Origin of the sequence: Kitasatospora sp. NPDC087315 (assembly GCF_044744345.1) — a bacterium.
In the GTDB taxonomy this organism is placed as follows: Bacteria; Actinomycetota; Actinomycetes; order Streptomycetales; family Streptomycetaceae; genus Kitasatospora.
This window is the reverse complement of sequence record NZ_JBIUYD010000019.1, coordinates 57672-171792: the sequence shown is the minus strand read 5'-3', so window position 1 is coordinate 171792 and position 114121 is coordinate 57672. Positions and strand designations below refer to the sequence as shown.

Below are 114121 nucleotides of genomic sequence, written 5' to 3'. Positions count from 1 at the left end.
TAGTACTTGATCGCGTCGTTGAGCATGCCGCCCCAGGAGGCCTGCGGGGCCTGGATGCCGACGCCGAGGAAGCTGAGGCCCGCCTCGAAGAGGATGTTGGTCGGGATCAGCAGCGTCGAGTAGACCAGGATCGGACCGACCAGGTTGGGCAGCAGCTCCCTGAACAGGATGAACGGGCCCCGGGCGCCCAGACTGCGGGCGGCGAACACGAACTCCCGTTCGCGCAGCGAGAGGGTCTGGCCGCGCACGATCCGGCCCATGTAGGGCCAGTTGAAGAAGCCGATCACGAAGATCAGCACGGCGATGTGCAGCGGGAGCCCGTGCAGGCCGAAGGCGCCGCCCTGGAGCGAGGCGGAGATCGCGATGGCGAAGAGCAGCAGCGGGAAGGCGAGGAAGACGTCCATCACCCGGCTGATCAGGGTGTCCACCCAGCCGCCGTAGTAGCCGGCCATCACGCCGAGCACCACGCCGATGGTGTTGGACAGCAGGGTCGCCCCGAAGGCGACGAGCAGGGAGACCCAGGAGCCCTCGATGACCCGGGTGAGCAGGTCACGGCCCTGCAGCGGGTCGACCCCGAGCGGGTGGTCCCAGCTCATCCCGCCCCAGTCGCCCAGCGGCAGGCCGCCGAGGTTGGCGTCCAGCAGGTCCTGGTTGAGGGCGTCGGGGTCCAGTCCGAAGACGGACTCGATCGGCTTGGCCAGCAGGGCGAGCAGGATCAGCAGGATCACCACGACACCGCCGGCGACGGCGGCCTTGTCCCGCTTGAAGCGGGTCCAGGCGATCCGGCCGAGCGAGCGGCCTTCGATCTTCTTGGCCGGGCTCGCGGCGGCGGCTGCCCCCGGTTCGCTCCCGGCGGTCTTGATGGGTGCGGTCATGGTCAGTTGGTCCCCTCGCCGACGGTGGCCGGCCCACGGGTGCCGGTCGCCGGTTCGGCGCTACGGCTGGTGCGGACGTGCGGAGGTGCAGGGTTCGGGTGGTGCACGGCGGTACGAGGTACTCGGTGCTGCTGCCACGCGGGATGGGCATCGCGCGGTTCGAGCGGTTCGCGGCGCGCGTTCACCTTTGTGGGGCTCCAAGTACACGCGGTGCGTTGCGCAGAACTCTCTGCCATCTGAACTGGCTTGCGCCAGCCCTGACCACCGACAGATGCCCAACTGTGATCTGTGCGCATGCACCTCCGGATTCTCGGCATATCCCTCTTCACACAGCTGTTACAGGCATGTCAAGATGTGTGACGGCACCGGCCGGAAAATCGTCCGGAAAAACCAGGAAGCCGACCTGACGTCACGTCAAGTCGGCTTCTCGTACTGGTTTTCGACGGTGCGGGGCTCCGGCGCGCCCGGTCAGCGCCCCGGATAGCCGGGCCACGGCTGCTGCTGCGGCGGCTGCCCCGGCCAGCCAGGGCCGGGCGGCTGGGTGCCGTAACCGCCGTACGCCGGCCCCGTCTGCGAGGTGTACGGCGGTGGCGGCACCGGCGGGTAGGGCGCGGTCGCCGGCCGCCCGTGGCCGGCCGCCTCACGGTCGAAGAACGGCCGCGCGTTGGCCCGCATCCAGAGCGCCACCGGGTCGTACTCGTCCCCCATCGCCACCGTGGAGACGGCCAGGCCCTCCGGGGCCACCGCGATCGCCCGCTGCATCAGGGCCCGGACGGCCTCCACGGTCGGTGGCGAACTCTCGTAAAGATCAAGGCCGATGGCCAGGTACGGCTCGCCGACGGCGGGCTGCACCCAGGCCCGGCACAGCGCCCTGACCGCCCGCACCTCGCCCGCCTGCCGCTCCAGCAGCGCGAAGAACTGCTGGGCCGGCACCTGCGGTTCGCTCAGCTTCAGCGGCCCGGCCGGCAGCCGGTCCAGCCCCGCCGCGATCCGCCGGAGGTCCGCCCAGGGCACCCCGACACCGCCGCCGGGGGCGTGCGGATTCAGCCAGAGGCCCCAGCGGGTGCGGTACAGCGAGGCGGCGATCTCCCGGCCGGAGATCACCTCGTGCGCCCGGGCCCAGCCGGACGCCGCCAGCTGCTCGGGCGAGGTGACGGCCGGCGCGTAGCCGTGGCCGCTGATCTCCATGTTCCCGTACTGGGCGTCCGGGCTGCCGGGGGTGCCGTGCCAGAGCAGCATCCAGACCTGGCCCGCGGCAAGGGCGTGCAGCAGCGCCTCGTACGCCTCGTAGCGCTCCGGCGCGACCTCGCGCAGGGCTCGCTCCAGCGCACCCGGATCCGCGCCGGGGCGCCCGGCGGGCGCCTGGCCCCAGGGCCCCGGTGCACCGCCCGCTACCGCTCCCGCACTCATGCGCCCACCTCGCTGCGCCTCTTCTTCTCTCACCCGCCGACCCGGCGGCTGCCTGCACGCACCCTATGGCGCGCCACCGACCGCCGCCACGCCGACGTGTCTGCCTCGTCCCCTCCTCCGGCCCGACGCCGGGCGGGGAGGGAACGCGTCACATCCGTGTGTAGAACGGCCGGACCTGGTTGAGCAACCACTCGACCACGGGATCCTCCACGAGATCGAGTAGTACGAGGTGGACGCCGCCGGGCAGCGGCGCGGTTCCCAGTGCCCGGCCCAGTGCTTCGTTCACGGTGGCCGGCTCAGCCGGGGCCGCCGGGTCGAGCTGGACCCCGATGAACATCACGGTCGGCTCGCCCTCGACGCTGGCCAGCGCCCGCCGGGCGGTCAGCACCCCGGGCAGGCCGGCGAGTTCGGCCCGGGCGGCGGCCAGGAAGGCCTCCGGGTCCTCGCCCGGCACCGGCTCGCGCAGCGCCACCCGGCCGCCGGTCGGGCTGTCCGGGGCCTCCCAGCGGTCCTCGCGCGGCCCGCGCCGCAGCTCGGCCACGCCCTCCGGCGGCACCGGGATGCCGACCGCCGCCTCCGGGTTCACCGCTATGCCGATGCCCAGCGGCAGCCCGCGGGCGAACTCCCAGACCGGCGCGACCGCGAAGGCCATCCCCGGCGCCTGCCGCAGGAACACCTCCTGCGAGGAGAAGACCGGCACATAGGGGTCGCCGGCCAGCTCGACGGTCGGCAGGTTCAGCGACTGGCCCTGCGGATCGGCCCCGGCCGGCAGCGGGATCCACACCTGGCTGCGGGCCAGTACCTCGATCACCCGGGCGGTCGCGCCCGGGTCGCCGAGCGCGGCGGTGAGCACCTGCTCCAGCTCGTTGGCCGGCCATCCGCCGCCCTGCGGCGCCGTCTCCGGGCCGCCCCACCCCTGCTGCTGCTCCGCCGGGTACCCCATGCGCCCCTGTACCGCCCTGTGTCCGTGTGTCGTGCTCGTGCGCCGCGCCGTGCCCGCCGGCGCGCCCGCCGACGCCGAGCAGCCTAGCGGGCCGCCCGGGGCCCCTCTCCCGCCCGGGGCGCAGACGTGCCATGATGTGCGCGTCTCCGCGCTTTCCCGACGGAGGCCCCTAACTCCATACAGGCCGCTCGAACCCGCGCGGGAGAGCCCGGAGTGCCCCGTCAGGCGGCACAGCCGGCGCCGAAGGAGCAAGTCCTCCCCGGAAACTCTCAGGCACCCCTACCGCACGGGTTAGGCACATCTGGAAAGCGGCGCACGGCTCTGCCACGCGCCCACCCACGGTGCAAGCCGCCATGTTGTCCTGTTAGCTGTAAAGAGCTGCGGGCCTGCGTGCGGTGAAGCTCTCAGGTACGACGACAGATGGGGAGACCCAGCCGCCGCATGCCCGCGCGCAGGGTCGGCCCCGAGCGGGACCGGTCCGGCGTGCGCACACCTGAGTGCCCAGACCGAGGAGTCCCAGGCCATGTCGTCCCTCCGCCTCACCGCGCTCGACGCGCTGCACCGCGCCCTCGGCGCGACCATGACCGACTTCGCCGGCTGGGACATGCCGCTGCGCTACGGCAGCGAGCGCGAGGAGCACCTCGCCGTCCGCACCAGGGCCGGCCTCTTCGACCTCTCCCACATGGGCGAGATCACCGTCACCGGTCCGCAGGCCGGCGAGATGCTGGACCACGCGCTGGTCGGCTTCGTCTCCGCGCTGGGCGTGCTGCGCGCCCGCTACACCATGATCTGCGCCGAGGACGGCGGCATCCTGGACGACCTGATCGTCTACCGCCTGCGCGAGGACGCCTTCCTGGTCGTCGCCAACGCCTCCAACGCCCAGCTGGTGCTGGACGAGCTGATCGCCCGCGCCAAGGGCTTCGACGCCGTCGTCACCGACGACCGCGACACCTACTCCCTGATCGCCGTCCAGGGCCCGGAGTCCACCGCGATCCTCGCCGACACCACCGACGCCGACCTGCCCGGCCTGAAGTACTACGCGATCCTCCCGGCCCGGGTGGCCGGCCGCGAGGTGCTGCTCGCCCGCACCGGCTACACCGGCGAGGACGGCTTCGAGATCTTCTGCGCCCCGGCCGACGCCGAGCCCGTCTGGACGGCGCTGACCGAGGCCGGCGCCGACCGCGGCCTGGTGCCCTGCGGCCTGTCCTGCCGCGACACGCTGCGCCTGGAGGCGGGCATGCCGCTGTACGGGCACGAGCTGTCCACCGACCTGACCCCGTTCGACGCCGGCCTGGGCCGGGTTGTCCGGTTCGACAAGACCACCAACGAGGGCGCGTTCATCGGCCGCAAGGCGCTGGAGAAGGCCGCCGCCGAGGCCGAGGCCCACCCGCCGCGGGTGCTGGTCGGCCTGGTCTCCGAGGGCAAGCGCGTCCCGCGCGCCGACTACACCGTGGTCTCCGCCGACGGCACGCCGATCGGCCGGATCACCTCCGGCGCCCCCTCCCCCACGCTGGGCAAGCCGATCGCGATCGCCTACGTGGACGCGGCGGACGCCGCGCCCGGCACCACCGTCGCGGTGGACGTCCGCGGCCGGCCCGAGCCGGTGCAGGTCGTGGCGCTGCCGTTCTACAAGCGCGCCCGCTGAGGGCCCGCTCCGTCCCGCGCCGGGCAGCTCCCCGGCGCGGGGCGGAGCCCGCCTCCGGCCCGTCCGCCGAGGCCCGCTTTCCCCCCGTAGATCCACGTCGATGCCGTCCGCCCGCCGGACCGCTTCGTCGTACCCGCTTCCCATCCTGGAGAATGACGCCATGAGCAACCCCCAGCACCTGCAGTACACCAAGGAGCACGAGTGGCTGACGGCCGCCGCTGACGGTGTCTCCACGGTCGGTATCACCGCCCACGCGGCCGACGCCCTGGGCGACATCGTCTATGTGCAGCTGCCCGAGGTCGGCGAGACCGTGACCGCGGGTGAGACCTGTGGCGAGCTCGAGTCCACCAAGTCGGTCAGCGACCTGTACTCGCCGGTCACCGGCGAGATCGTCGAGGTCAACCAGGCCGTCCTGGACGACAACGCCCTCGTCAACAGCGAGCCCTTCGAAGGCGGCTGGCTGTTCAAGGTCCGCGTCGAGGCCACCGACGAGCTGCTGAGCGCCGACGAGTACGACGCGCTCACCAACCCCGAGGCCTGATCGTCCGCCGGGGCGGCCGCAGCGCGGCGGCCGCCCCGCGGCCGGCCGTCCCCGCCCTCCCGTCGCCCGCCGCCTCCCTCCCAAGGGCGCGCCAAGCGCGGCACGTCCTTCTCTCCTCCCCGGGAAGACCACACCATGACGGTTCTCAACCAGTCCCTGCACGCTCTCGACCCGGAGATCGCCGCCGCGGTCGACGCCGAGCTGCACCGCCAGCAGACCACCCTGGAAATGATCGCCTCCGAGAACTTCGCCCCGGTGGCGGTCATGGAGGCCCAGGGCTCGGTGCTCACCAACAAGTACGCCGAGGGCTACCCCGGCCGCCGCTACTACGGCGGCTGTGAGCACGTGGACGTCGTCGAGCAGATCGCGATCGACCGGATCAAGGCCCTGTTCGGCGCCGAGCACGCCAACGTCCAGCCGCACTCCGGCGCGCAGGCCAACGCCGCCGCGATGTTCGCGCTGATCCAGCCGGGCGACACCATCCTGGGCCTGAGCCTGGCCCACGGCGGTCACCTGACCCACGGCATGAAGATCAACTTCTCCGGCAAGCTCTACAACGTGGCCGCGTACCACGTCGACGAGAAGACCGGCCAGGTCGACATGGCCGAGGTCGAGCGCCTCGCCAAGGAGCACCAGCCCAAGCTGATCATCGCCGGCTGGTCCGCCTACCCGCGCCAGCTGGACTTCGCCGCCTTCCGCCGGATCGCCGACGAGGTCGGCGCGCTGCTGATGGTCGACATGGCGCACTTCGCCGGTCTGGTCGCCGCCGGCCTGCACCCCAACCCGGTGCCGTACGCGGACGTGGTCACCACCACCACCCACAAGACCCTGGGCGGCCCGCGCGGCGGCGTCATCCTCTCCAAGGCCGAGTTCGCCAAGAAGATCAACTCCGCGGTCTTCCCCGGCCAGCAGGGCGGTCCGCTGGAGCACGTGATCGCCGGCAAGGCCGTCGCGTTCAAGGTCGCCGCCTCGGAGGAGTTCAAGGAGCGCCAGCAGCGCACCCTGGACGGCGCCCGGATCCTGGCCGAGCGCCTGCTCCAGGCCGATGTCGCCGAGGCCGGCGCGTCCGTCCTGTCCGGCGGCACCGACGTGCACCTGGTCCTGGTCGACCTGCGCAACAGCGCGCTCGACGGCCAGCAGGCCGAGGACCGCCTCCACGAGGTCGGCATCACGGTCAACCGCAACGCCGTCCCGAACGACCCCCGCCCGCCGATGGTCACCTCCGGCCTGCGGATCGGCACCCCGGCGCTCGCCACCCGCGGCTTCCAGGCCGAGGACTTCCGCGAGGTCGCCGACATCATCGCCGAGGCGCTGAAGCCGGCCTTCGACGAGGCCGTCGCCACCGGTCTGAAGGCCCGCGTCTCCGCGCTGGCCGCGAAGTACCCGCTCTACCCGAACCTGTAGTCCGGCGCGGGTGACCGGCCTCACCCCGTCGGGCCACCTGCGATCAAGGGGCACCGCGCACACTGGACAGTGCGCGCGGTGCCCCGTTCCGTGCCGGCACCTGCCCGCCTGTCCTTCCACGAGACCAGACAAGGACGTCCCCCGTGGCCATCAGCGTCTTCGACCTCTTCTCCATCGGCATCGGCCCTTCGAGTTCCCACACCGTCGGCCCCATGCGCGCCGCCCGGATGTTCGCCCGCCGACTGAAGTCCGAGGGCCTGCTGGCCGGCACCACCGCCGTCCGCGCCGAGCTGTACGGCTCGCTCGGCGCCACCGGGCACGGTCACGGCACCCCGAAGGCCGTCCTGCTGGGCCTGGAGAACAACTCCCCGCGCACCGTGGACGTCGACCAGGCCGACCTGGACGTCGAGCGGATAAGGGCCGAGAAGCGCCTCAACCTGCTCGGCAGCCAGCCGATCGACTTCGACCCGGACACCCAGCTCGTCCTGCACCGCCGCCGGTCGCTGCCGTACCACGCCAACGGCATGACCCTCTGGGCGTACGCGGCCGACGGCTCCACGCTGCTGGAGAAGACGTACTACTCGGTCGGCGGCGGCTTCGTGGTCGACGAGGACGCGCTCGGCGCGGACCGGGTCAAGCCCGACGACACCGCCCTGCGCTACCCCTTCCGCACCGGCGAGGAACTGCTCCGGCTCACCCGCGAGACCGGCCTGTCCATCTCCGGCCTGATGCTGGAGAACGAGAAGGCCTGGCGGACGGAGGAGGAGATCCGGGCCGGGCTGCTGGAGATCTGGCGCGTCATGCAGGAGTGCGTCCGGGCCGGCATGTCCCGCGAGGGCATCCTCCCCGGCGGCCTCAAGGTCCGCCGCCGCGCCGCCTCCGGCGCCCGCGCGCTGCGCGCCGAGGGCATCGGCCCGGCCAACGCCATGGAGTGGGTGACCCTCTACGCGATGGCCGTCAACGAGGAGAACGCCTCCGGCCGGCGCGTCGTCACCGCCCCCACCAACGGCGCGGCCGGCATCATCCCCGCCGTCCTGCACTACTACCTGAACTTCATCCCCGGCGCCGACGACGAGGGCATCGTCCGCTTCCTCCTCGCCGCCGGCGCGATCGGCATGCTCTTCAAGGAGAACGCCTCCATCTCCGGCGCCGAGGTCGGCTGCCAGGGCGAGGTCGGCTCCGCCTGCTCGATGGCCGCCGGCGGCCTCGCCGAGGTCCTCGGCGGCTCCCCCGAACAGGTCGAGAACGCCGCCGAGATCGGCATCGAGCACAACCTCGGCCTCACCTGCGACCCGGTCGGCGGCCTGGTCCAGATCCCCTGCATCGAGCGCAACGGCATGGCGTCCGTCAAGGCCGTCACCGCCGCCCGGATGGCCCTGCGCGGCGACGGCCGCCACCACGTCTCCCTCGACAAGGCGATCAAGACCATGAAGGAGACCGGCGCCGACATGAAGATCAAGTACAAGGAGACCAGCCGCGGCGGCCTCGCCGTCAACGTCATCGAGTGCTGACCCCCGCACTCCCCCGCCGAGCCGGCCGGACGGCCCCGTCCGGCCGGCTCAGCGGCGCGACACCCGGCCCCGGCCACGGACGCGCCGTTCACCTCCAGGCTCGGCCGGGCGCCGGGCCCGTCCCCCGTGTCCTTCGGCACGTGAGGGGACGGGCCCGGCGCGGGCTCAGCGGTCTGCGGGCCGGCCGGTCGGGGCCGTGCGGGCTTCGAGCAGTGCGGCCCGGCGGAACGCCGCGCTGCGTCCCGCGCAGTCGGCGCAGATCGCGGCGCCGTCCTCGGTGCTGGGGTCGCGGTCCATCTCCACGGCGATATAGGAGTGGTCGCAGGTGTGGCAGCGGACGCGGGTCTCCCAGATGTCCTCGACCTCGTCGCGCGGGTCGCCCGGCCGGTCGAGGGCGACGGGTCGGCCGAGCCGGTGGGCCACGGTGTACAGGACGATGCTGAGCACCAGGACCAGGGGGGTGGACCACGTGGTCCCGAAGGTGCCGGTGCCCTCGTACACCGCGATGCCGAGCACCGAGACGATCAGCCAGACGATCGCACCGGGGCCGAACGAGGCCACCCGGCCGGGGCGGAACTCCGGCAGCCCGTCGCGGTCGCCGTGGCGGCTGAGCCACATGTGGGTCAGGGCGATGCCCACCCAGGCGACGACGAACGCGCCCTGCCAGGCCAGCGCGGTGAGCAGGTAGCTGAGGACATCGGTGAGCATGAACAGGTAGGTCAGCACGCCGGCGAGCATCAGGGCGGCGACCCGGGGGACGCGGATCCGCAGCAGCCGCGTGAACAGGGCCTCCAGATTGGTGGAGGCGACGTAGTAGTTCGCCGTGTTGATCCTGGACTGGGTCACCCAGACGACGACCAGGCCCGAGATCCCCATCAGGTTGATGACGGTGTCGCCGATCGCTGTCTCCGACAAGGCGCCGGAGGTGCCGGCCGCCATCACCAGGAAGATCCCGATGAGACCGTTGGCGAGGTACACGAAGAGGTAGAAGACCGGGCCGAAGGTGACGACGCTGTGGTAGCGGCTGTCCTCGGGCTTGCCGAAGCGGGCGAAGTCCACCGTGTACATCATGAAGACGAACACGCCGAGGTAGACGAACAGGGCGTAGAGCCAGCCTGGCGCGCTGAGGTCCGGGGCACTGTCCGGGACGTGGGTCAGCCAGCCCTTGGAGGGGTACTTCACCGCGGCCAGGACGACGGCGACGAGCAGGCCGCCCCAGTACAGCGGCAGCAGGAAGCCGTTGAACTTGTCCATCCAGCGGCGCACTCCGCCGATGACCATCGGCAAGTTGGTGACGACGGCGACGGCGTACCAGATCCGGATATCCAGCACCCCGGTGTAGGCGTGCAGGGCGTGGGCGATGACGGAGCTCTCGAACACGGCGTAGTACAGCGCTGTGGCCGCGAGGATGAGCGGGGCCAGCACGGAGCCGGCGAGGCCGAAGAGCCGTTGCGAGAGCAGGGCGACGGTGAGCCCGGTGTGCGCGGCGTAGCGCGACAGGGCGCCGCCGACGACGCCGAACACGATGACGGCCAGGACGATGCCGATGAGGGTGTTGACGGTGCCGACCGTGACAGCCAGCGTCGCCGCGGTGACGAGGTAGAACATGCCGCTGATCACGGCGTACCAGGTCATCGTCAGGGAGAGCCGGCTGCTGCGCCAGCTCAGTGGGACGACGTGGGTGGAGTAGTCCTCGTTGGCGGCCTCCTTGACCACACGGGGGTCGTCGTGGAAGGAGACGTCCAGGGGCCTGGGTCTGCGGGTGGTCTGCTTGCCGTTGGTCCGGGTGCTGTCTGTGGTCACGGGGGTGTCCTTCTCCGGGCGGTGGTGAGCCGCGGGGTGCTGCCGGGGCGTCCGGAAGGAGGGCAGGCGGCCCGGTGGGGGCGCGAGTTGGGACGCGTACCGCCGTGGGGGAGGCGGTCCGGCGGGGCATGACTTGGCCGGAAGGACCGGGAGGCGTTCCGGCAGGACTGCCTCCGGGGCCCAACGTCTACGCGTTCCCCGACACGGAGTCAAGGTCCGGCGGAAAGATTTCCGCTGTCCTGACGGAATCGTCCGCGCGGGCGGTGCGAATCGACGGAATCCGTTGGCGCCTGGTTCAGCCGCGCCTTCCGTGCAGGCGGCGGCGAGCCACAACGAGCGTGGCCAGCACCAGAGTTGGCGCGATCGCCGCGGCCAGGACAGGGGCGAAGCGCAGCGTGACCGCACCCGCGAGTGCGCCCGCGACCAGGGCCAGGAGGACTGCGCAGCGCCGCAGGACGTCCTTGGTCGAGCCGTGGGACAGGGACTCGGCGACGGAGGTGAGCGTGCCGGTGACGAAGGTCGTGGTGATGCCGGCCCTGGCGATGCGGCGGGCGGTGGCGGTCTGGAGGCCCATGGCCGCTCCGGACAGCGCGACCAGGGCGATGTCGACCGCGCGGCCCGGCTCCGCGCCGGACTGCGCCCAGATGGCCAGAAAGCCCGTCTGCAGGGCGAGGTTGACGCCGAGCGCGGCGCTGATCCGCGGGTGCCAGAGCCAGTCGGACAGGCCGGACCGATCGGTTATCCGGTAGGCGGCGACGAGGCCCGCCGTGAAGGCGATCACGGCGATGCCCGCGCGGGCGAGGTGCATGTCCGCACCGTGCGCCCCGGCGATGCCGAACAGCACGAGATTGCCGGTCATGTTGGCCGTGAAGACGCCGCCGAGCCCCAGGTAGGCCACGGCGTCGGTGGCCCCGGCCGCCGCGGTGAGCAGGACCAGGAGCAGGTCCACCAGGCGCCGGTCGGACCCGGCGGGCGCCGCGGCGGGCTGGTCGGCGGCGGTGTTGGAGCGGATGGATCTCATCTGGGGCGGTCCTTACGGCAGGGTGCGCGGGCGAGATGTCCGGGCCCTCAAGGCCGGAAGCCTTGACAGGCAGCCGGGTGGTGTGGAGAGAATCCCCCGACTTGGTCGGACCATCTGACTATCTTGGCTCACCGGCAGAGCCGTCAACCTCCCCCAAGGAGCAGCGCATGTCACGGACCGATTACGAAGCGCGGGTGGCGGAGCTCGGGCTGGAACTGCCCGACTACAGCAGCCGCCCGTACTACGGCGCCGACTACGGCTCCATGAAGCCCCACCACATCACCGGCAACCTCCTCTTCCTCGGCGGCCACACCGCCGACGACGACCAGGGCAACGTGCGGTTCGCCGGACGTCTGGGCCAGGACCTGACCGTCGAGGAGGGCTACCAGGCGGCCCGCCTCACCGCGCTGAACTGCCTGGGCGGCATCCGGTACGCCCTCGGCTCGCTCGACCGGGTCGCGTCGGTGGTGCGGTCGCTGTGCTTCGTGGTGACCACGCCCGAGTTCGAGGACGTCCACAAGGTCTCCTCCGGGGCCACGGACCTGTTCCGCGACGTGTTCGGCCCCGAGGTCGGACTGGGTGGGCGTGCCACCATCGGCGTCATGAGCCTGGCCCGGCGGAGCTCCTTCGAGGCGTGGGTCACCGTCGAGATCCGCGACTGAGCCCACTCCCGCCGTCCGGCCGGTGTCCTCGGCCGGGGAGCATGGACGCCGTAGGTCATGTTCCGCCCCACCGTTATGGAGGTCGTCAGTTGTCCGTCAACTGGTCGCTCATCACTCCCGAAGCACGTTCCGGCCCGCAGCGGCTGGCCGGACGCATCCACCGGCTGATCGAGGACGGACAACTGGCGGAGGGCGACCGCATTCCTCCCGAACGAGAACTGGCGGACACCTGGCGGGTCTCCCGGGCCACCGTCCGCGAAGCGCTCCGCGAGTTGGAACTGCGCGGACTGGTGGACCGACGCCCCGGCCGGGGCACCATCGTGGCGGGCATCGCCCGCCCGGCCCTGCGAGACTGGCAGCTGGGCGACATGGACTCGGCGGCCAGGCTCATCCACGAGGTGATGGACCTGCGCTCCGCCGTCGAGCCGCCCGTCGCCGCCCGCGCGGCGGTACGTGCCACCGACACCGACCTGCAGCACCTGAGCGACCTGCTCGCCGAGGCGGACCGGGCGCTGAAGCACGGCCTGCTGCCGCGCCTGGTCCAACTCGACAGCGAGTTCCACGTGGCGCTCGCCAAGGCCGCCCACAACCCGCTGCTGACCCAGCTGCTGGAAACCACCAACCAATGGGTCGAGCTCTCCCGCAACCCCGCCTACCAGAGCACCGAACGGCTCGTCAGCTCGCTGAGGGCGCACGGACGCATCCTGGAGGCCGTCATGGGCCAGGACTCCGAGACGGCCGCGCAGGCCATGTCCGAGCACCTGCTCGAAGTCCACCAGGCGATCGTGGAGACCATCCAGTCCGCGAGCCCGAACGAGCACCAGAGCCCGAGCCAGAGCCCCGGACCCGCTCGCTGACCGGTCGCCCACCGGCCGGGTACCATCCGCACCCCCGACGAACGGCCCCTCCCATGAGCATCCACGCACCCGCTCCCGCCCCGACCGCCTTCGCGCTGGCCACCCCCCACGCCCTCGCCACCGCCGCCGGCGAGCAGGCCGTACGCGACGGCGGGAACGCCGTCGACGCGGCCATCGCCGCGGCCATCGCACTCACCGTGGTCTACCCCCACCAGTGCTCCGTCGGCGGGGACTTGATCGCCCTGGTCGCCCGGCCCGGCCGGCATCCCGTCGCGGTCAACGGCAGCGGAGCGGCACCCATGGCCGCCGACCCGGACGCCCTCGCCGGCGCCGGCGGGATGCCGGTCACCGGCCCGCTCAGCGTCACCGTGCCCGGCGTCGTCGCGGGCTGGGCCACCCTCTCCCGGACCGCCGGACGGCTCCCCTTCGACCGGCTGTTCACCAGCGCCATCGCCTACGCCCAGGAAGGGGTGCCCACCGCCCCCGGCGTCGCGCACGCCCTCACCCTCGAACAGCCCCTGCTCGCACCGGACGAGGGCATGCGCGAGGTCTTCTTCGCCGCCGGCCGGCCGCTCGCCGCCGGCGAACCGCTCGTCCAGCCCGCCCTGGCCCGGACCCTCGCGGCCATCGCCGACCACGGACCGGACGCTCTCTACCACGGGGAGATCGGTGCCTCGATCGTCGGCCACCTGCGGAGCCTCGGCTCGCCCATCACCCGCGACGACCTCGCCCGGCACCGCACCGAGACCACCGAGCCGATCGGCCGGACCTTCCGCGGCGAGGAGTACCTCACCGCGCCACCGAACTCCCAGGGCCAGCACTTGCTGCAGATCCTCGGCGCCGTGGAACGCCTCGATCCGGGCCTCGACCTGCTCGGAGCCGACGCGGCCGTGCTCGCCCGCGTCTTCCGACAGGCCGCGAACGACCGGGACACCTTCCTCGCCGACCCCCGGTACGCGCCCGTCCCCGTCGACGACCTGCTCGGCGCCGCCCGGATCGCCCGGATCGCCGAGGCCGCCACCGACCCGGACGCCCACCCCGGCGGGCCCTCCCCGACCGCAGCCGCGCAGGCCGCCCGCCCCAGCGGCGACACCGTCGCCGTGGTCGCCATGGACGCCGAAGGCAACGCGGTCTCCCTGATCCAGAGCCTCTTCCACAGTTTCGGATCCGGCATCCTCGACCCGGCCACCGGTGTCGTCCTGCACAACCGGGGGTCGTTCTTCAGCCTGCTCCCGGGCGCCCCCAACCGCCTGCGCGGCGGCAGCCGCCCCGCCCACACGCTGATGCCCGTCCTGACCCGGCGGGACGGCGCCGTCACCGGCGCGCACGGCACCATGGGTGGTAAGGCGCAACCGCAGATCCACGCCCACCTCGCGCTGCGCCTGCACGCCGGGGACTCCGTCACCACCGCCCTGCACAGCCCCCGGTGGGTGGTCGGCGGCATGGAGGTGGACGCGCCGACGGACGCCGTCTTCGTGGAACCGGACGTCCCCGCCGCCGCCATCGGCTCCCTGCGCGGCATGGGTGCGCAGGTCCAGGTCGGCGGGACTCTCGACGAGCAGGTCGGCCACGGGCAACTTGTCCGGGTGGGCCCCGGCGGCACGTTGCACGCCGCCGCCGACCCGCGCAGCGACGGGGCGGCGATCAGCCGCGCCTGAAACCGCGACAGGGTCGCCCGGGCCGCGCGCCCTGGTAACCGGAGGAGCCCCTGCCGGGGCTTCCGCACGGCTGGAAGCCCCGCGCGCCCGGCGGAAGGGCACCTCGACCCGCCGTCCGGCCTGACGCAGCGAAGCGGGCGCGGCACGCGGCTGCGCCGCGATCGCGCTGCCGACCGCCCTCCACCTCTGGCGAGCGCACCGGGTTCAGCCGCTCGGCTCGGCGGATTCACTCCCCGGGGTATCTGACGCAGAGTGAGCAGGCCTCCCCCGGGTGCGCGGCTCCCGGGGGTGTAGGAAAATTGTAAATGCCCGAACCTCCGAGGCGTCTGCGCCTGGTGGGCATTGCCAGGTCGGCGCCGTGCACTGGATGGGTCGTCGGTCATCGTGGCTGGAAACGACGTGTGGAGTCCGTTCCGGGAGCTGGGTGACGCCGTCGCACGGGAGTGGCGGGCGCACGACTTCGGGGAGGACGCCTTCGTCGGCATCGCCGTGCGGCGCCTGTCGGAGGCCGCCTGCTTAGACGAGGTCGACGCGCTCGAACTGGCCGCGCGGGCCGCGAGTGAGCCGGTGCTTCCGGCGCAGACGGATCTCGACGCCCGTTTCGGCCAGCCGCCGCTCACGCTGTACAGCACCAGCCGCTTCCACATGACGCTGCTGTACTGGCTGGAGTCGACCACGTCCATCCACGAGCACGCATTCCAGGGCGCCTTCCGCGTGCTCCACGGGTCGAGCCTGCACAGTTCCTGGCGCTTCGACGAGAGTGCGCGGATCTCGGGGCGGCTGCTCCTCGGCCGCACGACCCGGCTGCGGTCGGAGGTCCTGGCCGTGGGCGATGTGCGCCCGATCCTGCCGGGTGCCCGGGGCGCGCACGCGCTGTTCCACCTCGACCAGCCGTCGGCGACGCTGGTCGTCCGGACCCGGTCCGACCCCGGCGCGCAGCCCCAGTACGAGTACTGTCCGCCGTCGCTCTCGGTCAACCCGTTCGACGAGGACCCGTCGCTCACCCGCCGGCTCCAACTGCTGCACCTCTTACGGCAGGAGGACGAGAAGGGGCTGCGGGAGGCCGTCCGGCGCTCCCTCGCCACGGACGATCTCGTCTCCGCCGTCACCGTCCTGCTGGACGTGTGCGGGCTGGACCTCGACGGCGCCTTCACCGAGGAGGCGATCGGCCTCGTCGCCGACCGGCGGGCGGAGTTCGCCGACCCCTTGCGGGCAGCCGCCCGCGAGGTGGTGCGCGACCACCGGCTGACGGCCCTGCGCCGCCGGGTGAACTCCCCCGAGGCGCGGCTCGTGCTGGCGCTCGCGCTGAACGGCCTGGACCGCCGGGGCTCCCTGGACGCCTTCGCCGCACGGTACGGGGCCGATCCGGTTGGGCGGATGGCTGCGGGGATCGGCGATCTGCTCTCCCAGGCCGACGGGATCGATCCCGTCGAGCCGCTGCCGGAGATCCTCCGCCTCCTGCTGGGCGGGAGCCCGGCCGAACGCGTGGTCCACGATCTGGGCGGGCGCCCGGAATACCATCCGCGTCTCATCGAGAAGATCACGGACATCCTGCTGCGGTCCCCCACTCTGCAGCGGCTGTTCCGCTAGCCGAACGGAAAGGAGGTGGGAGCGATGACCGAACGCCAGGTGGACCTGCAGAAGCTTGCCCAGGAGCTGTCCGACAGCGAGTTGATCAATTTGGCGGAGAAGCTCCGCGGGCATCTGACGCCCGAGGTGATCAACAGCGAGAAGCAGACCCAGTCGTTCGTGGCATGCAATCCCAACTACTGCGTCGTAGTCCGCCCGCTTGAGGAATGAGGAATGGCATCGTCGACAACCGGCACACGGTGACCGCAGGAGTCGGGGCGCCATCGCCACCGGCCCTGCGGCCACCCCCGAACAAGGCCACCCCGAACAAGGCCGCCCCGAACAAGCGGACCCACGAACAAGGGGACCGGACGCCCGGCGGAGGTTCATCACCATGGCCGGCCCGCGCGACCGCCTGACCGCCCCGCCCGGTGCGGCCCCCCGGGCGGAGTATCTGCACCACCGGATCGACGAGGTACTGGAGTTCGCCGCCGGGCAGCTGCGACACCTGGACGACTACGCCGCCCACTGGCACGACGACCCCGGCGAGATGGTCCGCAAGGAGGACAAGGTCGCCATCGAGACGGCGATGCTCCTGCTGGTGACCGGCCGGATTCCGGGTCACCGGGACGGCGAGGCCTGGCGGCGGCTCGTCGACGAGTGCGTACGGAGGTGCCGCGGCGGCCGGGTGCGCTGCGTGATCGCCCGCCACCCCAGAACGGTGTCGAGTCTGGGCCTGGGCCACCTTTTCCTTTCCGCCCTGGGCTGCCCGGACGAGGACCTGGACCACCTGCTGGAAAACGCGGTCGGGACCGGCCAGGTGGGCATCGAGGAGCATGTGCCGTTCCGTCGCCTGGAATTCGAGTGGGCGCGGCGCGGGGCGGCGCATCCGGCGTTCGCCGAATCCGGCCGGGCGGCGTCGAAGTGGCGTCCGGAGGTGTCGGCCATTGCCTCCGATCGGGACGGTCTTTACGCCACCCGGGAGGACTGCTACGCACTCACCCATACCCTCATGTACGCCACCGACTTCGGCGCGGCCGGGATTCCGGGAATCGACGCGGAAAGGCTCCGGTCCTCGATCGGATCCACCATCTGCTTCGCGCTGGCCATCGACGATTTCGACCTGCTGGGGGAATTGCTGCTGGCCGATGCGGTACTGCCGGGGCACGCCTCGGCGGCCGCACGCTGCGGCTGGGCGGTGCGCACCCGGGTGCTCGACGACCGGGGGGCGCTGCCCGGTCCCACGTTCCGGGACGCGGAGCTGGCGAAGCAGGAACCGGCCGGCCGCGCCGGCTACCGCTTCTACCACTCGTACCACACGACCTACGTCGACGCGCTGCTGTGCGCGGCCGTCCTCTCCCGGCGCCACCACTGGTTCGCCCCGGAACCGGCCGACGGGCCGCGGGCCGACGAACCGCAGGCCGACGACCGGAGGATCCGGCGGATCGCCGGTCTCGCCTGGCCCGGCGGCCCCCGTTCCGGGGCGGCGGCCGCACTTCTCGACCTGTGCACCCGGTCGATCGTGCCGGGCGCCCGCCTCGGGCCGCTGGCCGAAACCGCGATCATCGAGGTCGTGCGGCGGTACGACCTGGTCGCCCTGCGCAGGATCCTCCAGGAAGTCCGCGGCAGTTCGATAGCGGAGTCACGGAGCATCGCGGTGGCGACGCGCTTCCTGGCGAATCAGACGGCGCTCGCCACCTGCCTGGAATCACCGGTCACCCCTCGCAGTAAACCTTGAATTCGGCTCCAGTGAATGCCGGGGCACTGTCCGGTCGTACCGAGAGGTCCATTCCAAGCCATTTCATCAGACCTTTCCGGACCACCATTGACTGGCCACCGCCAATGGCTACGATGGAGACACCCTGCGCCACAATGGAATGCACCCGTGAACAATCTCCTTAGGGGAGCTCTAATTTGAACGCGCCGATATCCACCGCACTGGTTTCCACCGGCCTCGACGCCACGGGTGTGCGCACGCATCCGCTGTGCGGGCCGGCCGACCGCATGCCGGCCGCCTATCGCGGGCCGCACCGGCTGAGTCACGGCGGCTGGCTGGACTTCACCAGCCGGCTGGAGCGCCGGGAGGAGATCTCGCTGATCTGCTCCACCACCGCCGCCAACAAGCGCGCGCTCGACGTCGGCGGCGGCACCGGTGACCTCACCCGCGCCGTGGCCGTCCAGCTGGGCCACTGCACCACCGTCGAGCCGCACAGCCAGCGGGTGGCGACGCTCACCGAGCGCGCGGAGGAGGGCGGCACCGGCACGATCGAGATCATCCCCGGGCACGCGGAGTCGCTGCCGTTCCCGGACGCCTCGTTCGACGTGGTGTTCGCCACCTGGATCCTGCCCTACGTGGACGATCTGGAGCGGTCCGTCGCCGAGTTGGCGCGGGTCTGCGACCGCACCGACCCGGAGGCGAAGGTCGTACTGATCGGCGGCGCCGACGACAACGAGCTGGTGAGCATCCTCAACGAGACCTGCGTCCCGCTGGCCGGCGAGCCCCATGACCACCAGGGCTATCTGCTGGCCACCGCGGCCGAGTTGCTGAGCACGCACGGGTTCCACGACTTCTCGCTGTACCGGACGGAGGCCGCGCTGCACTTCCCCGAGCCCGACCTGGACGACCGGGTCCGGGCGGCGACGACGACGCTGGTCAACTTCTGGTACGAGGACCACCCGGACGCCGGGGCGATGCGGCAGGCGATCGCGCCCGCGCTGCGCCGCCACTTCGCACGCCGCCCGCACGCGATCGGGGACCAGGGTGCCGTCCTGGTCGCCCGGCCCGGATCGGCCGCCAAGTCCTGACCCCCACAGGCCGGTTGAGGGCCCCCGGACACCCCGGGGGCCCTCAGCCGTGTGGTCGCTCAGACACATGGCCGCTCAGACACATGGCCGCTCAGACGCGATGACCACTCCACCGCACCGGCCGCTCAACCACGTGGCCGCTCAAGCACGCAGCCGCTCAGACCGCGTCCGGCGCCGCCGCCCGCAGGAACGCCCGCGCGACCGCGACCGGCGTCTGGTCGGCGACCTGCCGCGGCGCCTGCCCGACGGCCGCGTGGTAGGCCTCCGGGTCGTCGACCAGCTCCCGCAGCGCCCGCCAGATCCCCTCCGGCCCCTGCTCCAGCTCCACCATCCGGCCCGCCCCGCCGGTGAGCACGGGCAGGTGCCCGAGCCCGTACCCGACCACCGGCGTGCCCACCGACAGCGACTCGGCGGCGACGTTGCCGAAGGTCTCCGGCGCGTTCGAGCCCATCACGGTGACGGCGGCGCCCGCGAGGAACGGCTGCACCTCCTGCCAGGGCAGGGCGGGCAGGATCTCGACGTCCGGCAGGCCGGCGGCCAGGGCGCGGCATTCGCTGATCACCTGCTCCTGCATGCCGGGCCAGAACTCGAACCCGGCCGCCGCCAGCACGATCTGGACGGGCCGGCCGAGCCCTTCGGCGGGGTAGGCGCGGAGCAGCTCGGCGACGCCCTTCTGCGGATCGGCCCGGGAGAGCGTCCGCACCGGGCCGGTGCGCCGCAGCCGCTCGCGCTCCTCGGCGGTGGGCGGCGCACTGTGGTGCAGCAGGGCGTTGGGCAGGGCCTGCCAGCCGGTGGTGTCGAGCCCGGCGCGGGCGGCCTCGCCGGTCAGGAAGTCGCTGACCGGCAGGACGACGCCCGGCTGGTGCTTGAGGCTCTCGTGCATCGCGTCGTCGGTGCGCAGGAAGTGCACCATCAGCGCGGTGCGCACGCCGGGCGGGGCGGGGTTGAGGAAGCCGAGGCCGGCGCCCGCGTCGACCCAGCAGACCAGGTCGACCCGGTGGGCGGTGAGCAGGTCCCGCACCTCCCGGTCGACGGCGGCGGGTTCGGCGAGCAGGCGCATCACCTCGTCGTACTGGACGGGGCGCGGCAGGGCGAGGCTGGTCAGGCGGAGCAGGTCGGGGTCGTCGGCCGGGTGGGCCGGGCCGGCCGCCACGATGAGGGCGCGATGGCCCAGTTCGCGCAGGCCGTCGGCGAGCGAGGCGATGCTGCGCTCGATCCCGGCCGGTTCGTCGGGGTTGTGGGTCAGCAGTACGAAGGCGATGTTCACGCGCGTGGTCCGTTCAGGGTCGGAGCAGGTCGGAGCAGGTCGGAGCAAGTCGGAGCAAGTCGGAACAGGTCGGAGCAGGTCGGATCGGGGGCGAAGGCGCCTGGCGGCGGCGCCGAAGGGGCGCCGCCGCCGGGTGGTCGTGCGGGGAGCGGTCAGCGCCCGGTGTGGGCGGGCGCCAGGGCGAGGACCTGCGCGCGCAGGCCCTGGTCCGTGGTGAACTCCCCGGACAGGTGGCTGGTCACCATGACCGCCCCGTGCGCCTCGGCCCCGCGCAGGGTGAGGCAGGCGTGTTCGGAGCGGATCAGGCAGGCCGCGCCGAGCGAGGTCAGGTGCTTGCTGAGCGCCTCGACCACCTGCTCGCCGAGCCGCTCCTGCACCTGCGGCCTGGCCGCGTACTCCTGGAGCACCCGGGCGAGCTTGGAGAGGCCGACGATGTGGGCGCCCGGCGCCGGGAGGTAGGCGACGGTCGCCCGGCCGAGGAACGGCAGGACGTGGTGCTCGCACACGGCGACGAAGGGGACGTCGACGGCGGCGATGATCCCCTGGTTGACGGACTCGGCCGGGAACTGCACCTTCAGGTGCCGGGTCGGGTCCTGGCGCAGCCCGTCGGTCATCTCGGCCAGGGCCTTCACGAACCGGTAGGGGGTGCGCCGGGTGGACGCGCTGTCGCAGTCGATGCCGAGCGACGTGAGCATGGCGCGCGCGTGGGCGGTGGCCTGGTCCAGGGCGGCCTCGCCGGAGAGCTCGGCCCCGGAGAGGGCGGCCCCGGTGAGAGCCGATCCGGTGAGAGCCGGGCTGTCGATACTGGTCATGTCGTGAACTCCTCGGTGGACAACGGGGACGGCCAGCCGAGCTCAGGCCGGCACATTGCGCCATCCCGCGGCATTGACGTGGGTCTCGTTCACCAGGACCTCCTGGACGAACGCGCCGGGCGCACTGTCCAACGAGCGCAGCGCCTCGTCGGCGACCCGGGCGAGCAGTTCGGCGACGGCCTCGACGGTCGGGTACGACAGTCCTTCGGCGAGTCGTTCGGCCGGGGTCGGGTCGGCGGCGCCGAAGCGGAAGAGCTTGCTCTTGTGCTCGGTCAGCACCGCGGCGAGCGGGTCGTCGGCGCCCAGCATGGCGCCGTGGTCGAGGTGGGTGTCGATCCACGAGCGGATCCGCGCCTTGAACGCGCCGAACTCCACCACCGTGCCGTCGGCGAGGGCCGGCGCCGAGATGCTGGCCTGCATCCACCAGGAGTGCCCGTGGAAGTGGACGCACTTGCCTTCCAGGTGCGGAAGCCGGTGCGCGGTCTCGAAGTTGTGCCGCACCGACACGGTGTGCCGGGCCGCCGCCCCACCGGGCAGAAGCAACGTACTCATCAGGAAATCCCCAGGTACTTGTGGGTTTGCAGGGAGAAGTTCCAGAGCGGGTGGTCCAGGCAGTACTGGACGGCTGCGCGGGTGTTGGCCTCGATGTCGGGGCCGTCCATGGGCTGGAGGCGGAAGGACTCGAACGCCAGGTGCTCGAACTGGGACGGTTCGCCGTTCTCCTGCGGGTAGACCAGCTTCAGCTCGTTGCCCCGCTCGACGATCATCTCGGAGCCGAGCTTCGGGCTGACGCAGAGCCAGTCGATGCCGGGCGGCGGCGTCCGGGTGCCGTTGGTCTCCACCGAGACCTCGAAGCCCCGGTCGTGCAGGGCGTCGACGGCGGGGGCGTCGAGCTGGAGCAGGGGTTCGCCGCCGGTGATGACGACGAACCGCTGCTCGCTGGCGTCCGGCGCCCACACTCGTTCGACGGCGGCGGCGAGGTCCTCCGGGGTTGCGAACCGGCCGCCGTTCTCGCCGTCGGTGCCCACGAAGTCGGTGTCGCAGAACTGGCAGATCGCCCGGTGGCGGTCCTTCTCCAGCCCGGTCCACAGGTTGCAGCGGGAGAAGCGGCAGAAGACCGCCGGGCGGCCGGCGTGCCGGCCCTCTCCCTGGAGCGTGTAGAAGATCTCCTTGACGAGGTAGGTCATGCCGACACGCCCTGGTAGCGGACCGGGTCGGCGATGCCGGCCTCGCTGAAGCCCTTGAGCCGCAGCCGGCAGGTGTCGCACTGGCCGCAGGCGCGGGCGTCCTCGTCCGGGTCGTAGCAGCTGGAGGTCAGGGCGTAGTCGACGCCGAGCCCGATGCCGGTGCGGATGATGTCCGCCTTGGACAGGTGCAGCAGCGGCGAGTGCAGGCGGATGCGGTGCTCGCCGTCGGCCGTCGACTTGGTGGCGAGGTTGGCCATCGCCTCGTACGCCGCCAGGTACTCCGGGCGGCAGTCGGGGTAGCCGCTGTAGTCGACGGCGGTGACGCCGGTGAAGATGTCCAGCGCCCCGACGACCTCGGCGTAGGAGAGCGCGAAGGAGAGGAAGATGGTGTTGCGCGCGGGGACGTAGGTGAGCGGGATGCCGCTCTCCATCTCCTCGTCGCTCCGGCCCTTGGGGACCTCGATGTCGTCGGTGAGGGCTGAGCCGCCGAACACCCGCAGGTCGATGTCGGCGATGACGTGCCGCTCCACCCCCTGCCGCTGGGCGACCCGCTGCGCGGCCGCCAGTTCCACGGAGTGGCGCTGGCCGTAGCGGAAGCTCAGCGCGTAGGGCGTGAAGCCCTGGTCCTTGGCGATCGCCAGACTCGTGGTCGAGTCGAGGCCGCCACTCAGCAGCACGATGGCAGGTTTCCCCATAGTGATTCCACTCTTCGGTCGATTACGGCATGACGGGGCCAGTCGAGGGTTGGTGGTGCATCAGAAATGGAAACGAAGTTGAATCCGGCGTAACGACGCATGACTCTGCGGCATTCGAAGTACGTGCGTTCACGGGGGCGCACAGGGACTCGAACACCGCGGAACCGGCCGGCCGGTAAAATTTTCAACAGCCGAAACCCAGGGAGATTCCGGCAGCTCATCCAGCTTTCAATGGGCAGCATGGCCCTGTCAAGGAGTTGGCCGGTTTGCGCGGTCCAGACCACGAGACGGCGGGTCGAGAACGGACATGCCAGGTCAGGCCGTACGCCGCCCACAAGTGGAGGTTTACCATTCCGCAGCATGGATCAGGGCAGATCGCAGTGGTCTTGACCAATCGGGGTACGCCGCCATCACCTTGCCATCCGCCCACCCCGCCCGTTACCGAAAGACTGTCCACGACTGGCATGGATTCGGCCAGGCCGGAGTTCCGGCCCGGCCGAATTGAGCGAGAGGCGCGGGGAATCGGCCACCGAAAGGGAATTCGGCCACGCATTGCCCGAAAGGGCAGGAGGAATGCCCGGATGACCTTGAAATGTTTATCAGAGCCTGCACCGGGAGACCGGCCCCCAGGCGCGCGGCCGCTACAGCGCGCCGCCCCAGAGCTTCAGTTGGAACCACACGGTCTTGCCGCGGTAGCCCTCACCGCGGAGGTGGGCGCCCCAGGAGTCGGCGAGGGCGTCGACGAGGTGCAGGCCGCGGCCGGCCTCGTCGTCGGGGGCGGCCTCGCGGGGCTGGGGAAGGTCCTCATTGGCGTCGGTGACCTCGACCCGGAGCAGGTCGTCGACGATCAGGCAGCGGACACCCACGAGACGGTCGCGCGGGCCACGGGCGTGCCGGCAGGCGTTGGTGACCAGCTCGCTGAGAAGGAGGACGGCGATCTCGGTGGTCTCGTCGGCGACCTGCCAGACGTAGGCCTGCCGGAGCAGTTGGACGCGGGCCCGGCCGGCGCTGCGGGGGTGGCGGGGGAACATCCACTCGATGTCGACAGCCTGAGTGATCATCAGTGTCCTTGGGGGCATGGGGAGGTCGGGCCTCACTCCGTGGGGCGAAGTTCGGCCATTGCACGTTCCAAGCGTCGGCAACCGGGCATAGCCTCGGGAGTTACGACGCCGGTACCTCAGCACTTGCACCGCAGGTTGACCGGCACGAGGAGGGGATCCGGAGATGGCCACGCCCAAGCAGAACCCGACGGCATGGAAGTACTGCGGCGACCAAATCAAGCGCTGGCGCGCCCAAGCCGGTGTCACTCGAGATGAGTTGAGCACAGCCTCGAACTACGACTGCGAGAGCGTGCGGTCGATGGAGGCCGGACGAAGGAAGCCTTCACTGAAGCTCCTCACCGTTGCCGACGAGTTGTGCAACGCACGAGGCATGCTGCTCGGGGCCTACCAGTACCTGGCCTCGGAGAGCCCGCCTACTCGCACCGACTCGTACCGCGACGCCGAAGACGAGGCCATCGCGATGTACTCGTATGAGCCTCTCTACATCCCCGGCCTGCTACAGACGGAGGAGTATGCGAGAGCGATCTTGAGCAACACCATGCCGCCCGTGGACGATGCGACGGTCGAGGATCGCGTCAAGGCTCGGATGCTCCGACAGGAGAAGCTGACCCTCCGCCCCACCGTGCTGTACAGCTTCGTGATCTACGAGGCGGCCCTCCACGCCGGCCTGGGCGGCCCAGGAACGATGCAGCGACAGCTGCACCGCCTGCTGGAGACCGAACAGTTGCGCAATGTGCGAGTCCAGATCCTGACCATCGACCGGGCCATCCCCTCGGCCCTCTCCGGATCGATGGTTGTCATAGAGACGGTCAATCACGAGCACTACGTATATGTGGAAACCCATGGAACGAACGCACTCCACTCCGACCCGAAGGTCGTGAGCGAGCTCAGCACGCGGCACGCGATAATCCGCGCGCAAGCCCTCAGCGTTGAGGATTCCATGCAGTTCATCAGAAAGGTAGCGGAGCAACTATGAGCGTCGCAGCACCGTGGATCCGGTCCAGCTACAGCGACTACGAGGGCGGCAACTGCGTCGAGGTGGCTGCCCACCCCGACCTCGTCCACGTCCGGGACTCCAAGGACAAGGCCGGCCCGCAGCTCGCCTTCTCGCCCTCCGCCTGGGCCGCCTTCCTCGCCTTCGCGGCCGAAGCTCAGGTGTCGGCGGTCGAGTGACCTTCTAGTGGAATGGTTGGGTAGCCACCTCCCACCCACCCACCCAAGTACCGCCACAGTCAGCACATATGACCAACGACGTGAGAGTCGACCTCACCGTGACGCCGGAAGAGGTCATCCACTGCCCCAACGCCCGTCGGTCCGCCCGGATCCTCCGGGACGTCCTGCCGACGGAGAAGGCAGCAGCTGTCCCGGCCCTCGCCCGGCGGCGCGCCGCCGGGCGAGGGCTTGACCACTGCGCCGTCACCACAGGAACGCCCACGTCGACCGGCGCTGGGCGGGCAGCCAGGCTTGGCGGCGAGGCTCAGACGGATTCCTGCTTGGGCGCGTATCGCAGCACGACGACGTCACCGAGCTGCTGGACGCCGATCAGCCGCATCCGGTGGGTGCTGCACCACGCATGATCCGGGACTGGGAGCGCTGGGGGCTCCTCCCGTTCGGCTATGACCCCGCCGATCTGTGAGCGAGCAGCCTCCCCGTACCCACCCGGCGTTGGCGAAGCGAACAAGAGTGCACATTGCCTTTGACCCGCTGGTTCGTGGTGAGTGACCAGCGTGCGCAACGGTAGGCGAAGCCCCGCCCGTGCGCCGCTGTGGCGTGCACGGGCGGGACCGGATCTGGGTGGCGCTGCCAGGCCGCCGGTAGGGCCCGGGGCGAGGGCGGCCCGTCAGCTCTGCCGCGGAACCGGGTGGTCAGGAGAGTCGAGCCAGGCCGTCTGACCCTCCGGGGTGACCGTCAGGCCGAACCGCTCGTGCCCGGGGCGGTCCTGGTCGGCCCACCACCGGTACGCGGCGGCCACCTCGTCCCACAGCCGGCGGGGGCCGGACCGCACCACCTCGTACTCCGTGCGGTCCAACCATCTGTTCGAACTCCACAAGCAGGAGTGGGCAGCCGGCGGCGAAGCTTCAACCGACCGCTCGAAGCCGTTCGAGCAGTTCGGCGACGGAAGCGGTCTGCGCGTATCGCGACAGCTCTGGTTCGAGGTCGCGGATCATCGTCACGCACCTGGGGGCGTCGATCCGGCTGGCCAGGTCGAGGGAGCGTGTGGCGGTCTCCGCGGCGATGTCGGGTTCGCCGTCGCGGAGGTAGGTCTCGGCCTGGTAGGTCAGGAACACGGATCTGGTCTTGGAGCGGGTGGCGGGCAGCAAAGCAATGCCCTCGTCCATGAGCTGGTGGGCCTGGCGGCACTGACCGAGGTCCGCGAGGCAACGGCCGCTGTCCGCGGCCAGGTCGGCGTGCGACATCCACGAGCACCAGGCGGGTGCGGGATCATACGGCGGGGTATCCAGCGCCTTCTCTGCGGCGGCGAGGGCCCGGCGGCACAGGCCGCCCTCGTCGAGCACGGCGAGGGCGCGGGCCTGTCGCAGGTGCAGGAGGGACCGCGCGGTGGGGTGCTGAGTCCGAGGGATGGCGTGGTCGAGGATGTCGGCGGCGGCTCGTGCGTCCTTGAGCCACAGCAGTTGATACGCGAGATCGGACAGGATGCCCGCGCCGAGGTCGCGCTGGTGGGCGGTGTGGGCGTTGTGGAGAGCGGCGTGCCAGAAGCGGCCCGCGGACGCGTGGCGCCGTTCGCCCGAAGTTCACACCGTTCGGGATACAGCGAGGGGCCTTTGAAACCCCGCCCGGCAGACGGCCGGGCGGGGTGGTTGTGGCGTGGACTACCGGTCGTCGCCGATGGCGAAGACGGCACGTACGGCGGGGGCGCAGCGGGGGCAGGCGAAGAGGACCTGTCCGGGGCTGGCGGCCTCCTGGGCGCCCACAGCGGTGACGTCGGGGCCGTTGTCGGCACAGATACGTTCTGACTCGTACCGGCACGCGCGAGGACGTGCCGAGACGCCTAGGCTCTGCGTCATGGCTGCCACACCTATCGACCCGGACGCCGAAGAGCACCCGTACCAGCAGATCGCTGCCGATGTGATCCGGGCCATCCGGTCGGGCGAACTGCGCCCCGGCGGGCGGGTGCCGTCCGAGTCGGCCTTGATACAGACCTACGGGGTGGCCCGGAACACCGCACGGCATGCGGTCGAGTTCCTGCGCGACGAGGGGTGGGTCCGGACCCTCCCGCAGCGCGGAACGTTCGTGGTGGACCGCGAGGGCGAGAGCGAGCCCAACGCGTAGGTCCAGCCGGAATCGATGACGCCCCGGCCACCTCTCCACGGCGGGAGGGGACAGCCGGGGCTGTTCCGGGGCCGATCACGCCTTCCGGTAGTCGCGCCATGTGCGGGCGGCGCCGACCATGCGGGTCGTCCACGGGTCGGGGTCGTCCTCGCCGATCTCGTCCCACATGTTGGCGTTGGCGACAGCGAACGCGTTGACCTCCTCGGCGGACGCCGCCTGCCATGTCGGAACGCGGGCGGCCCATCCTTCGGCCGAGGCGGGGTCGTGCCCGAACGCGATCAGCCAGAGCGCCCAGTACCCGGCATCCAGCCACGGGGCGCCCTTGGTGGCCCAGGCCCAGTCAACGAGTTGGGCGCTCTGGTCGGTCACGAGGACGTTCGTGTTGTGCCAGTCGGTGTGAAGCAGCGCCTCCCCAGCGAACTGATCAAGGTCTTCCGGCCGTGCGGCGTACCGGGCGAGTCGCTGCTCCGCGCGCCGTAGTTCGATCGGTGGGCAAGGGATCTCCGACAGACGCCGCAGTGTGGCAACGACCTTCGGCAGGTCGGGTGAGCCAGGCCGGTAGTCGGCGTGGTGTCCGTCGACCGCTTCGAAGATCAACAGGTCCCACCCGTCGGATTCGACACGGGCGACCAAGGCGGGTGCGATCCCTCGCACATACGGGTTCACTTCCGCCTCTCGGGCCTGAGTCCACGCTCGTCGGTGGTCTGCCCGCAGCCCCTTCACGTAGTACATGCCAGTCGGCGACATCAGACGGGCGGCGATCGAGCTGTTGAAGCCCTCGGTCTCCGACTCCACCTTCAGGACCGGGCCGGTGTGCGCCTCGACGGCCCTGCGTGCCGTAACAGGCAGGTCCGCGTACGGGATTCGGGATGTGGTCACAGTCGTCCGTTCGTCTGTCGTGGCAGGCCCCGGGCGGGCCCCAGGCTGAAACGCCGGGAACCCACCCAGGGACACGTCACGCTAGTACCGGGCTACTGGTACGGGTTGTCGTCGCCGCACCCGGGCAGCGAGTCGGCGCCGAACGACTCGGCGTCGTCGATGAACGACAGCTCCTCGTCCTCCTCGGTGCGGGTGGCGGTCAACTCGACCATGACAGCGGTCATGCTGCACTCTCCTTCTGTCCGTGTTGGCAGTAATTCCTGAGTGGTGCCTTCGCCTCCTGGTAGCGCTTGGCCAGCGGCCGGCAAACCGAGCAGTTCGCCGAGAGCTGGCAGCCGGAGCAGCCACCGGTGCGAAGCATGAGGCCATCGGCGATCACGCCGAGGCGAGCGAGCCCTTGGGCTCCTTCGGATGTCAGGTCGACCTGTTCGTCGCGGGCGACCTTGCAGATCGAGGCCCGGCCGTGCGGGTCCACATGCAGGAAGGTGTGGCCCGCGTTGCAGCCCTCGAACCTGCCGAGCGGCTTGAGGTGCGCCGGGGACTGGGACCTGAGCGTTTCGCCCCCGCCGTAGATCGTCGGCGACATGTGGGTGTACTCGATGTAGGGCAACCCGAGGTCGTCCGCCAAGCCGCGCATGCGGTCCTGCTCGTGAGCGGTCTGTGCGGTGATGATCAGCGACAAGCGCAGCGGTACCCCGGCGGCAACCGCAGCAGCCAGACCTGCGGTGGCCCGCTTGAACGCCCCCCGGGTGTGCGTGAAGCCGTCGTACGTCTCTTCCGTGGCGCCGTACAAGGAGACATCGACCCGGTACGGCTTGACGGAGGCCAGCACATCCAGCACCTCGGGTCGTACGAGTCGCGAGCCGTTCGTCTTTACCTCGATCATCATCCCGAGGTCGTGGGCAAGCCGAGCGGCACCGGCGAAGTGGGGGTCGATCAACGGCTCGCCCCCGGTCATCTGAAGCCAGAGGACACCCGCGTCCCGCAAGGTCCGCAGCATGCTGTGCTTCCCTGCTTCGTCCAGGCCGGCGAACGGCCGCTCGCCCAGGAAACAGTGGTCACAGTTGAAGTTGCACCCGAGGTTGAGTTCCCAGCTGCCCCGGCTGTGCCCGAAGAGGGAGGGCCGCCTGATCAGGACAGCCTCATCGGCCCGCCGCACCGGCAGGCTGGCCCCCCCATCGGGCCTTGGCCGCTTCCAGGAGCCACGGTGGGCAGGCCTCACCACGGGCACTGGCGAGTTCCAGTTCACGGAACCGTCGCTCAGGCAGCTTGATCGCCTCCAGGCGGCCCGGCCGCAGGACAACGTGGGAGCCCAGGAACGGGGCCGCGATCAGGTCGTGCGCCATGTCATGCCTCCTTCTCAGTGCGCGGTGGAACTGTTCGAGCCGCCAGGCGCAGGGGTGGCAAGCGAACAGTTTGATCGTGAACCCGTCGACGGTGAGGTCCCCGAGACAGGCAACGAGTTTGTAGGTCTCGCACTTGAAGCAACGCCCGAGGGCCCACTCCGGGAACCGGAGGTAGAACTGCACGGGCGGGTTCTGCGACCCCGGCGGCTGGTCGAGGCTCACGCCGCGGTGGGGGGCGCCGGCGGTTCGGCGACGTCCTCCTCCGGGGGCGGCGGCGGGTGCTGCACGAACTCCAGCTGGTCCACACCTTCGACGGGCTCGATGTTCCACGGCATGGTGGAGAACTCGATGCCGCCGCCCGACGGGCGGAGGTAGGCCTCCCTGTTGTGGGTGCCGGTGAGGACGCCCGTCTTGCCGGTGGCGATGTCCTTGACCGTCTCGCCGACCTCGGGGACGTAGATGCGCGTGTTGGGGGGCTTCCTCGTGCTCACGCCGTCGGCTCCTTTCCGTAGTTGGGCCGTTACCAGGATCGGCACTCGGCGCTAGCATCGGAAGAGCCGTCATGTTTCCAGCAGGGACGGCACATAGCGGGAAACACGGGAGGCAGCGTTGGGATGGCAGGAACGGGAGCTCCACCCGGAGAAGTCGCCCCGCCACTTCTATGGCTCGGAGATCCGCCGCCTCCGTAAGGCCAACGACAACATGTCGCTTGGGCGACTCGCCCAGATCCTCAACTTCTCGAAGGGGCACCTCAGCCGGATCGAGAACGGCGAGTCGAAGCCACCCGAGGGCCTGTCCGAGCGCTTGGACGCCGCCTTCAACACAGATGGCTCGTTCCAGCGGTACTACGTGCTCGCGAAGAAGGAACCGTTCCCCGACAAGTACTCGACCTACCTCAAGTTGGCCAGCACTGCCATCGGGCACGAGTCGTACACGCTGACCGTGCCGGGCCTGCTCCAATCGCAAGCCTTCGCCAGCGCGGTGCTCCACGCTGGCGAGCCGTTCGCCACCCCGGGCGAGATCGAGGACTGGCTGACGACCCGAATGGCACGTCAGACCCGCGTCTACCAAGAACCGCCCGCGTGCCGGTACTGGTTCATCTTGGATGAGTGGGCACTTCGTCGGCCGGTTGGCGGGGCTGCTGTCATGGCCGAGCAGCTGTCCCTGATCCTCGCCGCGTGCCAGCTCCGGCATGTCACGATCCAGGTGCTTCCCCTTGGCTCTGGTGCGCACTCGGAACTGGGCGGTTCCTCCCTGATCTTGTTGACCACGGCCGACCACGCAGTGATCGCCTATGAGGAGGGCAGCCGATCGGGCCGCTTGTTCGATGACACGCAAGACGTGGCGCATCGGCAAGGGCTCTACGATCTGCTGAGGGCTCAGTCCCTATCTCCACAGGACTCTGAGACCGTGATCAGATCGGCATGGGAAGGATTCACCGATGCACTCCGAGGAACAGCCTGCCCGGTGGCGGAAGAGCAGCTATAGCAACGGTCAGGGCGGGGACTGCATCGAAGTGGATGACAACCGTCCCGGCACGGTGCGTGACTCCAAGGACCCTGACGGCCCCCGGCTGCGATTCACCCCCGACGCCTTGGCGGCGTTCATCCACGCTGCCGTGGACGGCGAGTTCGGCGACGTTTGAGCCGTTCCTCAACACGCGAAGAACCCCCGACCGGAGAGGTCGGGGGTTCTGTTGCTTGCGCGCTGATCGGCGTCACCCGACCTTCGGCCGTCTCAAAGACGCGCCGTCGGAGTGCATGGTTACCCCGTGTTGTGAGGTCGCAGACCACCGCCAACCAGCAGGTCAGCCCCGGTCTGCTGCCCGTCTGACGGCCTTGGAACCCGTACAGCCTCCGAGTGGCTATACGCTAGCGGGGGGCGAAACGGACATAAGGGGGTCTACCCCCGGGGTCGGACAGGGCCGGGCGCGACGACCGAGCATGACTATGCGGGCCAGCGAGTCCCGCCCTGCGGGTCCAGCCGCCGAGCACGCGGCACGGCCACGGGGCGGGGCCCGGTCGGGCACCACCCGGAAACGGTCGCGCACCGGGCTCCCCGGGCTCGTGAACGGGTGCTAGATGTGCGACTTCCGCACTGAGTGCCATGCCGCTCCGGCCAGAGCCCGCGTCGACCGGAACACCGAGAGCTGTTCGTGCCGGCGGTAGAGGTTCCAGTTGTACGGGACGAGCGACAGCTTGTTCGACGAGAGCGACCCGGCCCGCTGCGCCCGGTACACCGCCAGGGGTTCCCGCAGCGCCCGCGAGGGAGTCCCATCCCGCATGATCGACAACCAGAGCGCGTAGTCCTGCCTCTTCGGCATGTCCGGCATCAGCCTCGTCCCGACCACCCTGCGGTCGTACATGGCGGTCAGGGCGCCGATGTGGTCCTGGACCAGCATCGCGCTGTAGTCCACGCGCTCCGGCGCCCACACCACACGCCCGTTCGGGACGAAGTCGGCGGCCTCGCCCGAGTGCAGGGCGTCCATCTTGTAGTAGGAGGTGAACGTGAGGGGCGTCCCGGCCGTCGCGGCGAAGGCGAGCTGCTTCTCCAGTTTCGTCGGGAGCCACATGTCATCGCTGTCGAGGAAGGCGATGTAGTCACCCCGGGCCCGCGCGATGGCCAGGTTGCGGGCCCGGGCCGCGCCCCCCTGCCGGGCCGCTGCCTCCGGCAGGACCCGCTCGTCCTGCCGAGCCAGCTCTCTCAGCAGATCCATCGAACCGTCCGAGGACGCGTCGTCCGTGATCAGCAGTTCGAGATCGGTGTGGGTCTGCGCCAGCACCGACCGAACTGCGGGCCCGAGCATGGCCACCGAATTGTGCACAGGCATCACCACGGAAACCAGGGCCACAGCGGTGCTCCTTACCCGGATCGGAGTCGTCATGGATGTTGTTGTCGCCGGCCAAGGCTACGTGGGACTGCCGCTCGCCGTGCGCGCCGCCGAGGTGGGCCATCGCGCCGTCGGCCACGACGTGGACCCACACCGCATCAAGCAGCTCACCGCCGGCGATGCCTACGTGGAGGACGTGGCCTCCTCGCGGCTCCGCGCGGTGCTGGACACCGGGGCCCAACTCCGCGACCGCCGACGCCGCCGCGCTGGCCGGCTTCGACATCGCGGGGTCGTTCTCGTACACCGGCGGCCGGTGAGCTCGCTCATCAGCCCGGTGTTGCCCGTGTCCGCCGACGGTCCCGGCCCGGCCGCGAAGGCCAGGCCGACCCGGGAATCTCCACGTGCAGCGCGTCCGGCCCGGCTTGACGGTCGGCCGAAGCTCAGGTGTCGGCGGTCGAGCGACCTTCCAGTGGAATGGGTGGGTAACCATCTCCCTCCCACCCGCCCAAGTACCGCCACAGCCAGCAGATATGACTAATGGTCACCAGGTCGCCACCATGCGCATGCGCCGTGTAGCGTGCGCACAAACGAATCAACCCCCGCCGGTGCTAGGCACACCGAACGGGGGTTTGACCAGCACGATCGAATGAGAGTCGATCTAGTGGCTACCCACGACCTTACCGCCGCCACCCCCTCCGACGCGCCCAGCATGGCCGCGTCGGGCTACGGAAAGAAGTCCGCTCCGGGCCAACGCCCGCGCCGAGCCGACGACTTCGCACACCTGCCCGGCCGCGAGGCGTACCTGGCAAGCCTGATCGACCGCCTCCCCGAGGGCGCCGCGATGGACACCAAGACCCTCGCCCGCGATCAGCCCCACTACGGGCAGCAGGCCGTCCGCACCGCCCTCAACAACCTCTCCGTCGCCGGGCATCTGCGCCGCATCCGCGAACGGGTCGGCGCCGACCGCACCCAGTGGGTGTTCCGCACCTACTTCTCCCGCACGGCCCGGGACGACGCCTGGTGGGCGCACTTCCTGGCCACCGGCGACCCCGCCGAGGTTCACCCGGACGAGCGCCCCGGCCCGCGCGCACCACGTCTCCCCCCGCACCGACCCCCGCACCGGCCCCCGCGCTCGCCCGCCTACGACGCCCTGGCCGCCCTCGGCCTGGCGGACGCCCGGCTCGCGCTGTCCGCCACCGAGTGCGCGGACCTCGAACCGCTCGCCGCCCAGTGGCTGGCGCGCGGGATGCCGCCCGACCTCTTCGCGGCCACCCTCACCGCGGGCCTGCCGCCCTCCGTGCACAGCCCGGCCGCGTTCACCCGCCGCCGCCTGCTCGACAAGATGCCGCCCGAACGCCCCTGGGCACCCGCGCCGCCCCCGTCCACGCGGATCATCGATTGCACCGACTGCCGCACGCCGAGCCGCCCGCAGGCCCTCCTCGGCGGCCTCTGCCGGGCCTGCCGCACCGGCGCGGCCACCTCGCCGCCGCCCCCGGCCCGGCTCTCCCCCGCCGCCGTCCACACCCACGCCACCCACGTGCGCAACGCCGTCCTCGCACGCAGAGCCGCCCATCAGACCGGCCGGGACTCCTCACCCCGAACCCGCCAGGCCACCCCCAACACACCCGCACCACAAGCACGGTGACCGCAGCCCCTGCGCCTCGCCCCAGAAGCACCCCTCCGATCAGCTGCCAGGTGCGGTGGCGCTCATGCCGTGGGCGGCACGTGGAGACAGCTGCGACAGGGACCGGGATCTCCTTGACCGCCGGGCAGGTACGGCAATGCCGGCGCCGGCAGATCGGGAACCCGCAGGACTGCTCGCGGGAATCCGGTCGGTCGCCGGGGACGAGGGGGACGACGGCACCGTTGGGGACGAGAACCGCCACCGTGCGCACCGGGCACACCCCTAGACTTACCTGACGATCGCATCAGTCGGGGGGCATGGGCGGGGTGGGCGGTGGAGGAGCGAGGGTGGGCCTTCTACGAGGGCGCGGACGGCTCCGCGCCGGTGAACAAGGAGCTTGAGAAGGCCGGGCTCGCCCGGTACGAACTCACCAAGCTCGCCGTCCTGATGGACCGGGTCAAGGCCCGGCAGACCCTGCCGGGCGATGTGAAGAACGTCGGGCACGACCTGCTGGAGGTGCGGCTCACCGGCAACCGCCGCATCTTCCGCCTCCTCTACGCGGAGGAGACGGACGGGCTGGTCCTGCTCGCGCTGTCGTTCTTCCAGAAGACCTCCCGGAAGGCCCCGCCGAACGAGCTGGACACCGCCGAGCGGCGGCTCAAGGAGTGGCGCAACCGTCGCCCGAAGGAGTGAGCGTCCCGTTCTCGGTATCGGCTTTGGGCGATAATGTTGAAGCACTCGGAGGGGAGGGCGACCATGGCACCCACATTGCATGATCTTCTCGGCATCGATCCGGACGATCCCCGCACCGCAGCCGGCCTGGAGGACGCACAGGCCTATGCCGAGCTGGTGGAGACGCTGGTCGTGGCCCGGACCAAGCGCGGCCTCACCCAGCGCGAGGTGGCGCAGCGCATGGGGACGTCCCAGTCCACGGTCTCGGAGTTCGAACGCGTCGGCGGCGACGCCCGCTACTCGACCCTGCAGCGCTACGCCCGGGCCGTCGGCGCCCGGCTGCACAGCATGGTCGACCACACCGGTGCGGACCTCACGCCCGCCTGGAAGCCCGCGCCGGTCGAGGTGCACGTCCAGGTGGCCGTCCGGGGGCGCGGCCACCGGGCCAGGCCGGCGGCCTGGGGCGACGACAGCCAGCGGCCGGTGACGGTCTGATGGCGGGCCTGTCCACCCGGCGGCAGGTGCGGCGCTTCCGGACGTTCGACGAGATCGCGGACGCCACCGAGCTGGAGGAGGTCACCTTCCTGGAGGTGTCGGGCCGCCGCCTGTTCGATCAGCAGGAGCCGCGCGACGAGGCCGACAACCGCACCACGTTCCTGGTGTGGCTGCGGCAGGGCGACGACGGCACCACCCTGGAGGTGCGCTGCCGTCTGGAGCTGGGCAGCGCCCAGGCGGACTTCGCCGTGGACGCGGTGGCCGCGTTCTCCGTCGGCGAGCCGTTCGAGCTGCCGGCCGACCTCCAGCAGCAGTTCGTCGACAAGGTCGGTGTGACGGTGCTCTACCCGTACCTGCGGGAGTCACTGCACAGCACCGCGGCCAAGCTGGGCGTGGACACGCCGATGCTCTCGCTGCGGAACCCGTGGCGCACGATCCAGTAGGCCATTGCCTCGGCACTGTGAATAATCACAGGCGGTGGCGTTAACTCATGCAAATTCCAAAGGTGAACTAGGTTACAAGCCTTTCAATCGAAGCCATCTGGTTTGCCCGCATGCTGAGATCCATGCGATAGTCGGAGCAGTCCAACGGCGGACGACAGTGACCCCGCCCTGGGCGCGAACTACGGCTGGCCCGACCTGGCGCAGCCGTCGCCCATCGCGCGGCACGCACCCCCTTGGCCGGCGCGATGACTTGCAGGGGCCCCCACGCACCGAACCACGGTGACCTCGGGGGCCCCACATGTTTTCCCGGGCGGATCAGTGACGCTCGCGGACCTTCAGTTCGAACCAGACGCTCTTGCCACGCGGCATCAGGTCGGCGCCCCAGCGGTCGGCCAGGTCGTCGACGATTCTGAGGCCGCGCCCGCGCTCGTTGACCGGGCTCGTGTCGGCCAGGATCATGCAGGGCAGCGCTCGCGAGGAGTCCCGTACCTCCACCCGCAGCCAGCCCGGCTTCCGCGCCAGCTGGAGGCCGATCGTCCGGCCCGCCGCGTGCCGCACCGCGTTGGCCACCAGCTCGCTGGTCAGCAGCTCGCCGACCTCCAGCTGCTGGTGGAGCTCCCAGGTCTGCAGCACCGAGAGCACCAGCCGACGGGCCAGCGGACCGGACTCGGGCCTGGACGGGAGCCGCACCTCGCCCGGCCCCGACTCGTCGCTCAGCCGGTCGAAGTACATATGCTCCAGCTCCTTGGAGCTGAGCCTCTCCAGGGCCGCCAGCGCCTCCTGGAAGCACATCCACGATGCCTCGGTGACCAAGCTGGACACCTGAAGTGATGACTGATCTGTTTCGCCCCAACCCGCCATGCGGTCCATCATTGCGGAACGCAAGCGGCCGCGTACGGACAATGAGCAAACGATCACCGCCGCGTCGGCATATGCCGGATGCAACCCGGGCCGGGCCCGCGTCAAGCCCAGGTTGCCGCGAACCCGCTCCTACCAGGCACTCCAGGGCAGGTTCCAACCGCTCAGACCGTTGTCCGGAGCCACCTGGCCGCGCGAGGAATTCTGCACGGTCACGATGTCGCCGACGAGCGAGCCGTCGTAGAACTCGCCCGCCGAGGTCGAACTCCCGCCGCCCTTGACGTCCTTGAGGCCCACGCAGCCGTGGCTGACGTTGTCCTCGCCGAAGGCGTCGCTCCAGTAGTTGCCGTGGACGTACGTACCCGAATCGGTCAGCCGCATCGAGTGCGGCGCCATCAGGTCGTACGGCGCACCGGTCATCCCGGGCAGGGTGCTGGACTGCATCCGCACCACGCCCTCCTTGGACATGACGACCATGGTGCCGTTCCAGGTGGGGTGCTCGGTCGAACCGGAGGTGATGTCCACAACGGAACTCCGGCCGTCGTGCACCACCGTCATCCGGTGGGTTCTGGCGTCAACCGTCGAAACCTGGGATCGCCCGATCGTGAAGGGCTCGTCCCGGTCCACACCGCCGTACACGCCCGGGGCGATCTCCACGCTCTTCAGCCGGTAGTGGACGGTGACCCTGGTCCCCGGCTTCCAGTACGCCTCGGGGCGGAAGTCCAGCCGGCGGGCGCCGAACCAGTGGCCCTTCACCACGGTGCCGTCGCTGGTCTCGAAGGTGATGCCCTCGGCGACGGCCTCCTTGTTCTTGACGTCCTTGTCGAAGGCCACCGAGACGATCATCCCGACGCCGTAGGTGGCGTCGTTGTCGACGTTGTCGCGCGCCTTGGCCTCCCGCTCCGGCGTCAGCGTGGTGAAGGCGCTGTCCGCCGTGGCGACCACGCCGTCGGCGTCCGCCGCCATCGCGCTCACCTGGTAGCCGGTGCCGACCGCGAGGCCCGCGGCCGGGGTCCAGCTGCCGCCGTCGGCCGCGATGGAGCCGGGTATCTCCTGGCCGCCCCGGTCGCTCACCTTGACGGTGGTGAGCCTGCCGCCCGCCACCGAGACCTTCAGCGCGCCGTTCGGCGCCACGTCCACCGCGCCGTTCCTCGGCTGGATGTCCAGCACCGCCCGCGACACCTTCGGCGTCGCGCCCGCACCCGCCGGGGCGGCGGCCGAGGCGGTCGGCGAGGCCCCCGCGGCCGCGCCGGCCCCCAGCTCGGCCCTGGCCGCGCCGCCGTCCCCACTGCTACCGCTGCCCCCGCCGCCACAGGCGCTGGTCAGCACCATCACCCCGCCGAGCACCCCGGCGGCCACCACCGTGCGTATCGATCTCACTGTCGACTCCTCCCGTGAACCCGCGAACCTGCGGATCCTTGAACCGCGCTGGCCTCCGAACCACGCGGACCCCGACTGATAGATGCCCCGGCACCCGGGAAAGGTTTCGTCGTCCGGGCGGCGATCCGCCCGGAAACGGCGGCCGGCCCGGTCCCCGTAGCGGGGACCGGGCCGGTCGTCGTTCCAGGCCGTGGCTTTACCGGAGCCACCGCCGGGGCAGGGCCTACCAGTTGGCCCAGGTGAGGTTCCAGCCGCTGAGCCCGTTGTCGGGCGCGACCGTCTTCTCCTTGGAGTTCTTGATGGTGACCACGTCGCCGATCATCGAGTCGTTGAAGAACTTGCCCGCCACCGTGTTGTCACCACCGCCCTTGGTGTCCTGCATCGAGACGCAGCCGTGGCTGGCGTTGGTCTTGCCGAACGGGTTCGCCCAGTAGTTGCCGTGGACGAAGGTGCCGGAGGTGGTCAGCCGCATCGCGTGCGGCACGTCCTTGATGTCGTACTCGCCGCCGAGGCCGACGGTCTCCGAGTTCATCCGCGTGACCTTCTCCTTGGACATGACGACCATCGTGCCGTTCCACGACGGGTTCTTCTCGTCCCCGAGGGTCACCGGCACCGTGCTGCTCACGCCGTCCCGGACCACCGTCATCTGGTGGGTGGCGGAGTCCGCGGTGGAGACCTGCGAGCGGCCGATGGTGAACGGCTCGTCCTTGTCCACGTCACCGTAGACGCCCGGCGAGACCTCGACGTTCTTCAGCCGGTACTTGATGGTGACCTTGGTACCCGGCTTCCAGTACTCGGCCGGACGGAAGTCCACCCGGCGGGCGCCGAACCAGTGGCCCTTCACCTCGGTGCCGTCGCTGGTCGCGAAGGTGATGCCCTTGGCGACGGCCTCCTTGTTCTTGACGTCCTTGTTGAAGACCACCGAGACGATCATCCCGACGCCGTAGGTGGCGTTGTCGGTGATGTTGTCGTTGGTGGAGATCTTCTTGTCCGGCGTCAGCGTGGTGAACGAGGTGGTCGACGCGGCCACCAGGCCGTCGGCGTCCTTCGCCTGCGCGTTCACCTTGTACGCCATGCCGACGGCGAGCGCGGCGCTGGGCTTCCAGCCGGTGCCGTCCGCGGTGATCGCCCCCTCGACCGGCTTGCCCTCCTTGTCGGTCACCTCGACCGCGGTGAGCTTGCCGTTCGCCACCGCCACCTGAAGAGCGTTGGTCGGCGCCACGTCCTGGGCACCGTCCTTGGGCTCGACCGTCAGCACCGCGGCGGAGGTCTTCGGCTCGGCCGAGGTCTGCCCCGGCGCCGCCGTCCCACCCGCCGTCGCGGTGTCGTTGCTGCTCCCCTTGTCGCTGCCCTTGTCGTCCGAACAGGCCGCGGTGAGCAACAACACCCCACCCATCATCAGCGCCACCGCACCACGGCGCATTCGACGGCTGGTGATCCCTATCGCGGCATCGGCCGCCCTAACCGGCTTCACGGTCTCTCCCCTCCCGGTGTCCACTCCTGATGGACGCGCGACTACCCGGACGGGTTGCACCTGACCGGCGATCTTTCGCGCCGGTCTTCGGCGCGGCAAGCAGGATAGCCGGGCCATATGAGTGAATCCCGGGCGGAGGCCGGTGAATCACCGGGTTGCCTCTGAGTGAAGATCACCCCGGTGCCAGGGCGCTCCCGGCGAGCCACTGGTCCCAGGGCAGATTCCAGCCGTTGAGGCCGTTCTGCGGCGGGACGACCTCCCCGACGGAGGCCTTCACCTCGATCACGTCCCCGGGAATGGTGTGCTCGAACAGCCAGCCCGCCGGGGTCTCCCTGCTCCCCCCGCCCTTGGCGTCGGCCAGGCCGATGCAGCCGTGGCTGGTGTTGGCGGTGCCGAACACCCTCGGATCGGCCCAGTAGTTGCCGTGCACGAAGGTGCCGGAGGCGGTCAGCCGCATCGCGTGCGGCACGTCCTTGATGTCGTACTCGTCGCCCATCCCGACGCTCTGCGAGTTCATCCTGGTCACCTTGTACTTCTCCGACACCACCAGCGCGCCCCGGTAGGTGGAGTGGTCCGGGCTGCCGCCGGACACCTTCAGCGTCCGCACCACCGTGCCGCCCTGGCCCGCGCGGACGGTGAGGGTGTGCGCGTCCAGGTCCACCGTGCTCACCTGTGCCCGGCCGACGGTGAACACGATGTCCTTGGACTGGGTGCCGAACTCGCCCGGCGCGCCCTGGACGTCCTTCAGCCGCAGCGCCACCGAGACCTTCGTCCCGGCCTCCCAGTACCGCTGCGGACGGAAGTCCAGCCGCCGGTTGCCGAACCAGTGCGCGGCCACCGGCACCGCAGGCTCCGCCGTCACGGCCACCGCCCGCTCCACCGCCGCGCGGTCGGTGATCGGCCGGCTGAAGCTCAGCGAGACCGGCATGCCGACGCCGACCGTGCTGCCGTCCTCCGGGGTGAAGAAGGCCACGAAGGTGTGCGCCCGCGCCACCGTCGAGAACGCCGCGTGCCGGGCCGCCTGCCGGCCCCGCCCGTCCTCGGCCACCGCGTCCAGGGTGAAGGCGGTGGCCAGCGGCAGCGGCCCGTCCGGCAGCCAGGAGGCACCGTCCCCGGAGACCGTCCCGGGCAGCTCCGTGCCCTTGGCGTCGGCCAGCCGGACCGAGACCAGCCGCCCCTGCTCCGCCGTCACCCGGACCGGGCCCTCCGGCGGAACGTCCTGGGCGCCGTCGGCGGGCAGCACGGTGACCACCGCCCTGGAGACGGCCGCCGGCGGCGCATGGCCCGCGGCCACCGCGTCACCGCCGCCCGGTCCCCCGGCCGGGCCGCCCCCGCCAGTGCACCCGGTCAGCACCGCCAGGCAGCAGCCCAGCGCCGCCGCACGCCGTGCCCAAACCCGTACTCCCGGCCGCATTCCAGGGCCTCCCGCCACGTCCGTCCGATACCCCGCACAACGAGGACAATCCCGACAGGACACGCGGAGGCCGCGAAAACCCCACACCCGTGGCCGACGCCGAACGGCCATCCGCCGGTAGGCCACCGTTCAGCGGCTTCCGATCAGCAGGATCAGGGAACAAGGAAGTGAACGGGGTCCGGGACACCCCGCTCAGGGAGGGTACGGCCATGGCGTCAGGGCAGGAGCTGGAAGCCGCAGCACGGCCGCACGGCGGGCCCGCCGCCGAGCCACCGTGGCCGGGCAGCTGGCAACCGCTCGGCGCCCGCTTCCGCACCGACGCCCACGGCCGGCGGGGCACCAACTTCGCGCTCTGGGCGGCCGGCGCCGAGGCCGTCGAGCTCTGCCTCTTCGACGAGGACGGCCAGGAGAGCAGGCACCCGCTCACCGAGCAGAACTTCCAGACCTGGCACGGCTTCCTGCCCGGCGTCCGGCCCGGCACCCGCTACGGCTTCCGCGTCCACGGCCGGTGGGACCCGTGGACCGGCGCCCGGTGGAACCCGGCGAAACTGCTGCTCGACCCGTACGCCCGGGCCATCGACGGCTGTTACACCTCCCACGACTCCGTCTGCGGCGCCGTCCGCAACTGGCCCGAGGCCGACGTGGCGGACACCGTCCGGGACAACCGCGACTCGGCCCGGTACGTGCCCAGGTCCGTGGTCGTCCACGACGACGACGACTGGTACGACGACCACCGGCCCAAGACCCCGTGGGCCGAGACCGTGCTCTACGAACTGCACGTCCGCGGCTTCACCATGCGGCACCCCGGGGTGCCGCCCGAGCTGCGCGGCACCTACGCGGGCCTCGCCCACCCGGCCGCGATCGAGCACCTGACCGGCCTCGGCGTCACCGCCGTCGAGCTGCTGCCCGTCCACCAGCACGCCTCCGAGGACCACCTCCAGGCGCGCGGACTGGTCAACTACTGGGGCTACAACACCATCGGCTACTTCGCCCCGCACGCCGGCTACTCCGCCGCCGGCGGGCGCGGCGGCCAGGTCGGCGAGTTCAAGCGGATGGTGCGCGCGCTGCACGCCGCCGGGATCGAGGTGATCCTCGACGTGGTCTACAACCACACCGCCGAGGGCGCCGAACTCGGCCCCACCCTCTCGCTGCGCGGGATCGACAACTCCGGCTACTACCGCCTCCCGCCGCACCGCGCCCGCGGCTACGCCGACTACACCGGCTGCGGCAACACCCTGGACACCCGGCGGCCCCAGGTGGTCCGGCTGATCACCGACTCGCTGCGCTACTGGGTCACCGAGATGGGCGTGGACGGCTTCCGCTTCGACCTCGCCGCCGCACTCGCCCGGGGCGCCGACGGCGTGGACATGGACCACCCCTTCCTCGCCGCCGTCTCCCAGGACCCGGTCCTCAGCCGGGTCAAGCTGATCGCCGAACCCTGGGACGTCGGAGCGGGCGGCTACCAGGTCGGCAACTTCCCGCCGCTCTGGGCCGAGTGGAACGACAAGTACCGCGACACCGTCCGGGACTTCTGGCGCGGCGCCCGGCCGGACGTCCGCGAACTCGGCTACCGGCTCTCCGGCTCCTCCGACCTCTACCAGCGCGGCGGGCGGCGCCCGTACGCCTCGGTCAACTACATCACCGCCCACGACGGCTTCACCCTGCGCGACCTGGTCTCCTACGACCGCAAGCACAACGAGGCCAACGGCGAGGCCAACCGGGACGGCACCGACGACAACCGCTCCTGGAACCACGGCGCCGAGGGCGAGAGCACCGACCCCGCCGTCACCGCCCTGCGGCAGCGCCAGCTGCGCAATCTGATGGCCACCCTGCTGCTCTCCACCGGTGTCCCGATGATCACCGCCGGGGACGAGTTCGGCCGCACCCAGGGCGGCAACAACAACGCCTACTGCCAGGACAACGAGGTGAGCTGGCTGGACTGGTCGCTGCTGGACGACCCGGCCCCGCGCGAGCTGCGCGAGCTCACCGCCCGGCTCGTCCGGCTGCGCCGCGCCCACCCGGTGCTGCGCCGGCGGGCGTTCTTCTCCGGCCGGGCCCCCGCCCCCGGCGGCCGGCCCGACCTGGCCTGGTTCACCCCGCTGGGCAAGGAGATGACGGAGGCCGACTGGTTCGCCCCGACGGCCTGCCTCGGCATGCTGCTCTCCGGCGCCGCGACGGCCGAACGCGACCCGTCCGGCCGCCCGTTGCAGGACGACAGCTTCCTGCTGCTGCTCAACGCCGGCCCGGAGCCGCTGCCCTTCACCCTGCCCGGCGAGCCCTGGACCGCGCCGCAGACGGCGTACGAGACGGTGCTCGACACCACCGCGGACGCGCCCGCACCCACGTGCCGCCCGCAGGACACCGTGCTGCTGGGCGGGCACTCGCTCCAGCTGCTGCGCACGCCCGCGGCCGGCGACTGATCAGACCTTGTCGGCGACGATCATCAGGTAGTGGAAACTCCCCTCCTTGCAGGTAGTGCCCGTCGATCCGGCTGACCGCCCTGGGCCGCAGACCCATCACGTCGTCGGAACAGCCGGTGACGCAGACGTAGCGGCCGGCGCGAGCCGATCTCCTGCATCTGCGGTACGGACCTGGTCGTGGTGGCGAGATTCTTCGCCGCCTCGACACTGAGGCTCTGCTGGGTCCGGGCCCGGGGGCCCGCCGCTCCTGGAGCCCGCTCGGTCGTGACCGTCATCGTCCTTCCTTCGTCAGCATAGTGACTTTCCGTCAGAAGTTGTCATCGGGTGGCTGCGGAGTGCACACGAGAGGCGCACGAAGCATGGCGATATGCACCATTCGCCACACGCGCCCCTCAAGGCAGCACGCGCCCCGCCCGTCCGGGTGATTCCGTCCGCCGAGACCGCGCGGGGCCGGTCGGGGCCGGTCCGGGCCCGTCCGGGCCGGGCGGAACCGGGCGGAGCCGGGCAGGCACGCACCCGGATCCGTACGGGTCCGCACAGGTGGCCGGTTCTCGTCGATAGGTCCGAAACCCGGATGAGAAATGACCGGATATCTGCTTACCCTCACCGCGATGGCCGAGAACCTAAACACCCTGCTGCCCGAAGCACCACCACCGCCGGGCCAGCGGCAGGAGGGCCCACCTGGCCTCCAGCCCCAGCAGATCGCACCGACCACACCGACCACACCGACCACCGAGACCGCCGCGCCCGCCGCGCCCGCTCACCGGTCGACGACCCGCTCCCTGCTACGCCTCTGGCCCTACGCCCGGGCGGTCCGCTGGCGGCTGGCCGCCTCGATCACCGCCGCCCTGCTCGCCATGTTCAGCTTGCTTGGCGTCCCGCTGGTGCTCGGCCGGATCGTGGACGGCCCGATCGCCGACCACGACCTCGACGCGCTCTGGCCGCTGGTCGGCCTGCTGCTCGCGCTCGGCCTGGCCGAGGCCGCGCTGTTCTACACCCGCCGGGTGCTCCTGGCCCGCCCGCTGGCCGAGCTGGAGACGGCGATGCGCGGCGACCTCTTCGCCAGGCTCCAGCGGCTGCCGATCTCCTTCCACGACCGTTGGGGCTCCGGTCAGTTGCTCTCCCGGGCCACCTCCGACATGTACACCATGCGGCTGTTCCTGACCTTTCCGCTGGTCTTCCTCATCGTCAACTCGGTGATGTTCCTGGCCGGCACCGCGCTGATGTTCGCCCAGGACTGGCGGCTCGCGCTGATCGTGCTGCTGCCCGCGCTGCCGCTGATCGTGCTGACCCGGCGCTTCGAAGCCGGCTACTCCGGCGCCGCCCGCCTCGCCCAGGACCAGAGCGGCGACCTCGCCACCGTCGTCGAGGAGTCCATCCTCGGCATCCGCATCCTCAAGGCCTTCGGCCGCCACCGCTCGATGACCGAGCGCTTCCACGCGCAGGCCCACGACCTGCGCCGCACCGAGCTGAAGAAGGCCGGTCTGCTGGCCACCCTCTGGGCGGTCGTCGTCGGCCTGCCCGAGCTGGCCCTCGGCTGCGCGCTCGCCGCCGGCGCCTACCTGGTCGCCCACGACGAGCTGAGCGCCGGCGCCCTGGTCGCCTTCCTCTCCACCGCGCTCGCGCAGCGCTGGCCGGTCGAGTCGCTCGGCTGGCTGCTCGCCAGCGCCAACGAGGCCGCCACCGCCACCGACCGCTTCTTCGAGGTGCTGGACGAGCCCGAACCGGCCGACCGGCCCGACCGGCCCGAGCAGGCCGACGCCCCCGGCCGGGAGCCGGGCACCACCGGCGACGGCATCCGGCTCAGCGGCGTCCGCTTCCGCTACCCGGACGCCCCGCCCGACACCCCCGACCTGCTCCAGGGCATCGACCTGCACATCCGCAGCGGCGAGACGATGGCCCTGGTCGGCGCCACCGGCAGCGGCAAGACCACGCTCACCGCGCTGCTCCCCCGTCTGTACGAGGCCACCGCCGGCACCATCACCCTGGACGGCCGCGACATCCGCGAACTGTCCCGGGAGCGGCTGCGCGAACTGGTCTCGGTGGCCTTCGAGGAGCCCACCCTGTTCTCCGCCACCGTCCGGGAGAACGTCCTGATGGGCGCGCCCGGCGCCGACGACGGCCGGCTGGCCGCCGCACTGGCCACCGCCCAGGCCGGCTTCGTCGACAAACTGCCCGACGGAGTGGCGACGGAGGTCGGCGAACAGGGCCTCAGCCTCTCCGGCGGCCAGCGCCAGCGGCTCGCGCTCGCCCGCGCGGTGGTCGGCGACCCGGCCTTCCTGGTGCTGGACGACCCGCTCTCCGCGCTGGACGTGCACACCGAGGCACTGGTCGAACGGGCACTGCGCCAGGTGCTCGGCTCCACCACCGCCCTGGTGGTGGCCCACCGGCCGAGCACCGTCCTGCTCGCCGACCGGGTCGCCGTCCTCGCGGACGGCCGGATCGAGGCCGTCGGCACCCACCACGAGCTGCTGCGCTCCTCGGCGCGCTACCGCGAACTGATGTCGGGCGAGGCCGCCCTCGTACCGAAGGGGAGTCCCGCCCGATGACCACCACGATCGAGCCCACCGAACGGGCCCAGAAGAGCCGGCCGGCCGAGGACGAGCTGCCGCCCCCGGTCGACGAGGAGGACATCCCCGTCCCGCCGGGCGCGCCCCGGGCGCTGCTGCGCTCACTGCTCGGCCCGCACCGGGCCCGGGTCACCATCGCGATGGTGGTGATCCTGGTCCAGCAGGCCGCTCTGCAGTCCGGCCCGCTGCTGGTCGCCATCGCGATGGACCGGGGCGTCCCGGCCCTGCGCGAGCACGACGCCGGCCCGCTGGTCGCGGTGGTCACCGCCTATCTCTCCTGCGCCGTGCTGAGCACCGTGCTGCAGTGGGCGTTCATCAGGATCAGCGCCCGGGTCAACCAGGACATCCTGCTGGACCTGCGCGGCCGGATCTTCCGCCACGCCCAGCGGCTCAGCCTCGACTTCCACGAGCGCTACACCTCGGGCCGGATCATCTCCCGCGCCACCAGCGACGTGGACGCCCTGCGCGAGCTGCTCTCCGAGGGCCTCCAGGAACTGCTGACGGTCTCCCTCTCGGTCTTCTACATCTCGGTGCTGCTGCTGGTGATGGACTGGCAGCTCGGCCTGGTCTCGCTGCTCTCGTTCCTGCCGCTCTGTCTGATCGCCCGCTCGTTCCGGGTCCGCTCGCGCCGGGTCTACCGCCGCTCGCGCACCTCGGCCGCCTCGGTGATCGTGCGCTTCACCGAGACCATGAACGGCATCCGCCCGGTGCAGGCGTTCCGCCGCGAGCGGGCCAACGACGCCGCCTTCGCCGAGGTGAACCGGCAGTCGGCCACCGCCACCGCGGACGGCCTGCTGGAGATCGCCCGCTACGTCGGCCTCTCCCGCACCGTCGCCAACGTCTGGACCGCCGGCGTGGTCCTGCTCGGCGCCTTCCTGGTCACCGACGGCGCGGTGGAGCTGGGCGTGCTCACCGGCTTCGTCCTCTACCTGCACCGGCTCTACGAACCGATCGACCAGCTGGCGATGTTCCTGAACAACTACCAGTCGGCCGCCGCCGCCCTGGAGAAGATCTCCGGCCTGCTCGCCCACGAGCCGACCGTCGCCGAGCCGGCCCAGCCCGTCGAGCTGCCCGCCCTGACGGGCACGCGAGGCACCCCGCGCCGAGCCGAAGGGCGCGCCGGCGCCGAAAGCGACGAGCGACAAGCGACCGACGGAGGAGGGAGTGCCGGAGCGAGGAACGTCGGCGCCGGATCCGAGCGCCCGGAGGCGAGCGCGCGAGGCAGGGAAGTGCGCTTTGAGAAGACCCAGTTCGCCTACCGGACCGGCAAGGAGGTGCTGCCGCCGTTCAACCTGGTGCTGCCCGCCGGGCAGACGGTGGCCGTGGTCGGCGCGACCGGTGCGGGCAAGTCGACGCTGGCCAAGCTGCTGGCCCGGTTCTACGACCCGACCGACGGCCGGATCACCCTGGACGGCGTGGACCTGCGTGACCTCGCCACCGCGGAGCTGCGGCGCGGCGTGGTGATGCTGACCCAGGAGTCCTTCCTCTTCTCCGGCACCGTCGCCGAGAACATCGCGATCGGCCGCCCCGGCGCCACCCGCGAGGAGGTCGAGCAGGCCGCCCGGGACATCGGCGCCCACGAGTTCATCGCCGCGCTGCCGGACGGCTTCGACACCGATGTGCGCAAGCGCGGCGGGCGGATCTCGGCCGGGCAGCGCCAGCTGGTCGCCTTCGCCCGAGCTCTGCTGGCCGACCCTGCCGTGCTGATCCTGGACGAGGCCACCAGTTCCCTGGACGTCCCGGGCGAGCAGGCCGTCCAGCGGGCGATGCGCACCGTGCTGGCCGGGCGGACGGCCGTGATCATCGCCCACCGGCTCTCCACCGTGGAGATCGCCGACCGGGTGCTGGTGATGGACGAGGGCCGGATCGTGGAGGACGGCACCCCGCAGGAACTGATCGACGGCTCCGGCCGCTTCGCCGAACTGCACCAGGCCTGGCGGAACAGCCTGGTCTAGGAGGGTGGGGAGACCGTGTCGGTCTCCCCACCCCACCGTCAGGGCATCATCAGCGCAGCAGCCCCGCGTCCATCCCCGCGGACTCGGCCGGCAGCGTGACCAGGCCCAGCTCGGCCGGCGAGGCCAGGCCCGGATGGGCCGGCAGCACCCGGACGGTGTAACCGAACGGGCCGGTCCGGCAGAGCTCCAGCGAGCCCTCGTACCGGGTGCGGCCGTCCAGGTCCGGGCCGCCCACCGGCTTGAGCGCGAGCAGGCAGGCGTCCGAGATGCCGTCCGACTCGTCCACCCGCCCGGACACCACCTGCACCTCGACGTCGTCCGGCTCCAGCGTGCCCAGCGCGACCTGCACCCGCAGCGCCAGCGCACTGCCCAGTTCCTGCGCCTCGTCCCGGTTCTCCGCCTCGACGTGCTCGACCCGGACGGCCGGCCAGGCCTCGCGGATCCGGGCCTTCCAGCCGGCCAGCACGCGCGCCCCGGCGTACGGGCCCTCACCCGGACGGGCCGCCGCCAGCTCCCGCTGGGCCAGCGCCGCCGGGGCGTACAGCCGCTCGACGTACTCACGGACCATCCGCCCGGCCAGCACCTTGGGGCCGAGGGTGACCAGGGTGTGCCGGACCATGGCGATCCAGCGGTGCGGCAGCCCGTCCGCACCGCGGTCGTAGAACCGGGCGGCCACCTGGTTCTCGATCAGGTCGTACAGCGCGGCGGCCTCGATGTCGTCCCGCCGCTCGGCCTCGACGCTCTCCGGGTCGAGCACCCCTCCGGTGCCGTCGGCGGTGGGGATCGCCCAGCCGTTCTGGCCGTCGTACCACTCGTCCCACCAGCCGTCCAGGACGGAGAGGTTGAGGCAGCCGTTGAGCGCGGCCTTCATCCCGGAGGTGCCGCAGGCCTCCAGCGGGCGCAGCGGGTTGTTCAGCCAGACGTCGCACCCCGGGTAGAGGTGCTGGGCCATCGCCATGTCGTAGTCGGGCAGGAAGACGATCCGGTGCCGGACGACCGGATCGTCGGCGAAGGCGACCATCTGCTGGATCAGCCGCTTGCCGCCGTCGTCGGCCGGGTGGGCCTTGCCCGCGACCACGATCTGCACCGGCCGGGTGGGGTGCAGCAGCAGGGCGCGCAGCCGCTCCTGGTCGCGCAGCATCAGGGTGAGCCGCTTGTAGGAGGGCACCCGGCGGGCGAAGCCGATGGTGAGGACGTCCGGGTCGAGCACCGAGGAGACCCAGCCGAGCTCGGCCTCGCCCGCGCCGCGCTGGCGCCAGGAGGTGCGCAGCCGCTGGCGGGCCTCGTCGACCAGCTGGGCGCGCAGGTTGCGGCGCAGCTCCCAGACCTCGGTGTTGCCGATCCGCTCCAGGCCGGTCCAGCGCTTGGCGTCGCCGGTGGTCATGGCGGCCTCGGCGCGGTCGGCGCCGAGTTCGGCGGCGCCGAGCCGGACGACGGCCGGGTCGATCCAGGTGGCGGCGTGGACGCCGTTGGTGACGGAGGTGATCGGGACCTCGGTGACGTCGAAGCCGGGCCAGAGGCCGTTGAACATGGACCGGCTGACCTCGCCGTGCAGGGTGGAGACGCCGTTGGCGCGCTGGGCGAGCCGCAGGCCCATGGCCGCCATGTTGAACAGTTTCGGGTCCCCGCCGCGCCAGGTCTCGGCGCCGAGTGCGAGCACCTGCTCGGCCTGGACGCCGGGCAGGGCGGCGTCGCCGCCGAAGTGGCGGGCGACCAGCTCGCGGTCGAAGCGGTCGATGCCGGCCGGGACGGGGGTGTGGGTGGTGAACAGGGTGCCGGCCCGGACGGCCTCCAGGGCGGCGGCGAAGTCGAGCCCGGGGCCGGCCGCGTCGTCGGCGATCAGTTCGCGGATCCGCTCGACGCCGAGGAAGCCGGCGTGGCCCTCGTTGGTGTGGAAGACCTCGGGCGCGGGGTGGCCGGTGAGCCGGCAGTAGCCGCGGACGGCGCGGACGCCGCCGATGCCGAGCAGCATCTCCTGGAGCAGCCGGTGCTCGCTGCCGCCGCCGTAGAGGCGGTCGGTGACGTCGCGTTCCGCCGGCGAGTTGGCCTCGATGTCGGAGTCGAGCAGCAGCAGCGGGACGCGCCCGACCTGGGCCTTCCAGACGTGCGCGGCCAGGGTGCGGCCGCCGGGCAGGGCGAGGTCGATCCGGCAGGGGGCGCCGTCACTCTCCCGGAGCAGGCTGACCGCGAGTTCGTCCGGGTCGAGCAGGGGGTAGCGCTCCTGCTGCCAGCCGTCCCGGTTGAGGGACTGGCGGAAGTAGCCGTGCCGGTAGAACAGGCCCACGCCGATGATCGGCACACCCAGGTCGCTGGCGGCCTTGAGGTGGTCGCCGGCCAGGATGCCGAGACCGCCGGAGTACTGGGGCAGCGCGGCGGCGATGCCGTACTCGGGCGAGAAGTAGGCGATGGCGGCGGGCAGCGGGGTGCGGACGGCCTGCTGGTCGTCCCCGGGCGGGGAGCTCTGGTACCAGCGCGGGCCGGTCAGGTAGTCGCGCAGGTCCTCGGTGAGGTCGCCGAGCCTGCGCAGGAAGCGCCGGTCGGTGGCGAGTGCGGCGAGCCGGGCGGCCGGGACCTCCCCGAGCAGGCGCACCGGGTCCTCACCGGACGCGGCCCAGACCTCCGGGTCCACGGACCGGAAGAGGTCCCTGGTCTCGGGGTGCCAGGACCAGCGCAGGTTGAGGGCCAGCTCGTGCAACGGCTGGAGTTGTTCGGGCAGGACGGTGCGGACGGTGAATCTGCGGATTGCCTTCACGGCGTGAAGCGTAGCCCCGGCAATCGTCATGAGGGTGCGTCAAGTGGGCTATTGGGACTCCGTTCGGCCTATTGATGAGATCGCATTCGGCGCATTGGACTGCACAGGGGGCGCGCGAGGCGCACTTTCCGAGGGAACGCGCTACCAATGCGTGAACGCTGCGGAACAGATCCATTTCCACCGGAGGATCCGCCCCGGACGACGCCCGAAACTACTGTCGTACCGCTGCGAAAACCCTGCCCCCGGTGCGACGATGAACGAAGGTCGTTGATGCTGCGGGGAGTACGGCGAAGGGTGGCGCCCTTCTCGAAGCAGCACGTCCGAATCCTTTTCGCGTTGATCGATCCTCATCCTCCTTAGCCCATTCGGCGCTCGCCGCGCACCGACGCGTGTCCTCCGACTCGGCCTGCTCGTTCACGGGTGGGTCGGGAACCCCCCGGGGTGTCCCCGCAGAGGCGTGCGCCGGGACGCACACGGGTTCCGGGACCTCCCGCCACAGCCTCGGCGGGAGACGGGCAGGTTGCCGGGGACGACGGCGCGGGCAGGCTTCCGGTCGCACGTCCTCCCCACCCAGCAGTCCTCCCGGTACTCCCCTGGCCCGCGCGGCCCGCGGGAGCTGCCGCCGATCTCGGGCAGGAGTTTGGCATGCACGGCGACACGCGGGACCAGTCCACACCGGTGGCCGACACACTCGACGCAGCGGTCGCGGAATCCGCCGGACGGATGGATTCTGACAGTCGGGCAGACACGGCGATGCCGGGGCCCCGAGGGGCCGGGGCCGTCCCTCCGGAACGGGCCGAACCGGCCCGGCACCCGGGGGCCGAGGAGCACCGGGCCGCGGCACCGCGCAGGCGCACCACCACGAAGCGCCGCACCGCCGCCGCCACCGGCACACCCGCCGGGCCGACCGGCGCACCCACCGGCACACCCGCGGCCGGGTCCGCCACCGCGCGGGCCGGTACGCCCGCGAAGGCCGCCCCCCGCAATGCCCCCGTCCGCAAGCCCTCCGCCCGCAAGACGACAGAGAGCGACACCGTGATCGGCCGCATCCCCGTCCTGGACGTCAGCCCCCTCGTCGACGCCGGCCGCCGCCCGGCCAAGGCCGTCACCGGCGAGTCCTTCCTCGTCAGCGCCACCGTCTTCCGCGAGGGCCATGACGCGGTGAACGCCAATGTGGTCCTGCGCGACCCGCGCGGCCGCAGCGGCCCCTGGACGCCGATGCGCGAGCTCGCCGAGGGCAGCGACCGCTGGGGCGCGTACGTCACCCCGACCGCACCCGGCCGCTGGTCCTACCTGGTGGAGGCGTGGAGCGACCCGATCGCCACCTGGCGCCGGACCGCCGCCGTCAAGCTGCCCGCCGGGATCGACACCGCGCTGGTCCTGGAGGACGGCGCCCGGCTGCTGGAGCGGGCCGCCGCCAACGTGCCGAAGAAGGAGGGCCGGGCACACGTGCTGTCCGCCGCCGACGCGCTGCGCGACACCGGTCTGCCGCCGCTCTCCCGGCTGGCCGCCGCGCTCGCCCCGGACGTGCTGGACCTGCTGGCCCGGTACCCGCTGCGCGAACTGGTGAGCGCCTCCCGCCCGCTGCCGCTCCAGGTGGACCGGGAGCGCGCGCTCTACGGCTCCTGGTACGAGTTCTTCCCCCGTTCGGAGGGCGCGGTGGTGGACCCGAACGGCGTCGAGCCGCCGGTCTCCGGCACCCTGCGGACCGCCGCCGAACGGCTGCCGGCCGTCGCCGCGATGGGCTTCGACGTGGTCTACCTGCCGCCCGTCCACCCGATCGGCCGAGCCTTCCGCAAGGGCCCGGACAACACCCTGACGGCCGGTCCGCACGACGTCGGCTCACCCTGGGCGATCGGCTCGCCGGAGGGCGGCCACGACGCCGTCCACCCGGACCTCGGGACCATCGAGGACTTCGACCACTTCGTCGCCGAGGCCGAGGCGCTGCACCTGGAGGTCGCGCTGGACTTCGCGCTCCAGTGCTCCCCCGACCACCCGTGGGTGAACAAGCACCCGGAATGGTTCAGCCACCGGGCCGACGGCACCATCGCCTACGCCGAGAACCCGCCGAAGAAGTACCAGGACATCTTCCCGGTCAACTTCGATCAGGACATGGATGGAATCGTCAAGGAAACCATCCGCATCCTCCACTTCTGGATGGCCCACGGGGTGCGGATCTTCCGGGTCGACAACCCGCACACCAAACCGGTGGTGTTCTGGGAGAGGGTACTCGGCGACATCGCCCGCACCGACCCCGATGTGCTGTTCCTGGCGGAGGCGTTCACCCGGCCCGCCATGATGCACACCCTGGGGAAGATCGGTTTCCACCAGTCGTACACGTACTTCACCTGGCGCAACACCAAACAGGAACTCACCGAGTACCTCACCGAACTCTCCGGTGACGCCGCCGCCTACATGCGGCCCAACTTCTTCCCCAACACCCCGGACATCCTGCACGAGTACCTCCGGACCGGTGGCCGGGCGGCGTTCGCGATCCGCGCCGTCCTGGCCGCCACCCTCTCCCCCAGCTACGGCGTCTACGCCGGCTACGAGCTGTACGAGAACGAGCCGGCCCACCCCGGCTCCGAGGAGTACCTGCACTCGGAGAAGTACGAGCTGCGCCCGCGCGACTGGACCCGGACGGACACCCTCGCCCCGCTGCTCACCGTGCTGAACCGGCTGCGCCGCCGGCACCCCGCCCTCCAGCAGCTGCGCGGCCTGCACTTCCACCCCACCGACAACGACCAGGTGCTCGCCTTCTCCAAGACCGCGACCACGCCCGAGGGCCTCACCGACCACGTCATCACCGTGGTCAACCTGGACCCGCACCACGCCCAGGAGGCCACCGTCACGATCGCCCTCCCGGGCCGTGAGGCGGACGTGCCGTTCACGGTGCACGACGAGCTCACCGGCGCCGCCTACACCTGGGGCCGGCACAACTACGTCCGGCTCGATCCCTCTGCCGAGCCGGCTCACCTCCTCACGGTTCGGAGGAACCCAGCGTGACAGTGAACGAGCCCGTCCCCGACACCTTCCCCGAGACCTCGAAGAAGAACCTGGACCCGGAGTGGTTCAAGCGGGCGGTCTTCTACGAGGTGCTGGTGCGGTCCTTCCAGGACAGCAACGGCGACGGGATCGGGGACCTCAAGGGGCTCACGTCCAAGCTCGACTACCTGCAGTGGCTCGGGGTCGACTGCCTCTGGCTGCCCCCGTTCTTCGCCTCGCCACTGCGCGACGGCGGGTACGACGTGGCCGACTACAAGTCGGTCCTGCCGGAGTTCGGCGACCTCGCCGACTTCATGGAGTTCGTCGACGCCGCGCACGCCCGCGGCATGCGCGTGGTCATCGACTTCGTCATGAACCACACCAGCGACCAGCACCCGTGGTTCCAGGCCTCCCGGGAGGACCCGGACGGCCCGTACGGCGACTTCTACATGTGGGCCGACGACGACAAGCAGTACCCGGACGCCCGGATCATCTTCGTCGACACCGAGAGCTCCAACTGGACCTACGACCCGGTGCGCAAGCAGTACTTCTGGCACCGGTTCTTCTCCCACCAGCCGGACCTCAACTACGACAACCCGCGGGTCCAGGACGAGATGATCGCCGGGCTGCGGTTCTGGCTCGACCTCGGCATCGACGGCTTCCGGCTGGACGCGGTGCCGTACCTGTTCGCCCGCGAGGGCACCAACTGCGAGAACCTGCCGGAGACGCACGAGTTCCTCCAGCGGGTCCGCAAGGAGATCGACGCCAACTACCCCGACACCGTGCTCCTCGCCGAGGCCAACCAGTGGCCGGAGGACGTCGTCGACTACTTCGGCGACTTCGGCTCCGGCGGCGACGAGTGCCACATGGCCTTCCACTTCCCCGTCATGCCGCGGATCTTCATGGCGGTCCGCCGGGAGTCGCGCTACCCGGTCTCGGAGATCCTCGCCAAGACCCCGCGCATCCCGCACGGCTGCCAGTGGGGCATCTTCCTGCGCAACCACGACGAGCTGACCCTGGAGATGGTCACCGACGAGGAGCGCGACTACATGTACGCGGAGTACGCCAAGGACCCCCGGATGCGGGCCAACGTGGGCATCCGCCGCAGGCTCGCCCCGCTGCTGGAGAACGACCGCAACCAGATCGAGCTGTTCACCGCCCTGCTGCTCTCCCTGCCGGGCTCGCCGGTGCTCTACTACGGCGACGAGATCGGCATGGGCGACAACATCTGGCTGGGCGACCGGGACGGCGTCCGCACGCCGATGCAGTGGACGCCGGACCGCAACGCGGGTTTCTCCTCCGCCGACCCGGGCAGGCTCAGTCTGCCGCCCATCATGGACCCGGTGTACGGCTACCAGGTGACCAACGTCGAGGCGCAGCAGAGCAGTTCGAGTTCGCTGCTGCACTGGACGCGTCGCATGATCGAGATCCGCAAGCTCAACCCGGCGTTCGGCCTCGGCACGTACACCGAACTGCCCTCCAGCAACCCCGCCGTGCTGGCCTTCGTGCGCGAGCACGAGGGCGACCTGGTCATGTGCGTGAACAACTTCTCCCGGTTCGCGCAACCGACCGAACTGGACCTGCGGCAGTACGGAGGACGGTACCCGGTCGAGCTGATCGGCGGGGTGCGCTTCCCCTCGATCGGCGAGTGGCCGTACCTGCTGACCCTCGCCGGGCACGGCTTCTACTGGTTCCAGCTCCGGCAGCCCCCGCGCCTGAGCGGGACCAGGCGGTCGAAGTAACGATCCGCCAGAGCCGCCCCGGCACCTCCGCTGCACCCCCTCAGCACATTCCGCACCACCGACCGCACCAAACCTCCCGGGGGCGCGGGAGTTTGACCCCGCGCCCCCGGAGGTCTTCGGACCACCGCGTACGGAGAACAGCCCAACGGCCACCCACACGAAGGCGTGACACCTGAGCCCCGCTCGCGTGCCGTCGCCGCCGCGCCGCCGAATTCCGGAAGACTGACGGACCCGGCCAGACCCGTCGGGCAGTCCGCCCGCTTCCGGGGAAAGGGAGTCATGTCCGAAACCTCCCGTTCTCAAGCCCACGTTCACCGCGACACCCCCGCCGGTTCCGCCGCGCCGGTGGGCGCGCGCGGCACCGGGGCCCGGAGAACCGCCCTGGGGGTCAGCGAACTCGTCCAGGCAGCCCTGCCGCTGATCGCCGAATGGCTCCCGACCCAGCGCTGGTACGCCGGCAAGGGCCGGCCCATCACCGGCCTCACCCCGGCGGTCGGCACCCCGCTCCAGGTCGGCGACCCCGCCCTGCTGCACCTGCTGCTGCGGGTCGAGCACGCCACCACCGCCGGCGCGCCCCACGGGGACATCTACCAACTGCTGCTCGGCATCCGCTCGGAAGGCCCCTCGGACATCGAACCGACCGCCGTACTCGGCCGCCTCAGCCAGGGCCCGTACGACGGCGCGACGCTCTACGACGCCGTGCACGACCCCGAGCTGACCGGGCGGCTGCTGGAGCATCTCGCCACCGGCGACCGGTTCGGCTCCCTCTCGTTCCGCCGCACCCCGGGCTCCGGACTGCCCGCCAACCTCCCCGGCCGCGCCTCCACCGCCGAGCAGTCCAACAGCTCGGTCATCTACGGCACCTCCTACATCCTCAAGCTGTTCCGCCGGATCCACCCCGGCACCAACCCCGACCTGGAGCTCTCGCTCGCGCTCTCCCGGGCCGGCTCCACCCGCATCCCCCGGGTCGCCGCCTGGTTCGAGAGCCGGCTGGAACGCGCCGAACCCGCCACCCTCGGACTGCTCCAGCGCTATCTGCCGGAGGCCGAGGACGGCTGGGAGCTGGCGCTGGACCAGGTCGGCCGGCTCAAGGGCGACCGCTCCCCCGGCAACTTCGCGATCGAGGCGCACCGGCTCGGCCGGGCCACCGCCGAGGTGCACCGGGTGCTGGCCCGCTCGATGCCGGTCGCCCGGCTGGACCGTGCCCAGACCCGGCAGCTGGCCACCGCGATGGCCGACCGGCTGGACAGCGCGGTCGCCGCCGTCCCCGGCCTGCTGCGTTACCGGGCCGCATTGCGCACCGCCTTCCAGCAGCTCGCCGACGCCCACCCGGACGGCCTGCCGGTCCAGCGCATCCACGGCGACCTGCACCTCGGCCAGGCCATGCGCACCCCGCACGGCTGGGTGCTGCTGGACTTCGAGGGCGAGCCGGCCAAGTCCGTCGCCGAGCGCCGCGAGCCGCAGACGGCGCTGCGCGACGTCGCCGCGATGCTGCGCTCCTTCGACTACGCCGCCGCCCACCTGCTGGCCGGCGGGCCGGCCGACCCGGAGCTGGCCCACCTCGCCGCCGCCTGGGCCCAGCGCAACCGCACCGCCTTCTGCGCCGGCTACACCGCCGGCGGCGGCACCGACCCGGCCGCCTCGCCGGAGCTGATGCGCGCCCTGGAGATCGACAAGGCGGTGTACGAGGTGGTCTACGAGGCCCGGCACCGGCCCGGCTGGCTGCCGATCCCGCTGGCCGCGATCAACCGCCTCGCGCTGACCGTCTGAGCACCCCCCGCTTCCGCGCCTTCCGTACCCACGCCTGCCCGCCCGCCCCGGAGAAAGCCCACCCCGCCGCCGACGATCCCGCGGCCATCCGATTCCGCAGGAGGACCCCGCCGTGACGCCGCTCGACCCGCCCGGCCGCACCACCCGCCCCGTGCCAGCCACCTTCCTGGCGGACGCGGACTCCCCCCAGCGCGAACCCGTGACGGCCCGGTCGGCCGAACCGCGGCCGTCGGCGGCCGCCCGCACGCCGGCTGCCGACGCCGTGCCCACCAACGCTGCGCCCTCCTGTGCCGTGCGCTCCAACGCCGTACCCACCGGCGCCACGCCCTCCGGTGCCGTTCCCGTCGCCCCGGCCACCGCGACCGCCGCCGTGCCCACCGGCACCCTGCGGCTGCCCGAGGCGCCGCTGCCGCCGGCCGAGGTGGACCGGCTGCTCCGCGGCGAGCACCACGACCCGCACGCGCTGCTCGGTGCCCACCCGGTGCACGGCGGCACCGCCATCCGGGTCCTGCGCCCGTTCGCCGAGCGCGTGGTGGTGGAGACCGCCCACGGCCCCGCCGAGCTCACCCACCAGCAGAACGGGCTCTTCACCGGCCTGCTGGCCGGCACCGAACTGCCCGACTACCGGCTGCTGGTGACCTACCCCGGCGGTGAGCCGCTGGTCCAGCCCGACGGCTACCGCACCCCGCCCACCCTCGGCGAGCTGGACCTCCACCTCATCTCCGAGGGCCGGCACGAGCAGCTCTGGCAGGCCCTCGGCTCGCATGTGCGCACCGTCGACGGGGTGGACGGCACCGCGTTCGCGGTCTGGGCGCCGAACGCCGTCGGCGTCCGGCTGATCGGCGACTTCAACCACTGGGACGGCACCGGGCACCCGATGCGCTCGCTCGGCTCGTCCGGCATCTGGGAGCTGTTCGTGCCCGGCCTCGCCGAGGGCACCCAGTACAAGTACGAGATCCACACCCGGCAGGGCTGGGTGCTCGACAAGGCCGACCCGCTGGCCCGTGCCGCCCAGTGCCCGCCCGGCACCGCCTCCGTCGTCACCTCCTCCGCGTACCGCTGGCAGGACGGCGACTGGATGGCCCACCGGGCCCGCACCGCCCACCACCGGGCCCCGATGTCGGTGTACGAGCTGCACCTGCCGTCCTGGCGGCCCGACCTCACCGGCTACCGGGAGATCGCCGAGGAGCTCCCGGGCTACCTCAAGGGCCTGGGCTTCACCCATGTGGAGCTGATGCCGGTGATGGAGCACCCCTTCGGCGGCTCCTGGGGCTACCAGGTCTCCGGCTACTACGCCCCCACCGCGCGGCTGGGCGGCCCGGACGACTTCCGGTACCTGGTCGACACCCTGCACCGGCACGGCATCGGGGTGATCGTCGACTGGGTGCCGGCGCACTTCCCCAAGGACGACTTCGCGCTCGCCCGCTTCGACGGCGAGCCGCTGTACGAGCCGGCCGACCCGCAGCGCGCCGAGCACCCCGACTGGGGGACGCTGGAGTTCGACTACGGCCGCACCGAGGTCCGCAACTTCCTGGTCGCCAACGCGGTGTACTGGTGCGAGGAGTTCCACATCGACGGCCTGCGGGTGGACGCCGTCGCCTCGATGCTCTACCTCGACTACTCCCGCGAGGACGGCGGCTGGACCCCCAACCGGTTCGGCGGCCGGGAGAACCTGGACGCGGCCGCGTTCCTCCAGGAGATGAACGCCACCGTCTACCGGCGCTGCCCCGGCGTGGTCACCATCGCCGAGGAGTCGACCGCCTGGGACGGCGTCACCCGGCCCACCGACAACGGCGGCCTCGGCTTCGGGCTGAAGTGGAACATGGGCTGGATGCACGACTCGCTGGTCTACATGTCCAAGGAGCCGGTGCACCGCAAGTACCACCACAACGAGATCACCTTCTCGATGGTGTACGCCTACTCGGAGAACTACATCCTGCCGATCTCGCACGACGAGGTGGTGCACGGCAAGCAGGCGCTGGTCTCCAAGATGCCCGGCGACTGGTGGCAGCAGCGCGCCAACCACCGCGCCTACCTGGGCTTCATGTGGGCCCACCCGGGCAAGCAACTCCTCTTCATGGGGCAGGAGTTCGCCCAGGGCGCGGAGTGGGACCACGAGCAGGGCCCGCAGTGGTGGGTGCTCGACGAGCAGTGGCCGGCGGCCGGTGACCACCGCGGCGTCCGGGACCTCGTCCGCGACCTCAACCGCACCTACCGCGCCAGCCCCGCGCTCTGGGAGCAGGACACCACCCCGGACGGCTTCCGCTGGCTCGACGGCGGCGCCGCCGAGGACAACCTGCTCTCCTTCGTCCGCTACGCCGCCGACGGCACCCCGCTGGTCGCCGTCTGCAACTTCTCCCCGGTCGTCCGGCACGGCCACCGGGTCGGCCTGCCCGCCCTGACCGGCCGCGACCAGCTCTGGGAGGAGGTGCTGAACACCGACGCCGAGACCTACGGCGGCAGCGGCCTCGGCAACTCCCGCCCGGTGAAGGCCGAACCCACCCCCTGGAACGGCCAGCCCCGCAGCGCCGAACTCGTCCTCCCGCCCCTCGCCACCCTCTGGCTCCGCCCGGTCTGACCCGGCCCGCCGGCCGGTGCCGGACCGTTGCGTCCCGTACCGGCCGGCCCGGGCCCGCCCCGGGCGGGGCGTTCCGTCACACCGGAGCCGCCACCGGGAAGCCGAGATCGGCCGCGGCCCTGGCCGGCTCCTGGTCACAGGTGATGAACTCGGCGAGCTCCTCCCGGTGGACGGTGCCGGCGACGTGGCGCGGCGACGGGTCGCGGGACCACACGACAGCCCCGGAAGGGACCTCCGTCCCTTGCCTCCTTCGGCTTCACGCGCATGCGTACACCTGTCCTAAATGCGAAGGTATGGTCACTGGTGACGACGGCATGGGACGACGGGACGGAGACACCCACGTGGCGCGCAGCGTGTACGTGACCGGTATCGACCGGGGGGACGGCCGCCAGGCGGTCGAACTCGGGGTCATGGAACTGCTCACCCGCCAGGTGGACCGGGTCGGGGTGTTCCGGCCGCTCGTCCACGCGCCCGCCCCCGGCGAATCCGGCTCCGACCACGTCGTGGAGCTGCTGCGCACCCGCTACCGGCTCGACCTGCCCTCCGCCGAGCTGTACGGCCTCACCTACGAGGAGGCCGCCGCGTTCCAGGCCGCCCACGGCCAGGACGAGCTGGTCTCCACCCTGGTCGACCGGTTCCGGGCGCTGGAACGGCACTGCCAGGCGGTGCTGGTGCTCGGCACCGACTTCGCCGACACCAACATCCCGGACGAGCTGGCCTTCAACGCCCGGCTCGCCAACGAGTTCGGCGCCGCCGTCCTCCCGGTGGTCGGCGGCCACGCCGAGGACGCCGAGGCCGTGATCGCCGAGGTCCGCAACGCCCACCGCGCGTACACCGACCTCGGCTGCGCGACCCTGGCGATGATCGCCAACCGGGTCGCCCCCGGCGCCAAGCAGCGGATCCAGCGCACGCTCACCGAGAAGCTGCCGATCCCCGCCTACGTCATCCCTGAGGAGCCGGCGCTGGCCGCGCCGACCGTCGCCCAGCTGATCGAGGCCACCGGCGCCGACGTCCTGACCGGCGACGCGGCCGGCCTGGCCCGGGACGTCCGCGGCTTCGTCTTCGGCGGCGCCATGCTGCCGACCTTCCTGGACGCACTGACCGAGGGCGCCCTGGTGGTCACCCCCGGGGACCGCGCCGACCTGCTGATCGGCTCGCTGGCCGCACACGCCGCCGGTGCCCCGCCGATCGCCGGCGTCATGCTGACGCTCGGCCAGCACCCCGGCCCGAACGTCATGGCACTGGCCGCCCGGCTCGCCCCCGGCACCCCGGTCGCGGTCGTCCCCGAGGGCAGCTGGATCACCGCCGCCGCCCTCACCCACCTGGAGGGCAAGCTCTCCGCGGCCAGCCCGCGAAAGGCCGAGATCGCCCTCGGCCTCTTCGAACTGCACGTGGACACCGCCGAGTTGACCAACCGGATCGAGGTCGGCCGGTCCGAGCGGGTCACCCCGATGATGTTCGAGCACGAGCTGCTGGAGCGCGCCCGGTCCGCCCGCCGGCACGTGGTGCTGCCCGAGGGCACCGAGGAGCGGGTGCTGCGCGCGGCCGAGATCCTGCTCCGCCGCAACATCTGCGACCTCACCCTGCTCGGCGAGACCGACGCCGTCCGCCGCAAGGCCGCGAGCCTCGGCATCACCCTCCCGCAGCCGGGGGGAGACCCGGCCGCCGACCGCGTCCAGGTGCGGATCGTCGACCCTGCCACCAGCCCGCTGCGCCGGCAGTTCGCCGAGCTGTACGCCAGGCTGCGCGCCCACAAGGGGATGACCGTCGAGCTGGCGCTGGACGTCGTCACGGACGTGAGCTACTTCGGCACCCTGATGGTCCAGGAGGGCATCGCCGACGGCATGGTCTCCGGCGCGGTGCACTCCACCGCCGCCACCATCCGGCCCGCCTTCGAGGTGATCAAGACCTCGCCGGGCGCCGCGATCGTCTCCTCGGTCTTCTTCATGTGCCTGGCCGACAAGGTGCTGGTCTACGGCGACTGCGCGGTCAATCCCGACCCGGACGCCCAGCAGCTGGCCGACATCGCCATCCAGTCCGCCGCCACCGCCGCCCAGTTCGGCGTCGAGCCGCGGGTCGCGATGCTCTCCTACTCCACCGGCACCTCCGGCTCGGGCGCCGACGTGGACAAGGTCCGCAAGGCCACCGAACTGGTCCGCGAGCTGCGCCCGGACATCCTGGTCGAGGGCCCGATCCAGTACGACGCGGCGGTGGACGCCCATGTCGCGGCCACCAAGCTGCCGGGCTCCTCGGTGGCCGGCCGGGCCACCGTGCTGATCTTCCCGGACCTCAACACCGGCAACAACACCTACAAGGCGGTCCAGCGCTCGGCCGGCGCGGTGGCGGTCGGCCCCGTCCTCCAGGGGCTGCGCAAGCCCGTCAACGACCTCTCGCGCGGCGCCCTGATCCAGGACATCGTCAATACGGTCGCGATCACCGCGATCCAGGCACAGGGCCGCACCGAAGGAGCCCAGGCATGAGTGGCGGCACCCGTGTCCTCGTCCTGAACGCCGGCTCCTCGTCGGTGAAGTACCAGCTGATCGACATGCTCGACGGCGCCCGGCTGGCCTCCGGCCTGGTCGAGCGGATCGGCGAGGCGAACAGCCGGCTGGTGCACACCCCGCGCTCCGGCCAGCGGCGGGAGACCCTCCAGGTCTTCCCCGACCACGACGCCGGGCTGAAGGCCGTCGCCGAGGAGCTCGCCGCCGACGGCCTCGGACTGGACTCCCCCCAGCTGGCCGCGATCGGCCACCGGGTGGTGCACGGCGGACTGCGGTTCACCGAGCCGACGGTGATCACCGACGACGTGCTCAAGGAGATCCGCCGGCTGATCCCGGTGGCGCCGCTGCACAACCCGGCGAACATCACCGGCATCGAGGTGGCCCGCGCCCTGCGCCCGGACCTGCCCCAGGTCGCCGTCTTCGACACCGCCTTCCACGCCTCGATGCCGGAGTACGCGGCCCGGTACGCGGTGGACAAGGCGGTCGCGGACGAGCACCGGGTGCGCCGCTACGGCTTCCACGGCACCTCCCACCAGTACGTCTCGCGGGCCACCGCCCGGCTGCTCGGCAAGGACCCGGCCGAGGTGAACGTGATCGTGCTGCACCTGGGCAACGGCGCCTCCGCCTCGGCGGTCGGCGGCGGGCGCTGCCTGGACACCTCGATGGGCCTGACCCCGCTGGAGGGCCTGGTGATGGGCACCCGCTCGGGCGACATCGACGCGGGCGTGGTGTTCCACCTGCACCGGGTCGGCGGGCTCTCCATCGACGAGATCGACGACCTGCTCAACCGCCGCAGCGGCCTGCTCGGCCTGTGCGGCGACAACGACATGCGCGAGATCATGCGCCGGGCGGAGGAGGGCGACGCGGACGCCGGGCTCGCCTTCGACGCCTACATCCACCGGCTGCGCAAGTACATCGGCGGCTACTACGCGGTGCTCGGCCGGGTGGACGCGATCGCCTTCACGGCGGGCGTCGGCGAGAACGCGGCGCCGGTGCGCGCGGCGGCCACGGCCGGACTGGACGAACTGGGCATCGCGGTGGACCCCGAGCTCAACTCGGTGCGCTCCGGTGAGGCCCGGATCATCTCGCCCCCGTACGCGCGGGTGGCGGTCGCGGTGGTGCCCACCGACGAGGAGCTGGAGATCGCCCGACAGGCGTTCGCCCTGGTACACCGGCAGTCCGGGGAATGACACGCCGTCGTCTCGGCTCCCGGAATCCTTCGTCGGCGATTCCTCACGATTCGTGCCGAATGCACCTATAACACGAACGGATAGACTGATCCATATGCGCCGAGCGAAAATTGTCTGCACCCTGGGTCCGGCGACGGACTCCTACGAACAGCTGAAGGCCATCGTCGAGGCGGGCATGAACGTCGCCCGACTGAACATGAGCCACGGCACCCACGCGGACCACGAGGAGCGGTACCACAAGGTCCGCCAGGTCTCGGAGGACACCGGCAAGGCCATCGGCGTCCTTGCCGACCTCCAGGGTCCCAAGATCCGTCTGGCGACCTTCGCCAACGGTCCGGTGACCGTCGACAACGGCGACGAGTTCACCATCACCACCGAGGACGTCCCCGGTGACCAGCACATCTGCGGTACCACCTACAAGGGCCTGCCGGGCGACGTCAAGGCCGGCGACCCGATCCTGATCAACGACGGCGTCATCGCCCTGGAGGTCGTCAGCGTCGACGGCCCGCGGGTGAAGACCGTGGTCGTCGAGGGCGGCGTGCTCTCGAACAACAAGGGCATCAACCTCCCCGGCGCGGCCGTGAACGTGCCGGCCCTGTCCGAGAAGGACAAGGACGACCTGCGCTTCGCGCTGCGGCTGGGCGTCGACATGGTCGCGCTCTCCTTCGTCCGCAACGCGGACGACATCAAGGACGTCCACGAGGTCATGGACGAGGTCGGCATCCGCGTGCCGGTCATCGCCAAGATCGAGAAGCCGCAGGCCGTCGAGGCCATGGAGGAGATCGTCCTCGCCTTCGACGCCATCATGGTGGCCCGTGGCGACCTGGCCGTCGAGTACCCGCTGGAGCGGGTGCCGCTGGTCCAGAAGCAGCTGATCACCCTGGCCCGCCGGAACGCCAAGCCGGTCATCGTCGCCACCCAGATGATGGAGTCGATGATCCACGCCTCGCGCCCGACCCGCGCCGAGGTCTCCGACGTCGCCAACGCCATCCTGGACGGCACCGACGCGGTCATGCTGTCCGCCGAGTCGAGCGTCGGCAAGTACCCGGTCGAGACCGTCCGCACCATGAGCCGGATCGCCGAGAAGGCCGAGGAGGAGCTGCTCTCGCACGGCCTCCAGCCGCTGAACCCGGGCCGCAAGCCGCGCACCCAGGGCGGCTCGATCGCCCGCGCCGCGTGCGAGCTGGGCGACTTCCTCAACGGCAAGGCGCTGATCGCGTTCACCAAGTCCGGTGACACCGCGCGCCGGCTCTCCCGGTACCGCTCGCCGATCCCGGTGATCGCGTTCACCCCGGACAACGCCACCCGCAACCAGCTCTCGCTGAGCTGGGGCGTCGAGGCGCACGTCACCGAGCAGGTCGAGACCACCGACGAGATGGTCGCGCAGGTCGACCGCGAGCTGCTGAGCATGGGCCAGCTGGGCGAGGGCGACACCGTCATCGTCACCGCCGGCTCGCCGCCCGGCATCCCCGGCAACACCAACATGGTCCAGGTGCACCACCTGGGCACCCGGAGCGAGTGACACCCGGTCCGCAGAACGCCCCGTGGGGCGGCTCCTCCACTGTGGAGGGGCCGCCCCACGGGCGTTGTCAGGTGTTGCTGTAGGGCTCGTCGTCGTTGTACAGCCGCATGCCCGGGATCCGGAGCGTGCCGCCGAACTGGCCGGCCTGCTTGGCGGTGACGCCGGTCAGCTCCAGGTCCAGCGGGACCGGGACGGATCCGATCAGGTCGTAGAGCCAGCGCGGCAGGGTGTCCGGGGTGAGGGTGAGCTCGCCCAGGTCGATCGGCAGCGGGAGGCCGAGCACCTTCGAGAGGTGGCCGGAGAGCCGCTCCACGTACATGGTGACCGCGCCCTTGCGCATGGTCGAGGTCGAACCGTCGGCGCTCTTGACGTGGAAGGTCTTGCCGTTGCCCTCCAGCGTCGACATGTCGAGGTTCTCGATGTCCACGGTGTCGACCACGAACTTCAGCACCCGCTTGGTGCCGGTGGGCGTCTTCACGTCGTAGACGCCGTGGAAGACCGCGCCGTGCAGGCCCAGCCGGCTGGACCGCAGGGTCCAGTTCTGCTCCGGGACGACGTGCCCGGGCGCGGCCGCGCCGGCCGTCAGACCGCGGGCGTCCACCGCGCAGTTGGGGTTGGCGCTCGGCGAGCCGGAGGCGGCGGACGGGGCGGCGGACGGCGTCGTCCTGGGGCTCGCCTTGCCGCCGCCGGGCGCCTTCGGGCCGGACGAGGCCTGCGGCGAGGTCGTGGACGACGGCGTGGACGACGGCGCGGCGGTCGGGCCGCCGTCGGCGGTGGGCGTGGACGAGGCCGGCGGCGCGGGCTGGACCGGGTCCGCCGCGCGGGCGGCGGCGGTCGGGGCGGTCGGGGCGGTCGTGGCGCTCGGGCCGGAGGCCGGTGGCGTGGCGGTGGCACCCGCCGTCGGACCGGGCGAACCGCCCGGGTCGGCCAGGTGGGTGACTCCGCCGAGGAGGTCGTCGACGAGCCCGGCCGGGGCGGCGGTACCGGCGCCGCCGGCGGCGGTCGGGGTGTCGGTCGGGGTGTCGGTCGGGGCCGGCGCCGTGGGAGCGGTCGAGGGAGCGGCCGTCGGCACCTGCGTCGGCACGGTCGTCGGAGCCGTCGTCGGCGCTCCGGTGGGCGTCGCGGACGGGCCCGGCGGCGGCTCGGGCAGCTCGCTCTTGGGGACGGGCGTCTCCTCCACCGGCGCGACGTCCGGGACGCTCTCCGGCGCGGTGGCGCACGGCTTGCCGCCCGAGGGCTCGGCGACGGCCGGGCTCGGCGTGTAGGCGGCGGCCATCAGCAACGCGGTCGGCACCGCGGCCATCGCCAGCGCACGGCCTCTCAGCCGGACCCGGGCGGGCGTCCGGGGCGCCGCGTGCCGTGCCGAGCGCTGTTCCGGCTGCTCCTGCGGCTCGGTCACCGCCCCTCCTCGGCGTCACCGGTCCGCGACGGGACGGTGCCCTCGACGGACTGGGCCGGGGCCGCGTCCGGGGCCGGCGGCGCGGCCTGCGCGGGGACGGCCGGGAGCGGCGCGGTGGCACCCTCGGCGGCGGTGCTCTGCGCCATGGCGGTCTCGGCGACGGCCGCCTCGGCCTCCGGCTCCGGCAGCGGCGCCCAGGCCAGCATCAGCCCGCCGCCGATCAGGCCCGGAAGCAGCGCCGTACCGAAGCCGGACAGGTTGGAGACCGGGATCGAGACCAGCACGAGCAGGGTGGTGGCGACCCCCGCGAAGACCCGGATGGCCGGCTGGAACCAGGCGGTCAGCCCGAGCACGATCAGCAGGACCCCGATGATCAGGGACCCGGCTCCCGCCGTGGTCGCCATGGTCATCGTCATCCCGCTCAACGACAGCTTGGCGTACGGGAAGTACATGATCGGCACGCCGGCGATCATGGCCAGCAGACCGCCGTAGAACGGGCGGGACCGGCGGAAGTTGCGGAACACCCGGCGCAGCCACTGGGCGGGGTGCTCGTGCTCGGCGGGCCGCAGCTCGGCAAGGGCGCTGGACACGGTGCAGCTCCTCGATGGTGTGAACGAGGGAGGGAACGGGACGGGGAGGACCGGGGGCGGCGCGCGCACCACCCCCGGTCCCCCGATGCCGCCGACCGGCGCCGGGCACAGCGCCCGCCACCGGTCGGCGGCCAGGGCGTGTCAGACACGCCTCAGTAGCACTCGTGCCCGCCGTCGGTGTGCAGCGCGAGCTTCAGGCCCTGGAGCTTGAAGGTGCCGGCCGAGGTGGCCCAGGCGGTCTGCTGCACGTTGGTCAGGTCGGCCTTCTCGGCGGCCTGGGCGAAGCCGACCCCGCCGGAGGGCTTGCCGGTGCCGAGCGCCGACTTCCAGCCCGCGGTCGCCTGGCCCTTCAGGGTGGAGGCGTCCTGACCGATGTTGATGTTGGTGAACTCGGCGTCGGCGTTGAGTGAGTCCAGGTCGATCAGCAGGTTCTTCGCGGAAACCTGCCGCGCCGGGTCGTCGCTCTGGCCGGCCTCAAGACGCAAGGTGATCTTCGGCAGCTTCCACGGCAGGCCCGGGATGATGTTCGGGTCGGTCACCACCGACTGGCAGAGGCCCTTGATCGTGGCCGAGTCGAAGGCCGACACCGCGATCGGGTGCGGGGTGCCGTTGACCTCGGCGTCGATCGAACCGAACTGCGCGAAGTTCTGGCCGTGCAGCTCCTCCGCGGTGACCTTGAACTGCTGGCCGGAGACGCTGAACGAAGCGGCGAGCGCGTTGTTCGCCAGGCTGACGCCGACCGCGGCGGTGGCCGCGAGACTGGGCACCATCACCAGGGCGAAGCGCTTCCAACGGGTCTTGCCGTAGGTCTGGGACATGCGAGTCCTCCTTCTAGGACGTACATCTCCGGCTCACCGGCGGTGCGTCCCGCACCGCGGGGGGCCTGGGATGGGAGAGAGCCACGTCCTCGGTAGCGAAGAGCGCCGCAGGCGTCGTCGGACCCGGGAGCGGCCGGCACACGGCGGCACTCCCGTCCCTTCGCCGGCCGCCCTTGCGAGGCGGCGGGCAGGGCCGACGACATCGGCGATCACCCCCGAGCGACAACCAGCGACCGCGCGGGCCGCGCGGCCGGACGAAGGACAGGAACCGCCGTGGGACCGCGGATACCCCCCTGCCCTCCCTGCCGTCGGCCATGGCCGACGGCTCACCCGGTGGGGATCCCGCGCTCCGCCCGCCGACCGGCTGTCGGAGGGGGTGGAGTCTGGGACCGGGCGTCGCCGATCGTGCTGGAATCCCGGGCGAAGCACAAGGGGTTCATTACTGACGGGTAATCCAACATCGGGCGGTAATGATCATGACATTGGCCACCCGAACACTCTGCGTGACCTCTTGAAGAATTCGTAACGGCCAAATCCCCCGGAAACGCCAGCGAAACACCCGTGGACGGTCACCTGAAGTGACCGTCCACGGGTGTTGTCAAGATTTGGTAAACCTCTGACGCGATGACCGGATTGTCGCCAAATCGCCAGCGACACCGCAGGTCATTCGGCGTGCCGGCGAGGGCGCGTCAGAGCAGGGTCGGAAGGGCCGTCAGAACAGGACGCGGGCCAGCGCGGTACGCGCCGCCGTCACCCGTGGGTCCGTCGTGCCGATCACCTCGAACAGCTCCAGCAGCCGCACCCGGGCGGTGTCCCGGTCGTCGCCGAAGGTCCGGCCGACGGTGTCCACCAGGCGCCCGAAGGCGTCCTCGACGTGTCCGCCCACCAGGTCCAGGTCGGCCGCGTCCAGCTGCGCCGCGACGTTCTTCGGGTCGGCCGCGGCCGCCGCGCGGACGTCCTGCGGGTTGAGCCGCTCCACCCGGCGCAGCAGTTCCGCCTGGGCCAGCCCGAGCTTGGCCTCGGTGTTGCCCGGCTGGTCGACCAGGACGTTCCGGTAGGCCTGGACGGCACCGCCGAGGTCACCCCGGTCCAGCGCCTCGTGGGCGGCGGCCAGCGCCGGGTCCTCCGGCAGGTACGGGGCGGCGGCCTCGCCGGGGACCGCGCCGGGCACCGCCGCGCCGCCGGCCACGCCGAAGCGCTGCTCGGCGACCAGGATCAGCTGGTCCAGCACCTTGCGGACGTTGGCCTCGCTCTCGGCCCCCTGGAACAGCGGCACCAACTGCCCGGCCACGACGGCCATCACGGCCGGAATGCCCTGGATGCCGAACTGCTGGGAGAGCTGCGGGCTGGCCTCCACGTCGATCTTGGCGAGCACGATCCGGCCGGCGTACTCCTCGGCCAGGCGCTCCAGGATCGGGCTGAGCTGCTTGCAGGGCCCGCACCACTCGGCCCAGAAGTCGATGACGACCGGAACCTCGGTGGAGCGCTGGACGACCTCGGCCTCGAAGGTGTCCTCGGTGACATCGATGACGAGCTCGTACGCGAGCGGGGCCGGGGCGACTCCGGCCGCTTCGGCGGCGGCCGCCTGACGGGCCCGCTCGGCCCTGGCCTGCTCGGCCTTCTGGGCAGCCTCGCCGGCTGCCTTCACTGCGGCGAGGTCGACCGCACCGCGCAGGGCGGAGCTGTTGGGACGCGAATTCCGTGGCTGCATGGCACCATCCTCCCCCGTCCGCACCGCCGACGGGCACCAACCGCCGGGAAATCCCTCCGCGCGGGCTGCGCGGCTTCCGTTCCCTGACGGGCGGCCCCGTACCAGGTAGCCTGAACCGTTCGGCGCGGATCCCCACCCGCACCCGCGCCGCTCCCGTCCCACGGGTCGCGGCGCCTGGTTGTCACTGCTTTCGCTACGAGCCGTAGCGTAACTGGATCGAGGGCCCCCGCCGCAAGCCCCGTCGGCCATCCCGGGACGTGAGCTGCCCCACTTTCCCCGGCACCCCGGCTGCCCCGGACGGCGAACAGTCGCTACCGTTACCAGCCCCACCCAAGTTACTTACCAGTAGATCGCAAGGAGGCCCGGTGTCGGCCGCCCAGCCCCCCTTGACCCCGGAGCACCCGGCAGTCCGGGAGCACCCCCCAGCAGCCGCGGCGGCCCGGGAGGCCCCGGGGAGCCCCGACGGCGCCGCGACCAGAGCCAAGGGGCGCCCGCGCAGCGCCGCCGCCGATCTGGCGATCCTGGACGCCACCCGCGAGACCCTGGCCGAACTCGGCTGGGGCGGACTGACCATGGGCCACGTCGCCACCCGCGCCAAGGTCGCCAAGACCACCCTGTACCGGCGCTGGCCGTCCAAGAACGAGCTGGTGGTGGACGCCGTGGCCAGCCTCTTCGACGAGCTGGTCATGCCCGACCTGGGCAGCCTGCGGGCCGACATCGAGGCCGTGGTGGTCCAGTTCGCGGACCTGCTGGCCCGCCCCGAGACCCAGGCGGCGCTGCTCGCGCTGTTCGCCGAGGGCACCCGCGACCCGCAGCTGCGCCAGCGGATCCGGGAGGCGATCGTCGACCCGCAGAAGCACCTGGTCCGGCAGGGCCGGGCGGCCGCCCAGGCGCGCGGCGAACTCGCCCCGGACGGCGATCCGACGGCGGCCTGCGAGGAGATCGACATCATCTTCGACACCATCGCGGGGACGGTCGAGCACCGCGTCCTGGTCAGCGGCGAGCCGATCACCGCCGACTGGACCCGCCGCTTCACCAGCCTGCTGCTCGGCCCCTTCCCCAGCCTGCCGGCCGCGTGAACGCGCGGAGCCGCCCCGCACGCCCGTGCGGGACGGCTCCGGACGCCGACGGGGTCAGAAGGAGGCGGACTCCCGGTAGGTGCCCCACTCCTCGCGCAGCGCGTTGCAGATCTCGCCCAGGGTGGCCTCGGCCCGCACCGCGTCCAGCATCGGCGGGATCATCGACGCGCCCGAGCGCGCCGCCGCCAGCATCGCGTCCAGCCCGGCCCGTACCGCCGCGTCGTCCCGGCCCGCCTTGCGCTCGGCCAGCACCCGCACCTGCTCGCGCTCCACCTCGTGGCTGACCCGCAGGATCTCCAGCTCGGGGGTGACGCTGCGCGGATGGCAGTTGACGCCGACCACCCGCTTCTCGCCCTTCTCCACCCCCTGCTGGTACTGGAAGGCCGCCTCGGCGATCTCCCCGGTGAACCAGCCCTCCTCGATCCCGCGCAGGATGCCGGAGGTGATCGGCCCGATCCCGTGGTCCTCGCGGCCCTTGTCGAGGATCCGCTGGAAGATCGCCTCGGCCTGCTCCTCGATCCGGTCGGTGAGCGCCTCGACGTACCAGGAACCGCCCAGCGGGTCGGCCACGTTGGCGACGCCGGTCTCCTCCATCAGCACCTGCTGGGTGCGCAGGGCGATCTCGGCGGCCTGCTCGGAGGGCAGCGCCAGGGTCTCGTCCAGGGCGTTGGTGTGCAGCGAGTTGGTGCCGCCGAGCACGGCCGACAGCGCCTCCACGGCGGTGCGGACCACGTTGTTGTACGGCTGCTGCGCGGTGAGCGAGACGCCGGCGGTCTGGGTGTGGAAGCGCAGCCACTGCGCCTTGTCCGTCTTCGCGCCGAAGCGGTCGCGCATCCAGCGGGCCCAGATCCGGCGGGCCGCGCGGAACTTGGCGATCTCCTCGAAGAAGTCCAGGTGCGCGTCGAAGAAGAAGGAGAGGCCGGGGGCGAAGACGTCGACGTCCAGGCCGCGGGAGAGGCCCAGCTCGACGTAGGCGAAGCCGTCCGCCAGGGTGTACGCCAGCTCCTGCGCGGCCGTGGCCCCGGCCTCGCGGATGTGGTAGCCGGAGACGGAGAGCGGCTTGTACGCCGGGATGCCCCGGGCGCAGTACGCCATCAGGTCGCCGATCAGGCGCAGGTGCGGCTCGGGGGCGAAGAGCCACTCCTTCTGGGCGATGTACTCCTTGAAGATGTCGGTCTGCAGGGTGCCGTTGAGCACCGCCGGGTCGACCCCCTGGCGCTCGGCGGCGACCAGGTACATGCAGAAGATCGGCACGGCCGGGCCGCTGATCGTCATCGAGGTGGTGACCTCGCCCAGCGGGATGCCCTGGAACAGCACCTCCATGTCGGCGGCCGAGTCGATGGCCACGCCGCAGTGGCCGACCTCGCCGAGCGACTTGGCGTCGTCCGAGTCGTAGCCCATCAGGGTGGGCATGTCGAAGGCGACCGAGAGGCCACCGCCGCCCGCCTCCAGGATCATCCGGTAGCGCTCGTTGGTCTGCCGGGCGTTGCCGAAGCCGGCGAACTGGCGGATGGTCCACGTCCGCCCGCGGTAGCCGGTGGGGTGCAGGCCCCGGGTGTACGGGTACTCACCCGGCCAGCCGATCCGCTCGAAGCCCTCGTAGGCCTGCCCGGCGGGCGGGCCGTAGACCGGCTCGACCTCGTCACCGGAGAGGGTGGTGAAGTCCGCGTCCCGCTTGCGGGCACTGTCGTACCGCTGCTGCCAGCGCTGCCGGCCGCGCTCGATCTCCTCGGCGTCCATGGACCCGAACTCCGCTCCGTACGGCCGCCACGGTACCGGGGCGGCACAACTATGAGGACGTCCTACCAATTTACTCGGACGTCCTAGTACTTGTCGATGGCGACGGGTCGGAGGATGCCCACGCCACGCCCCGGACATGCGCGAGGGCGCCTCCCCATGATCGGGAGAGGCGCCCTCGGGAACGCGTACGGTCAGACGCCGGCCGGCTGGCGGGCCTCACCGGCGGGCAGCCGCTCGACGGCGTCGCGCACCACGCGGCGCTCGGCGACGAAGGAGGCGAACGGAATGCAGCCGGCCGCCAGGGTGAAGATCATCCGACCCAGCGGCCACTTGAGCTTCTGGCCGAGCAGGAAGGTGACCACGAAGTACCCGATGTAGAGGTAGCCGTGCAGCATCGCCACATAGGTGGTGACGGACTCGGCCGTGTCGAAGCCGTACTTCGCGACCATGAAGCCGCAGAACACCAGCAGCGCAACACCGGTCGCAATGGCCAGGGCCCGGTACCAGCCCAGCAGGGGGGTCGCCTTCATACTTCTCATCGCCTCACTCGGCAGGATCGGCCGGTACGCCCCGATCCGCGCACCGCTCCAACGAGGGTAGCCGCCCTCACGGGTACCGCCGCGCAGCCCCCGGGCGCCTTCCACCGCTCCTACCGCGCCGCCTCCGCGTCCGGCCCGGTGAAGTCGCCCGCGGCCACCCGCAGCGGGCGGAGCAGTTCGAACACCTGGCGGCACTGGTCGGCGCCGTACTCCTCCAGGCCGAACTCCATCGCCATCAGCTCCCGGGTGGCCTCCTCGACCACCTCACGGCCGCGGTCGGTGATGGCGGCGAGCACGCCGCGACCGTCCAGCGGGTTGGGCCGGCGGGCGACCAGGCCGGCCCGCTCCAGCCGGTCGACGGTGTTGGTGACGCTGGTCGGGTGGACCATCAGCCGCTCGCCGATCTTGGAGAGCGAGAGCTCGCCGGTCCGGCTGAAGGTGAGCAGCACCAGCGCCTCGTAGCGGGCGAAGGTCAGCCCGTACGGCTTGAGCACCGCGTCCACCCGGGAGAGCAGGATCTGGTGCGCCCGCATGATCGAGGTGATCGCCGCCATCGAGGGGACTCCGCCCCAGCGGCGGGTCCACAGCTCGTCGGCGCGGGCGATCGGGTCGAAGTCGAGTGCGAGGGGCTTGGCCACGTCCTTACCGTACCGGCGGGCGGGACGGGTGGTACCAGGCGTCCTGATGGTGGACAAGTGTGACGCGTGGCGGGATCACGCCAGCCGGGGCCACAGGTACATACCAGGACATTGCGGGAGCGTGAACCCCCGCCAATCCGCCCGCACCGGCCGCCGGCCGGCCGCCGATCGGGCGCGCGGCCCGGTATCAGGCCTCGGTTCGGGCGGTAACCCACCGAACGGCCGGGTGTTTTGACCGTTTCGCACCCCTGTTGGCGATCCGCCGGGCTGGCGAGACCTGGCCAATCGATGATCGGGACCTGTCATTTCACTTGTTGGATTGTCATGCTTTCGCCCAGCCCCGTCCGGCGGGCACCGCCCCACTCACCGGCGCCCGCCGCTCGACCGCACGGAGCAGCACGTCAGCGCCCGTTCCGCCCCTCAGGTGCCAACCCCGGCACCCCGGGACGAGGCGCGCCCGCACCCGCGGTATCTCCGGAAGGACCTGTACGTGAAGCGAAAGCTCGCAGTCGGCGCCGTACTCTCCGCCGCCGCCCTCCTCACCGGTGTCATCCAGGTCGGCACCGGCATCGCCCAGGCCAGTCCGACGCCCACCGCGCAGGCCCGGGCCGCGCAGCAGCACGCCGCCGCGATCGCGCTGGCCGGCGGCCAGGCCGGACCGCTGGCGAAGGCGCTCGCCCTGGGCGGCCAGGAGCAACTGGTCGCCAAGGACGCGGTGGTGGACCCGGACGGCACCCGGCACCTCCGCTTCGAGCGCACCTTCGCCGGCCTGCCCGTCCTCGGCGGCGACCTGGTGGTGCACCAGGGCACCGACGGCGCGCTGAAGTCGGTGGACAAGGCCGTCACCGCGCGGATCAGCGTGCCCAGCCTCACCCCGAAGCTCTCCGCCGACAAGGCCGCCGCCCAGGCCGCCGGCGCGGTGCAGGCCACCGTCGGCATCGCCGCCGACAAGGCCGACTCGCCGCTCACGGAGGTGCACCGGACCGGCGCCGCCAGGCTGGTCGTCTGGGCCGTCGACGGCAACCCGCGACTGGCCTACCAGACGGTCGTCGAGGGCCTGCGCGCCGACGGCACCCCGAGCAGCCGGCAACTGGTCACCGACGCCGCCACCGGCGAGGTGCTCTCCACCCACGAGCAGGTGCAGACCGCCGGCGGCACCGGCACCGGCGTCTTCGTCGGCAACGTCCCGCTGACCACCACCCAGAGCGGCTCGGCGTACCAGCTGAAGGACGCCTCCCGCGGCGGCCAGTCCACCAGCGACCTCAAGGGCCGCACCTCCGGCTCCGGCACCCTGTACACCGACGCCGACAACGTCTGGGGCGACGGCACCGTCGCCAACGGCCAGTCGGCCGCGGTGGACGCCCAGTTCGGCGCGGGTGCCACCTGGGACTACTACAAGAACACCTTCGGCCGCAACGGCATCAAGAACAACGGCGTCGGCGCCACCAGCCGGGTCCACTACGGCAAGAACTACGTCAACGCGTTCTGGAGCGACAGCTGCTTCTGCATGACGTACGGGGACGGCGCGGGCAACACCCACCCGCTGACCGCGCTGGACGTGGCCGGCCACGAGATGACCCACGGCGTCACCTCGGCCACCGCGGGCCTCAACTACTCGGGCGAGTCCGGCGGCCTCAACGAGGCCACCTCGGACATCTTCGGCACCATGGTCGAGTGGTACGCCGACCTGCCCTCCGACAAGCCGGACTACCTGATCGGCGAGAAGATCGACCTCAACGGCAACGGCACCCCGCTGCGCTACATGGACAAGCCCTCCAAGGACGGCGGCTCGGCCGACTCCTGGTCCTCCGGCGTGGGCAGCCTGGACGTCCACTACTCCTCGGGCGTGGCCAACCACTTCTTCTACCTGCTGGCCGAGGGCAGCGGCGCCAAGACCATCAACGGCGTCAGCTACAACAGCCCGACCTCCAACGGCTCGACCGTCACCGGCATCGGCCGGGACAAGGCCGCCGCGATCTGGTACCGCGCGCTGACCGTCTACTTCACCTCCACCACCAACTACAAGGCCGCCCGCACCGGCACCCTGAGCGCGGCGGCGGACCTCTACGGCCTCGGCAGCCCCCAGTACAACGCGGTGGCGGCCGCGTGGAGCGGCGTCAACGTCAACTGACGCCCGGGCGAACGGCGCCCGGGGCCCACGAGGCCCCGGGCGTCTCGGCGCCGGCGCGGTGGCGGCGGCCCCCGAGGGGAACGGGCGCGCGGTAGCAGCGGGTGCCCGGACCGGCAAGGGTGGCCGCTGGCGGGATCCCGCCAGCCCGACGAACCGCCCGATAACGGGGCATTCACCCCTGCCGAACCATCCGCACCGCCCGCTGGCGAGACCTGGCCAATCGCCGGAGGCGCCCTGTCCTTTCACCCCCTGCATTGTCATGCTTCTGCCCAAGCCCCGTTGGGCGGCCGTCGCCCCCACCCATCCCATCGACCGGCCGTCAAGAACCGCACGGGAGCAGCACGTCAGCGCCCTACCGCCCCACGGCGCCAACCCCGGCGCCCCGGTATGCGGCGTGACCGCGCACACGCGGTTTCGTGGAAGGGACCCCGTACGTGAAGCGAAAGCTGACAGCCGGAGCCGTACTCTCCGCCACCGCCCTGCTGGCCGGCGCCATCCAGGTCGCCGCCGCTCCCGCCCAGGCCGCCACCCCCTCGGTGGCGCAGCAGCGCGACGCGCTGATCGCCCTGGCGGGCGGGCAGACCGGCCCGGTGGCCAAGGCGCTCGCGCTCGGCGGCCAGGAGCAACTGGTCGTCAAGGACGCCGTGGTGGATGCCAACGGCACCCGCCACCTGCGCTACGAGCGGACCCTGGGCGGCCTCCAGGTGATCGGCGGCGACCTGGTGGTGCACCAGCGGGCCAACGGCTCGATAGCCTCGGTGGACCGGGCGTTCGCCGGGCAGCTGTCGCTGCCGAGCCTGACCCCGAAGCTCTCCGCCGCCACGGCCGCCACCCAGGCGACCGGCGCGGTGCGGGCCACCGTCGGCATCGCGGCCGACAAGGAGGACGCGGCGATCAGCCGGGTCGACGGCGCCGGCGCGGCCACCCTGGTGGTCTGGGCCGCCGACGGCAGCCCGCGGCTCGCCTACCAGACCGTGGTCGAGGGCCTGCGGGCCGACGGCACGCCGAGCCGCCAGCGGCTGATCACCGACGCGGCCACCGGCGCGGTGCTCGCCGCGCACGAGGAGATCCAGACCGCGACCGGGACCGGCAAGGGCGTCAACGTCGGCTCCGTCACGCTGACCACCACCCAGAGCGGCTCGACGTACCAGCTGAAGGACGCCTCCCGCGGCAACCAGTGGACCGGCAACGCCGCCAACGGGAACGCGCTCTACACCAGCACCACCAACGCCTGGGGCAACGGCCTGCCCTCCAACACGCAGTCCGCCGCGGTGGACGCCCAGTTCGGCGCGGGTGCCACCTGGGACTACTACAAGAACACCTTCGGCCGCAACGGCATCAAGAACAACGGCGTCGGCGCGAGCAGCCGGGTGCACTACGGCAGCAACTACGTCAACGCCTTCTGGGACGACTCCTGCTTCTGCATGACGTACGGGGACGGCTCCGGCAACACCCACCCGCTGACCGCGATCGACGTGTCCGGCCACGAGATGACCCACGGCGTCACCTCGGCCACCGCCGGGCTGATCTACTCCGGCGAGTCCGGCGGCCTCAACGAGGCCACCTCGGACATCCTCGGCACCATGGTCGAGTGGTACGCCAACCTGCCGGTGGACGTGCCGGACTACCTGATCGGCGAGAAGCTCAACATCAACGGCAACGGCACCCCGCTGCGCTACATGGACAAGCCCTCCAAGGACGGCGCGTCCAAGGACTCCTGGTACTCCGGGGTCGGCAACGTGGACGTCCACTACTCCTCGGGCGTGGCCAACCACTTCTTCTACCTGCTGGCCGAGGGCAGCGGCGCCAAGACCATCAACGGCGTCAGCTACAACAGCCCGACCTCCAACGGCTCGACCGTCACCGGCATCGGCCGGGACAAGGCCGCCGCGATCTGGTACCGCGCGCTGACCGTCTACTTCACCTCCACCACCAACTACAAGGCCGCCCGCACCGGCACCCTGAGCGCGGCGGCGGACCTCTACGGCCTCGGCAGCCCCCAGTACAACGCGGTGGCCGCGGCCTGGAGCGCGGTGAACGTCAACTAGCACCTCACCAGCCACCTCCGGAAACGGCGACAGGCTGCCGCGGCCCACTGGGAGAGGGGGGCCTCGGCAGCCTGTCGGCCGTTACCGGTCCGCGCGGCGGGCGGCGGGCGGTCAGCGGGTCACGCGGCGGCGGGCTCGCGCTCGGCGGCGGCCGGGTGCTCGCCGCGCTCCTCCTTGGCGAGCATCCGCTCGGCGAAGAAGCCGCCGGTGGGCAGCACCGAGAGGACGAAGAGCAGGACACCGCGCTTGAGGTCCCACTTCTGCGCCTGCCAGGCCATGATCCAGAAGACCGCGTACAGGATGAACAGGATCCCGTGGATCATGCCCATCACCGGGACACCGTCGAAGCTGGTGGTGCGCTTGAGCACCGAGCAGACCAGCAGCAGGATGAAGGAGACCCCTTCGGGGCCGGAGACCAGGCGCAGTCGGTGGACGGCGGCGTTGCTCTTCACGTTCGGTTCCTCACCGGGGCGGGGGCGGCGGAGTGCGCGGTTCGGGAGCCGGGCATGCGCACAGTGCTTGTGAACGGGCTCACAAGCCGTCACCCATTATCACCGACCCACCCGTCCGGACGACCCCGGGGGCCGGACACGTGCCCGATGTCACAGGACCGTCCGGATCGCCGCCGGCCGGGACCGCGCGCGCGTCCGCCGCCCGCCCCGGCCTGAGCTGCGAATTTGTCCCAGACCCGTACCAGAACCTCCCCGCCCCTCCCCCGAGGGCGCCCGGTCCCGCTAGATTGCGGCCGTGGCACAGTTTCGACTCCAGGGGTCCAAGGTGCTCGCCGTCGACATGACGGGCGACGCCGTGAAAGCCAGAAATGGCTCGATGGTCGCGTACAGCGGCCAGATGAACTTCAAAAAGCTCACCGGCGGCGGCGACGGCCTGCGCGGCATGGTGACCCGACGGCTGACCGGCGAGCAGATGACGGTCATGGAGGTGAAGGGGAAGGGCACCTGCTACTTCGCCGACAAGGCCACCGAGATCAACCTGGTCCGGCTGAACGGCGAGACGCTCTACGTCGAGTCGGACAACCTGCTCTGCACCGAGGCCACGCTGAAGACCGGCACCAGCTTCACCGGTCTCAACGGCATGTCCTCGGGCAACGGCCTGTTCACCACCAAGGTCGAGGGCCACGGCTGGGCCGCCGTCACCTCCAAGGGGCCGGCGGTCATCCTGCGGGTCTCCCAGGGCATGCCGCTGCGGGTGGACCCGGGGGCGTACGTGGCGCACACCGGCAGCCTGCACCGGAGCCTGAAGTCGGGCGCCGGCTGGAGCACCTTCATCGGCGAGGGCGGTGGCGAGGCCGTCCAGGTGGAGTTCACCGGCGAGGGCCTGGTGTACGTGCAGCCGTCGGAGAAGGCCACCATCGGGGGTGACGTCTGATGCCGTTCACGAAGGTCAACAACAAGATGGTCGAGGCCCGGGTCGTCCCCGGGCAGCGGCTGTTCAGCCAGCGCGGCGCGATGCTCGCGTACACCGGCGAGGTCCGCTTCACCCCGAACATCACCGGCGGGCAGGGCGGGGTGATGTCGATGATCGGCCGCCGGGTGGCCAACGAGGACACCCCGTTGATGACGGTCGAGGGCCAGGGCACCGTGATGTTCGGCCACGGCGGCCACCATGTGCACGTGATCGAGCTGGCCGGCGACACCCTCTTCGTGGAGGCGGACCGGCTGCTGGCCTTCGACGGCTCGCTGCAGCAGTCCACCATGTTCATGGGCTCGCAGGGCGGTGTGATGGGGATGGTCCGCGGCCAGGTCACCGGCCAGGGCCTGTTCACCACCAAGCTGGACGGCCACGGCTCGGTGGCGGTGATGGCCCACGGCGGTGTGTTCGAGCTGCCGATCACCCCGAACCAGCCGGTGCACGTCGACCCCCAGGCCTATGTCGCGCACCGCGGCCAGGTCCAGAACAAGCTGTCCACCGCGCTGGGTTGGCGCGACATGATCGGGCGCGGCTCCGGCGAGGCGTTCCAGCTGGAGCTGTCCGGGAACGGCACGGTGTTCGTGCAGGCGAGCGAGGAGAAGCTCTGATGTCCTACCCGCCGCCGCCCCCGTACGGCCAGCCGAACAGCCCGTACGGCCAGCAGCCGCCGTACAACCAGCCCACCCAGCCCGGCTATCCGGCGCCCCCGCCGCCCGGCTACGGCCCGCCGCCGGGGCCCGGGTACCCGCCCCCGCCGCCGCAGGGCCACCCGCAGCAGGGCGGCTACCCGCCGCCCCCGCCGCAGGGCTACCCCGCCCAGCCGCAGCAGCAGTACGCCCAGGAGCAGTTCGGCGGCGCCCAGGCCCCGCTGCCGACGGCGCAGAGCGGCTCCGGCCCGGTGGTGTACGACGCGCACAGCCTGCCGGTCAACGACAACGTCAACCCGTACGCCTTCTCGGTGGACCTGAACGGGGCGTACTTCCTCCAGAAGGGCAAGATGATCGCCTACTACGGCGACATCTCCTTCAAGGGCGTCGGCTCCGGCGTGCTCGACCGGATGATCGGCCAGCACTTCAACTCGCCGATGCACGCGGCGGACTGGGTGGTCGCCGAGGGCCGCGGCAGGCTGCTGCTGGCCGACCGCGCCTTCGACCTCAACTCCTACGACCTGGAGGACGGCAACCTGACCGTCCGCTCGGGCAACCTGCTGGCCTACGAGCCCACGCTGCGGCTCAAGCAGTCGATCATCCCGGGCTTTCTGACCCTGATCGGCACCGGCAAGTTCGTCGCGGCCTCCAACGGCCCGGTGCACTTCGTCGAACCGCCGATCCGGGTGGACCCGCAGGCGCTGGTCGGCTGGGCGGACTGCCCGGCGCCGTGCCACCACTACGACCACGACTACATGCACGGGGTGATCGGCGGGCTCCGCCGCCTCACCGGGCTGGGCGGAGCGTCCGGCGAGGAGCACCAGTTCGAGTTCATCGGCGCCGGCCAGGTACTGCTGCAGTCCACCGAGATCCTGCTGGCCGAGCGCGCGGTGGGGGACGTGCACGTCGAGGCGGGCGTGCCGATGGGCGGGGTTCCGTCCCAGCCCGGACAGGGCCACGGCGGGGGCGTGCCCGGCCTCGGTAACCTGGGCGATCTCGGGCGACGTTTCGGCCTGTAAATTTGTACAAGATTTAACTAAATGGGGTATGCTGTCCCCATGGATGCGCACACGATCGACGCCGCGGACGTCTCCCCCTCGCCACCCGGGGAGGAGGCGCCCTGGCTGACGGCCCGGGAGCAGCAACTCTGGCGCGCGCATCTGGAGGTCTCCAGACTGCTGGACTACCAGCTCGGCCGTGAACTCCAGCCGCACAACCTGGCGATCAACGACTACGAGATCCTGGTCGTGCTCTCCGAGGCACCGGAGCGCCGGATGCGGATGACCGACCTGGCGACCGCGACCCTCCAGTCCAAGAGCCGGCTCTCGCACCAGATCACCCGGATGGAGACGGCCGGCCTGGTACTCCGCCAGGAGTGCCCGGGCGACCGCCGCGGCCTCTACGCCCACCTCACCGAGCAGGGCTGGGAGACCATGCAGAAGGTCGCCCCGGACCACGTGCGCAGCGTCCGGGCGCACTTCATCGACCGCTTCACCCCGGAGCAGCTGGACGCGATGTACGAGGCGCTGGCACCCGTCGCCGAGCACCTGCGCGGGCTGCGCGGACGGGCCTGACCATCGGTGAGGGCCCGGCCTCCCCCCGTCGGGGAGGCCGGGCCCTTCGGCGTCCCGGCCCGGAAACCGGCCCCGGCTCAGCTCTGGGTCAGCCCGGCGACCAGTTCGTCGGCGGCGCCGTACGGGTCCAGCCCGCCGGCCACCACCCGCTCGGCCAGGGCGGTCAGGTGACGGTCGCCGCGCAGGTCGCCGATCCGGGCCCGCAGCGCGGCCAGCGCGATCGCCTCGATCTCGTCGGCCGCCCGGCGGCGACGGCGCACGGCCAGCTCGCCGTGCTCCTCCAGCCAGGCCCGGTGCTTCTCCAGCGCCTCGACCACCTCGTCCACACCCTCGCCGCGGGCCGCGACGGTCTTCACGATCGGCGGCCGCCAGTCCCCCGCCTCCCGGGCCTCGCCGAGGCCGAGCATGTGGTTCAGCTCCCGGGCGGTCGCGTCGGCGCCGTCCCGGTCGGCCTTGTTGACCACGAAGACGTCGCCGATCTCCAGGATCCCGGCCTTGGCGGCCTGGATGCCGTCGCCCATGCCGGGGGCGAGCAGCACCACGGTGGTGTCCGCCTGGGCGGCGATCTCCACCTCGGACTGGCCCACGCCGACGGTCTCGACCAGGATCACCTCGCAGCCGGCCCCGTCCAGCACGCGCAGCGCCTGCGGGGCCGTCCAGGAGAGCCCGCCGAGGTGGCCGCGGGTGGCCATCGAGCGGATGAACACCTCCGGGTCGGTGGCGTGCTCCTGCATCCGGACCCGGTCGCCGAGCAGCGCGCCGCCGGAGAACGGCGAGGACGGGTCCACGGCCAGCACCCCGACCCGCTTGCCGAGCCGGCGGTAGGCGGAGACCAGGGCGGAGGTCGAGGTCGACTTGCCCACGCCGGGCGAGCCGGTCAGCCCCACCGTGTACGCCTGCCCGGTGTAGGGGGCGAGCGCCGCCATCGCCTCGCGCAGCTGGGGCGCGCCGTTCTCGACCAGCGAGATCAGCCGGGCGACCGCACGCGGACGGCCCTCCCGGGCCTGCTCGACCAGCGTCGCGACATCGATCATCGGGCAGCTCCTCACGGGATCGGGGCCGCGGACCACCCCTGGCGGTCCGCGGCCCCGAAGGCAGGTCGGACGATCAGGCCTTCGGAACCCTGACGATCAGCGCGTCGCCCTGGCCGCCACCGCCGCACAGCGCGGCCGCGCCGACACCGCCGCCGCGCCGCTGGAGCTCCAGCGCCAGGTGCAGCACCACACGGGCGCCGGACATCCCGATCGGGTGGCCGAGCGCGATCGCGCCGCCGTTGACGTTGACGATGTCCGAGGAGACGCCCAGGTCCTTCATGGACTGGTGGGCGACCGCGGCGAAGGCCTCGTTGATCTCGATCAGGTCGAGGTCGGCGACCTCCAGGCCCTCCTTGGCCAGCGCGTGCCGGATCGCGTTGGACGGCTGCGACTGCAGCGAGTTGTCCGGGCCCGCGACATTGCCGTGCGCGCCGATCTCGGCGATCCAGCTCAGGCCCAGCTCCTCGGCCTTGGCCCGGCTCATCACGACCACGGCGGCGGCCCCGTCCGAGATCTGCGAGGAGGTGCCGGCGGTGATCGTGCCGTCCTTGGCGAAGGCCGGGCGCAGCCGGGCCAGGCCCTCGACCGTGGTGTCGGCGCGGATGCCCTCGTCCTGGCTGAAGACGACCGGCTCGCCCTTGCGCTGCGGGATGGCGACCGGGACGATCTCGGCCTCGAAGACGCCGTTCTGCTGCGCCTTGGCGGCCCGCTGGTGCGAGGCGGCGGCGATCTCGTCCTGGACCTCGCGCGGGATGCCCAGGCGGGTGTTGTGCTTCTCGGTGGACTCGCCCATCGGGATGTTCTCGTAGGCGTCGGTGAGCCCGTCGTACGCCATCGCGTCCAGCAGCTCGATCGCGCCGTACTTGTAGCCCTCGCGGGACTTCGGCAGCAGGTGCGGGGCGTTGGTCATCGACTCCTGGCCGCCGGCCACCACGATGTCGAACTCACCGGCCCGGATCAGCTGGTCGGCCAGCGCGATGGCGTCCAGGCCGGAGAGGCAGACCTTGTTGACGGTGAGCGCCGGGACGTTCATCGGGATGCCCGCCTTGACGGCGGCCTGACGGGCCGGGATCTGGCCGGCGCCGGCCTGCAGCACCTGGCCCATGATCACGTACTGGACCTGCTCACCCGTGATGCCGGCCCGCTCCAGAGCCGCCTTGATCGCGAAGCCGCCGAGGTCGGCGCCGGAGAAGCCCTTGAGCGAACCGAGCAGGCGACCCATCGGGGTCCGCGCACCGGCAACGATCACAGAGGTGGTGTTGGTCATGGGACGGGCCCCTTCGCACGTCGTGGCCAGGTGAGGATGCCGCTCAATGTACTGACCTGTTACCCGCCCGTCACCGGAACGACGGTGTGATCGAGCGCACTGGCACTGTCCAGTCAACACCGTGTCAACGCGGTTCGGGTGAACCACGGGCGTGTGAGCAGACTCGCACGCCGAGCACTGGCGCGTTCCAGCGGCATGCGCTGCACTGTTGCCGTCCCGCCGCCCGCCCCGCCGCCCGCTCGGATCGCCCGCTCGGACGGCCGGCCCAGACCCGGAGGTCGCCGTGCTGACCCGTATCGACCACATCGGCATCGCCTGCTTCGACCTCGACCGGACGGTCGAGTTCTACCGCACCACCTACGGCTTCGAGGTGTTCCACAGCGAGGTCAACGAGGAGCAGGGGGTCCGCGAGGCCATGCTCAAGATCAACGACACCGGCGACGGCGGCGCCTCCTACCTCCAGCTGCTGGAGCCCACCCGGCCCGACTCCACCGTCGCCAAGTGGCTGGAGAAGAACGGCGAGGGCGTCCACCACATCGCCTTCGGCACCGCCGACGTCGACGGGGACTCCGAGGCGATCCGCGCCAAGGGCGTCCGGGTCCTCTACGAGCAGCCCCGGACCGGCTCGATGGGGTCCCGGATCACCTTCCTGCACCCCAAGGACTGCGGCGGCGTCCTGACCGAACTGGTCACCTCCGCCGGGGGCGACGGGCAGCAGGCGCACTGAGCGCCCGGCGGGTGCCGTCCGGCGACGGCACCCGCTTCCCGCCGCCCGTTCGCTCAAAACCCGTCAGTAATCTCACCCCGCACCCGGAAAACCCCCACGCGCCCATTCCCCCACTGGGCGCTCCCACTACAATGCCCGAGTGCGCGAAGACTCCGGGGGACGGGGACGACGAGCACGGCCGATGACAGGCCGTCCGCCCCCGGGGTGGCCGGCCCGTCGCAGGGGAGTCCATTACGCGGGCACGGCTGAACAGTCTCAGTTCGGATCTGTCACCATATTCTCCACAAGGCAAGAGTTCGCCCAGGAGTCCACTCGGACGGGGGAACGCGGAACCACCGCGCTTCCACGGCCAGGGCTCCGACGACCGTGGCGGACGCCCCCGACCAGAGGGGGCCGTCCACCGGCTGCGGATGCAAGGACCAGTCGGACCGGGCCCCGGACAAGCGGGAACCCGAACCGGCCGGGTCGAGGACGCGACCAGGAGATGGATGGGACCGCGGAGTGCGGGGCTACGACCGCTACGAGGTTGACGATCACCTCTCCCAGTTCGAGGCCGAGATGGATCGGACTCGCAAGGAGCGGGACAAGTCAGTCGAGCATGCCGAGGACCTCGCCTACCAGGTGGAGGTGCTCCGGGCCAAGCTGCACGAGTCCCGTCGCATGCTCGCCCAGCCGCGCGCCTTCGACGCCGTTTCCGGCCAGGCCGAGCAGATGCTCCGCACCGCCGAGATGCAGGCCCAGCAGCTGCGCGCCGACGCCGAACGGCAGCTGCGCGACTCCCAGGCGGCCACCCAGCGGCTGATGGCCGAGGCCGCCGAGCGCACCGCCCGGCTGGAGGCCGAGCTCACCGCCCGCCGCCGCCAGCTCGAGGAGGAGCTCGCCGAGCTGCGCCGCAGCGCCGAGCAGCACGTCAACGAGAACGTCAACTGGGCCGAGCAGACCCGGGCCGGCACCGAGCAGGAGGCCCAGCGCCTGCTCCAGGAGGCCCGCGCCGAGTCCGAGCGGATGATGGCCGCCGCCCGGGCCGAGGCCACCGCCCTCGCCGACCAGGCCCGCGCCCAGACCGCCGCCGACGTGGACGCCGCCCGCGGCGAGGCCCAGGCCGCCGCCGAGGCCGCCCTCCAGCGGGCCCAGAGCGACGCCCAGCGACTGCTGCGCGCCGCCTCCGAGCAGGCCCAGCAGGCCAGCGCCCAGGCCGCCGCGGACGTCAACGCCGCGCGCGGCGAGGCCCAGCAGCAGCTGGCCGGCGCCCACGCCGCCGCCGGACAGCAGCTCGCCTCCGCCCAGGCCGAGATCGGCCGGCTCAAGGAGCAGGCCGCCGCCGAGCAGGCCCGCGCCGAGCAGGAGCTCGCCCACGCCCAGGCCGAGATAGAACGGCTGCGCGCCGAAGCGATCGCCGAGGCCGAACGCACCCGCCGGGAGGCCGCCGAACTGCGGGCCCAGGCCGAGGTCGCCGCCGAACAGCTCCAGGCCGACGCCGAGGCCGCCGCCGAGCGCAAGGTCGCCGACGGCGAGGCCGCCAACGAGCAGCGCTCGCAGACCGCCCGGGCCGAGGTCGCCCGGATGGTCGCCGTCGCCACCAAGGAAGCCGAGGCCATCAAGGCCGAGGCCGCCACCAAGAAGGCCGAGGCGGAGGCCGCCAAGGCCGCCGCCGCCGAGGAGAGCGAGCGGCTGCGCGCCACCGCCGAGTCGGTGGCCGGCCAGCTGCGGGCCGAGGCCGAGGCCGCCATCGCCGAGCTGCGCGCCACCGCCGAGCGCGATGTCGCGGAGCTGCGGGCCCAGGCCGAGGCCGCCGCCGCACAGCTGCGTGCCGAGGCCGAGGAGGAGGGCCGGGCGGCCGGCGCCAAGGACGCCACCGTCCACCTCGCCAAGGCCGCCAAGACGGCCGAGGAGGTGCTCGCCCGGGCCGACCAGGACGCCGGCACCGCCCGGAGCGAGGCGGCCGCCGAGGCCGAGCGGATCCGGACCGAGGCCGCCGCCGAGGCCGAGCGGCTGCGCGAGCAGGCGCAGGCCGCCGTCGAGCAGGCCCAGAACGCCGCGCTGGACGACGCCGCCGGCATCCGCGAGCGGGTGCAGCAGATGCAGGACGAGGCCGCCCGGCTGCGCGCCGAGGCCGAGGAGCTGCGCTCCCAGGCGGCCGCCGAGGCCGACCGGGTGCGCGGCGAGGCCCGCCGCCAGGCCGTCGTGCAGATCGAGGAGTCGGCGAAGAGCGCCGAGGAGCTGCTCACCAGGGCCAAGGCCGACGCGGACGAGCTGCGGGCCGGTGCGGCCGGTGAGATCGAGCGGCTGCGCGCCCAGGCCAAGGAGCAGGCCGCCGAGACCCAGAGCCGCGCCGAGCAGACCCTCACCCGGGCCCGGGCCGAGGCCGAGAAGATCACCGCCACCGCCGAGCAGCAGGGCCAGGACGCGCTGGCCGCCGCCAAGGCAGCGGCCGCCGAGAACCGGACCGCCGCCGAGCGCGAGACCGCCGAACTGCGCCGCGAGGCAACCGAGTTCGACCATCGGGTGCGCGCCGAGGCGAACGCCTCGGCCGAGGCCGTCCGGGCCGACGCGCAGGCCGAGGCCGCAGCCGTCCTGGACGCCGCGGTGGCCGACTCCGAGCGGCTGCGCACCGAGACCGACGCCGAGCTGGCCCGCTCCCGTGGCGAGGCCGAGGCGGCCGCCGACGCGCTTCGCGAGGAGAGCCGGCGCGAGCGCGAGGAGGCCTCCGACGGGCTGCTCCGCGAGCGCGAGGAGACCGCCGAGCACCTGGCCGCCGCCAAGGCCGCACGCGAGCAGGCCGAGCAGGCCGCCGCCGAGCTCACCGAACGGACGGCCGCGGAGACCGCCGCGCAGCGCGAGGCCGCCGAAACCCACGCCACCCGCGTCCGCACCGAAGCCGAACAGGCCGCAGCCGAACTCACCGAGCGCACCGCCGCGGAGACCACCGCGCAGCGCGAGGCCGCCGAAACCCATGCCACCCGCGTCCGCACCGAAGCCGAACAGGCCGCAGCCGAACTCACCGAGCACACGGCCGCGGAGACCACCCGCCTCCAGGCCGAAGCCGAACAGGCCGCCACCGAACTCACCGAGCAGACCGCCGCGGAGACCACCCGCCTCCGGGCCGAGGCCGAACAGGCCCTGGAGGCCGCCAAGGCCGCCGCCGAGCGGCGGCGGACCGAGGCCGCAGCCGCGGCGAAGGCGGTGCGCGAGAAGGCCGAGGCCGAGCTGGCCCTGGCCGCCGAGCAGGCCTCGACCGTCCGCGCCGAGGCCGGGCGGGAGCTGTCCGAGGCCCGCGCCACCGCCCAGAACATCCGCACCGAGGCGGCGGGGGTGCTGGAGCAGGCCCGCGTCGACGGCGAGGAGCTCGTCGCCGCCGCCAAGGCCGAGGGCGCCGAGCTGGTCGCCGTCGCCGAGGACGAGGCCGCCGAGGTCCGCCAGTCGGTGGCCGGTATGTACGAGGCCGCCTCGCAGCAGATCGCCGAGCAGCGGGCCACCGCCGAGCGGGAGGCCACCGAGGTCCGCGACCGGGCCGAGCAGGACGCCGCCGAGCTGCGCGACACCGCCGACCGCGAGACCACCGAACTGCGGGCACTGGCGGAGCGGGAGACCACCGAACTCCGCGAGCGGACCGACCGCGCCGTCGCCGAGCTGCACGAGGCCGCCGACCAGGAGACCGCCGAGCAGCGGGCCCTGGCCGACCGCGAGACCGCCGAGCAGCGCGCCCTCGCCGAGCGGGAGACCACCGATCTGCGGGCCAGGACCGCCGCCGAGGTGGCCGCGCTGCGCGAGCAGACCGCGCTGGAGCTGGCCGCCGAACGCGAGGCGGTCGAGTCCGAACTGGCCCACCAGCGCGTCGAGGCCCACGCCTACGACGAACAGCTGCGCGCCGACGCCGAGGCCGAGCTGCGCGCCGCCCAGGAGGCCGCCGACCAGCAGCGCGCCGAGTCCGAGGCGCTGGCCGCCCGGACGGTGGCCGCCGCCGAGGAGCGGGCCGCCGCCACGATCGCCGAGGCGGAGGAGTTCGCCGCCTCGCTACGGGCGGAGGCCGAGGAGTACGCGCTGGCCACCCGGACCCTCGCGGACGACTACGACACCGCCACCCACGCCCGGGCCGACGCCTACGACGCCGACACCCGCGAGGCCGCCGAGCAGTTCGACCGGGCCACCCGGGACCAGGCCAACTCCGTTCTGGAGAAGGCCTTCGCGGACGCCGAGGCACTCGGCGAGGACGCCCAGACCACCGCACTGGCCACCACCGCCGCCGCCGAGGAGCAGGCGGACGCGATGGTCGCTGCCGCTCGCAAGGAGGCCGACCGGCTGGTCGCCGCCGGCGAGGCGGCCGGCCAGAACGAGGTCGAGAAGGGCCGGGCGGACGCCGACGCGCTGCTCTCCGAGGCCCGCCGGGACGCCACCGCGATCCGCGAGCGCGCCGAGGAGCTGCGCGAGCGCACCGACGCCGAGGTCGAGGCGCTGCACGAGCGCGCCCGCAAGGAGAACGCGCAGGCGATGAAGTCGGCCGGCGAGCGGGTGGACGCCCTGGTGACGGCCGCTCAGGAGCAGCTGACCGAGGCCGAGGAGCAGGCGGTGGCCACCGTCGCCGAGGCCGAGGACCGGGCGGCGGCGCTGGTCGCGGCCGCCGAGGAGCGCGCCAACGAGCTGACCTCGCAGGCGTCCGCCGAGGCCAGCAAGGTCCGGATCTCGGCCGTCCGCAAGGCGGAGGGCCTGCTGAAGGAGGCCGAGACCAAGCTCGCCGACTCCACCAGCCGCGCCGAGGCCCTGATCGTCAAGGCCGAGGCCAAGCTGAAGTCCGCCCAGGACGACGCGGAGGAGCGGGTCGAAGCCGCCTCGACCGAGGCGGAGAAGCGGCTGCGGGCCGCCGACGAGACCGCGGACGAGCAGATCGAGCTGGCGAAGGCGGAGGCCGAGCGGCTCCTCACCGAGGCCCGGGCCGAGGCGAAGCGGGTCACCGGCGAGGGCCGGCGCGAGCTGGACGAACTGGTGCGGCGCCGCAAGGACATCAACACCGAGATCTCCAGGGTGCAGGACGTGCTGTCCGCGCTGGAGGCGTTCGAGGCGCCGTCACCGGTCGCACAGACCAACGGGGGAAGCAGCAACAAGAAGGACGGGGGTGCCAAGGCCGGTGCCGGAGTGGGCGCCCCCCGGTCGGGTGGCAATCGCTCCGGTGGCGCACCACCCGATTGAGCGGACATTCTCCGCGATGCAACGGCATTTCGCCGACGACACTCCGGTAACGTGTCAGGATTCCCTCAACCACCTCAGCGGTTTGACGACAGGAAGCCCAGAACCCCATGAGCGACAGTCACTCCCCTCACGGCTTCGACCTGGTGCGCCGTGGGTACGAGCGCGCCCAGGTCGACGAGCGGATCACCAAGCTGGTGGCCGACCGTGACAGTGCCTTGACCCGGATCAGTGCGCTGGAGAAGCGCATCGAGGAGCTCCACCTCGAGACCCAGACCGCCCAGGCGGCGGTCACGGAGACGGAGCCCTCCTACGCCGGTCTCGGCGCCCGGGTCGAGAAGATCCTGCGGCTCGCCGAGGAGGAGGCCAAGGACCTGCGCGAGGAGGCGCACCGCGCCGCCGAGCAGCACCGCGAGCTGGCCGAGGCGGCCTCCCAGCAGGTGCGCAGCGAGGCCGAGAACTACGCCAAGGACCGCAAGGCCAAGGCGGAGGACGAGGGTCTGCGGATCGTCGACAAGGCCAAGAGCGACAGCGCCCAGCTGCGCGCCGAGGCCAACAAGGACGCCCAGAACAAGCGCGAGGAGGCGGACGCCCTCTTCGAGGAGACCCGCACCAAGGCCGCCCAGGCCGCGCTGGAGTTCGAGACCAACCTGGCCAAGCGCCGCGAGCAGTCCGAGCGCGACCTGGCCGCCCGTCAGGCCAAGGCCGAGAAGCGCCTCGCCGAGATCGAGCACCGGGCCGAGCAGCTGCGCCTGGAGGCCGAGAAGCTGCGCACCGACGCCGAGCGCCGCGCCCGCCAGACCGTCGAGACGGCCCAGCGCCAGTCCGAGGACATCGTGGCCGACGCCAACGCCAAGGCCGACCGGATCCGCAGCGAATCCGAGCGCGAGCTGGCGGCGCTCACCAACCGCCGCGACAGCATCAACGCCCAGCTGACCAACGTCCGCGAGATGCTGGCGACGCTGACCGGCGCGGCCGTGGCCGCCGCCTCGCTGCCGAACGACGACAGCATGGGCGTGCCCGCCCAGCAGTCGCGCTGACGCATCACCGACAGGCCCTCACCCGCCCGGGTGGGGGCCTGTTCTGGTTCCCCGCCAGTCCCGCCGCCCGCCCGGCCCCGGCCGGTCCGCCGGATCGCGCCGGATCACGGTGGGCGGGGCACCGGCCCGTCCGGCACCCCGCCCACCCCGCCCACCGCGGCCATCACAGCCACCGCGCTCAGCGCGGGTACGCGCCGTCCGGCCGCTGGTACCCGCTGCTCAGCTGGTTGCCCTCGTCGTCCGACACGGTGCCGAACCACGAGGTGCACCAGACCGTCACCGAGTCCGGCCAGTACTGCACCTCGAAGGGGTGCCCGGGCCCGTAGTCCCCGTACGAGGTGACGATGAACGTCTCCCCGGGCCGCATCCAGTAGTCCTCGCCGAGCGGCTCCAGGGTCAGCTCGACCAGCGCCTCGCCGCGGTTGGTGACGGGCATCCGGCCGGTCACCTCCAGCGCCGAGAAGTCCCAGCCCGCCGCGTCGCCACTCATCCGGCGACCCGCGCCAGCAGTCTGCGCACCGCCGCGTCGAACGCCTCCGGCGCCTCCAGCGCGCTCAGGTGCCCCACGCCCGGGACGACGGTCAGCTCGGCGTCCGGCCTGGCCCGGACCATCAGCTCGGCCTCGGACAGCGGCGTCAGGCCGTCCTTCTCCCCCGCCACCACGGCGGTCGGCACCCGTACCCCGGCCAGCACGTCCAGGGCGTCCGGCCGGGCCGCCATCGCCCGCTGCGCCCAGGCGACGGCCGCCGGTGACGCCTCCGCGATCATCCCCTCCACCCGCTCCACCAGGTGCCCGGAGTCCGGCCCGAGCTGCCCGGCCGCCGTCCGCTCGTCGAGCAGCAGCCGGACGCTGTCCCGGGCCAGGACGGCGGCGGCGATCCGCTCGCGGTTGGCCCGGGCCGCCTCGGTGTCGGCGGTGGCCCTGGTGTTGGCCAGCAGCAGGCCGGCCAGCCGCCGCGGGTGGCGGCGGGCGAAGGCCAGCGCCACGTACCCGCCCATCGAGAGCCCGCCGACCACCGCCCGTTCGATGCCGGCCGCGTCCAGCAGCAGCGCGACATCGTCGGCGACGGCGTCCAGCGAGGGCTCGTCGGTGCCCAGCTCGGTGCCGCCGAAGCCGCGCTGGTCGGGGGCGAGGACGCGGGCCTCGTCGCCGGTCAGTCCGGGCAGGGCGTCCAGTTGCGCGGACCACATCGAGGCGTTGTGCGGAAAGGCGTGCAGCAGCACGAGAGGTGTTCCGGTGCCGCTCTCGCGGACCGACAATGCGGAGGGGAGCTGGGTCATGGGCCCACCGTAGTTCGGCGCACCCGGCGGGCCCACTCAGCGGGCCGCCATGTCCGCTTTGTCATATCCTGACGGAGAGTAAGGGAGCGCGAATGATCGAGTTGCACGACCTGACAAAACGTTACGGCACGACCCTCGCCGTCGACCGGCTGAGCTTCCAGGTCCCGCAGGGCGTGGTCACCGGTTTCCTCGGCCCCAACGGCGCGGGCAAGTCCACCACGATGCGCATGATCCTCGACCTCGACCGACCCACCTCCGGCCGCGTCACCATCGACGGCAAGCGGTACGGACAGCTCAGCGAGCCGCTCAAGTACATCGGCGCGCTGCTGGAGGCCAAGGCCGTCCACCCCGGCCGCACCGCCCGCGACCACCTGCTCTGGCTCGCCCAGAGCAACCGCATCCCGACCGGCCGGGTGGACGAGGTGCTCAGCCTGGTCGGTCTCACCTCCGTCGCCCGCAAACGCGCCCGCGGCTTCTCCCTCGGCATGGGCCAGCGCCTGGGCATCGCCTCGGCGCTCCTCGGCGACCCGGAGATCGTGATGTTCGACGAACCGGTCAACGGGCTCGACCCGGAGGGCATCCTCTGGATCCGCAACCTGATGAAGCGCCTCGCCGCCGAGGGCCGGACCGTCTTCGTCTCCTCCCACCTGATGAGCGAGATGGCCGTCACCGCCGACCACCTGGTCGTCATCGGCCGGGGCCGGCTCCTCGCCGACCTGCCGATGCCCGAGTTCATCCGGCGCAACTCCCGGTCCGCCGTCCGGCTGCGCACCCCGCAGCCGGAGCTCCTGCTGGACGCGCTGGCCGGCGCCGGGCTGCGCGGCGAACCCGGCCCCGACGGCTCGTACGAGGTGGTCGACGGCAACCTCGCGGCGCTCGGTGAACTGGCCGCCGTCCACGGCGTGGTGCTGCACGAGCTCAGCCCCCAGCAGGCCTCACTGGAGGACGCGTTCATGCAGATGACGGCCGACTCCGTGGAGTACCACGCCGGGGCCGGCGAGGGCTTCGACGCGGCCGGCGCGCCCGGCGCCTGGGGCGCCCGGTGGCACGACGACGGCGCGGCGCGGAAGACCGTGCCGGCCCGGCAGGAGGAGAACTGAGATGGCGTCCTTCCCGGCGGTCCTGCGCTCCGAGTGGACGAAGATCCGCAGCGTCCGCTCCACGGTCTGGACGCTCGCGCTGACCTTCGTGGTCACCCTCGGCCTCGGCGCGCTGCTGTCCCTGCTGACCAACAACAACTTCACCGAGTTCCACCGCAACGAGCAGACCCCGTTCGACGCGACCGGTACCGCCTTCTCCGGCATCATCCTCGGCGAGCTCGCCATCATCGTCTTCGGGGTGCTGGCGGTCGGCAACGAGTACAGCAGCGGGATGATCAGGGTCACCCTGGCCGCCGTCCCCCAGCGCGGCACCCTGCTCACCGGCAAGGCGGTGGTCCTCGGCACGCTGGCCCTGGCGGTCTCGCTGGTCACCGCGTTCCTCACGTTCTTCGCCGGCCAGGCGCTGCTCGGCGACCACTCCACCGGCCTCGGCGAACCGCACGTGCTGCGCGCGGTGTTCGGCGCGGCGCTCTATCTGACGATGCTCTGTCTCTTCTCGGCCGGCGTCACCGCGATGCTGCACAACCAGACGCTGGCCCTGGGCGTGCTGGTGCCGTTCTTCTTCCTGCTCTCGCCGATCCTCTCGGCGGTGCCGAAGGTCAGCACGCTCGCCCACTACTTCCCCGACTACTCGGGTTCGCGGATGATGCTGGTCTACGAGCAGCACGGCCAGCCGTACGGTCCCTGGGCCGGCTTCCTGATCTGCCTGGCCTGGACGCTGGCCGCGCTGGTCGGCGGGGCGCTGGTGCTGAAGAACCGCGACGCCTGAGCCCCCCGGTCTCCCGGGCCCCGACGCGGCGCCCCGCCGGTCTCAGTACCGCGGGGCGCCGCGGCCGCGCTGGACGTTGGAGGCCCGGCGGTCGCGGGCGCCCCAGCAGGCCCGGTGCCAGTGCCGGCGGTCGTCCACCCCGGCACCGTGCGCCGGCCAGGCCACCACGTGGCCGACGCCCGGCGGGATCTCCTGGTCGCAGCCGGGGCAGCGGTAGTAGCGGCCGGCCGTCCCGGCCACCGTCTGCACCACCCACTCGTCGCCCTGGTAGGTCTCCGTGCGGCGCAGCGAGCCGCCGAGCGGGGCGGCCGGCTCCGAGGCCTCGCGGTCGGCTGCGCTCTTGATCCGGTTGCGGCGGGGCGACACGTCTGGCTACCTCTCTGCGGGGGTTCGAAACCGTTCCAGCCTACGGCCGGGAACTCCTCCCCCGGGCCCCTATCACGGCATCGTCCGGCACTTCGGTGTTTCCGGTGATATCCACCCGTTCTCCAGAGAAATTCAGGGTTCAGCGTGCCATTGGCACATGACATGGGCTACTCACGAGGGGACAGGCGGGGCCCGCAGACCCTGCGCGCACCCGAGGAGGCCCACCGATGACCAAGACCAGCCCCCGAGCCACGACCCGTCGGCCCGTCGGGGTCCGGCCGCCCGCCCCCGGCCCCGCGCTGACGTCCGCCGCCGGGGTGACGGCCGTGTCCGACACCCCGCTGCCCACCCCCCAGCGGGCCGCCGTACTTCCCGCGGACACCGCGCCGGTACGGGTCGGCGCGTTCCTGCTCTCGGCGCAGTTCCCCGGGCAGACCCACGGCGAGGCGCTGGACCGCACCGTCCGGGCCGCCGTCGAGGCCGAGCGCGCGGGCCTGGACAGCGTCTGGCTCGCCGAGCACCACTTCGTCCCGTACGGGGTCTGCCCGAACGCCGCCACGCTCGCCGCGCTGCTGCTCGGCCGCACCCGCCGGATCGGCATCGGCACGGCGGTCAGTGTGCTCTCCACCGCCCACCCGGTGACGCTCGGCGAGCAGGCCGCGCTGCTGCACCTCACCTCGGAGGGGCGGTTCACGCTCGGGGTGGGCCGCGGCGGGCCCTGGATCGACCTGGACGTCTTCGGCGGCGGCGTCGACGCCTTCGAGCAGGGCTTCCCGGAGCGGCTCGACCTGCTGCTGCGGTGGCTGCGCGGCTCCCGGGTGGGCGCGGACGGCCCGCAGTTCAGCTTCCCCGAGGTGGCCGTGGTGCCCCGGGCCGCCGAGCCGCCCCGCCGCCCCGGCCTCGGATCCTGGCTGGGCCTCGGCGATCAGGCCGGGCTGCTGCGGTTCCCGCGCCAGCGCAAGGACGCCGACGGCCCCGACGGGGAGCTCGGCAGCAGCGGGCGGCCGGTGGCCGGCCCGCCGGTGGTGGTCGCCTGCACCTCACCCGGCGGGGTCAGGCTCGCCGCCGAACGCGGCCTGCCGATGCTGCTGGGCATGCACTCCGGCGACGAGGACAAGCTGCGCATGCTGGAGCTGTACCGGACCGCCTGGCTGGCCGCCGGGCGCGGCGAGGAGCAGCTGCGCCGGGTCGGCCGCCAGCATGTCGCGGCCGGCGTGGCCCAGGTCGAGGACCGCACCTCGGCCGCCCGGGCCACCCTGCTGCGCGCGATGCCCGGCTGGTTCGAGTACGGGCTCGGGGCACACCGGACGGTCGACGGACGGGAACGCAAGATGCGCGACCCGCGCGAGTACACCGAGCTGCTCTGCGACCTGCACGCGGTGGGTACGCCGAAGCAGTGCGCCGACCGGCTGCTGGCCACCGCCGAGCGGACGGGCATCCGCCGCTTCGCGCTGCTGGCCGAGGGCAGCGGCGACCGCGACGCGACGCTGCACAACATCGCCCGGCTCGGCTCCGAAGTGCTGCCGCAGCTCGGCTGACCGGTGCCCGACGGGCGGTGCGGACACGGGGGCCGGCGGGGGCCGGTGGGGAGGCCGTCGAACGGCCCGGGCCGCCCCTCCTCCGGTCAGGAGGCGGAGCGGCCCGGTGGCGTTCCGACACAGCCCGGCGGCCGGTCAGCAGTCCCGGAGTTCCTCGGACTGGTTGAGCAACTGTTCCCGGACGGAGGTGAAACGGTCGAACCGCGCCTCGTTGGCGTCCGAGGGCAGGAACACCGCCACCCGGTGACAGTTCTGAAAGGCCAGCCGGACGCCGAAGTGCCGCTGCAGGGCACCCCGGATGGCATCACTGGCGAGGGCCCGGAGGAGCTGGCCGCGGGCCTGCTCGCCGGGCGGCGGTACCTGGTTGTCGGCGAAGTCGGTGCCGTCGACCTTCGCCTGGGCGACCAGCGAGCTGATCAACTCCCAGGCGTACGGCAGGGAGACGCGGACGCAGTCGACGAATTCCCGCTCGTCGACCTCGCCCCGCTCGGCCTTCTCCAGCAGGGCCGGTGAGACGTCGAGCGACATGGATTCTCCTCTCGCGGTCCACCCGCGCGGCGCCCGGGTGGTGATGCGTAGTCCAAGCTGAGGGTGAGGGTGGGCGAATCGCGCGTGATGTCCGGAACACCGTCGAACGGCTGTTTCCGGCACCGTGCGAGGGCGGCGGCGCCGCAGGACGTGTCGAGGGCGCCGACCGCTCAGAACAGCGTGGCAGCCAACGGTGGGCCCAGCCGGTTATTCCTGCGGATTCCTCCGGAAATACGCCTCGGTGCACCAGATTGGCCAGATCCCGTCGGATCGTTCATCTGAAGTCTCCGTCCCCGTTGACAGCGCTCCCGCAAGCATGCCGTCACACACGGTAGCGGCCCATGGGTGTGAGCGCCAGAGCGCGGCGGGCAGTCCTCGGACCGCCGGGCCTCCATGTTCGCGGGGTTCGTGCTTTCTTCACCCGGGCGTCGCGGAATCGCATCAACTGGCCCCGGTGGGCTAGCGTGGTCGACCGTGCGTCTCGTAATTGCCCGCTGCTCAGTCGACTATGCCGGTCGGCTCTCCGCCCATCTGCCCTCCGCCACCAGGCTCATCCTGGTCAAGGCCGACGGCAGCGTCAGCATCCACGCCGACGACCGCGCCTACAAGCCGCTCAACTGGATGTCCCCGCCGTGCGCTCTCAAGGAGGCCGACGGGATCTGGACGGTGGTGAACAAGGCCGGTGAGAAGCTCATCATCACGCTGGAGGAGGTGCTGCACGACTCGTCCCACGAACTCGGGGTCGACCCGGGTCTGATCAAGGACGGTGTCGAAGCGCATCTCCAGGAGCTGCTGGCGGACCGGATGGAGGTGCTCGGCACCGGCTGGTCACTGATCCGCCGCGAGTACCCGACCGCCATCGGCCCGGTCGACATCCTCTGCCGCGACGCGGACGGGGCGACCGTCGCCGTCGAGATCAAGCGGCGCGGCGAGATCGACGGCGTCGAGCAGCTCACCCGCTACCTGGAGCTGCTCAACCGGGATCCGCTGCTCGCCCCGGTGAAGGGCGTCTTCGCCGCGCAGGAGATCAAGCCCCAGGCCCGGGTGCTGGCCACCGACCGGGGCATCGGCTGCGTGGTGCTGGACTACGACGGGCTGCGCGGCATCGACGACGACAAGCTGAAGCTGTTCTGACCGGCTGTTCCCCACCCCACCGGTCCCTACCGGGGCGTCCCGGGCGGCGAGGGGGTTCCGGTCGGCGGTGAGGCCGACCCGGACGGCGTCGTGGGTACCGCGCTCGTCGGCGGGTCCGACGGAGGGGTACTCGCCGGCGCGGTCGGCTGGCCCGATGGCTGGCTCGGTGGCTGCGCCGGCGGAACCACCGGCGGCTGCGGCGGCGCTCCGGAGGCCGGCGGCTGCGGGCTCTCCTCCGTCGCGCTCGGCGACCTGGTGGGCTTCTTCGTCGTGGACGGCGAGTGCGACGGCGTAGTGGTGGTCGCCGACGGCGTGGGGCTCGTCCGGTCCGCCGTCGCAGGCTCCCCCGATTCGCCCGGGTCGCCCGGTACGTCGGTGCCGCCGGAGGCGGTCGGACGGGGGCTGGTGCCGGAGCGCGGCAGGACCGGGGTGCCGGGCAGGCCGGAACCGTCGTCGGTGCTGCTGTGCGGATCGGTGCCCTTGTGCTCCTCCGGGCCGGCGACGCTCAGCGCGACCGCCGTGCCGAGCACCCCGAGCGCGAGCACGGCCGCCGAGGCGGCGACCACGGTGCGCCGCTTGTGGCCGGCCGTGCCGGGGGTGGTCTTGAACCGCCAGGGCACCTGGGCCATCGACCTGATGCCGGGGCGCCGCACGGGCGCCGGGCCGGACGGCTCGGCGGCCGGCAGCCGGCGGCCGTCGGCGCGCAGCAGGTCGAGCATCCGGCCGGCGGCGACGACCCCGCGCTGCTCACCGAGAGCGGCCCGCAGGGCGAGCGCGGCCTCCAGCTCGGCCACCGCCCTGGCAGGCTCCCGGGCACAGATCGCGTACACGCCCAACTCGTGGTGGAACCAGGCCTCGTCGGCCTGCGAGCCGGCCCGGCGGGCGGCCTCCAGGCCCAGCTCGAGCGCACGCTCCCAGGCCCCCCAGCGCAGCGCCAGCGCCAGCGCGGGGGCGGCGGCCCGGGCCAGCCGCAGCACCGAGGCCGTCCGGCCGGCGGCCCGGTCGGCCAGCAGCGCGCCGATCACCACCTCCGCCTCGGCGGCGATCTGTTCGGTGGAGACCGAGCTGTGCCCGACCCACCAGGCGAAGTGCTGGGCGGCGCCGTCCACGCTGTCGCGGGCCGGCCAGTGCGGGGCGAGGAGTTCGAGCGCGCCCGCGGTCAGCCGGTGATGGCCGCCGATGGACACCGCGAGCCCGGCGTCGGCGAGTTCGTGCAGCGCGTTCTCGCCCTGGCCGACGTCGATCAGCGCGGGCAGGTGCGGCGCGGTCGGGCACTCGCCGCCGAGCGCGACGGCGAGGCGCAGCACGGCCTGTGCGGGCTCGCTCAGGCCCTCGGCGAGCCGGACGGCGGGCGAGGCGCTCTCGGCGACGGACGGCAGCGGGACGGTCCGGCGCAGCGCGCCTTCGCGGACCGCGGGGTCGGGGTCGTGGACGGGCTCCCGGACCGCGCCGAAGACGTCCAGCCGGTCCTCCTCGGCCGCGACCAGCGCGTCCACCGCGACATCCCGCTGCCGCAGCAGCGCGGCGGCCTGGACGAAGCGCAGCGGCAGGCCCTCGGACTCGAACCAGAGGTCGACCGCCCAGGCCTTCTCGGTCTCGTCCAGCGGCCGGCCGGCCAGCCGGGCGGCGAGCCCGAGACAGGCGGACCGGGAGAGCCCGGCGACGAGGTGGTCCTGGAGCCGGGAGCCGGGCGGCAGGACCGGGCCGTCGGGGGCGACGGAGATCAGGAAGGCGCAGTCGGGGGCGGCGGCGAGCAGCCGCTCCAGCTCGGGCCCGGCCGGTTCGACCTCGTCGATCACCACCACCGCGCCGACCTGGGCGAGGTGCTCGGCGAGCGTGCCCGGATCCGGCCGGTAGCCGGGGGCGTGGTGGGTGGCGGCGAAGAGGTCCTGGAGCAGATCGGCGGCGGTGCGGCGGTGGCCGCAGAGCTGGACGACGCCGCCGGGGGCGAGGTCGCCGGCCGCCTCGGCCACGGCGGACAGCAGGGCGCTGCGGCCCGAGCCGGCCTGGCCGACCAGGCGTATCGAGCGGCCCTCGGCGAGCAGGGCGAGCAGCCGGGCCGTGTCGGCCTCGCGGTCGAGCAGCGGCAGGTCGGCGGGCCCGGCGCCGAGGGCGAGCGGTCCGACCGCGCGGCCCGGGCCGCCGACCGGGCCGCGGGCGGGCTCGGTACGCCCGATCCGGCGGGGGCGGGGCCGCCACTCCTCGGGGCAGGGCCGTGCCTCGGAGCCGTCCGGGGTGCCGACGCTCACCAGCAGGCCGCCGGAGACCAGCTCACCGCCCCGGATGCGCACGGCCTCCTGCCGGAACTCACCGGATGGCTGTCCCACGTTCTGCTCCCCGCCCCATGCCCGGCCGTCCGGCGCCCCACGCCGACCGGCCGACGACTGCGTACGGCCGCGTACGGGTCGGGGCGGCTCCCGGCCGAAGGCTGGGGAGCCGGACCTGGCCCCGGCGGCCGTCTTCCTGAGGGCAGACTCTTGCACATCCGCGCCCGCCGGTGCAGGGCGGTCCCGCCCCGGGCACCGGGCCGTCCCGGCGAGGCGGGCGGAGCGGGCGGAGGGCCGGTCCGGCGATGCGCCGCGCACGCCCGGCGGGACCTCCCGGACGGGCCCTACAGCACCGGCCCCAGCGCGGGCAGGGTGGCGCCGAGCGGCTCGGCGACGACACCGTCCACGGCGAGGATGCGGTGCAGCCGGGTGGCCACCAGCAGCCGCTGGAGCTGGGCCGGGACGGAGCGCAGGACGAGCCGGCGGCCGATCCGGCCGGCCCGCCGGTGGGTGCCCATGATCACGCCGAGACCGGTCGCGTCCCAGAACTCCAGCCGGGCGAGGTCGAGCACGAGGTCGCCCCGGCCGCCGTCGACGGCCTGGTGCAGCCGGGCCCGCGCGTCGGCGGCGGTGCGCACGTCGAGGCGGCCTTCGATGGCCAGCGCCGTCTGGTCGCCGGTGATGCGCATGCTCTCCTCCTCGGCCTGGCAATCCTGGTACCGGGTCGTTCCGCCCCGGCCGCGCCGGGCCTGGAGGCGGGGTGTCCATCCGGGCGGGCCTGTAGCCCCGCGCCCGGGCCCGGCCGGAATGCCGGGTTCCCCCTGATCTGACGGCGAACCAGCACCACAGGTTGCTGGTTCAGGCCAGATCTGAGTCAACTTCACTCGTCCGAGGGAATATACGCAGTAAGTCTCCATACCTACGCTCGATTCCCGCCCAAATCACCCGTCTGCGGCACCGGCGTGAGGAAACTCACCCGGCTCCGGCCGGGCCTGCCACGCGGTGCCACGACCGCGCGGCCGCCCCGGTCATTCGTCTGCGGAGCTCACGCGCCCGGGTGCGGGTAGAAGCCCCGGCCGCTCTTGCGGCCCAGGTCACCGGCGGTGACCATGCGGGCCATGATCTCCGGCGGGGCGAACTTCTCGTCCTGGGTCTCGGCGTAGATGTTGCGGGCGGCGTGCAGCAGGATGTCGACGCCGGTGAGGTCCGCGGTCTCCAGCGGGCCCATCGGGTGGCCGAAACCGAGCCGGCAGGCGGTGTCGATGTCCTCGGCGGTGGCGACGCCCGACTCGTACAGCTTGGCGGCCTCGACGACCAGCGCGGTGATCAGACGGGTGGTGACGAAGCCGGCCACGTCGCGGTTGACGACGACGACGTCCTTGCCGACGCCCTCGGCGAAGGCCCGGGCGGCGGCCAGCGTCTCGTCGCTGGTCTTGTAGCCGCGCACCAGCTCGACCAGCTTCATCAGCGGCACCGGCGAGAAGAAGTGCACGCCGACGACCGACTCGGGGCGCCGGGTGGCGGCGGCGATCCGGGTGATCGGGATGGCGGAGGTGTTGGAGGCCAGCACCGCGCCGTCCTTGGCGAGCTTGTCGAGCTCCCTGAAGACGCCCTCCTTGACGTCCAGCTGCTCGAAGACCGCCTCGACCACGATGTCGGCCTCGGCGACGGCGCCCAGGTCGGTGGTGGTGGTGATCCGGCCGAGCGCCGCCTCGGCGTCCTCGGCGCTGAGCCTCCCCTTGGCGACGAACTTGTCGTACGAGGCGCGGATGCCCGCGAGACCGCGCTGCAGCGCCTCCTCGGTGACGTCCCGCAGCACGACCGGGTGCCCGGCCTGCGCGGAGACCTGGGCGATGCCGGCCCCCATCAGGCCGGCCCCGATCACGGCGATCTGCTTGCTGGACGCGTTGCTCATGGCTGGTCTCCCGGATGCCGTCGCCGCCCTGCGGGCGGGCCCTGAAGGCGGCTCAGGGCAGGGATCACCCACCTGGAGCCGCGTCGCTCATGCGCGGACTCTAATGCCCGCGACGGCCCCGTGGTGCCAATCGAGAGTGTGATCTGTGCCCGACCCGGTCCGTCACCGAAAGGTCGGACGGCAGGACCGTCCGATGCTCAGACGGTCAGCCCGAGGTCCTGCGCCAGGATCGCCGCCTGCACCCGGCTGCGCAGCCGCAGCTTGGCCAGGATCCGGCTGACATGCGTCTTGGTGGTCGCCTCCGCCATCTCCAGCCGACCCGCGATCTCGCTGTTGGACAGCCCCGCGCCGACACAGGCCAGCACCTCGCGCTCGCGCGGCGTCAGCCCGGCCACCAGCGCCCGTACGTCGGGCCCCACCGTCCGCTCCGGGCGGGTGAAGGTGCCGATCAGCCGCCGGGTCACCGAGGGCGCCAGCATGCCGTCCCCCCGCGCCACCGTGCGGATGCCCTCGACCAGGGTGTCCGCCTCCAGGTCCTTCAGCAGGAACCCGGCCGCGCCGGCCCGCAGCGCGCCGTAGACGTACTCGTCCAGGTCGAAGGTGGTCAGCACCAGCACCTGGGCCGCCCCGGCGGCCACCACCTCCCGGGTCGCCGAGACGCCGTCCAGCCGGGGCATCTGGACGTCCATCAGGACGACGTCCGGACGCAGCTCCAGCGCCAGCCGTACCGCCTCCTCGCCGTCGGCGGCCTGCCCGGCCACCTCGATGTCCGGCTCGGCCCGCAGGATCATCACCAGCGCCGCCCGGACGGCCGCCTGGTCCTCCGCCACCAGCACCCGGATCGTCATGCCCGTCCCTCGCCCTTCTCCGTCACCAGTGCGCGCGGCAGCACCGCGCGCACGCTCCAGAGCCCTCCGCCCGGGCCCGCCTCGAAGCTGCCGCCGAGCAGCCCGGCCCGTTCCGCCATGCCCACCAGACCGGCCCGCGCACCCGGCAGCCGCCGGTCCTCGCCACCGCGGTACGGGCTGTCGACGGCGATCCGCAGCTCGTCCGCCCCGAACTCCAGGAGCAGCCGGACCGTCCCCGGTCCGGCGTGCTTGAGCGCGTTGGTCAGCGACTCCTGGACGATCCGGTACGCCGCCAGCCCGACCGGCGCCGGCAGTTCGCCGCGCTCGCCCCGCTCGGTCAGCTCGAAGGCCAGCCCGACGTCCTGCCCGGCCGCCCCGGCCTTGGCCAGCAGACTGTCCACCGCGGCCAGGTCGGGCGCGGTGTAGGACTCGTCGACCGCTCCCCCGCCGCTGTCCCGCAACAGGCCGATCATCCGGCGCATTTCGGCCAAACCCTGGACGCTGTTCTCCCGGATCACCGCCAGCGCCGCCACCAGCGGATCGTCCTCGGGCCGCCGCTGACGGCGGGCCAGCGACTGCGCGCCGGTGGCATGGATCGCGATGGCGGACAGGTGGTTGGCCACCACGTCGTGCAACTCCCTTGCCATTCTGGCCCGTTCGGCACCCACCGCCTCCCGCCGGTCCATCTCGGAGAGCAGCGCGGTCTGCTCGGCCCGCAGCCGCTCGTTCTCCGCCTCCTGACGGTGCTTGCGCACGACGTCACCGGTCCACACCGGCCCCAGGAAGATCAACGCGGTGACCACCATCACCGCGATCGCCTTCGGGGCGTCGGTGTAGACCAGCGTCAGGGTGCTGAGTACCAGCACCGAGACGCCACCGCTCAGGTGCAGGACGCGCGACATCCGGCGGCTGCCGTAGATCACCGCCGCGTAGAGCAGGTCGGTGTACATGATGGTGGTCGCCAGCAGCGCGCCGTAGAAGACGCTCACGGCGAAGGCCAGCCCGCCGACCGTCACGGTCAGGACCGGCCGGCGGCGCCGGAACGGCTCCAGGGCCGCCGTCACCAGCAGCGGCGGCAGCACCGCCCAGCGGGGGACGGTCGCGGGCTCCTCGTACACCCGGAACGCGATCAGCACCAGGCCGCCGAGCAGCCCGAGGAGGGCGATCGCGCGGTCTTCCTGCTGCGGGGTGAGGACGGGTCTGCGCACGGCCCCATCAGATCACCCCCGGCGGGGTGCCCGGCTCCGGTGCGGGGAGGAGCCGCCGTACATCGAAGGATGCAGCCCGGGCTCGCCTTCCGCGACGATGACGGGCCGGGCCGCGCACGGAAGGCTGGAGGCACCGCCGAGAGCCCGGGAGAACACCGTGATCGTCACCCTCATCGTCGCGGCCGAGGTGGCCTTCTGGGCCGTGCTCGCCCTCGGCCTCGCCACCCGCTACCTGCTGCGCCGCCGGCGGCTGAGCACCGTACTGCTGGTCGGCCTGCCCGTGGTGGACCTGACCCTGTTCGTCCTCACGGTGCTCGACCTGCGCGGCGGCGCCACCGCGAGCTGGACGCACGCGCTCGCGGCGAGCTACGCCGGTTTCTCGATCGGCTACGGGCCGTCCCTGGTCCGCTGGGCCGACCGGCACTTCCTGTACCGCTTCGCGGGCGGCCCCAAGCCGCGGCGCTCCCCCAAGTACGGCCCCGAGCGGACCCGCTACGAGTGGCAGATCTGCGGCCGGACCGTGGTCTCCGCCGCCATCACCCTCGCCCTGATCACCGCACTGGTCCCGCTCTCCGACGGCTCCGCCCGGTTCGACACCTTCACCGGCTGGTACCTGCGGCTGAGCATCGTGGCCGTGGTCAACGTGATCGTGGCCGCCTGCTACTCGCTCTGGCCCAAGGAGGCACCGGCCGGCGCCATCGTCGAGGACGGCCTGGTGGTCGGCTGGAAGGTCCCGCAGCAGCAGTAGCCCACGCGGGCCCGGGCCCGGCTCAGCGGTTCTCGCCGGGCACCCAGAGCACGTCGCCGCGCTCCTTGTTCGCCGAGCGGGCGAGGATGAACAGCAGGTCGGAGAGCCGGTTGAGGTACTTGGCGGTCAGCGGGTTGACGGTGTCGCCGTGCGCCTCGATCGCCGCCCAGGTGGACCGCTCGGCCCGCCGCACCACCGTGCAGGCCAGGTGCAGATAGGCCGCTCCGGCGGTGCCCCCGGGCAGGATGAAGCTGCGCAGCTTCTCCAGCGACTCCAGATAGTGGTCGCAGTCGGTCTCCAGCCGGTCGATGTACGACTGCAGGACCCGCAGCGGCGGGTACTTCGGGTCCTCGACGACCGGGGTGGAGAGGTCCGCCCCCACGTCGAACAGGTCGTTCTGCACCCGGACGAGCACCGCCACCACGTCCTCGGGCAGCGCGCCGGCGGCCACCGCCACCCCGATCGCCGCGTTCGCCTCGTTGGCGTCGGCGTACGCGACCAGGCGCGGATCGGTCTTGGTGGTCCGGCTCATGTCACCCAGCGCGGTGGTGCCGTCGTCGCCGGTACGGGTGTAGATACGCGTCAGATTGACCATGCGGCCCAGCCTAGCCGTGAGGTTAGGCGGCGTTAACCCTTCCCTCGGGGAGTCCCGTCGCTACGCGACGTTGACTCTCTGCCCTGGCGGGGCCGCCTCGAGCCAGGCCAGGAAGCCGGTCAGGGCGTCGTCGCTCATCGCCAGCTCCAGCGGGGCGCCGTTGTGCAGGCAGCGGAGCACGACCGAGCCGGAGAGCAGGGCCAGCTCCTCCTGCCCCTCGGGGTAGCGCCGGCCGAGCACCTCGATCTCCCGGCGGGGCAGTACCCGGCGCGGGCGCGGGGCGTACGAGAAGACCCGGAACCACTCGATCGAGTCACCGCTGTACCGGCCGATACCAAAAACCCACCCCTTGCCATCGGTCTGTGGGACCGGGGCCGAGGTGGGTTTGCCGTTCTCGTCGAGGTCGGGCTGCGTCGAGGCGTCGGCGGGCATTTTGAGCCGGTAACTGCAGTCGAACGTGCCGCCGACCCGCTGGATCACCCGGCGTCGTACCGCGAATGCCACGAGGCCGATCACACCCAGGGCCACGACCGCCGCACACACCACAAGGGCGAGGACCATGCTCACCTACCTCCTCGCTACCCGCGTTCCCCGTATGTCGGTCCTATCAAGCGACCGCGTTGACCTACCAACTGAGACGACAGTCCCGGGGTCACGCTCGCGCGTCCCCGGGACCGTCGGTCGACCCCTCAACCGAGGGGTCTGGTGCGACTCAGGCGTGGGCCTTGAGGCCGCGCGCCGCGAACAGGCGGACCTCCGCGCGCCGCTCGGCGTGCTCGTCCAGGGAGGACTGTGCCTGCTCCAGCGCGCGCTCGGCCCGCGCGACATCGATCTCGTCCGCCAGCTCGGCGATCTCCGCGAGCAGAGACAGCTTGTTGTCGGCGAAGGAGATGAACCCTCCGTGCACCGCGGCGATCACGGTGCCGCCGTCCACCGTGCGGATGGTGACCGGGCCGGTCTCCAGCACGCTCAGCACCGGGGTGTGACCCGGCATGATGCCGGTGTCACCGGAGGCCGTACGGGCGACAACGATGGTGGCCGCACCGGACCACACCTTGCGGTCGGCTGCGACCAGCTCGACGTGCAGCTCAGCCAACGTGGGCTCCTAGGCTCATGCAACGCCCGATTACTCGGGAGTTTCGGTAAGAATAACGGGCCCGCGCCTCCGGCATGAAACCGGCGGCCCGGATTTGACCGGAATCACAGCCGATGCGACGTGAGGGGTGGGTCCCAGGGCTGGGGCCCACCCCTCACGGTCACTCAGCTGCTACCGGCCGCGACTACTTCTTCGCGAGCTCGGCGGCGTTCTTCTCGAGGTCCTCGATGCCACCGCACATGAAGAAGGCCTGCTCGGGGATCGAGTCGTACTTGCCGTCCGCGATCGCGTTGAAGGCCTCGATGGTCTCCGACAGCGGCACGGTCGAGCCGTCGACGCCGGTGAACTGCTTCGCCACGTAGGTGTTCTGCGAGAGGAAGCGCTCGATGCGACGGGCACGGTGGACGATGACCTTGTCGTCCTCGCTCAGCTCGTCGATGCCGAGGATCGCGATGATGTCCTGGAGGTCCTTGTACTTCTGCAGGATCCCCTTGACGCGGATGGCCGTGTCGTAGTGGGTCTGCGCGATGTAGCGCGGGTCCAGGATGCGGGACGTGGAGTCCAGCGGGTCGACGGCCGGGTAGATGCCCTTCTCGGAGATCGGACGGGAGAGAACCGTCGTCGCGTCGAGGTGGGCGAAGGTGGTGGCCGGCGCCGGGTCGGTCAGGTCGTCCGCGGGGACGTAGATCGCCTGCATCGAGGTGATCGAGTGACCGCGGGTCGAGGTGATGCGCTCCTGCAGGAGGCCCATCTCGTCGGCCAGGTTCGGCTGGTAACCCACCGCGGAGGGCATACGGCCGAGCAGGGTCGACACCTCGGAACCGGCCTGGGTGAACCGGAAGATGTTGTCGATGAAGAGCAGAACGTCCTGCTGCTCCACGTCACGGAAGTACTCCGCCATGGTCAGCGCGGAGAGCGCGACGCGCAGACGGGTGCCCGGCGGCTCGTCCATCTGGCCGAAGACCAGCGCGGTCTTGTCCAGAACGCCCGAGTCGACCATCTCGTCGATCAGGTCGTTGCCCTCACGGGTACGCTCACCGACACCGGCGAAGACCGACACACCACCGAAGTTCTCGGCGACGCGGTAGATCATCTCCTGGATCAGAACGGTCTTACCGACACCGGCACCACCGAACAGACCGATCTTGCCACCGGTCACGTACGGGGTGAGCAGGTCGATGACCTTGATGCCGGTCTCGAACATCTCGGTCTTGGACTCGAGGTCCTTGAAGTCCGGGGCCTTGCGGTGGATCGGCCAGCGGACCTCCACCTGCGACTCGAACTCGGCCTTGTCGACGTTCAGCACCTCACCGAGGGCGTTGAAGACCTTGCCCTTGGTGATCTGGCCGACCGGGACGGAGATCGCCGAACCGGTGTCGGAGACCTGCGCGCCACGGACGAGACCGTCGGTCGGCTGCATCGAGATGCCGCGGACCACGCCGTCGCCGAGGTGCTGGGCGACCTCGAGGGTCAGGGTCTTCTTGCCCGTGCCGTCGGGGTTGTCCACCTCGACGTGCAGGGCGTTGAACATGTCCGGAATCGCGTCGACGGGGAACTCCACGTCGACGACCGGGCCGATGACCCGCGCGACGCGGCCCGTCGCCGTGGTCGGCTCAACAGTGGTGGTCATTCTCATTCGCTCCCGCGGCTAGCGTCGGCGAGGGCGTTGGCACCGCCGACGATCTCGCTGATTTCCTGGGTGATCTCGGCCTGACGGGCCGAGTTGGCAAGCCGCGTGAGCGACTTGATGAGCTCGCCGGCATTGTCGGTCGCGCTCTTCATCGCGCGCCGGCGAGCGGCGTGCTCCGAGGCGGCCGACTGCAGCAGCGCGTTGTAGATCCGGCTCTCGACGTACCGCGGCAGCAGCGCGTCGAGGACGCCCTCCGCCGACGGCTCGAAGTCGTACAGCGGGAAGATCTCCGCCTTGGCCGGCTTGTCGTCGCTGAGCTGGACCTCGTCCAGCTTCAGCGGCAGCAGCCGGGCGTCCACCGCGGTCTGGGTCAGCATCGACTCGAACTTGGTGGAGACCAGATGGAGCTCGTCGACGCCGCCCGTCTCGGCCGTGAAGGCCTCGATCAGGTCGACCGCCACGGCCTTCGCGTCACCGTAGGTCGGCTTGTCGGAGAATCCCGTCCACGAGCCCGCGATCGCAAGATCGCGGAAGTTGTAGTACGAGACGCCCTTGCGGCCGACGATGTACGTCACCACGTCCTTGCCCTCGGCGCGAAGCTTCGCGCTGAGCGCGATGGCCTGCTTGATGGCGTTGGTCGAGTAACCGCCCGCCAGGCCGCGGTCCGCCGTGATCAGCAGGACGGCGGCGCGCGAGGCGTTCGGGTTCTCGGTGGTGAGCGGGTGCTTGGCGTTGGACCGGGTGGCCACCGCCGTCACCGCCCTGGTGAGCTCATCGGCGTACGGAGTGGAGGCGGCCACCGCGCGCTGCGCCTTGACGATGCGCGACGCGGAGATCATCTCCATCGCCTTGGTGATCTTCTTCGTCGCGGTGACAGAGCGGATCCGGCGCTTGTAGACCCGAAGCTGTGCTCCCATGGGTCGTTACGTCCTTTCCCTCGCTACCGGACTCAGGCCTGCTCGCCGAGCAGCTTGCCGTCGGCGGTGGTGAAGCCCTGCTTGAAGGCGGCGATCGCCTCGGTCAGCGCGTCGACGGTGCCGTCGGCCAGCAGACCGGTCTCGACGATGCCGGCCAGCAGGTCCTTGTGCTGCAGACGCAGGTGGTCCAGGAACTCGCGCTCGAAGCGGCGGATGTCCGCGACCGGGACGTCGTCCAGCTTGCCGGTGGTGCCGGCCCAGATGGAGGCGACCTGCTCCTCGACCGGGAACGGCTGGTACTGGCCCTGCTTCAGCAGCTCGACCATGCGCGCACCGCGCTCCAGCTGGGCCTTGGAGGCCGCGTCCAGGTCGGAACCGAAGGCGGCGAACGCCTCCAGCTCACGGTACTGGGCGAGGTCCAGACGCAGACGGCCGGCGACCGAACGCATGGCCTTGATCTGGGCGGAGCCACCGACGCGGGAGACCGAGATACCGACGTTCACGGCCGGGCGGATGCCGGCGTTGAACAGGTCGGACTCCAGGAAGCACTGGCCGTCGGTGATGGAGATGACGTTGGTCGGGATGTACGCCGAGACGTCGTTGGCCTTGGTCTCGATGATCGGCAGACCGGTCATCGAGCCGCCGCCGAGCGCGTCGTTCAGCTTGGCGCAGCGCTCCAGCAGACGGGAGTGCAGGTAGAAGACGTCACCCGGGTAGGCCTCGCGGCCCGGCGGGCGGCGCAGCAGCAGGGAGACGGAGCGGTAGGCCTCGGCCTGCTTCGACAGGTCGTCGAAGATGATCAGGACGTGCTTGCCGTCGTACATCCACTCCTGGCCGATGGCGGAGCCGGTGTACGGAGCGAGGTACTTGAAGCCGGCCGGGTCGGAGGCGGGAGCGGCCACGATGGTGGTGTACTCCAGCGCGCCGGCCTCCTCCAGGGCGCCGCGGACGGACGCGATGGTGGAGCCCTTCTGGCCCACGGCGACGTAGATGCAGCGGACCTGCTTCTTCGGGTCGCCCGAGCGCCAGTTGTCACGCTGGTTGATGATCGTGTCGACGGCCACCGCGGTCTTGCCGGTCTGGCGGTCACCGATGATCAGCTGGCGCTGGCCGCGGCCGATCGGGGTCATCGCGTCGATGGCCTTGATGCCGGTCTGCAGCGGCTCCTTGACCGACTTGCGGGCCATGACGCCCGGAGCCTGCAGCTCCAGGGCGCGGCGGCCGCTGGACGCGATGTCGCCCAGGCCGTCGATCGGGTTGCCCAGCGGGTCCACGACGCGGCCGAGGTAGCCCTCGCCGACCGGCACGGAGAGGACCTCGCCGGTGCGGCGCACCGTCTGGCCCTCTTCGATGCCGCCGAACTCACCGAGGATGACGACACCGATCTCGCGGGTGTCGAGGTTCAGCGCGAGGCCGAGCGTGCCGTCCTCGAACTTCAGCAGCTCGTTCGCCATGACCGAGGGCAGACCCTCGACATGCGCGATACCGTCCGCCGCGTCAGTGACCGTGCCGACCTCTTCACGCGAGGCGGCGTCCGGCTGGTACGACTGGACAAAGTCGGCCAGCGCGTCCCGGATCTCCTCCGGACGGATCGTAAGCTCCGCCATCAGGCTTCCCTGCTCTCCTAGTTTGCGATCCTCGGCCCGCCATTGAGGGCCGCAAGTATTCGACTCTCGGCCGGGTCTCTCGAACCGGCCGTACGATTTGCCGGCTCCGGGGGGAGCCGGTTCCCGACCGAGGGTCGGATGTGCTTCGGTGCTCAGCCTTCGAGCGACTGGCGAGCGCCTTCGAGGCGGCTCGACACGGTGCCGTCGATGATCTCGTCGCCGATCTGCACCCGGACACCGCCGACGACCTCGGGGTCGACATCGATGTTCAGGTGGACCTGGCGGCCGTACAGCCGGCCCAGAGCACCGGTGAGGCGCTCCTTCTGGCCGTCCGACAGCGGCACCGCGGTGGTGACCAGGGCCACCACGCGCCCGCGCCGCGAGGCGGCGAGCTTCGAGTAGGACTCCAGGCCCTGCTCCAGGCTACGGCCACGCGGGTTGGTGACCAGGGCCGTGACCAGCCGGACGGTGCCCGCGTTGGCGCGGCCGCCGAGCAGCTTCTTGACCAGGGCCGCCTTGGCGACGGTGCCGGCCTTGGGCTCGGTCAGCGCGGAACGCAGCTCGTGCGTGCCCGTCGCCACCCGGCCGAACCGGAACAGCTCGTCCTCGACGTCGTCCAGGACACCGGCCTTCTCGGCGGCGATGACCTCGGCGTACGCGGCCAGCTGCTCGGTGGCGTCGACCAGGTCGCGCGAGCCGGACCAGCGGCTGCGAACCAGGCCGGAGACCAGGTCGACGGTCTCACCGGAGACCTGCCCGGACAGCAGCGAGGAGAGCAGCTGGGCCTTGTCCTGGCCGGACCGGGAGGGGTCCGTCAGCACGCGGCGGAGCGACACCTCACGGTCCAGGAGGACCGTGACGGCGGTGAGCTCCTCGGCCAGCTTGACCGCGTCCACCGAGGTGGAGTCGGTCAGGCCTTCGAGGTTCTGCCGCCCGGCGGCGAGGGCCTCGCGGCTTGCGCCGATCACTTGGCCGCACCCTGAGCAACGGCGGCCTTGGCCTCCAGCTCGTCCAGGAAGCGGTCGATCACGCCGCTCTGCCGGGCGTGGTCCTCAAGGGACTCACCCACGATGCGGGAGGCCAGCTGGGAGGCCAGCGAACCCACGTCCTGGCGCAGGGCGGCAGTCGCCTGCTTCTTGTCGGCCTCGATCTGGGCGTGGCCGGCCGCGACGATGGCCTCGCGCTGGCGCTGGCCCTCCTCGCGCATCTCGACGAGCTGGGCGGCGCCCTGCTCGCGAGCCTGCTCGACGATGCGAGCAGCCTCGTGACGCGCCTCGGCGAGCTCGGCGCGGTACTGCTCAAGCAGGGCCTGAGCCTCGGCCTGAGCGGCCTCGGCTCGCTCCATGCCGCCCTCGATGGCGTCCCGGCGCTCCGACAGCACCTTCTCGATGCTGGGGAGGAGCTTCTTGCCGAGCAGACCGAAGACGATGAAGAAGCAGAGCAGGCCGATGATGATCTCGGGCCACGCGGGGAGGAGAGGATTCATCTTCTCCTCGGCCGCAAGCTGGGCCACGACGCTCATATCTGGACCTTCCTCGAATGGGTCTACGGCGGGATTACTTGTTGCCGAAGACGAACGGCATGACGATGCCGATGAGGGCGAGCGCCTCGGTCAGCGCGAAGCCGATGAACATGTTGGAGCGGATCAGACCCGCGGCCTCGGGCTGACGGGCCATGGCCTGGACACCATTACCGAAGATGAGACCGACGCCGATGCCGGGGCCGATGGCGGCGAGGCCGTAGCCCAGGGAGGCGACGGAACCGTAGACAGTGCCCTCAGCGAGGAAGCTCATTGCAGTTGTCCTTTGCAGGGTGGTGAACCGGTGGTGATTGGCCACCGGGCGGTCCGGGAGGTTTGGTTCGGGGAGGGGCCGTGGCCCCCTGGCTCAGTGCGCCTCTTCGAGGGCACCGGCGATGTAGCTGCTGGCCAGCATCACGAAGATGTAGGCCTGCAGGAACTGGACCAGCAGCTCGAAGGCGGTGAGGCCGACGGCGACGATGAACGAGGCCGAGCCGTACAGCGCGCCCAGGGTCGGGCTGAGCAGGTACCAGGAGGCGATGGAGAACATCACGATCAGCAGGTGGCCGGCGAACATGTTCGCGAAGGCTCGGACCGCGAGCGTGAAGGGCCGCACGAAGATGTTCGAGAAGAACTCGATCGGCACCAGGATGAACATGACCCAGCCGGGGATGCCCGAGGGCCAGCAGAGGTTCTTCAGACCGCCGACGAAGCCGTGCTTCTTGAAGGTCAGCGTCATGTAGGTGATCCACACGACGGCCGCGAGGCCGGCCGGGAACGCGATCGCCGCCGTCACCGGGAACTGGGCGAACGGGATGATCGACATGATGTTCATCAACCAGATGAAGAAGAACATCGAGACCAGCATCGGGACGTACTTCTCGCCCTTTTTGCCGATCGTCTCCAGCACGATGGAGCGCTTGACGAAGTCGTAGCCGATCTCACCGACCAGCTGCAGCTTCCCGGGGACCAGCCGCGGCTTGGCGAAGGCGGCCCAGAAGAAGACGACCACCAGCAGCGCGACGACGATCGAGAGCAGCATCGGCTTGTTGAACTCGACGCTGCCGATCGAGAAGATCGGCTGGAACTGGAACTCGTTCAGACCCGGGGCCGGGAAGCCACAGCCAGCGTCCCCGAAGTGGCAACTGCCTGAGGCGAGGGACGTGAGTTCAGCACTCACCACGGACTCCTTCGTCGTGACGCATGGTTACGGCAACCTCGGTGTGTCGGCGTGGCCTGCGACCACGTAGCGGCACTGGAACTTGATGGGTTTCTCGCAGACCCCGCGCGGCAGTGCGCTGCACCACAGCGGGATCATCGAAGACGGCGCGGATCCGGGGGGCGATCCGTCCGTCAGGCGGACAGACCAGGCCTCTTCCCGTACTCCGTTGCTGCGACGGACGATAGCAGCCCGTCAGGACGGCATAAACACCGCCCCCCTCGTTGGGGGGACAGTCTGGCCTCGTCACTGTTGACGCCCCGAGTCGGAAGGCTTGTCGCCCTTGTTTTCGGAGGCGTCGGGGTCGACGTAGAAGGTCTTGGCCTTGAGTGCGCCGCGCACCTGGAAGCCCGTCCAGATCAGGGCGCAGCCCAGCAGCGTGAAGGCGAAGGCCTGCCGGTTGAAGAGTTCGGTGTCCTTGAAGACCGCGAGGACGATACCGACCAGCAGGATCTGAGTGGTGTAGACCAGGAGCGCCGCGGCCATCATGATCTGCGGGTTCGACCTGGTCAGCCGGTCGAGTGCGACCTGGCCGAAGCTGAAGAAGGCCATCACCAGCAGCGTTCCGAAGAGAGCGCCGAGCAGCCCCTTGCTACCCGCGACGGCAAAGGAGATCACCATCGCGATGATTCCGGCGACCGCAGTGGGGATCGCGGCGCCTCGGAGGATCCGGGCGTCGTTGGACGGCATGTCGGCAACTCCGGCGGCATGTCGGGTGGCGGGGGGACGGGCACAGAACGTGGTGGGTGACACCGGACCGAAAGGCCGCCGCAGGCCGGCCGCTTGGCGGCGAGCCCGTCGAGGGAGACCGACCAGGGACGGAAGTCCTCCACCTGTCAGGTCTTTCGGCGTGTTCTCGGTACTCGTGAACGGTATCACAAACTATTTGATGAGAGCTTTACCATGAATATGTGGCACCTGTCACACTGATGGCCCAACGATGCAGCCATCCGGGTGAAGCGGCGTGACGTCTCGTCAACTCGCCCGCTAGCCACGGCCGGTACCGCGTCCGCGACCGCCGACCGCGGACGAGCCGCCGTCCAGACCGCCGAGCAGTTCCTTGTCCTTCGCGGACAGCTCGGCCATCGGCGCGGAGGTCGGCGGGGTCGGGCCCTCGCCGCTGCCGCCGGTGGCAGCGCTCGCCGTACCGCCACTCTCCGTGACGCCGCCGCCTGTGGCGCCGCTGCCCGTGGCGGTGGCCCCGGCGGCGGTCCCGGCGGCCGGGGCGGTGTCCGCGACGGCCCGGGCCGGCTTGCGGCGGCGGTAGCGCGGCGGGACGAAGGCCTGCACGGCCCGCGGGGCGCGCGGGCGGAACTGCGGGGTCAGCAGCACCACCAGGCCGACCAGGCAGAGCCCGGCCAGGGTCAGCACCACCGTGCGGCCGGTGTTGGTGACCGAGAAGGCGACGGTGCCGAAGGCGATCAGCGCCGCCCAGAAGTACATGATCAGCACGGCCCGGCTGTGCGAGTGGCCGACCTGGAGCAACCGGTGGTGCAGGTGCCGCTTGTCGGCGGCGAACGGCGACTGGCCGGCCCAGGTGCGGCGGACCACGGCGAGCAGCAGGTCGGCCAGCGGCAGCGCGATGACCGTCAGCGGCAGCAGCAGCGGGATGTAGATCGGCACCAGGGCGTGCACGGTGGCGGTCAGCGATCCGGTCTCGCTGGTGATCAGGTCGGGGTCGACCCGGCCGGTGATGGAGATCGCGGCGACGGCGAGCATCAGGCCCAGCATCATCGAGCCGGAGTCGCCCATGAAGATCCGGGCCGGGTGCAGGTTGTGCGCCAGGAAACCGAGGCACATGCCGATCAGCAGCACGCTGAACAGCACG

The 114121-nt window shown here is 71.9% G+C and carries 103 protein-coding genes, 1 pseudogene and 1 riboswitch (2 of these 105 only partly in view); of the genes and pseudogenes, 46 read left to right on the top strand and 58 right to left on the bottom strand.

The genetic code is table 11. The annotated features are described in order from the left end of the window. The 3 genes from ACIO5D_RS26105 to ACIO5D_RS26095 form a co-directional block, all read right to left on the bottom strand. Positions 1 to 875, bottom strand: the 5' portion of a protein-coding gene (locus tag ACIO5D_RS26105) for an ABC transporter permease (protein WP_363610735.1). Its footprint begins 115 nt before the window's first position; only the first 875 of its 990 coding nucleotides appear in the window; it begins with the start codon at positions 873 to 875; its stop codon lies off the left edge, out of view. Positions 876 to 1343: 468 nt separating this feature from the next. Then, positions 1344 to 2285 carry an enhanced serine sensitivity protein SseB C-terminal domain-containing protein gene (locus tag ACIO5D_RS26100; protein WP_400798123.1) on the bottom strand — a complete coding sequence of 314 codons (942 nt, stop codon included), beginning with the start codon at positions 2283 to 2285 and terminating at the stop codon, positions 1344 to 1346. Between the two features lie 148 nt (positions 2286 to 2433). Beyond that, on the bottom strand, positions 2434 to 3228 hold the full coding sequence (locus ACIO5D_RS26095) for an enhanced serine sensitivity protein SseB (protein WP_363610731.1): 795 nt from the start codon (positions 3226 to 3228) through the stop codon (positions 2434 to 2436). A gap of 189 nt (positions 3229 to 3417) precedes the next feature. Then, positions 3418 to 3523, top strand: a riboswitch (glycine riboswitch). A gap of 228 nt (positions 3524 to 3751) precedes the next feature. Here ACIO5D_RS26095 and gcvT point away from each other — a divergent pair. The 4 genes from gcvT to ACIO5D_RS26075 all read left to right on the top strand — a co-directional run bounded on the left by gcvT (position 3752) and on the right by ACIO5D_RS26075 (position 8329). Continuing rightward, the gene (gene gcvT / locus ACIO5D_RS26090; RefSeq protein ID WP_400798121.1) at positions 3752 to 4873 is read left to right on the top strand and encodes a glycine cleavage system aminomethyltransferase GcvT; all 1122 of its coding nucleotides are present in this window, start codon (positions 3752 to 3754) and stop codon (positions 4871 to 4873) included. 160 nt (positions 4874 to 5033) lie between these two features. Further along, a complete protein-coding gene (gene gcvH / locus ACIO5D_RS26085) occupies positions 5034 to 5414 on the top strand; it encodes a glycine cleavage system protein GcvH (protein WP_363610727.1) in 381 nt (126 codons plus the stop codon). Positions 5415 to 5549: 135 nt separating this feature from the next. Further along, complete coding sequence (glyA, locus tag ACIO5D_RS26080; RefSeq protein WP_400758458.1) at positions 5550 to 6818, top strand: serine hydroxymethyltransferase; 1269 nt, start codon at positions 5550 to 5552, stop codon at positions 6816 to 6818. A 143-nt stretch (positions 6819 to 6961) separates the two neighbouring features. Next, entirely contained in the window at positions 6962 to 8329 is a 1368-nt protein-coding gene (locus ACIO5D_RS26075) for an L-serine ammonia-lyase (RefSeq protein ID WP_363610723.1), read from the top strand. A gap of 165 nt (positions 8330 to 8494) precedes the next feature. On the opposite strand, the gene ACIO5D_RS26070 is transcribed toward ACIO5D_RS26075, so the two are convergent. After that, positions 8495 to 10132 (bottom strand): purine-cytosine permease family protein, encoded by a 1638-nt coding sequence (locus tag ACIO5D_RS26070; protein ID WP_400798119.1) that lies wholly within the window; start codon positions 10130 to 10132, stop codon positions 8495 to 8497. A 295-nt stretch (positions 10133 to 10427) separates the two neighbouring features. Further along, complete coding sequence (locus ACIO5D_RS26065) at positions 10428 to 11153, bottom strand: YoaK family protein (protein WP_363610719.1); 726 nt, start codon at positions 11151 to 11153, stop codon at positions 10428 to 10430. 167 nt (positions 11154 to 11320) lie between these two features. Here ACIO5D_RS26065 and ACIO5D_RS26060 point away from each other — a divergent pair, with 167 nt between their 5' ends. From ACIO5D_RS26060 to ACIO5D_RS26030, 7 genes are all read left to right on the top strand, one after another. Then, complete coding sequence (locus tag ACIO5D_RS26060; RefSeq protein ID WP_363610717.1) at positions 11321 to 11815, top strand: RidA family protein; 495 nt, start codon at positions 11321 to 11323, stop codon at positions 11813 to 11815. Between the two features lie 89 nt (positions 11816 to 11904). Continuing rightward, a complete protein-coding gene (locus tag ACIO5D_RS26055) occupies positions 11905 to 12672 on the top strand; it encodes an FCD domain-containing protein (RefSeq protein WP_363610715.1) in 768 nt (255 codons plus the stop codon). Between the two features lie 53 nt (positions 12673 to 12725). Next, positions 12726 to 14330 (top strand): gamma-glutamyltransferase family protein, encoded by a 1605-nt coding sequence (locus ACIO5D_RS26050; RefSeq protein ID WP_400798116.1) that lies wholly within the window; start codon positions 12726 to 12728, stop codon positions 14328 to 14330. 399 nt (positions 14331 to 14729) lie between these two features. Then, the gene (locus ACIO5D_RS26045) at positions 14730 to 15920 is read left to right on the top strand and encodes a hypothetical protein (protein WP_400798114.1); all 1191 of its coding nucleotides are present in this window, start codon (positions 14730 to 14732) and stop codon (positions 15918 to 15920) included. A gap of 24 nt (positions 15921 to 15944) precedes the next feature. Further along, the gene (locus ACIO5D_RS26040; RefSeq protein WP_363610709.1) at positions 15945 to 16130 is read left to right on the top strand and encodes a hypothetical protein; all 186 of its coding nucleotides are present in this window, start codon (positions 15945 to 15947) and stop codon (positions 16128 to 16130) included. Between the two features lie 163 nt (positions 16131 to 16293). Beyond that, positions 16294 to 17637, top strand: coding sequence for a DUF6895 family protein (locus ACIO5D_RS26035; protein WP_400798111.1), 1344 nt, complete (start codon positions 16294 to 16296; stop codon positions 17635 to 17637). A 176-nt stretch (positions 17638 to 17813) separates the two neighbouring features. After that, entirely contained in the window at positions 17814 to 18704 is an 891-nt protein-coding gene (locus ACIO5D_RS26030; RefSeq protein ID WP_363610705.1) for a methyltransferase domain-containing protein, read from the top strand. Between the two features lie 157 nt (positions 18705 to 18861). On the opposite strand, the gene ACIO5D_RS26025 is transcribed toward ACIO5D_RS26030, so the two are convergent. The 6 genes from ACIO5D_RS26025 to ACIO5D_RS26000 all read right to left on the bottom strand — a co-directional run bounded on the left by ACIO5D_RS26025 (position 18862) and on the right by ACIO5D_RS26000 (position 23726). Then, positions 18862 to 19971, bottom strand: coding sequence for a glycosyltransferase family 4 protein (locus tag ACIO5D_RS26025; RefSeq protein WP_400654721.1), 1110 nt, complete (start codon positions 19969 to 19971; stop codon positions 18862 to 18864). 152 nt (positions 19972 to 20123) lie between these two features. Further along, a complete protein-coding gene (gene folE, locus ACIO5D_RS26020; protein ID WP_363610701.1) occupies positions 20124 to 20783 on the bottom strand; it encodes a GTP cyclohydrolase I in 660 nt (219 codons plus the stop codon). Positions 20784 to 20825: 42 nt separating this feature from the next. Then, complete coding sequence (locus tag ACIO5D_RS26015) at positions 20826 to 21335, bottom strand: 6-carboxytetrahydropterin synthase (RefSeq protein WP_363610699.1); 510 nt, start codon at positions 21333 to 21335, stop codon at positions 20826 to 20828. After that, positions 21335 to 21970 (bottom strand): 7-carboxy-7-deazaguanine synthase, encoded by a 636-nt coding sequence (queE, locus tag ACIO5D_RS26010; protein WP_363610697.1) that lies wholly within the window; start codon positions 21968 to 21970, stop codon positions 21335 to 21337. The genes ACIO5D_RS26015 and queE overlap by 1 nt, the downstream gene beginning before the upstream one ends. Continuing rightward, positions 21967 to 22665, bottom strand: a complete 699-nt coding sequence (gene queC / locus ACIO5D_RS26005) for a 7-cyano-7-deazaguanine synthase QueC (RefSeq protein ID WP_363610695.1) — start codon at positions 22663 to 22665, stop codon at positions 21967 to 21969. Before queC ends, queE begins: the two co-directional genes overlap by 4 nt. A gap of 641 nt (positions 22666 to 23306) precedes the next feature. Then, on the bottom strand, positions 23307 to 23726 hold the full coding sequence (locus tag ACIO5D_RS26000) for an ATP-binding protein (RefSeq protein ID WP_400654714.1): 420 nt from the start codon (positions 23724 to 23726) through the stop codon (positions 23307 to 23309). Positions 23727 to 23889: 163 nt separating this feature from the next. Between ACIO5D_RS26000 and ACIO5D_RS25995 the strand changes: the two genes are divergently transcribed. Next, the gene (locus tag ACIO5D_RS25995) at positions 23890 to 24702 is read left to right on the top strand and encodes a helix-turn-helix transcriptional regulator (protein ID WP_363610691.1); all 813 of its coding nucleotides are present in this window, start codon (positions 23890 to 23892) and stop codon (positions 24700 to 24702) included. Next, entirely contained in the window at positions 24699 to 24899 is a 201-nt protein-coding gene (locus ACIO5D_RS25990) for a DUF397 domain-containing protein (RefSeq protein WP_400798108.1), read from the top strand. The genes ACIO5D_RS25995 and ACIO5D_RS25990 overlap by 4 nt, the downstream gene beginning before the upstream one ends. Positions 24900 to 25566: 667 nt before the next feature. Here the strand turns inward: ACIO5D_RS25990 and ACIO5D_RS25985 are convergent. The 3 genes from ACIO5D_RS25985 to ACIO5D_RS25975 all read right to left on the bottom strand — a co-directional run bounded on the left by ACIO5D_RS25985 (position 25567) and on the right by ACIO5D_RS25975 (position 26752). Next, positions 25567 to 25755: a hypothetical protein gene (locus ACIO5D_RS25985; protein ID WP_400798105.1), complete on the bottom strand. Its 189-nt coding sequence runs from the start codon at positions 25753 to 25755 to the stop codon at positions 25567 to 25569. Between the two features lie 49 nt (positions 25756 to 25804). Continuing rightward, positions 25805 to 26143, bottom strand: coding sequence for a hypothetical protein (locus ACIO5D_RS25980; RefSeq protein WP_400798102.1), 339 nt, complete (start codon positions 26141 to 26143; stop codon positions 25805 to 25807). A gap of 414 nt (positions 26144 to 26557) precedes the next feature. After that, positions 26558 to 26752, bottom strand: a complete 195-nt coding sequence (locus tag ACIO5D_RS25975; protein WP_363610681.1) for a hypothetical protein — start codon at positions 26750 to 26752, stop codon at positions 26558 to 26560. Between ACIO5D_RS25975 and ACIO5D_RS25970 the strand changes: the two genes are divergently transcribed. Continuing rightward, complete coding sequence (locus ACIO5D_RS25970; RefSeq protein ID WP_363610679.1) at positions 26751 to 27017, top strand: winged helix-turn-helix domain-containing protein; 267 nt, start codon at positions 26751 to 26753, stop codon at positions 27015 to 27017. The two genes, ACIO5D_RS25975 and ACIO5D_RS25970, sit on opposite strands and share 2 nt — an antisense overlap. A 75-nt stretch (positions 27018 to 27092) precedes the next feature. Here ACIO5D_RS25970 and ACIO5D_RS25965 read toward each other — a convergent pair whose 3' ends face one another. From ACIO5D_RS25965 to ACIO5D_RS25945, 5 genes are all read right to left on the bottom strand, one after another. Further along, entirely contained in the window at positions 27093 to 27896 is an 804-nt protein-coding gene (locus tag ACIO5D_RS25965; protein ID WP_363610677.1) for an aminoglycoside phosphotransferase, read from the bottom strand. A gap of 92 nt (positions 27897 to 27988) precedes the next feature. Then, the gene (locus ACIO5D_RS25960; RefSeq protein WP_363604896.1) at positions 27989 to 28120 is read right to left on the bottom strand and encodes a hypothetical protein; all 132 of its coding nucleotides are present in this window, start codon (positions 28118 to 28120) and stop codon (positions 27989 to 27991) included. Next, positions 28117 to 29055, bottom strand: coding sequence for a radical SAM protein (locus tag ACIO5D_RS25955; protein ID WP_400798097.1), 939 nt, complete (start codon positions 29053 to 29055; stop codon positions 28117 to 28119). Before ACIO5D_RS25955 ends, ACIO5D_RS25960 begins: the two co-directional genes overlap by 4 nt. Then, on the bottom strand, positions 29039 to 29425 hold the full coding sequence (locus ACIO5D_RS25950; RefSeq protein WP_400798095.1) for a hypothetical protein: 387 nt from the start codon (positions 29423 to 29425) through the stop codon (positions 29039 to 29041). The genes ACIO5D_RS25955 and ACIO5D_RS25950 overlap by 17 nt, the downstream gene beginning before the upstream one ends. 35 nt (positions 29426 to 29460) lie before the next feature. After that, positions 29461 to 29733 carry a hypothetical protein gene (locus ACIO5D_RS25945; RefSeq protein WP_400798092.1) on the bottom strand — a complete coding sequence of 91 codons (273 nt, stop codon included), beginning with the start codon at positions 29731 to 29733 and terminating at the stop codon, positions 29461 to 29463. A gap of 118 nt (positions 29734 to 29851) precedes the next feature. Between ACIO5D_RS25945 and ACIO5D_RS25940 the strand changes: the two genes are divergently transcribed. Together ACIO5D_RS25940 and ACIO5D_RS25935 are read left to right on the top strand one after the other, a co-directional pair. Further along, positions 29852 to 30730, top strand: coding sequence for a helix-turn-helix domain-containing protein (locus ACIO5D_RS25940; RefSeq protein WP_400798090.1), 879 nt, complete (start codon positions 29852 to 29854; stop codon positions 30728 to 30730). Positions 30731 to 30758: 28 nt separating this feature from the next. Continuing rightward, complete coding sequence (locus ACIO5D_RS25935) at positions 30759 to 30887, top strand: DUF397 domain-containing protein (RefSeq protein WP_400798088.1); 129 nt, start codon at positions 30759 to 30761, stop codon at positions 30885 to 30887. Positions 30888 to 31319: 432 nt separating this feature from the next. Here ACIO5D_RS25935 and ACIO5D_RS25930 read toward each other — a convergent pair whose 3' ends face one another. After that, complete coding sequence (locus ACIO5D_RS25930) at positions 31320 to 32093, bottom strand: glycosyltransferase family 2 protein (RefSeq protein ID WP_400798085.1); 774 nt, start codon at positions 32091 to 32093, stop codon at positions 31320 to 31322. On the opposite strand from ACIO5D_RS25930, the gene ACIO5D_RS25925 reads away from it, so the two are divergent. The 5 genes from ACIO5D_RS25925 to ACIO5D_RS25905 all read left to right on the top strand — a co-directional run bounded on the left by ACIO5D_RS25925 (position 32047) and on the right by ACIO5D_RS25905 (position 35306). After that, positions 32047 to 32610, top strand: coding sequence for a hypothetical protein (locus tag ACIO5D_RS25925; protein WP_400798082.1), 564 nt, complete (start codon positions 32047 to 32049; stop codon positions 32608 to 32610). The genes ACIO5D_RS25930 and ACIO5D_RS25925 overlap by 47 nt on opposite strands. A gap of 123 nt (positions 32611 to 32733) precedes the next feature. Next, a complete protein-coding gene (locus tag ACIO5D_RS25920; protein ID WP_400798079.1) occupies positions 32734 to 33717 on the top strand; it encodes a hypothetical protein in 984 nt (327 codons plus the stop codon). A 312-nt stretch (positions 33718 to 34029) separates the two neighbouring features. Next, the gene (locus ACIO5D_RS25915; protein ID WP_363604885.1) at positions 34030 to 34389 is read left to right on the top strand and encodes a type II toxin-antitoxin system RelE/ParE family toxin; all 360 of its coding nucleotides are present in this window, start codon (positions 34030 to 34032) and stop codon (positions 34387 to 34389) included. Between the two features lie 63 nt (positions 34390 to 34452). Beyond that, positions 34453 to 34863: a helix-turn-helix transcriptional regulator gene (locus tag ACIO5D_RS25910; RefSeq protein ID WP_363604884.1), complete on the top strand. Its 411-nt coding sequence runs from the start codon at positions 34453 to 34455 to the stop codon at positions 34861 to 34863. Further along, positions 34863 to 35306: a hypothetical protein gene (locus ACIO5D_RS25905; protein ID WP_400654681.1), complete on the top strand. Its 444-nt coding sequence runs from the start codon at positions 34863 to 34865 to the stop codon at positions 35304 to 35306. The genes ACIO5D_RS25910 and ACIO5D_RS25905 overlap by 1 nt, the downstream gene beginning before the upstream one ends. Before the next feature lie 315 nt (positions 35307 to 35621). On the opposite strand, the gene ACIO5D_RS25900 is transcribed toward ACIO5D_RS25905, so the two are convergent. From ACIO5D_RS25900 to ACIO5D_RS25885, 4 genes are all read right to left on the bottom strand, one after another. Continuing rightward, complete coding sequence (locus tag ACIO5D_RS25900; RefSeq protein WP_400654678.1) at positions 35622 to 36179, bottom strand: ATP-binding protein; 558 nt, start codon at positions 36177 to 36179, stop codon at positions 35622 to 35624. Positions 36180 to 36296: 117 nt separating this feature from the next. Continuing rightward, a complete protein-coding gene (locus tag ACIO5D_RS25895) occupies positions 36297 to 37544 on the bottom strand; it encodes an Ig-like domain-containing protein (RefSeq protein WP_400798076.1) in 1248 nt (415 codons plus the stop codon). Between the two features lie 223 nt (positions 37545 to 37767). Next, positions 37768 to 38940 carry an Ig-like domain-containing protein gene (locus tag ACIO5D_RS25890; protein ID WP_363604913.1) on the bottom strand — a complete coding sequence of 391 codons (1173 nt, stop codon included), beginning with the start codon at positions 38938 to 38940 and terminating at the stop codon, positions 37768 to 37770. Between the two features lie 250 nt (positions 38941 to 39190). After that, complete coding sequence (locus ACIO5D_RS25885) at positions 39191 to 40432, bottom strand: Ig-like domain-containing protein (RefSeq protein WP_363604878.1); 1242 nt, start codon at positions 40430 to 40432, stop codon at positions 39191 to 39193. A 209-nt stretch (positions 40433 to 40641) separates the two neighbouring features. Between ACIO5D_RS25885 and glgX the strand changes: the two genes are divergently transcribed. Further along, the gene (gene glgX, locus ACIO5D_RS25880; protein ID WP_363604876.1) at positions 40642 to 42852 is read left to right on the top strand and encodes a glycogen debranching protein GlgX; all 2211 of its coding nucleotides are present in this window, start codon (positions 40642 to 40644) and stop codon (positions 42850 to 42852) included. Between the two features lie 125 nt (positions 42853 to 42977). Here glgX and ACIO5D_RS25875 read toward each other — a convergent pair. Next, positions 42978 to 43127 (bottom strand): annotated as a pseudogene (locus ACIO5D_RS25875) (Crp/Fnr family transcriptional regulator); the annotation flags it as partial. 336 nt (positions 43128 to 43463) lie between these two features. On the opposite strand from ACIO5D_RS25875, the gene ACIO5D_RS25870 reads away from it, so the two are divergent. Next, positions 43464 to 45401, top strand: a complete 1938-nt coding sequence (locus ACIO5D_RS25870) for an ABC transporter ATP-binding protein (protein ID WP_363604875.1) — start codon at positions 43464 to 43466, stop codon at positions 45399 to 45401. Continuing rightward, positions 45398 to 47377, top strand: a complete 1980-nt coding sequence (locus tag ACIO5D_RS25865; protein WP_400798074.1) for an ABC transporter ATP-binding protein — start codon at positions 45398 to 45400, stop codon at positions 47375 to 47377. The genes ACIO5D_RS25870 and ACIO5D_RS25865 overlap by 4 nt, the downstream gene beginning before the upstream one ends. 49 nt (positions 47378 to 47426) lie before the next feature. Here ACIO5D_RS25865 and glgP read toward each other — a convergent pair whose 3' ends face one another. Continuing rightward, the gene (gene glgP / locus ACIO5D_RS25860) at positions 47427 to 50129 is read right to left on the bottom strand and encodes an alpha-glucan family phosphorylase (RefSeq protein ID WP_400798071.1); all 2703 of its coding nucleotides are present in this window, start codon (positions 50127 to 50129) and stop codon (positions 47427 to 47429) included. Positions 50130 to 51164: 1035 nt separating this feature from the next. On the opposite strand from glgP, the gene ACIO5D_RS25855 reads away from it, so the two are divergent. The 4 genes from ACIO5D_RS25855 (at position 51165) to glgB (ending at position 59204) form a co-directional block, all read left to right on the top strand. Beyond that, positions 51165 to 53135 carry an alpha-1,4-glucan--maltose-1-phosphate maltosyltransferase gene (locus ACIO5D_RS25855; RefSeq protein ID WP_400654782.1) on the top strand — a complete coding sequence of 657 codons (1971 nt, stop codon included), beginning with the start codon at positions 51165 to 51167 and terminating at the stop codon, positions 53133 to 53135. Further along, on the top strand, positions 53132 to 54856 hold the full coding sequence (gene treS, locus ACIO5D_RS25850; protein WP_363604869.1) for a maltose alpha-D-glucosyltransferase: 1725 nt from the start codon (positions 53132 to 53134) through the stop codon (positions 54854 to 54856). The genes ACIO5D_RS25855 and treS overlap by 4 nt, the downstream gene beginning before the upstream one ends. Before the next feature lie 279 nt (positions 54857 to 55135). Further along, a complete protein-coding gene (locus tag ACIO5D_RS25845; RefSeq protein WP_363604868.1) occupies positions 55136 to 56626 on the top strand; it encodes a maltokinase N-terminal cap-like domain-containing protein in 1491 nt (496 codons plus the stop codon). 112 nt (positions 56627 to 56738) lie between these two features. Beyond that, complete coding sequence (gene glgB / locus ACIO5D_RS25840; protein WP_400798068.1) at positions 56739 to 59204, top strand: 1,4-alpha-glucan branching enzyme; 2466 nt, start codon at positions 56739 to 56741, stop codon at positions 59202 to 59204. A gap of 76 nt (positions 59205 to 59280) precedes the next feature. On the opposite strand, the gene ACIO5D_RS25835 is transcribed toward glgB, so the two are convergent. Next, positions 59281 to 59418 (bottom strand): hypothetical protein, encoded by a 138-nt coding sequence (locus ACIO5D_RS25835; RefSeq protein WP_400654662.1) that lies wholly within the window; start codon positions 59416 to 59418, stop codon positions 59281 to 59283. 127 nt (positions 59419 to 59545) lie between these two features. Here ACIO5D_RS25835 and pta point away from each other — a divergent pair, with 127 nt between their 5' ends. The 3 genes from pta (at position 59546) to pyk (ending at position 64417) form a co-directional block, all read left to right on the top strand. After that, on the top strand, positions 59546 to 61684 hold the full coding sequence (gene pta, locus ACIO5D_RS25830) for a phosphate acetyltransferase (protein WP_400798065.1): 2139 nt from the start codon (positions 59546 to 59548) through the stop codon (positions 61682 to 61684). Continuing rightward, a complete protein-coding gene (locus ACIO5D_RS25825; protein WP_400798062.1) occupies positions 61681 to 62895 on the top strand; it encodes an acetate kinase in 1215 nt (404 codons plus the stop codon). The genes pta and ACIO5D_RS25825 overlap by 4 nt, the downstream gene beginning before the upstream one ends. 94 nt (positions 62896 to 62989) lie before the next feature. Beyond that, positions 62990 to 64417, top strand: coding sequence for a pyruvate kinase (gene pyk, locus ACIO5D_RS25820; RefSeq protein WP_363604861.1), 1428 nt, complete (start codon positions 62990 to 62992; stop codon positions 64415 to 64417). A gap of 67 nt (positions 64418 to 64484) precedes the next feature. Here the strand turns inward: pyk and ACIO5D_RS25815 are convergent, their stop codons facing one another. The 4 genes from ACIO5D_RS25815 to ACIO5D_RS25800 form a co-directional block, all read right to left on the bottom strand. Beyond that, on the bottom strand, positions 64485 to 65816 hold the full coding sequence (locus ACIO5D_RS25815; RefSeq protein ID WP_400798059.1) for a hypothetical protein: 1332 nt from the start codon (positions 65814 to 65816) through the stop codon (positions 64485 to 64487). After that, a complete protein-coding gene (locus tag ACIO5D_RS25810) occupies positions 65813 to 66406 on the bottom strand; it encodes a DUF6114 domain-containing protein (protein WP_400654655.1) in 594 nt (197 codons plus the stop codon). The genes ACIO5D_RS25815 and ACIO5D_RS25810 overlap by 4 nt, the downstream gene beginning before the upstream one ends. A gap of 152 nt (positions 66407 to 66558) precedes the next feature. Then, on the bottom strand, positions 66559 to 67224 hold the full coding sequence (locus tag ACIO5D_RS25805) for a DUF6230 family protein (RefSeq protein ID WP_363604858.1): 666 nt from the start codon (positions 67222 to 67224) through the stop codon (positions 66559 to 66561). 712 nt (positions 67225 to 67936) lie between these two features. Beyond that, the gene (locus tag ACIO5D_RS25800) at positions 67937 to 68935 is read right to left on the bottom strand and encodes a tetratricopeptide repeat protein (RefSeq protein ID WP_363604857.1); all 999 of its coding nucleotides are present in this window, start codon (positions 68933 to 68935) and stop codon (positions 67937 to 67939) included. Between the two features lie 512 nt (positions 68936 to 69447). Between ACIO5D_RS25800 and ACIO5D_RS25795 the strand changes: the two genes are divergently transcribed. Continuing rightward, entirely contained in the window at positions 69448 to 70014 is a 567-nt protein-coding gene (locus tag ACIO5D_RS25795; protein ID WP_400798133.1) for a TetR/AcrR family transcriptional regulator, read from the top strand. Between the two features lie 54 nt (positions 70015 to 70068). Here the strand turns inward: ACIO5D_RS25795 and ACIO5D_RS25790 are convergent, their stop codons facing one another. From ACIO5D_RS25790 to ACIO5D_RS25780, 3 genes are all read right to left on the bottom strand, one after another. Further along, entirely contained in the window at positions 70069 to 71754 is a 1686-nt protein-coding gene (locus ACIO5D_RS25790; protein WP_400654651.1) for a methylmalonyl-CoA mutase, read from the bottom strand. Positions 71755 to 71945: 191 nt separating this feature from the next. After that, positions 71946 to 72284 carry a DUF3817 domain-containing protein gene (locus ACIO5D_RS25785; RefSeq protein ID WP_363604855.1) on the bottom strand — a complete coding sequence of 113 codons (339 nt, stop codon included), beginning with the start codon at positions 72282 to 72284 and terminating at the stop codon, positions 71946 to 71948. Positions 72285 to 72403: 119 nt separating this feature from the next. Beyond that, positions 72404 to 72931, bottom strand: coding sequence for a MarR family transcriptional regulator (locus ACIO5D_RS25780; protein ID WP_363604854.1), 528 nt, complete (start codon positions 72929 to 72931; stop codon positions 72404 to 72406). 490 nt (positions 72932 to 73421) lie between these two features. Here ACIO5D_RS25780 and ACIO5D_RS25775 point away from each other — a divergent pair, with 490 nt between their 5' ends. Then, complete coding sequence (locus ACIO5D_RS25775) at positions 73422 to 75062, top strand: M4 family metallopeptidase (protein ID WP_400798056.1); 1641 nt, start codon at positions 73422 to 73424, stop codon at positions 75060 to 75062. 434 nt (positions 75063 to 75496) lie between these two features. Then, positions 75497 to 77110 (top strand): M4 family metallopeptidase, encoded by a 1614-nt coding sequence (locus tag ACIO5D_RS25770; protein ID WP_400654646.1) that lies wholly within the window; start codon positions 75497 to 75499, stop codon positions 77108 to 77110. A 119-nt stretch (positions 77111 to 77229) separates the two neighbouring features. On the opposite strand, the gene ACIO5D_RS25765 is transcribed toward ACIO5D_RS25770, so the two are convergent. Then, complete coding sequence (locus tag ACIO5D_RS25765) at positions 77230 to 77562, bottom strand: DUF3817 domain-containing protein (RefSeq protein WP_363604850.1); 333 nt, start codon at positions 77560 to 77562, stop codon at positions 77230 to 77232. Between the two features lie 295 nt (positions 77563 to 77857). On the opposite strand from ACIO5D_RS25765, the gene ACIO5D_RS25760 reads away from it, so the two are divergent. The 4 genes from ACIO5D_RS25760 (at position 77858) to ACIO5D_RS25745 (ending at position 80759) form a co-directional block, all read left to right on the top strand. Beyond that, positions 77858 to 78496, top strand: a complete 639-nt coding sequence (locus ACIO5D_RS25760; protein WP_363604848.1) for an AIM24 family protein — start codon at positions 77858 to 77860, stop codon at positions 78494 to 78496. Further along, positions 78496 to 79146 (top strand): AIM24 family protein, encoded by a 651-nt coding sequence (locus ACIO5D_RS25755; protein ID WP_363604847.1) that lies wholly within the window; start codon positions 78496 to 78498, stop codon positions 79144 to 79146. Before ACIO5D_RS25760 ends, ACIO5D_RS25755 begins: the two co-directional genes overlap by 1 nt. Positions 79147 to 79406: 260 nt before the next feature. Next, complete coding sequence (locus tag ACIO5D_RS25750) at positions 79407 to 80204, top strand: AIM24 family protein (protein ID WP_363604908.1); 798 nt, start codon at positions 79407 to 79409, stop codon at positions 80202 to 80204. Positions 80205 to 80243: 39 nt separating this feature from the next. Further along, positions 80244 to 80759, top strand: a complete 516-nt coding sequence (locus ACIO5D_RS25745; protein ID WP_400798054.1) for a MarR family winged helix-turn-helix transcriptional regulator — start codon at positions 80244 to 80246, stop codon at positions 80757 to 80759. A gap of 77 nt (positions 80760 to 80836) precedes the next feature. Here ACIO5D_RS25745 and meaB read toward each other — a convergent pair whose 3' ends face one another. Next, the gene (meaB, locus tag ACIO5D_RS25740) at positions 80837 to 81793 is read right to left on the bottom strand and encodes a methylmalonyl Co-A mutase-associated GTPase MeaB (protein ID WP_363604844.1); all 957 of its coding nucleotides are present in this window, start codon (positions 81791 to 81793) and stop codon (positions 80837 to 80839) included. Positions 81794 to 81866: 73 nt separating this feature from the next. Then, on the bottom strand, positions 81867 to 83060 hold the full coding sequence (locus ACIO5D_RS25735; protein ID WP_400654642.1) for an acetyl-CoA C-acetyltransferase: 1194 nt from the start codon (positions 83058 to 83060) through the stop codon (positions 81867 to 81869). Between the two features lie 283 nt (positions 83061 to 83343). Here ACIO5D_RS25735 and mce point away from each other — a divergent pair, with 283 nt between their 5' ends. The 3 genes from mce (at position 83344) to ACIO5D_RS25720 (ending at position 90008) form a co-directional block, all read left to right on the top strand. Next, on the top strand, positions 83344 to 83787 hold the full coding sequence (gene mce, locus ACIO5D_RS25730) for a methylmalonyl-CoA epimerase (protein WP_363604842.1): 444 nt from the start codon (positions 83344 to 83346) through the stop codon (positions 83785 to 83787). A 501-nt stretch (positions 83788 to 84288) separates the two neighbouring features. After that, positions 84289 to 88971: a hypothetical protein gene (locus ACIO5D_RS25725; protein ID WP_400798051.1), complete on the top strand. Its 4683-nt coding sequence runs from the start codon at positions 84289 to 84291 to the stop codon at positions 88969 to 88971. Positions 88972 to 89078: 107 nt separating this feature from the next. Further along, positions 89079 to 90008 (top strand): cellulose-binding protein, encoded by a 930-nt coding sequence (locus ACIO5D_RS25720; protein WP_363604839.1) that lies wholly within the window; start codon positions 89079 to 89081, stop codon positions 90006 to 90008. A 178-nt stretch (positions 90009 to 90186) separates the two neighbouring features. Here the strand turns inward: ACIO5D_RS25720 and ACIO5D_RS25715 are convergent, their stop codons facing one another. Together ACIO5D_RS25715 and ACIO5D_RS25710 are read right to left on the bottom strand one after the other, a co-directional pair. Next, on the bottom strand, positions 90187 to 90498 hold the full coding sequence (locus tag ACIO5D_RS25715; protein ID WP_363604838.1) for a hypothetical protein: 312 nt from the start codon (positions 90496 to 90498) through the stop codon (positions 90187 to 90189). Continuing rightward, the gene (locus ACIO5D_RS25710) at positions 90495 to 91289 is read right to left on the bottom strand and encodes an alpha/beta fold hydrolase (protein ID WP_400654633.1); all 795 of its coding nucleotides are present in this window, start codon (positions 91287 to 91289) and stop codon (positions 90495 to 90497) included. Before ACIO5D_RS25710 ends, ACIO5D_RS25715 begins: the two co-directional genes overlap by 4 nt. 92 nt (positions 91290 to 91381) lie before the next feature. Between ACIO5D_RS25710 and ACIO5D_RS25705 the strand changes: the two genes are divergently transcribed. Together ACIO5D_RS25705 and ACIO5D_RS25700 are read left to right on the top strand one after the other, a co-directional pair. After that, positions 91382 to 92389, top strand: a complete 1008-nt coding sequence (locus ACIO5D_RS25705; RefSeq protein WP_363604834.1) for an ATP-binding cassette domain-containing protein — start codon at positions 91382 to 91384, stop codon at positions 92387 to 92389. A gap of 1 nt (position 92390) precedes the next feature. Beyond that, positions 92391 to 93158: an ABC transporter permease subunit gene (locus ACIO5D_RS25700; protein ID WP_363604832.1), complete on the top strand. Its 768-nt coding sequence runs from the start codon at positions 92391 to 92393 to the stop codon at positions 93156 to 93158. A gap of 42 nt (positions 93159 to 93200) precedes the next feature. Here the strand turns inward: ACIO5D_RS25700 and ACIO5D_RS25695 are convergent, their stop codons facing one another. Beyond that, positions 93201 to 93524, bottom strand: coding sequence for an ATP/GTP-binding protein (locus ACIO5D_RS25695; RefSeq protein WP_363604831.1), 324 nt, complete (start codon positions 93522 to 93524; stop codon positions 93201 to 93203). Positions 93525 to 93751: 227 nt separating this feature from the next. On the opposite strand from ACIO5D_RS25695, the gene ACIO5D_RS25690 reads away from it, so the two are divergent. Continuing rightward, on the top strand, positions 93752 to 95062 hold the full coding sequence (locus ACIO5D_RS25690; protein WP_363604829.1) for an LLM class flavin-dependent oxidoreductase: 1311 nt from the start codon (positions 93752 to 93754) through the stop codon (positions 95060 to 95062). Between the two features lie 135 nt (positions 95063 to 95197). Here the strand turns inward: ACIO5D_RS25690 and ACIO5D_RS25685 are convergent, their stop codons facing one another. Then, on the bottom strand, positions 95198 to 95590 hold the full coding sequence (locus tag ACIO5D_RS25685; RefSeq protein ID WP_363604828.1) for an SCO5389 family protein: 393 nt from the start codon (positions 95588 to 95590) through the stop codon (positions 95198 to 95200). Between the two features lie 474 nt (positions 95591 to 96064). Here ACIO5D_RS25685 and nucS point away from each other — a divergent pair, with 474 nt between their 5' ends. Next, the gene (gene nucS / locus ACIO5D_RS25680) at positions 96065 to 96724 is read left to right on the top strand and encodes an endonuclease NucS (RefSeq protein WP_363604827.1); all 660 of its coding nucleotides are present in this window, start codon (positions 96065 to 96067) and stop codon (positions 96722 to 96724) included. 26 nt (positions 96725 to 96750) lie between these two features. On the opposite strand, the gene ACIO5D_RS25675 is transcribed toward nucS, so the two are convergent. The 5 genes from ACIO5D_RS25675 to ACIO5D_RS25655 all read right to left on the bottom strand — a co-directional run bounded on the left by ACIO5D_RS25675 (position 96751) and on the right by ACIO5D_RS25655 (position 102962). Beyond that, positions 96751 to 99051 carry an ATP-binding protein gene (locus ACIO5D_RS25675; RefSeq protein ID WP_400654626.1) on the bottom strand — a complete coding sequence of 767 codons (2301 nt, stop codon included), beginning with the start codon at positions 99049 to 99051 and terminating at the stop codon, positions 96751 to 96753. Between the two features lie 284 nt (positions 99052 to 99335). Further along, the gene (locus ACIO5D_RS25670; protein WP_363604824.1) at positions 99336 to 99680 is read right to left on the bottom strand and encodes an STAS domain-containing protein; all 345 of its coding nucleotides are present in this window, start codon (positions 99678 to 99680) and stop codon (positions 99336 to 99338) included. 356 nt (positions 99681 to 100036) lie between these two features. Next, positions 100037 to 100906: a 3-hydroxyacyl-CoA dehydrogenase family protein gene (locus tag ACIO5D_RS25665; protein WP_400654623.1), complete on the bottom strand. Its 870-nt coding sequence runs from the start codon at positions 100904 to 100906 to the stop codon at positions 100037 to 100039. A 197-nt stretch (positions 100907 to 101103) separates the two neighbouring features. Next, positions 101104 to 101754: a response regulator gene (locus ACIO5D_RS25660; protein WP_400654621.1), complete on the bottom strand. Its 651-nt coding sequence runs from the start codon at positions 101752 to 101754 to the stop codon at positions 101104 to 101106. Further along, the gene (locus ACIO5D_RS25655) at positions 101751 to 102962 is read right to left on the bottom strand and encodes a sensor histidine kinase (RefSeq protein WP_400654620.1); all 1212 of its coding nucleotides are present in this window, start codon (positions 102960 to 102962) and stop codon (positions 101751 to 101753) included. The genes ACIO5D_RS25660 and ACIO5D_RS25655 overlap by 4 nt, the downstream gene beginning before the upstream one ends. A gap of 157 nt (positions 102963 to 103119) precedes the next feature. On the opposite strand from ACIO5D_RS25655, the gene ACIO5D_RS25650 reads away from it, so the two are divergent. Further along, positions 103120 to 103710, top strand: coding sequence for a hypothetical protein (locus ACIO5D_RS25650; protein WP_400654619.1), 591 nt, complete (start codon positions 103120 to 103122; stop codon positions 103708 to 103710). A 22-nt stretch (positions 103711 to 103732) separates the two neighbouring features. Here ACIO5D_RS25650 and ACIO5D_RS25645 read toward each other — a convergent pair whose 3' ends face one another. The 12 genes from ACIO5D_RS25645 to ACIO5D_RS25590 all read right to left on the bottom strand — a co-directional run. Then, positions 103733 to 104305: a cob(I)yrinic acid a,c-diamide adenosyltransferase gene (locus ACIO5D_RS25645; RefSeq protein WP_363604815.1), complete on the bottom strand. Its 573-nt coding sequence runs from the start codon at positions 104303 to 104305 to the stop codon at positions 103733 to 103735. A 60-nt stretch (positions 104306 to 104365) separates the two neighbouring features. Then, positions 104366 to 104866: a DUF2550 domain-containing protein gene (locus tag ACIO5D_RS25640; RefSeq protein ID WP_329489620.1), complete on the bottom strand. Its 501-nt coding sequence runs from the start codon at positions 104864 to 104866 to the stop codon at positions 104366 to 104368. Between the two features lie 151 nt (positions 104867 to 105017). Beyond that, positions 105018 to 105401 carry a F0F1 ATP synthase subunit epsilon gene (locus ACIO5D_RS25635; protein WP_363604814.1) on the bottom strand — a complete coding sequence of 128 codons (384 nt, stop codon included), beginning with the start codon at positions 105399 to 105401 and terminating at the stop codon, positions 105018 to 105020. 184 nt (positions 105402 to 105585) lie between these two features. Next, positions 105586 to 107031, bottom strand: coding sequence for a F0F1 ATP synthase subunit beta (gene atpD / locus ACIO5D_RS25630; RefSeq protein ID WP_363604812.1), 1446 nt, complete (start codon positions 107029 to 107031; stop codon positions 105586 to 105588). A gap of 2 nt (positions 107032 to 107033) precedes the next feature. Continuing rightward, the gene (locus ACIO5D_RS25625; protein ID WP_363604811.1) at positions 107034 to 107948 is read right to left on the bottom strand and encodes a F0F1 ATP synthase subunit gamma; all 915 of its coding nucleotides are present in this window, start codon (positions 107946 to 107948) and stop codon (positions 107034 to 107036) included. 32 nt (positions 107949 to 107980) lie between these two features. Then, positions 107981 to 109555, bottom strand: a complete 1575-nt coding sequence (atpA, locus tag ACIO5D_RS25620; protein ID WP_363604809.1) for a F0F1 ATP synthase subunit alpha — start codon at positions 109553 to 109555, stop codon at positions 107981 to 107983. 152 nt (positions 109556 to 109707) lie between these two features. After that, a complete protein-coding gene (locus ACIO5D_RS25615; RefSeq protein WP_363604807.1) occupies positions 109708 to 110523 on the bottom strand; it encodes a F0F1 ATP synthase subunit delta in 816 nt (271 codons plus the stop codon). Further along, complete coding sequence (locus ACIO5D_RS25610; protein ID WP_363604805.1) at positions 110520 to 111077, bottom strand: F0F1 ATP synthase subunit B; 558 nt, start codon at positions 111075 to 111077, stop codon at positions 110520 to 110522. The genes ACIO5D_RS25615 and ACIO5D_RS25610 overlap by 4 nt, the downstream gene beginning before the upstream one ends. Positions 111078 to 111111: 34 nt before the next feature. Then, the gene (atpE, locus tag ACIO5D_RS25605; protein WP_363604803.1) at positions 111112 to 111348 is read right to left on the bottom strand and encodes an ATP synthase F0 subunit C; all 237 of its coding nucleotides are present in this window, start codon (positions 111346 to 111348) and stop codon (positions 111112 to 111114) included. Between the two features lie 93 nt (positions 111349 to 111441). Further along, positions 111442 to 112254 (bottom strand): F0F1 ATP synthase subunit A, encoded by an 813-nt coding sequence (gene atpB, locus ACIO5D_RS25600; protein WP_363604801.1) that lies wholly within the window; start codon positions 112252 to 112254, stop codon positions 111442 to 111444. Between the two features lie 285 nt (positions 112255 to 112539). Continuing rightward, a complete protein-coding gene (locus ACIO5D_RS25595; RefSeq protein WP_363604799.1) occupies positions 112540 to 112983 on the bottom strand; it encodes a hypothetical protein in 444 nt (147 codons plus the stop codon). A gap of 297 nt (positions 112984 to 113280) precedes the next feature. Next, positions 113281 to 114121, bottom strand: partial view of an MraY family glycosyltransferase gene (locus ACIO5D_RS25590; RefSeq protein WP_400798048.1) — the 3' portion only. Its footprint extends 593 nt past the window's final position; the window shows 841 of its 1434 coding nt (coding positions 594-1434); its start codon lies off the right edge, out of view — the gene reads right to left on this strand; it ends in the stop codon at positions 113281 to 113283.

What these genes read in the sequence shown, in the direction of transcription:
- ACIO5D_RS25745 (WP_400798054.1), top strand. Translation starts at nt 80,244, where the DNA reads ATGGATGCGCACACGATCGACGCCGCGGACGTCTCCCCCTCGCCACCC.
- ACIO5D_RS25660 (WP_400654621.1), bottom strand. Translation starts at nt 101,754, where the DNA reads ATGACGATCCGGGTGCTGGTGGCGGAGGACCAGGCGGCCGTCCGGGCG.
- ACIO5D_RS25960 (WP_363604896.1), bottom strand. Translation starts at nt 28,120, where the DNA reads ATGACCGCTGTCATGGTCGAGTTGACCGCCACCCGCACCGAGGAGGAC.
- ACIO5D_RS25970 (WP_363610679.1), top strand. Translation starts at nt 26,751, where the DNA reads ATGGCTGCCACACCTATCGACCCGGACGCCGAAGAGCACCCGTACCAG.
- ACIO5D_RS25640 (WP_329489620.1), bottom strand. Translation starts at nt 104,866, where the DNA reads ATGGTCCTCGCCCTTGTGGTGTGTGCGGCGGTCGTGGCCCTGGGTGTG.
- pyk (WP_363604861.1), top strand. Translation starts at nt 62,990, where the DNA reads ATGCGCCGAGCGAAAATTGTCTGCACCCTGGGTCCGGCGACGGACTCC.
- ACIO5D_RS25755 (WP_363604847.1), top strand. Translation starts at nt 78,496, where the DNA reads ATGCCGTTCACGAAGGTCAACAACAAGATGGTCGAGGCCCGGGTCGTC.
- ACIO5D_RS25845 (WP_363604868.1), top strand. Translation starts at nt 55,136, where the DNA reads ATGTCCGAAACCTCCCGTTCTCAAGCCCACGTTCACCGCGACACCCCC.
- queE (WP_363610697.1), bottom strand. Translation starts at nt 21,970, where the DNA reads ATGACCTACCTCGTCAAGGAGATCTTCTACACGCTCCAGGGAGAGGGC.
- ACIO5D_RS25885 (WP_363604878.1), bottom strand. Translation starts at nt 40,432, where the DNA reads ATGCGGCCGGGAGTACGGGTTTGGGCACGGCGTGCGGCGGCGCTGGGC.
- ACIO5D_RS25980 (WP_400798102.1), bottom strand. Translation starts at nt 26,143, where the DNA reads ATGTCGCACGCCGACCTGGCCGCGGACAGCGGCCGTTGCCTCGCGGAC.
- ACIO5D_RS25890 (WP_363604913.1), bottom strand. Translation starts at nt 38,940, where the DNA reads ATGGGTGGGGTGTTGTTGCTCACCGCGGCCTGTTCGGACGACAAGGGC.
- ACIO5D_RS26095 (WP_363610731.1), bottom strand. Translation starts at nt 3,228, where the DNA reads ATGGGGTACCCGGCGGAGCAGCAGCAGGGGTGGGGCGGCCCGGAGACG.
- ACIO5D_RS26060 (WP_363610717.1), top strand. Translation starts at nt 11,321, where the DNA reads ATGTCACGGACCGATTACGAAGCGCGGGTGGCGGAGCTCGGGCTGGAA.
- ACIO5D_RS25790 (WP_400654651.1), bottom strand. Translation starts at nt 71,754, where the DNA reads ATGGACGCCGAGGAGATCGAGCGCGGCCGGCAGCGCTGGCAGCAGCGG.
- ACIO5D_RS26065 (WP_363610719.1), bottom strand. Translation starts at nt 11,153, where the DNA reads ATGAGATCCATCCGCTCCAACACCGCCGCCGACCAGCCCGCCGCGGCG.
- glgX (WP_363604876.1), top strand. Translation starts at nt 40,642, where the DNA reads ATGGCGTCAGGGCAGGAGCTGGAAGCCGCAGCACGGCCGCACGGCGGG.
- ACIO5D_RS25720 (WP_363604839.1), top strand. Translation starts at nt 89,079, where the DNA reads ATGAGCGACAGTCACTCCCCTCACGGCTTCGACCTGGTGCGCCGTGGG.
- ACIO5D_RS26050 (WP_400798116.1), top strand. Translation starts at nt 12,726, where the DNA reads ATGAGCATCCACGCACCCGCTCCCGCCCCGACCGCCTTCGCGCTGGCC.
- ACIO5D_RS26035 (WP_400798111.1), top strand. Translation starts at nt 16,294, where the DNA reads ATGGCCGGCCCGCGCGACCGCCTGACCGCCCCGCCCGGTGCGGCCCCC.
- folE (WP_363610701.1), bottom strand. Translation starts at nt 20,783, where the DNA reads ATGACCAGTATCGACAGCCCGGCTCTCACCGGATCGGCTCTCACCGGG.
- ACIO5D_RS25705 (WP_363604834.1), top strand. Translation starts at nt 91,382, where the DNA reads ATGATCGAGTTGCACGACCTGACAAAACGTTACGGCACGACCCTCGCC.
- atpE (WP_363604803.1), bottom strand. Translation starts at nt 111,348, where the DNA reads ATGAGCTTCCTCGCTGAGGGCACTGTCTACGGTTCCGTCGCCTCCCTG.
- ACIO5D_RS25870 (WP_363604875.1), top strand. Translation starts at nt 43,464, where the DNA reads ATGGCCGAGAACCTAAACACCCTGCTGCCCGAAGCACCACCACCGCCG.
- ACIO5D_RS26100 (WP_400798123.1), bottom strand. Translation starts at nt 2,285, where the DNA reads ATGAGTGCGGGAGCGGTAGCGGGCGGTGCACCGGGGCCCTGGGGCCAG.
- ACIO5D_RS25825 (WP_400798062.1), top strand. Translation starts at nt 61,681, where the DNA reads ATGAGTGGCGGCACCCGTGTCCTCGTCCTGAACGCCGGCTCCTCGTCG.
- ACIO5D_RS25690 (WP_363604829.1), top strand. Translation starts at nt 93,752, where the DNA reads ATGACCAAGACCAGCCCCCGAGCCACGACCCGTCGGCCCGTCGGGGTC.
- meaB (WP_363604844.1), bottom strand. Translation starts at nt 81,793, where the DNA reads ATGATCGATGTCGCGACGCTGGTCGAGCAGGCCCGGGAGGGCCGTCCG.
- ACIO5D_RS25700 (WP_363604832.1), top strand. Translation starts at nt 92,391, where the DNA reads ATGGCGTCCTTCCCGGCGGTCCTGCGCTCCGAGTGGACGAAGATCCGC.
- ACIO5D_RS25925 (WP_400798082.1), top strand. Translation starts at nt 32,047, where the DNA reads ATGGCCACCGAATTGTGCACAGGCATCACCACGGAAACCAGGGCCACA.
- queC (WP_363610695.1), bottom strand. Translation starts at nt 22,665, where the DNA reads ATGGGGAAACCTGCCATCGTGCTGCTGAGTGGCGGCCTCGACTCGACC.
- ACIO5D_RS25800 (WP_363604857.1), bottom strand. Translation starts at nt 68,935, where the DNA reads ATGCAGCCACGGAATTCGCGTCCCAACAGCTCCGCCCTGCGCGGTGCG.
- ACIO5D_RS25670 (WP_363604824.1), bottom strand. Translation starts at nt 99,680, where the DNA reads ATGCGCATCACCGGCGACCAGACGGCGCTGGCCATCGAAGGCCGCCTC.
- gcvH (WP_363610727.1), top strand. Translation starts at nt 5,034, where the DNA reads ATGAGCAACCCCCAGCACCTGCAGTACACCAAGGAGCACGAGTGGCTG.
- atpA (WP_363604809.1), bottom strand. Translation starts at nt 109,555, where the DNA reads ATGGCGGAGCTTACGATCCGTCCGGAGGAGATCCGGGACGCGCTGGCC.
- ACIO5D_RS25665 (WP_400654623.1), bottom strand. Translation starts at nt 100,906, where the DNA reads ATGAGCAACGCGTCCAGCAAGCAGATCGCCGTGATCGGGGCCGGCCTG.
- ACIO5D_RS25715 (WP_363604838.1), bottom strand. Translation starts at nt 90,498, where the DNA reads ATGAGTGGCGACGCGGCGGGCTGGGACTTCTCGGCGCTGGAGGTGACC.
- ACIO5D_RS25975 (WP_363610681.1), bottom strand. Translation starts at nt 26,752, where the DNA reads ATGACGCAGAGCCTAGGCGTCTCGGCACGTCCTCGCGCGTGCCGGTAC.
- ACIO5D_RS25785 (WP_363604855.1), bottom strand. Translation starts at nt 72,284, where the DNA reads ATGAAGGCGACCCCCCTGCTGGGCTGGTACCGGGCCCTGGCCATTGCG.
- ACIO5D_RS25995 (WP_363610691.1), top strand. Translation starts at nt 23,890, where the DNA reads ATGGCCACGCCCAAGCAGAACCCGACGGCATGGAAGTACTGCGGCGAC.
- ACIO5D_RS26000 (WP_400654714.1), bottom strand. Translation starts at nt 23,726, where the DNA reads ATGATCACTCAGGCTGTCGACATCGAGTGGATGTTCCCCCGCCACCCC.
- ACIO5D_RS25900 (WP_400654678.1), bottom strand. Translation starts at nt 36,179, where the DNA reads ATGATGGACCGCATGGCGGGTTGGGGCGAAACAGATCAGTCATCACTT.
- glyA (WP_400758458.1), top strand. Translation starts at nt 5,550, where the DNA reads ATGACGGTTCTCAACCAGTCCCTGCACGCTCTCGACCCGGAGATCGCC.
- ACIO5D_RS25645 (WP_363604815.1), bottom strand. Translation starts at nt 104,305, where the DNA reads ATGGTCAATCTGACGCGTATCTACACCCGTACCGGCGACGACGGCACC.
- ACIO5D_RS25905 (WP_400654681.1), top strand. Translation starts at nt 34,863, where the DNA reads ATGGCGGGCCTGTCCACCCGGCGGCAGGTGCGGCGCTTCCGGACGTTC.
- ACIO5D_RS25910 (WP_363604884.1), top strand. Translation starts at nt 34,453, where the DNA reads ATGGCACCCACATTGCATGATCTTCTCGGCATCGATCCGGACGATCCC.
- gcvT (WP_400798121.1), top strand. Translation starts at nt 3,752, where the DNA reads ATGTCGTCCCTCCGCCTCACCGCGCTCGACGCGCTGCACCGCGCCCTC.
- ACIO5D_RS26040 (WP_363610709.1), top strand. Translation starts at nt 15,945, where the DNA reads ATGACCGAACGCCAGGTGGACCTGCAGAAGCTTGCCCAGGAGCTGTCC.
- ACIO5D_RS26015 (WP_363610699.1), bottom strand. Translation starts at nt 21,335, where the DNA reads ATGAGTACGTTGCTTCTGCCCGGTGGGGCGGCGGCCCGGCACACCGTG.
- atpD (WP_363604812.1), bottom strand. Translation starts at nt 107,031, where the DNA reads ATGACCACCACTGTTGAGCCGACCACGGCGACGGGCCGCGTCGCGCGG.
- ACIO5D_RS25625 (WP_363604811.1), bottom strand. Translation starts at nt 107,948, where the DNA reads ATGGGAGCACAGCTTCGGGTCTACAAGCGCCGGATCCGCTCTGTCACC.
- ACIO5D_RS25595 (WP_363604799.1), bottom strand. Translation starts at nt 112,983, where the DNA reads ATGCCGTCCAACGACGCCCGGATCCTCCGAGGCGCCGCGATCCCCACT.
- ACIO5D_RS25735 (WP_400654642.1), bottom strand. Translation starts at nt 83,060, where the DNA reads ATGACCAACACCACCTCTGTGATCGTTGCCGGTGCGCGGACCCCGATG.
- ACIO5D_RS25990 (WP_400798108.1), top strand. Translation starts at nt 24,699, where the DNA reads ATGAGCGTCGCAGCACCGTGGATCCGGTCCAGCTACAGCGACTACGAG.
- ACIO5D_RS25710 (WP_400654633.1), bottom strand. Translation starts at nt 91,289, where the DNA reads ATGACCCAGCTCCCCTCCGCATTGTCGGTCCGCGAGAGCGGCACCGGA.
- ACIO5D_RS25610 (WP_363604805.1), bottom strand. Translation starts at nt 111,077, where the DNA reads ATGAGCGTCGTGGCCCAGCTTGCGGCCGAGGAGAAGATGAATCCTCTC.
- ACIO5D_RS25805 (WP_363604858.1), bottom strand. Translation starts at nt 67,224, where the DNA reads ATGTCCCAGACCTACGGCAAGACCCGTTGGAAGCGCTTCGCCCTGGTG.
- ACIO5D_RS25685 (WP_363604828.1), bottom strand. Translation starts at nt 95,590, where the DNA reads ATGTCGCTCGACGTCTCACCGGCCCTGCTGGAGAAGGCCGAGCGGGGC.
- ACIO5D_RS25865 (WP_400798074.1), top strand. Translation starts at nt 45,398, where the DNA reads ATGACCACCACGATCGAGCCCACCGAACGGGCCCAGAAGAGCCGGCCG.